Here is a 115,343-nt window from a genome sequence, read left to right as displayed (position 1 = left end):
GATCAACAAGGTATTGTGGCTACAGAAATTTCTAAATATAAACGTTTAAACTTCCGTTTAAATTCAACCTATTCACCAGCTTCGTGGATTACTTTTGGACAAAATATTGGTTATGCACGTGATAAATCAGTTGGTTTAGGAAATACAAATAGTGAGTTTGGTGGACCTTTGAGTTCTGCAATCAACTTAGATCCAATTACGCCAGTCGTTGTTACTGATCCTGCTGTTGCAGGACAAGCGCCTTATACTACTCCTTTTGCAGTACGTGATGCTTTTGGCAATCCATATGGTATATCTCCATATGTAGCGCAAGAGATGACGAATCCTATGGCTTTTATTCAAACACGTTTAGGAAATTATAGCTGGAGTGATAATATCGTTGGAAATGCCTTTGCGGAGCTTATGCCAATTGAAGGGCTGAAGTATCGTTCTAGTTTAGGAACTAAATTAGCTTTTTGGGGAAATGAAGGATTTACACCTCAATTCTATATGAGCCCTACAAGTAAAAATGATAAAGCTAATTTTTCAAGAGGTATGAATCGTATGATGGATTGGAATTTTGAAAACACAATCTCTTATACCAAAGATTTTAATAATCATAAAATAGGTGTTTTGGTAGGGCATGGAGCCTACATGCGAAATAATTCTTATAATATTAATGGAACTTATTTCGGCATTCCAGTCGATAATTTTGATGAAGCATCCATGAATTTTCCAGTTCCTAATACGGATAAAAACTTAGGTGGTGGTGAAGGTATTGTTGAACATATTCAATCTTTCTTTGGTCGTGTAAACTATAACTTCAAAGATCGTTACTTATTCGAGGCTTTAGTTCGTCGCGATGGTTCAACAAAATTTGGTCCGCAAAATAAATATGGAACATTCCCTTCTGTATCTGCAGGCTGGGTTGTGTCGTCTGAAGATTTTTGGAACCAAGATAATGCAACCGTTAATTTCTTGAAGTTAAGAGCCGGTTACGGTGTTGTTGGTAATGATAATATTGGAAACTTCGGGTACACTGCTGTTATTGGTGGTGGACGTAATTATTCTTTCGGTACAGGAGGAGCTTATTTAACGGGAAATAGTCCAAACTCTGTTCCGAACCCTAATTTGAAATGGGAGGAAACGAAATCTGCTAACATCGGTTTAGAGGCCGTTTTATTCCAGAATTTAAGCTTATCAATTGATGTATTTGATAAACGAACTACTGGAATCTTACAAAACGTACGTCTTCCACAATATGTGGGCGTTGTAAGTGATCCTCCAGCGAATATTGGTGCATTAACGAATAGAGGTTTTGAATTAAGTTTAGGATACAATAAAAAACAAGGCGATTGGACGTATGGTGCCTCTGGAAACGTGAGTTATGTAAAGAATAAAATAACAGATCTTGGTGGGTTTGACTTTTTGGCAACCAACTATCAAACCTTTCAGAACTCATCTTATGAAATTACAAGAACGATCTTAAATCAGCCAGTTTATTCTTTCTACGGTATGAGACATTTAGGTGTTTTCCAAAATCAACAAGAGGTTGATGCGTATGTTGGACCTAATGGTGGAAAGATTCAGCCAAATGCTAAACCAGGTGACTTTAAATGGGAAGACATCAATGGTGATGGCGTTATTAATGAAAATGACCGTGCAATTTTGGGATCTCCAATTCCTACTTGGACCTATGGTATCAATTTGAATGCTGCATATAAAGATTTCGATATTTCAGTATTCGGACAAGGGTCTGGTGGTAATAAAATCTTCCAAGGGCTGAGACGTTTAGATATTAATGCATCTAATTATCAAGAGAAAGCGTTGGATCGTTGGACTGGTGAAGGAACTTCAAACACACATCCTCGTTTAACAGATGACGATGCAAATAGAAACTATCGTAACCCTTCACAATTTTACTTGGAAAAAGGAGACTATTTCCGTTTGAAAGTAGTTCAATTAGGCTATACCTTCAGAAATTTCTCTTCATACATAGGTGCTAGAAACCTTCGTGTGTACGTAATGGCAGAAAATTTATTTACAATCACGAAGTATACAGGTTATGATCCTGAAATTGGTGGTGGATCGAATAACTCTGGAATGGGTATCGATCGTGGTCGTTATCCACAAGCACGCTCCTTCATGTTCGGGTTAAATATTGGTTTTTAAGGATTAAGTAGTCGTATTTTAACGAGTTGCCGTAAGGTGATGATCTAAAATAAAAAAAAATGAAAAAGAATAGATTGATTTTGGCCATGGCTGCAGCTATGTTGGTATCTGCAGCAGCTTTCCAGAGTTGTGGGAAAGAGTTTTTGGAAGCCAAACCAAAAGGAACACATTTCGAATCGGATTATTATAGAAATAGACAAGAGGCTTTTAATGGTTTAGTGGCGGTGTATGATGTGATTGGTTGGAGTACAAGCAACTATACCAATAAACTATCTGTTATGAACGTTGCTTCCGACGATATGAATGCCGGTGGTGGTAGTTCTAGTGATTTGCCTCACTTTCAGAACATGAATAAATTTACCGTTACACCTGCAGATGGTCCTCAAGAGGGACTTTGGGCAGGTGGTTACGCAGGAGTTGGTCGTGCAAATGTACTGTTAAGTAAATTGCCGCAGACAGTAATGGATGAAACAGAAAAGAAACGTTTTGTTGCAGAAAGCCGTTTCTTACGTGCCTATTTTTATTTTGATTTGGTACGTATATTTAAAAACATTCCATTAATTAAAGAACCGTTGTTGGCTGATAATATTAATTTGGTGGAACAAGTTAATCCTGCTGAAGTGTATGATTTTATCACCACAGAATTGAAGGAATCTTTAGCAGATCTTCCAGCCACAGTTCCTGTAGCTACAGAAGGTGGTCGTATTACAAAGGCAGCAGGGCATGCTTTGCTGGGTAAGGTGCTTTTATATCAAGAGAAATTTGCTGAGGCGGCGGCGCAGTTTGCGGAAGTTAACGGGGAGCCAGGTCAGGTGTCTAAATTTGGAAATCAGTTACTGCCAAATTTCGCTGATTTATTTGTTGTTACGAATAAGCATAATAAAGAGTCTATCTTGGAAGTGAACCATACCAGTTTATCGGCTGGTACTTGGGGCTGTGTTCCTTGTACAGAGGGTAATATTATCAATATTATGTCGGCACCACGTAATTACAATCTTTTGGATTCGACTAGAGGACCTGGTTTTGTCAGTGGTTGGGGATTCTTTATTCCGACGAAAGAATTGGCCGTATGGATGAAGGGCGATTCTCGTTATGCAGCGACCATTTCAAATGTTGATAGTTTAGCCAATGTACCATTGGGAGCAGATCCTACAATAATGGTTGTGAAGTATGGACAAAGTCACGACAATTCGGGATATTTCCTGAAGAAGTATGCTGGTTTAGCTAAAGATCGTTCTCAAGGAGCTGGTGATGCAGATTTGAACTTCCCACAGAATACCTACGAGATTCGTTTAGCTGATACTTATTTGTTAGAAGCGGAAGCTTTAGTACGAGGTGGGGGTAACGTTGGTCGTGCTTTAGCGCTGTTGAATGCAGTCCGGGATCGTGCACATATGACCAAAAAATCAGGTATTACCCTAGATGATATCGTCGATGAGCGTCGTATGGAATTGGTAGGTGAAGGTCATCGTTTCTTCGATTTGGTACGTTGGAAAAGAGCTGCGACAGTATTAAAATATAAAGGTTTTACGGAAAATAAAAATGAAATTCTGCCGATTCCTTTATTGGAGCTTACTAATACGATGTTAAAACAAAGTAAAGAGTACGGAGGTACTTTGTAACAGAATAAGGATTTAGCATATAGCTGGGAATATTTTATTCCCAGCTATATAAAAATTACCAAATGATTATAGCTAGAGCAATTAAATTTGCGTAGCATTGCCTTCGCTTAAAAAGTGTAAACCGTTACGTAAGGCATTTCTTTAAAAAAAGCAATTAACGGAAGTCTAATGGGGGACTTTCAATTTATAGATGTTTTGACTGTCGAGAGACGAAGAAAAAAAGTATGAAAAACAAATTAGTAAGTAGTGTATGTTTAGGTCTAGCTCTAGTTTTCGGGAGTATGACTGGCATGGCGCAGCAAAAAGCGGTAAAGAAAGAAATCGGTTTGCAGCTGTATTCCGTACGTAGCCTTTTAGGTTCTTACGTAGATGCGAAGGCTGGTTATGCGAAGGATTTTGTTCCTGTATTGAAGAATCTAGCCGATATGGGGTATACGGTCGTAGAAGCTGCAGGCTATAATGATGGTAAGTTTTATAATTTAAGTCCTGAGGATTTTAAAAAGAATGTAGATAAGGCAGGTTTACGCTTGATCTCATCACATACAGGTAATTCCTTAAGTAAAGAGGCTATTCGTACGCGTGATTTCACGGAAGGCTTAGCGTGGTGGGATAAATGTATCGCAGCACATAAAGCCGCTGGTGTAACGTATATCGTGACCCCATGGTTGGGTTTCCCAGAAACATTAGAAGAGCTTAAAGTACAATGTGAATACCTTAATGAAATTGGTAAAAAATGTTTAGAGAATGGCATTAAATACGGTTACCACAACCACTCACATGAATTTGCTAAGGTTGAAGGTAAAGATTTAATGTTTGACTTCATGATTCAGAATACGGATCCTCGTTATGTATTTTTCGAAATGGATGTGTATTGGACAGTTATCGGAAAAGGAAGTCCAGTAGATTACTTTAAAAAATATCCAGGTCGCTTTAAAACCTTGCATATTAAAGATCGCCGTGAGATTGGTCAGTCAGGAATGGTTGGCTTTGACGCTATCTTTAACAATGCTAAAACAGCAGGTGTAGAACATATTTTCGTAGAATTAGAGGAAACTACTAATGGCCTAGAAGCAGGCTTAAAAGAAAGTATCGATTATTTACGTAAAGCACCTTTTGTCCCTAAGAAATTCAATTAGTAGGAGTTATATTTGTTTACAATCGAAGAGTCGAGGTCTACCCCCATAGATCTTGGCTCTTTATTTATGGATTGTTACAAAGAAGGAATATATTTTAATTATAATCCTTTCGCACTAATGTTTAATTGCGCCTTAACTAGTCTTCAATCCTGTTTTTCCTAGAATACACCAAAAAAGGATGAAAACGGTAATTTCTCTATTTGTTTTCTATCAATAAATAAGCTTCCTTAGTGTAAGGATGTTCCAGCCGTCCAACAAAACCAATTAAATGATGAAAAAGGCTGGCTTTTACCTAATTTATTAAATACGAGAATCTTTATTCATCCTTACAGATTTATCCCGCCCTATTGTAAGGTTTTTTCTTTTTTTGACGGTTTACAAGGATGCTATCTCCCTTTTTGAGGCGGTAGGTTTTATCCTACCTTATAAATTATTCTTCGCCCGAGAGTTATTAATACGTTTTAATCGACTATTTATTAACCTAATTATAGACTGCTTATGAAGAATAGTAGCAAAATTAAGACAAGATGTAGCTTTTACATCTTAGTTTGGTTATTGGTTTTTCCCTATCAGCTGCTCAGCTACCCGGCTGATTTTACAAGGCTTATCCCTCAAGAACCCGTTAAAGGACAGGTTGTAGATGCCCTACGAAACATTCCTTTAGTTGGGGTAACCATAACAATACAGGGAACAAGTCAAGCTACCCAAACAGATGCTCAAGGAAATTTCTCTCTTATGGTAGCTAAAGGGCAGTTTTTGGTCGCCTCTATGCTCGGCTATCAATCGTTCCATATGACTGTTGGTTCTTCGGGAAATCTAACCTTTAGGCTTCAGCCTGATTTGTCCCTCGTTGAGGAAGTGGTGGTCGTTGGTTATGGAACACAGCGGAAAAAAGAAGTTACTTCCGCAATTTCCTCTATCAAATCAAAAGACTTTAATCGTGGAGGATTTCGCTCGCCTATAGAGCTGATTCAAGGAAAGGTGGCAGGTTTGAGTATTACTCCTTTGCAAGGAAGCAACCCTAACGGTGGTTATGGTATTCAATTGCGGGGCATGAGCTCTATAAGTGGTAGCTTGAGTCCTTTGGTGGTGGTAGACGGCGTCCCTGTCGGAGGTTTTGATCTCGTGCGGGCAGGCGATATCGAATCTATTGATGTGCTGAAAGATGGGTCTGCAGCGGCTATTTATGGGACTCGAGGGAACAATGGTGTTATCCTAGTGACGACCAAACGAGGAAAGAATCAAAGTAATCCACAGTTTGACTATAGTGCCTCAGGGCAACGTGAGTTTTTGGCCAAGACACCTTCTATGTTAAGTGCTGAAGAATTTAGAGGTTACATGGATGATAGTCGTATCGCTAAGGACCAAGATTTTGGTAGCTCAACCGATCTTTATGCAGCACTAATTAATAAAAGAAACTTCACCAATTATCAACATTTTGCGGCTACCGGAGGGGCTGAGAAATCAAACTATCGCATAGCATTAAACTATGAAGATGAATATGGTATTGCACGTGAAAATGCAAAGCGTCAGTATAGTGGGCGGCTAAATATTTCGCAGACAGGATTAAAGGATCGGTTGACCTACAGCGTAAGCATTGCTGGTAATTTCAATAAGGCGAATTTGCTCGGCGGTAAGACTAGCGGAAGTGGTAATGTTCCTGATTTTGAACAGGCGGTGCAACGTAATCCTACGGCTCCTCTTTATAACGAGGATGGCACTTTTTATCAAACACAAGGTTATAATAATTACAATCCATTGAGTCGGTTTGCTTATCGAATTGATGAGCGCAACGGACAGATTTTTTCTATAGGTAATCGTTTAGCCCTTAAGATTAATGATTATTTTGTGTTGCGTGGTTTAGGGTTCTATTCACGGAATACGTATAACGACCGTCTATATCGTTCTACGCTAGATTGGGATCAACGAACGACAAGTGCTTATCAAGGGACAGGCTATGCCAGTAAATTGAATCGATTGACTTGGTCCAAGACTTTAGAGGGGATTTTAGACTATACCCAGACTTTCAGTAAGGACCATCAGGTGACAGGGATGCTGGGCTATACTTATCAATATACTACGGCCGAACAGTTTAATATGGCTAATAGTGGTTTTACCACCGACGGCTTTGTCGACTGGAATATGGAATCCGGAACTGCGCTAACCAATGATAAGCTTCCTCGTCCAACGATGGGATCCTTCAAGGAGGATAATACGCTGATTGCTTTCTTTGGTCGTGCTACCTATAACTATGCTAATAAGTATTTCTTGAGTGCTATTCTTCGGCGTGAGGGGTCTTCTCGTTTTGGCGCTAATAATAAATGGGGGAATTTTCCCGCGGTGTCTGTGGGCTGGCAACTGACGGAGGAACCTTTTCTAAAGTCGAAGGAACTATTAAGTAATGCGAAGCTACGCGTTGGACTGGGGATTACAGGGAACCAAGATATCGGAAATTATCAGTCTTTAATTACCCTTGGACCTGGAGGTGTTTACCCGCAAGATGGCGTCTATCATCAAACCTATGGACCAACAAAAAATCCAAACCCTAACCTACGGTGGGAACAAAAGACAGAATGGAATGTCGGCTTAGATCTCGGTTTTTTAAAGAATAGGCTTACCATGACTGTCGATTGGTACACGCGCTTGACGAAAGATCTATTGTATAGCTATCGTGCTCAATTACCGGGTTTTCTTGATGGTGGTATTTTTACCAATGTGGGATCTATACAAAATCGGGGTATAGAACTGCAAATTTCTGCTTTAGCAGTTCAAAAGCCTGATTTTTCATGGTCTATTGATTTTACTGGAAATTACCAACGGTATAAATTGACGCGTCTGTCAAATGATATTTATAAGGATAATTGGTTAGAATTTGGGGATTTACCTTCTCCCGGTAATTTGGGCGCTGCCATCCGTTTGGAGGAAGGTGGTGAGGTTGGAGCCTTTTATGGAAAGCGCTTTGCTGGGTTTACGGATGATGGTAAGTGGCTTTTTTACAAGGCTGATGGTACTGCCGTTGGAGCCAAAGAAATCACAAGGGACGATTTAGCTTATATTGGAAATGGGGTGCCTAAGTTTCAGGCAGCTATTAATAATCGATTTACTTATAAGGGATTTAGCCTTTCTGTGTTTTTTAGAGGGAAATTTAAGTTTGATATCCTAAATACGCCACAGCTATATTTTGGAAATAAGAAATGGCTACCTAATAATGTGTTGAAGGAAGCTTTTATGAAGCATGATAAGCTGAACGATGACCCGCAATACTCCAATTATTACCTAGAAAATGGAAGCTTTGTGAAGCTAGATAATTTGACTTTTGGTTACAATTTTAAGCTATCATCAAGTTATATACGTAATCTATACGTCTACATGGTTGGTCGTAATTTAGGAACAATCACAAGCTATTCGGGTTTGGACCCCGAAATTAAAGATACAGGATTTGATGCAGGCATTGACTGGCGTGGTTTTTATCCACGTACACGTTCTTGGTCTATGGGGCTTAATGTTGGATTTTAATTGTAATAGACATGAAAACAATTCATAAATATGGCATTTGCATCGGGTTCTTGGTTTACGTTTTTAACGTAGGATGTACCAATCTCGATGAAAAATTATATAGCTCTCTGAATAAAGAGAACTTTTATAATAATGAGCTAGAAGTGAAGCAAGCCGCTTTACGTCCATTAACACATATGCAAGCTTGGTTGGCTCCTACGGGACAAAGTGGTTATTACTATCATGCCGAGTTGGGGAGCGACCAATTAGCTTGGCCGCAGAAAGGAAAGCATGGTTATGACGCGGGCGATCATTTTCGACAACATTATCATACCTGGACCATTAATGAGCTGCGGCTACGCATTGCTTGGGATTTGATGTGGGGCGGTGTAGGCTTTATCAATGCCGCGCTGGGCGATATCGAAGCGCTTGACTTAGGCAAAGTTGGGATGACGGAAGAAAAGCGTGCCCTACTTGTTGCTCAGCTAAAAGTATTGCGAGGGTTTCACTATATGCGTATTATGGACTTATGGGGAAATGTACCCATTGTCACCAAGCTTGGTGTACCATTGAATCCGGCTACGGAGGACCGCTTGCAGGTGTTTAATTTTATTAAAGAGGAGTTGGAGGCTAATGTCGATAAGCTGCCGTTAACAACGGCGCAAACAGTGGGAGAGGTGTCTCGTGCAGCAGGCTATGCCATGCTGGCGGAATTGTACTTGAATGCTGAAAAATGGGGAGGCATAAGTCTGTGGGATGATTGTATAAAAGCTTGTGATGAGATTATCTCGGGGCGTGCTGGTGGAGTGGGAGGTGTGCCAACACTTGCTCGTGATATTAATGAGCTTTTTAGTAATCGTAACGCCTCCCATACAGAATCTTTATTTCAATTTGAATTTAGCCGTAAGGCAGGCTTTGCCTTTGATTGGGGAGGCTTCTTAATGGGCTATGATAATATACGCGAAGTGCTACAAGTAGGTTATGGCGGTTGGAATGCCTTTGTCGTTATTCCTTCTGCTTTTGATGCTTATGGAGATAAGGACCTGCGTAAAAAGGATTGGTTTCTGTTTGGCCCTCAATACAAATATGCTACAAATATTCCCATATTGGGTACTGAGGAGTGGAATGGAAAGCCATTTGTTTATGTAAACAGTATACGAAGAGAGAGTTTAGGTGATTTGAATAGTGTCGGTAGTATGGCGGAAGGAGAAGAGAATTCGGGAGCTCGATTTAATAAATATAAGTCTGGAGTTTTGTCGGACCCCAGTTATATGGAGAATAAATATATTATCTATAGGCTGACGGAAATCTATTTTAATAAGGCCGAAGCCTTGATGCGTAAAAATGGAGGAAAGGCTACAGCTGAGGCTGTAGATTTGATTAATTCGGTTAGAATGCGCGCATTTACGGCGAGTGATTGGCCTGGCGAGCGGTATCATTTGGATGACTTGACCTTAGCAGAGCTACTTACAGAAAAGGGACGTGAGTTTATTTTTGAAGGTAAACGAAGAGCAGATTTGATTCGTTTCGGTGATTTCATTAAAGGGAGTTGGTGGGATCACATACCAACGAATGATGCTAACAAAGAAATATATCCTATTCCGCAAGGCCATCGCGCAATCAATGTAAATCTTAAACAAAACCCGGGTTACCCCGGTTAATTGCTAAGTTCATACCAAAAAATAAAGGGCTGTTTAATCAACAGCCCTTTATTCATTTTATATTATTTATAACAGTATTAAACTTCAACTGCTACATCCATTTTGAAATCTTCATCTTTCAAATGAACGATTTCCATCGATTTCTCGTAATTCGTTGATTTTTTCGAGAAGAAATCGTGTTGTGTTGTCTCCGTATTTAAACCATTCAATACGATTGGGTTTACTTGTTTTACTTCGAAGATTGGATCAAAGCCTAAGTTCATTAAGGCTTTATTTCCATTATAACGAACGTATTCTTTTACCTCTGCCGTTAAGCCGACAACAGTATATAATTCTTCCGTATACTTGATTTCGTTTTCGTATAGGTCGTTTAATAACACCAAGAAGCGTTCTTTAACTTCTTCTTTGTTGGAAAGACGGCTGTATACTTCTTGAGCCATTAATCCTACGAATACTCCGTGGATAGATTCATCAGCAATAATCTTTTTGATGATATCTGCCGAAGCAACCATTTGTCCCTGTCCACATAACCATAAAGGCAAGAAGAAACCAGAGTAGAATAAGAAAGATTCTAATAATACAGATGCCGCTAAGGCCATAAACAACTCCTCGTCGTTGATGCTTTCTTTATCGATAGCACGGTAGTACGTATCAATGGTATTGGCTTTGTATTGTAAGAATTTATTTTCTTTTACCCAACCAAACACATCGTTAATCTCATTGGTAGTAGATACCGTAGTGAAAATCGTTGAGTATGATTTTGCGTGGATAGCTTCCATCATACACATGTAGGAAAGTACCGCTTTATTTTGCAAAGAATCAATATGGTCGATAATCTTTGGCATACCTGTATGACTCTGTAAGGTATCCAATAAGGTTAATCCACCCAATGCTTTTTTATAACACTCTTTCATGTCCCAGCTTAAGCCTTTCCAGCTATCAATATCCTTAGAAGGGATATACTCGGTATCAATCCAGAATTGTTTTATATTCTGCTCCCAGAACATCAAGACGTAATCATTGTCCGGTGTATTCCAGTTTACAGCTTTAAATTGTTTGCTCATTTTCTTTAATTATTAACGTACACAGTCTAGATTACAGTTCAGGATAAAATTATGCTGAACAAGAGATACACTCTTCGATTGTTGACTTACGAGTACGTGTATAGTATAATGATTTTAAACCTAATTTATGGGCGTAGATATAGTACTTCGCCAAATCACGTGTTGAATCTTTCGAGTTTGTGTGCAAGATTGTCGATACCCCTTGGTCAATGTGACGCTGAATAACAGAAATCAGTTTCAATACCTTGAATTGATCCATATCGTATGCCGATTTGAAGTAGAAGTAATTATCGTTCGTCAAATAAGGCATTGGGTAATAGGTCGTGCTATCTCCATACTCACGTACTTCAATGATATCTACAATCGGCATAACAGAAGCTGTAGCGTTCATGATGTACGAAGTAGACTGGTTAGGAGCGATTGCTAAGCGGTAAGCGTGGTAAATACCATGCTCTGCTACTTGTGCTTTTAAGTTTGCCCAGTCTTGGCTTGTTGGGATATATACCCCTTCGAAAAGCTCTTTTACTTTATCTGTCGTAGGGTTGTATTCGCGAGAAGTGTAGCCATCGAAGTAGCTTCCATCTGCGTATGCTGATTTTTCAAAGCCAGTGAATGTGCGTCCACGCTCTTTAGCAATTTCCATAGAAGCCTCTAAAGAGTAGTAGTTCATCATCATGAAGAAAGTATTAGCGAAATCTAATGCTTCGTTAGATTCATACATAATGAAGCTTTTCGCTAAGAAACCGTGTAGGTTCATCGCGCCAAGGCCTACTGAGTGAAGTTCTTTGTTTGCTTTCGCAATAGAAGGAACCATGTCGATATCCGTGATGTCTGTTACGACAGTTAAAGAACGCATCGCTGTTTTTACAGCTTCTTTGACACGTTTGTTCTCCATGACCGTTGCGATATTTAGGGAACCTAAGTTACACGAGATACCGTAACGGATAGTGTCTTCTTTACCATAGCTTGTAATATCTGAAACTTGTGATACCTGCATAATTTCGGTACATAAGTTAGAGAATTTAACCTGTCCAATACCATTTAATGCATGTACACGGTTTGTGTTTTCTTTGAAGAAGATATATGGATAACCTGATTCTTTTTGTGTCTGCGCAATTTTAACCAACATGTGACGAGCGTTGATTTTCTTTTTCTTCACATTCGGGTTGGTGATTAATTCATCATACATAGCGTTCATATCCATTTCGTCCAATGGAATGCCGTATTCCAACATAACCGTATGTGGATAAATCAAGTAGCAAGCTTCATCTTTTTCCGCTAGCTCCATAAATTTATCAGGAACGATGATACCAATAGAAAGGGATTTAATTCTTACTTTTTCATCAACGTTGATTTTTTTACAATCTAAGAACTCTTCAATATCAGAGTGGAAGATATTTAAATATACAGCACCAGCACCAGGGCGTTGACCCAATTGGTTCGCATAAGAGAATGTATCTTCCATAATTTTCATAATCGGAAGAACACCACCAGCACGACCGTCTACGCCTTTGATAGCTTCACCACGCGCACGGATTTTTGAAATGTTAAAAGAAACACCTCCACCGATAGACGATAATTTCATCGCTGAATCTACCGCGTAACCAATACCATTTAAGTTATCTCCAATTTCATCTAAGAAACAGGAAACTAACTCGCCAGAACGTTTCTTTCCAGCGTTCAAGAATGTCGGGGTAGCAGGCTGATATTCTTGGTTAATCATGATTTCCGCATATTCGATAGCTTTGCTTACGCCTTCTTCACGCGCTAAAAATAAAGCAACAGAAACAACGCGGTCTTCGTAGCGTTCTAAGAATTTTTCACCCGAATCGTCACGTAAAGCATAACTCTGAAAAAACTTGAAAGCCGCCATGAAAGATTGAAAACGGAATTTCTTCGCATGTACAAAGGTGTATACCTGCTCCATCTCCTCAAAGGTGAACCATTGGTAGTAATCTATGTAATAGTTGTTTTCGATTAAATAATCTATCTTTTCTTTTAATGTATAAAAGAAAACGGTGTTTTTGTTAACATGCTCCAAGAAATAGGCGCGTACAGCTTCTTTGTCTTTTTCTAAGCTATACTCGTCATCATGTTTTATCATGATTTCATTGTTAAGCAATATCCAGTTTTTTGCTACCTCGTTTGCTATCATTGTATTGGTGTTTAATAATTTCTATAAATTGATTGATGTCCTCCATGGTGCCCGAAAGCTCGAATTTCATGGCTAGAGGTACGTCATAGTTTTCGGATACTCTATCGGCTGCAACACCGAAGTTTCTACCCCAGTTTCTATTGCCACTAGATGTTACTGATAACACTTTATCAGCGAAAGTATCCATAAATGCGTTTGTTTTGTCTGGTACGCAGCCCAGCTTTGTTGTATAGGTAATCAAATGTCCAGCTTCGTGTATTTCCATGCCCTCATCGATTTTATGCGCCTGCCATCCGGTAATTTGTGTTACCTTATTGATGAAACGCTGAACATTACCTGTTCTCGAGTCGTAATATAGATGTACCATGTTTCTGCTTTTGATTTTAGTGAAACAAATTACAGCGCTATCGTTGCTAACTCTTCTGGTTTGAAACCGATGATGCGTTGTTGTATTTCGTCGTTCTCAAGCACAAGTACAGTCGGAACTGTTCTTATCTTAAATCTCGCAGCTAAATCAGGCTCATCAAAAGGATTGATAGTCTCATAGTTGATACCTTTATTATCCAAGTAAGCGGATACCTGTGCGCATGGTGCACAGTCATTTTTTTCGAATTTAATGATTCTAGCCATGTTGTTCTTAAGTTTAATTTTTTCTACTGCGATAGAAGATAACATACGCGTCTTGAAGCGGTCCTCATCCCAAGCCTAACAAATATCCTATATTTTAATCCGGAGCGGTAATGATACTTTTCCACATCCATATTTATTACTCCCAATAAATGGCCTTCCTAGATGGTTTTTTATTGTAACTGCTTATTAAACAATGTGTAGTAAGGGTGTTGAAAACTTTGGAAACTATTTTTTTGCTTCGGAAAGTCAAAAAAAAATAGTATATTATAACTTTGTTTTTTAACCAAAAACTGACTTGATTCTGACCTTTTTTTCGTAAATTCTGTGCCTGAGCACTTTCTGTACTATAACAATTTGGTGATACGCCAAAGACCATCAAAAATAATCATTAACTTCGAGGTTTAGCCCAATTACTATGAAGTTTGTATTCAGTTTTTTATTTATCTCGTTTCTGAGTTTCTCCTACGCACAGGAGAATTTAGTTTTTCAGAAACCATCAGCTCCAATTCTGGCGCTTGCCGATTATCAACGTCCTCCAGCTTTAATGGTGAGCCCAAATAAAACATGGATTGTTTCCGTTTACCGCTCTACTTATAAAAGTTTAGATGAGTTGAACCAGCCCGAAGTACGCTTAGCAGGTTTACGTATTAATCCAATTACCAATATATCTGGAACGACAACATATTCAGAGAATATTAAGTTGAAGCAGTTAGGAAGCGACGCTGAAGTACAGGTGAAAGGATTACCTGCACAAGCTAAGCTCGCTAACATAAGCTTTTCTCCCGATTCAAAAAACCTTGCTTTCACACATTCTACCGCAAAAGGTTTAGAGTTATGGTTGGTAGATTTGGCGACTGCTCAAGCGAAAAAAATTACAGCCGATGACCTTAATGCAAGTATGGGTTCTCCCTATGTATGGTATAATGGTGGTCAAAACCTATTGTTAACCAAATTGCCGGTACAGCGTAAAGCGCTCATCAATAGTGATAAAGATTTGCCGCTAGGCCCTATTGTTTCAACGAGTGACGGACAGGTGTCGCAGTTACGTACTTACCAAGATTTGTTGAAAAATCCACAGGATGAAGCTAACTTTGAGACGATTACACAGTCTGAGATTTACAGCGCTGATTTAAATGGTCAGCAGCAAAAAGTACTCGGAACAGCTATTTATACGCAGCTTTCTTTTTCGCCTGACGGCAAATATTTGTTAGCGAGCACCATTAAACGTCCTTTTTCTTACGTTGTCCCTTTAAACAGCTTTCCACAAGAGTCTGTAGTTTATACTGCTGCAGGGGAGCGTGTTAAATTGGTGAATGAAGTGCCTTTGATAGAAGTGATGCCTAAAGGTTTCTCTTCCGTTCGTAAAGGTAAAAGAAGCTTACAGTGGCGTACCGATAAAGCGGCTACTTTGGCTTTCGTAGAAGCATTAGATGAAGGAGATGCGAACAAGAAGGTAGAGTTTCGTGATGAGCTTTTCTCGTGGGATGCACCATTTGACGGGGCACCAAGCTCTTTGTTGAAAATCGTAGATCGTTTTGGTGGGGTTTCGTGGGGTACTGCGGAATATGCTTTAGTATATTCCCGTTGGTACGATACACGTAATGTGAAGACTTTCTTATTTAATCCGCAGACTAAAGCAACGACGCTTTTGTCTGATCGTAACTCGCAAGATGTATATAGCGATCCAGGGTCTGTACACACAGAGCGCAACGGCTTTGGTGTGCCTGTCATGTATGTGGATAATCACAAAACGTATTGGTTCGGTGAGGGTTTTACCAAAGACGGTCAATTCCCGTTTATTGATGAGCTAGATTTAAAAACATTAAAGAAAAAACGTTTATATACATCCAATACGCCGGGTAAGAAAGAAACAATTTCTTCGATCATGGATGTGAAAAAAGGAGATATCTTAGTCTCTTTACAAGCGCCATCGCTGTACCCTAACTATTATAAAAAGAATATCCGTTCTGGAAAAGCACAGGCCTTAACACAAATCGAAAACCCATTTAAAGGTTTAGAGGCCGTACATAAGGAAGTAATCAATTACCGCCGTAAAGATGGTGTTAACCTGTCGGGGACACTTTATCTTCCTGCAGGCTACGATCGTAGTAAAGGAGAGAAATTACCTTTACTGATTTGGGCATACCCACGTGAGTTTAAAGATGAGCAAACAGCAGGACAAAGCACGGCCAATGCCGACGCTTTTACGTTCCCTTCTTATGGTTCTTTTGTTTATTGGGTAAGTAAAGGTTATGCAGTATTGGATGATGCGGCATTCCCTATCATTGGTAAAGGTAATGAAGAGCCTAATGATACTTTTATTGAGCAGTTGGTAGCGAATGCGGAAGCGGCTATCGATGCGGTAGATAAATTAGGTTATATCGACCGTACACGTGTAGGTGTTGGAGGCCACTCGTATGGTGCTTTCATGACAGCAAATCTATTGACACATTCTAAATTGTTTGCCGTAGGTATTGCGCGCTCTGGTGCATACAACCGTACGCTTACGCCTTTTGGTTTCCAAAGTGAGCAGCGTAATTACTGGGACGTTCCAGAGCTTTACAATACCATGTCTCCGTTTATGCATGCTGATAAAATGAAGACGCCGATGTTGTTGATTCACGGTGCTTCAGATAACAATCCAGGTACGTTTACGTTACAAACGGAGCGTTATTTCCAAGCGTTAAAAAATTTAGGTGCTCCTGTACGTATGGTATTACTACCTTTTGAATCGCATGGTTATGCGGCAAAGGATAATATCTTACACATGTTATGGGAACAAGAACAATTCTTAGATAAGTATCTGAAGAAAAAATAAAATGCAAAGGCCGGAGTCAGTATGATTCCGGCCTTTTTGCTACATTAATCTATGGGTACTAGTTACTTTTGAATAGGTACGATAGAAATTGCTACCCCTCCACCTGGAGCTAATTTCTGCTTCAAGCTGGTTTTGTGATCAACCAACACTTTTCTAATTTGATACGCCTCTGGATTATTCTTCCAATGGCTGTCTTTGCTATCTTCATAGATTGTCGCTTCATAGCGTTTATTTTTATCTAAGAAATCTAAAGCTATGCTTGTTGAACGCTCTTTTTCATTGGTTATAGCACCGATGAACCAATTGTCTGTCCCTTTCGCTTTTCGTGCTACGGTTATATATTCACCAGGCTCTGCCTCAATATATCTGGTGTCACTCCAATCTACAGCTACATCCTTTATAAATTGAAAAGCATCTGGATAAAGGCTGTAATTGTCGATTTCATCGGCAACCATTTGGAAGGGACTAAAGATGGTTACGTATAATGCTAGTTGCTTGCTTAACGTGGTGTGTACCTGTCTTTCTGGGTCATCCTTGAAATAGCCTTTAAGCTTAAATATACCTGGGGTATAATCCATCGGACCTCCAACAAAACGGGTAAAAGGAAGGATGGTTTCGTGTTCCGGAGGGCTTCCTTTACTAAAAGCATTGTACTCATTGCCACGTCCCGACTCGGAAGCTAGCCAGTTGGGATAGGTGCGGTGTAGGCCTGTAGGTCGCACTGATTCATGCGAGTTAACCATTACGTGGTGTTCAGCGGCTTTTTTTAACACCCTTTCATAATGGTTGACCATCCACTGTCCATCGTGAAATTCGCCACGTGGAATAATTTTTCCGACATAGCCCGTTTTTACTGCTGGGTAGCCATAGGTGTTCATAAACTTATAAGCCGTATCTAATTGGCGCTCATAGTTGGTGACCGATGCAGAGGTCTCATGATGCATAACCATCTGCACGCCTTTGCTTTTTGCATATTTTTGTAGGGCTACCACGTCAAAGTCAGGGTAGGGTTTTACGAAGTTAAATACATCCTCTTTCCAGTTTCCAAACCAATCCTCCCAGCCGTAATTCCATCCTTCAACCAAGACTCCATCGATTCCATTTTTGGAAGCAAAGTCGATGTATTTCTTTACGTTTTCTGTGTTTGCTCCATGTTTACCGTTAGGAATTAGGTTGCCCTGTGCATCGCGGTCATTGGCTGTATTAGCATAGTTCCATGTGCTTTTCCCCGTTTGGTACTCCCACCATACGCCAACGAACTTCATGGGCTTTATCCAGTCTGTTTGTGTGATTTTACTGGGCTCATTCAAGTTTAAAATCGTCGTTGAGGCTAATATATCTGTAGCTTTATCGCTGATGAGTAGCGTACGCCAAGGACTTTGGGCAGGAGCATGCAAGTAGGCTTTATTTCCGACAGCATCGGGCACTAAGCGCGCATGAAGGCTATTTGTTGTGGTCTCGACATGAAGCTGTAACGCAGGGTAGTTTACCAATGCCGCTTCGTGGATATTTAGATAAATGCCATCGTCAGTTTTTAACATGAGGGGTGTTTGCACTCCCGTCGGGTCATCACCCGATTGGGAGAACATCTCGGTCGTTGCTAGCTTTGCTTTGGTGGCATCGACTTCACGTAGTCTTGTTTTATTATGAAGATATTCATTGGTATCGAAATCTGCCGGAATCCAGAAAGCCTGATGGTTTCCCGTTAAGTTGAATTGTGTCTCCTCCGATTGAAGAATGAAGTAGTTTAAGTTAGGCTGCTTTGGAAATTCATACCTGAATGCTACAGCATCATTGAACACGCGGAATATTAAGTTTAGTTGCAGCTGTTGTTCATTTTTCTGACGTAGCTGAATACTTATTTCCTCATGCTGATCTTGAATGAGTGCATATTCGCCCCAAACAGGTTCCCATTGTTCATTTACATTTTTTTTAGCTGAGGATAGGACTTCAAAATTGTTGCTAAGCACGGGGTGTCCGAGAATCGTTACGCCTAAGTTTGATGGGAGTACAATTGCTTTACCTTTGTAGTTTACTTGGTATTGCAGTCCCGTATCCTTGTTGTCTACCTGTAGAATAATATTCTTATTGGGCGAGTAAACTTCAAATTTTTGGGCGTAGGAGGTGAGTGACAGTCCCAAAAGGAGGACTGCCAAGCCTATTTTATGGTTGCGCATGATATATATAAAGTTGTTTTAGTCGATTGTTTGTAGCAGCTTCTCGGCTTCATTAAGTTTTAAGGCCACGAGGTAGTAAAATACTTGGTCCAGTTTTTTACTTAGTGCAGCATTTGTTTTTGCTTTCTGCCGGTACTGATAAAGTTGCCATACTGCATTGAGATGCTTCTCTTGTAGATCTTTTACCTTAAGCTTTTGCTGTAAACTGGTTAAGAAAGAAAATTGAAATTCCTGCGTCGGCTCAAGCATTGTGCCTTCCCCATAGTCATTCCACGTAACCAGCTGCACTGAAGGAGCATTACTCTGCAAAGCTAAATCCAGCGTCGTTTGGAAGGTTTGTAGGCTTACATCAATTTGGAAAGGGTTTGTTCCCCATCCGCCTTCCGTATAGAAGGATTTGAAACCAGGATAGGCGGATGCCATTTTCGTTCCGCTATAGTTTTTGTTATAAAATCCTTGTAAATCACTGAGGTGGTTTTTATAAACCCACGCATATTCTCCTTGTGCATTTGCGCCAGCTTCATGCGATTCATTCCATAGTGTGTAAAACGTAGGTTTAGTCGTTAATCCTGCAAATATCTGTGTCCATTCCGATTCACTTTCGAATGTTTGTGGACCAAAGACCAATAACAGAGGCCTGTTTCCTTCTTTGATATAGCTATCCTTATTGAAATAGTTTGACGCTAGATAGGCCATATCATTTTTTGCGGCACTAATTTTATTGGTAATAACATTGTTGTTGTAAGCGATATTGATGTTTTGATCTTCATATACGATGGCAAACTTTAAGCCTACTTTAGCGATTTTCTCAATGAACTTTTCCGTATTGCGCACCAGTAAAGGATAGTCATACAGCTTCGTAATTCCTGGCCAATCGATTAGTACACCATCAATACCCGAAAGCTTCATCAATAATAATTGATACTCGATAATATTTGGGTCGCTCGATGCATAAGGACCTGTCAAGGGGTAGTAATGAGCTGCGATTTCACGTTTCCCATTCGCGCCTATGTTATCGGGGTTTTTATTTTCCATGGTCCAATGCTGACCCCACTTGCCGACTTGGTCGTTGGTAGATTTATCCTCAAACCAAGGCATTAGGTGTACATATACCTTCTTCGTAACCTCTTTCGATACGGCTACAGGTTCGTATACGACCAGTTCTTCTTGGGCTGGCGTAGTCGGATTTTCTCCGCCTGATTTGCTACAGGCGGAGAAAAAACTTAGCGCTAAAAATGTTAAAATACTAATCTTCATAATCCTAAAGTTGACGGGTTAGTAACCTGGGTTTTGGGTTAGCTTAGGGTTTTTGACCCTTTCTTGAGTTGGAATTGGGAAGATGGCCGTATGCTTATCTGCGTTATCTGCCGGTTTTTCCCACCATGGCTTAAAGAAGGTGCCGAAACGGATATTGTCTGTACGTCTATGATCTTCGAAAACAAACTCACGCGCTAATTCATCATCGATAAATTGTAAATCAATTGTTGCTGGTACCGACATTCCGATACGTGAACGGATTTGCTCAATGTAAGGGCGTGCTGCTTCCGGATTATTCAAGCGTACATGACATTCTGCCTGCATCATCAATACTTCAGCATAGCGCATAAGTACGAGGTCATAATCACGCTCCCAAACATCACCGGCCTTGTCTTCATATTTACCTAAGCGTGCTCCTTCATTCTGTGGGGCGTTAGTAATGCTTGTAATCTCAGGTGTGTAAATTAAAGGATTGCCATCACGCGGCATCACAATGGTAGCACCTGTGCGCATATCAATCTGTGGCCCCACACGTAGGGATTTACGACGGATATCGCTTTCTTCAAACTTGCCATACAGCTGCGGTTGCGCAGCGATACCATTGCCACACCAAGGGTAATTGTCTATTTTATCCATTGCCCATTTTTGTTCATAATGGTAGGTCATCGAGGCTAGATAGTTTCCTGTCGTTCCCGCTTTACTATCATAAGGAATGCTGAAAATAATTTCTGGCGACTTATGGTTGTCGACTTTAAAGCTGGCGAAATAGTCTGGAGCGAGCTGTCCCGAAATTTTGCTACATACATTTAAACAATCTTGCCAGCGTTCTTTTCCAATGTATACACCTGAGTTTAAGTACAAGCGCGCCAACAATACATTCGCCGCATTTTGCGTGAATCGACCATATTGATTTTGTGGTAAATAGGGGATGCTGTTAATCAGCTCCTTTTCAATAAACTTGTAAACATCGGCGCGTGGTGTAGGGCCAGGAACTTCTTTAGATGCGTAGGTAGTATCCAATGGAATATTACCATACCAATCCATCAGTTTGTAGTAATAATAAGCACGCAAGGCTTTCAGTTCGGCCTCAATCGGTTTCCTAGCATTCGCATCTAAGCCCGATTGCTCCACTTGGTAGAGGATGGCATTGGTGGAAGCTACCCCATTGTAGCCATATTTCCATGGAGCCCAAATCTTAGGGTTGTCTGGCTTCCAATCGTGACGTTGTAATTGAAGAAATACACCACCATCACCCCAGTCACCTCCAACACGAGTTGGAATCACACATTCATCCGATGATATCGCGTTGACAAAGAATACAAATTCACCCGTAGGGTAGAAAGCAACCCCATCCGAACTTCCTCCACGTAAGGAAGAATAGGCCTTGCCGACGATGGTTTCGATTTCGCCTGGTGTTTTTCCATATTCTGAAGAGCTGACTTTGTCGAATAGATTTTCGTTTAGGTCAGTACAGCTGCTAAATAGTGCAAGCGCTGCTGTTGTATATACTAGAGATTTAAATTTCATGGTTAAAAGATTTGAAGGTTCAACAATTAAAACGAAAGATTGACACCGAAGGAGTAGGTTCTAGCCCTAGGGTAGTAATAGTTGTCGCTTACATTTGTAGGGTCGATAGACTTATCGATACCAGGGCTTCTTAATCCCGTAATGTTAACTTCAGGATCTATCCCTTTATATTTGGTGATTACAAATAGGTTTTCGCCTGTTGCATAGACACGAATACGTTTAAACCAGTTGTTTGAAACAGGTAGGTTGTACCCTAATGTTAAGCTTTGCAGGCGTAAAAAGTTTCCTTTCTCAATCCAACGGTCCGAAAAGATTGGCCCTTCCGTCGCTGGGTCTCCTACGTAATCATCCAAGATGTTTTTCTCTGGGAATCGGCCTGGAAAACTGATGTTCATGCGCTGTGCATTCAATATTTTTTGACCAAACATTCCGTTTGTAGCGATGTTTAAATCGACCCCTTTATAAGCGAAATACATCGTGAAACCCGTTGTCAATTTTGGTTGTGCGCCACCTAAGTATTGCTCGATTACCTTACCGTCTGCATCTTTTTCCAATAGAACTTTACCATTTTCATCTAGGCCTAGGTATTTTGGTCCCCAGAAAGTTCCTACCGCATAGCCTTCTTTTAAGATTTGCGTATATACACCTGTCATACCTGTTAAACCATGCAGGTTTCCTGAGGATACAGCATCTGTTTGATAGAGGTCATTAGACAAGCGGTCCACCACCTGCTTATTGTGTGCTAATACCAAGTTGGCATTCCATGTGAAGTCTTTCGTTTGGATAATATTAGCCGCGATAGATAGCTCGATACCTTTATTCGTTAAGTCACCAACATTGGCTAACATACGATCATATAAGTAGGGCGGTTGCGGTACAGTATAGGTATATAATAAGTCTGATGTTTTCTTTACATAAGCATCAATGGTCACATTGAATCGATTTAAGAAAGAGATGTCTAAACCTACGTTGGTTTGTGCTGTAGATTCCCATTTTAAATCGGAGTTTGGATTTTGTGTGATGCTATATGATTGCTTCCAAGAGTTGGTTGCATAATCGTAGTAAACACCGCCTCCAGTACCCATCAATGATAACGATTTGTATTCTCCGATACCATCTTGGTTACCTGTAATTCCGTAGCCAGCACGAAGTTTCAGGTTGTTCAGCCAGCTTTGTGAATTGGCCATAAATTCCTCTTGTGAGATTCTCCACGCTGCTGATACCGAAGGAAACCATCCCCATTTGTTGTTTGGCCCAAAACGTGATGAACCATCTTTACGTACAGTAGCGGTCAACATGTAGCGGTCTTTATAGGCATAGTTTGCTCTACCGAAGAAGGAAATTAATTTAGCTTCTCCTTTGTAGGAGTATACATCGCCCATACGAGCATCTGTCCCGGCACCAAGGTTGTTGTAACCGAAAAGATCAGAATCAAACCTACGACGTTCTGCACCAAAGCCTTCGTACTCATTTTTTAAGAAAGAGTAACCACCCATTAAGCTAAGCCTATGCTCTTCCGCAAAGGTTTTATCATAGTTTAAGTAGGATTCCAATTGGAAATTTTGGTATTCAGCCAATGATCTTCTACCATATCCTTTATCAGCATTCCCTTGGAAAGAAGCTGCCGGTAAGAAAAAGCGGCCTTGCTGTGTATTGTTTTCGTATGAACCTGTTGCTACGGCTTTCAGTCCTTCGATAATTTCGAGTTCCGCTTTACCATAACCCAACAAACGGTTTCTACTTTGGTCATCTTTTCTTCGCATCAAAATTTCTACAGGGTTGTTACTCCAGTCGCCACCAATTTGTGTGTAAGCACCATTCTGCATTACCGGTAAAGTCGGGTTCAAATTATAGGCATGCTGAAAAACGGTAATATCAATAGGGTTATAGTCATCTCTATTGGCATAAGCGCTAGCCTCTAAACGTAGCTTATTGTTTAAGCCATATTGGTAAGCATTCAATGTACCCGAGATTCTTTTCAGACCGCTCGTTTTGATTACGCCTTCCGAATTCATGTAACCCAAAGATGCACGCATGCCGCCATCTTTTCCTCCATTGGCAAAGGATAGATTATGTGAGTTTGTTGTCGCTGTTCTTTGTAGTTCTTTCTGCCAGTCGGTATCGCCACCATAATCAATTGCTCCGACGAGGTTTTGCGCACGTACCTGCTCTCTCCATTGGTTAGCAGAAAGTAAATCTAAGTTTTTCGCTACGTTACCGACAGCCACGTAACCGCTATAGTTCATCGTTTTTGCGCCATTTTCTCTATTCGTCGTTACGATAATAACGCCGTTGGCACCTCTCGACCCATAAATAGCCGCTGCCGAAGCATCTTTGAGTACATCGATGGATACAATTTCTGTTGGCTGAACGGTGTTCATGTCCACCCCAGGAATTCCATCGACCACAATCAAAGGATTGTTGCTTGCTGATAGCGACGTACCACCACGTAGACGTAAAGATGATCCTTGCGTAGGGTCTCCACTCGCCTGATTTACCGTTAGGCCAGCTACTTTACCTTGCAATAATTGCTCGGCAGAAGTGATGACGCCTTGTCTTAAATCTTTCGCTGAGATGGAAGTAATAGCTCCTGTAAGGTCTGATTTACGCATCGTGCCGTAACCAATACCTACAACTTGTATAGCATCTAGTTCTACAGCATTTTCTTCTAGGGTGATTAGAACATCTACACTCGCAGGCGCAGATTGGGTGTTATAGCCGATAAAAGAAAAGGTCAATGTCGCTCCTGTGCTGCTGTTGATGGTGAACTTTCCAATCCCATCTGTTTGTGTTTTCTCTCCAGTCGCGTTTGCAACGGTAACTCCCTTTAGTGGAAGTCTATCTTTGTTGATAACGGTTCCTGAAATTTGGCTCTGTGCAAAAGTAAAGGCTATACCTTGCAACATGACGAATACCGTCATGAATAAATATCTTGTGAATTTCATAATCGTAATGGCTTATTTAGTAGGGTTATCCACTTTAATTAGTAACACTTCATTGTCGTAAATCGATGTGTTGTTTTGGTCTTTCACGGTAACGTGAAGCTTACTGATGTTATCCTCTTTAAACTCTTTACCTAAGTTAAAGGAGATACGTTTCCGATTTGTAGGACCTGGAATTTCACCTGTTAAGGTTTTCCCTCCTCCGGTTATCGTGTAATACAAAGATTGATTTCTGACATTGTTCTCTCTAGTTAGTGTTAAGATATCGTTCTTACTAACTTTTAAAGGGAATATGGAGAACACGGGTGATGGCGGAATAGGTACATTGGCCGCAAAGAGTACGCCATCGGGAGAGGTGCCTTGCCAATCTTTTACAACGGCTAAGAAGGTGATATTCTCTAATGGGAAGTCTTCTTCCACCCCAAAGTATTCAGATGGGATAATATCCTTTCTAAAAATACCATTGCCCATGTTTACCATTTTTGTTTTGGCACTTCTTGCTTCATCTCCAGCATGGTATTCCATCAAGACTGCCCAGTTGTTTAGCCCCGCATGAAGGTGGACACTAGGTGCATTTAAGAAAGCATCTTTGTTGTCGGCTAGGTTGGCATTAAATAAAATTGCCATAGGCGTTTTAACGGTGAACTTTTCTGGAACGGCAGCGTACATTTTACCAGACTCCACAAAGTCATTTACAGTTGGCATCGGCATATTGACCACGCCAGACTGTTTTAATCCCGTTTTATCTTTTATACGCATCCAAAATCCGGTGCTACCTTTTATTTCTGCTACTGTCTTTTTGAAGTAGGCTGTAGGTGTTAATTCCATGCGCCAAATCATATCTTTGACGTAGATGAGCTTCGCAAAATCGGATGAGTTTGCCCAGTTTCCAGCATCAGGCTCCGAAGGAGACCATGCCCACAAGTATAAATCTTGACCTTGGACGAATTTCGTGCCTTCAAGGTCAAAAAACCAACTTACCTTTTCATCAACATTGTAAATGGCAGGGTAAGACCATGACGCAGTAGGGTCTCCTGCTTCTTCTGGAGACTGTGCTCGTCCTAGCATTGGGATTAGCATAATCCCAAAGAATAATAACAATAATATCTTTTTCATAATTATCAAGCTTATAGGAAAATGGTTATTTTGTGGATAGTTTGTATTGGTAAGACACAAAGGCTCCCCCCTCCGAAAATCGAGTAAGAATTAAGTCCATTTTTGGAGTACTCCCCGGTAAGGCAGCAATGGTTAGTTTGCCAACGAGGCTGCTTTTGCTTGCGTCTGTGTAGAGGAGCAGTTGCGGTGAGCCTCCGTTTGCTTGAACAAAACTTACGTCAAGGTCCCAAAAGCCTTTGTTTGGAAATAACTCCGGTGCATTTCCTGTTACTTCGTAGGATGTTGGTGCATTTTTCTCGTCGACATTTAATTTGATATTGAAGGAAGGAAACTCAAACTCGCTGTACAGGTTTAATTCATCTGGTTTGATGTTCCCCGTTTTTGCAGTATGGTCTACCTGCACAATATCATCTAGTTTCCAGGTGCCTTTTACCTTTTCATAAATGGTAATGGGTTCAACGAATGTTCCGTCATTTATTTTGTTACATCCACTTTGTTGGAGCAAAACAAAAGCTGATACCAGGCTGAGCAGTGATCGGTTTCTTATCATAGCACATTTAGTAGTTAAATTGTTTATAATGGTTTTTTGGTGTCGTTGATCTTCACAATGTTTTTGTTGTGATCTACGAAACAAAGGAAGGAAGGATAATTTCGGACTGCAATAGCGATTCGACTCAATATAGAAAATATAAATACTATTTAGTATTTAATTTGTTGATTTTGAGTCTTTTGTGTTTTTGTTTTCGTTCGAAAAATATGAACGAAAAATGGTGATTATAATCCTTTTATCTTTATAATATAATCTTCGAATTCGTTATTGGGTACTATTGCCTTATTCTTAATTCTATTTTTATAGGTATAAATAGTGTTGATGGAGTAGTCTAGAATTTGAGCAATAGTATTGTTATCGGTTATGCCCATTCGAATAAGTGCGAAGATGCGAAGTTCCGTGTTAAGGCCTCCATTTTCGGGTAAATGGAAGTGATCTTCGGCTTTAAAAAGAAGGTTGAATTCTTGGATGAAGTTGGGGAAGATACGTAGGAATGTTTTATCAAATTGAAGGTATAAGTTTTGACGTTCCTTCGGTGGATTGATCTTCCCAATGATGAGCTTTATATCTTCATACTCCTTATATTTCAGCTTGTTTTCAATACTCTTCTTTGTATGCTCTAATTTATCGATATACTCGGAGTTGATATTGAAATAGTAGCTCACATATTCTTCTTTGATCTTGTCTGCCTCATGTAGTTTGTCGATGGTATGGTTTAAAGAGCTGTTCGTCTCTCTGATGATGGCATCAGCTTTTCTGATTTTTAATAACTGACGGTAGAAGACAATGACGAAAACAATAATAATTAATGATAACGCCGATAAAGCTACTGTAAACCGTGTCATGACTCGACGCTGATCATCGACAGAGTTAACTTTACCCGTAGCAATGATTTTGAGGTTGGCACTTACCTGCAATTTTCGCTGGCGTGCGCCATAGAAATTGGCGTCGTCCATTGCTTCATTGATAAAGAGGTAAGCATGCTTTAGATCTTTACGCTGGAACAAAAGCAAAGAAAGGTTCAGCATCGCGGCCGCCTCTTTGGTCGACGATTTTATATCGGAGCTAGCCGCTATTGCGAGTAAGTCGATAGCTTCTGGTATTTTGCCCCGTTGGATGAAGATATCGCTTAGCGTAGAGGTGATGATTGCTTTCTGATGCTCTCCTAAGTTCGGGGTTTTTAAGAGCGTACTCAATAGTTCTTGTGCATGGTCTATTTGTCCCTCCTTCAGTAGCTTTAAGCCTAAGTAATACTTGTAATTAAAGCTTGTCGGTGCTGCTAGTGCCAATGCTTTGCTGATACTCGCTCCTGCAAATTCAATGTATTCTGGTGCGTAGTATTCATCTTTGGTATAATCGGCTAAATCGTAGTAATTACGTGCAAGGAGGATATACAAGTCAATCTTTTCGTTGATATCAAGTAAGGTAGAGTCAACAGTAGAAAGTGCATCCAGCGACTCTTTAAACATGCCGGAGGAAACTAAGATGAAAGCCAGTTTCAACTTCGCGGAGCTTAGGCGTTGTGCATTATTTTGCTGCTCAGCAAGCTGCTGCACTTTCTTTATGTAGAAAAAAGCTTTGTTAAATTCAAAGGTTTTGTATTCTTCATATAAAGTGAGGTAAGTTCTATATTTCGCCTCTATATCTTGAAGTGGAATTTTATCGAGTGTTTTTTCGAGTAGGTCAATACGTGCTTTTTTCTGACTATCGTAGGCCACTTTTGTTTGAATAATCTTGTTTAAACTATCAATCTGAGAAGATTCCGCTTGCGGTCGAAAAGGTAGCAATAGTATAAATAGCACAATGGCTAATATTGACTTTAGGTTCATGGTTCTTTCTAAGTGGCTGTTACTAAGCTATAGAAATCTTCTATTTTTCACAAGAACAAAATTAATAAAATGCCTTTAACGTGTTTAAAACATTGTTTTAGTTATTGAAAGGTATAAAAAACGCCCATCCTTTTGATTCGGATGGGCGTCTTTAGCGGTTCAGTTTTTGGTGTTTAAACTAGATATTCAAACAACGTTTGATCTTTATTTACTTCGATATAGTCGAATTTATAAGCTTTGAAACGCTCAATCAATGCATTGTAATCGTTCGGGCTGTTGAGCTCGATACCAACTAAAGCAGGACCACGCTCTCGTTCTGTTTTTTTGATATATTCAAAACGGGTGATATCATCTTTAGGGCCAAGTACCTCGCTTACGAGTAGGCGTAAGGCACCAGGACGCTGCGGGAAGCGAATGATAAAGTAATGCTTAAACCCTTCGTAGAGTAAAGACATCTCCTTGATTTCACTCATCCTGTCGATATCGTTATTGCCGCCTGAAACAATACAAACCACCTTTTTGCCTTTAATTTCTTCCTTATGAAACTCTAGTGCTGCAATTGATAAAGCACCAGCAGGTTCCGCAACGATAGCATCTTTGTTGTACAACTGTAGGATAGTAGTACATATTTTTCCTTCAGGAACAACTTTAACGGAGTCCAAAAGCTGGCTACTTATTTGGTATGTTAAAGATCCTATTTTCTTCACTGCTGCACCATCTACAAATTTGTTGATGTGTTCCAGCTCAATAGGTCCACTATTTTTCAGTGCCGCCAACATGGAAGGTGCGCCTTCAGGTTCTACACCATAAAGTTTAACTTCAGGCTTATGTTTGCGGATATGATAACTAACTCCCGAAGATAAACCTCCGCCACCGATAGGAATCAAAATAGCATCAACATCAGGTAGGTCTTCTAATATTTCTACGGCCACAGTTCCTTGTCCTTCAATTACCTTCTCATCATCGAAAGGAGGGATGAACGTCATGTTGTGCGCCTGTGTATATTCTAAGGCAGCACGCTGACAGTCGTCGAAAGTATCACCCGTAAGGATAATTTCGATATTTCCATTTCCCCACATCTCCGTCTGTGTAATCTTTTGGCGTGGTGTTGGGCCCGGCATAAAGATGACTCCCTTGATATTTAGTTTTTTACACGATAAAGCCACCCCTTGGGCATGGTTTCCTGCACTAGCACAAGTTACGCCACGGCTGCGTTGCTCATCCGTGAGGCTCAATATTTTGTTGTAGGCGCCACGAAGTTTGTAGGAACGTACAACTTGTAAATCCTCGCGCTTTAGATAGACTTCAGCACCATAGGTTTCAGAGAGGTGTATGTTATACTGTAAAGGTGTACGGTTGATGATATCCTTTATGCGCTCTTTGGCCTGTAGGGAGTCTATGTTTAATGTTGATAAATCCATTTGAAAAGTAAAAGTAATGCGCCGGTATGCATCGCTTAGCGACAGGTTGTAGTGGGAATGAAGCAGGATGTTCTCGGCATTCTACCAAAGAACATCCTGCGTATCCCGTCGCAGCATATGCTGTTTTAAGACTGCATCAATGATTTGAGGTCCTCGTCGTCAAGATCTTTTTTGGCATCCGCCAAAACTAAGAACTGCTCGTAGGTAGCCGCTAATTGTTCTTTATCCAGTTGATAGCCTAAGCGCTCTAAGTGGTGTTTTAGGGCGTGGCGACCTGAGCGAGCGGTTAAAATAATACCAGCCTCATCTAGGCCTACATCTTCTGGACGTATAATTTCGTAGTTCTCACGGTGCTTTAAGAAACCGTCTTGATGGATTCCTGAGCTATGTGCAAAGGCATTCTTTCCGACGATAGCTTTATTTGGCTGTACTGGCATACGCATCATGCTACTCACTTTTTGTGAAATATAAGTGAACATTTTGCTGTTGATGTTGGACGATAAATCGCCAAACGATTGCTTATGTACTTGCAAAATCATAGCTACTTCTTCCAAAGAAGTGTTTCCTGCACGCTCACCGATACCGTTGATTGTACATTCTACTTGGCGTGCTCCATTTTGGATGGCAGCAATCGAGTTTGCTGTTGCCAAACCCAAATCGTTATGGCAGTGTGCCGAAATAATAGCTTGATCAATATTGCGTACATGCTCCGTCAAGTACTTGATTTTAGCACCATATTGATCAGGCAAACAGTAACCGTTCGTATCAGGGATGTTGACTACCGTAGCACCTGCTGCGATAACCGCTTCTACCATTTGTGCTAAGTAGGCCAAGTCTGCACGACCCGCATCTTCCGCATAAAATTCCACATCTTCAACGTATGATTTAGCATGCTTAACAGCCGCCACCGCACGCTCTAGAATCTCTTCACGTGTCGAGTTGAATTTATACTTGATGTGCATATCAGAAGCACCAATACCCGTATGGATACGTGGACGTTTAGCATATTTCAATGCTTCCGCTGCTACGTCGATATCATTTTGATTGGCACGTGTAAGTGCGCAGATAATTACATCGTTAACGGCTTTGGATAGTTCAACGACCGATTGAAAGTCACCCGGACTAGAGACCGGGAAACCAGCTTCAATAACGTCGACACCAAGGCGCTCTAAGTCTTGTGCAATATCGATCTTCTCCGATGTGGTCAATTGACAACCCGGCACTTGCTCACCATCACGTAGTGTGGTGTCAAAAATGTATAAGTGATTAGGATCGTGTAACATAATTTTAAATTCCTTAAGATTAAAAAGCGCAGTATTTCTGTGTAGCTGTTCTTTTTAATGTGTTATGTTTATACTTAGTTAATTACTTCTTAATAAATGCCAAGACCTTTGCACCCATTTCGTTTGTGCCAAGCAATTTGTCAGCTGGAGTTTCTGCATTAGCAATATCTCCAGTTCTCCATCCTGCTTTTAAGGTATCTGCTACCGCTTGTGTTACTTTTTTAGCTTCTTCTTGAAGTCCAAATGCAATATCCAACATCAAGGCCGCCGAAAGGATAGAAGCTAAAGGATTTGCTTTGTTCTGTCCTGCGATATCATGTGCCGATCCGTGGATAGGCTCAAAGAAACCTGTGCCATCGCCAATAGATGCCGAAGCCAGCATACCCATAGAGCCAGCAATTTGTGAAGCCTCATCCGTAAGGATATCACCAAATAAGTTAGCCGTTAATACAACGTCAAATTTCTTCGGGTTTTTCACCAACTGCATAGCTGCATTGTCGATAAACATGTGCTCCGTTTCTACATCAGAATATTCCTTCGCAATTTCCTGAACAACTTCGCGCCATAATCTAGATGTCTCCAATACGTTTGCTTTATCTACAGAGCATAATCTTTTGCCACGTGTGCGTGCCGCATCGTACGCTTTGCGCGTGATGCGCTCCACTTCGTAGCGATTGTAGTTCATTAAGTCGGAAGCAAAGTTGTTGTCTTCAGAGCGGTTTTTCTCTCCGAAATAAACATCGCCCGTCAACTCGCGGAAGAATAAAATATCCGTTCCACGTAACACTTCAGGCTTTAAGCTCGATGCATCCAACAACTCATCAAATAATAAAATAGGGCGTAGGTTAGCGTATAAACCTAGCTCTTTTCTGATTTTCAATAATCCTTGCTCTGGTCTCACCTTTGCTGATGGATCATTATCATATTTGGCATGACCAATAGCACCAAAAAGAATGGCATCTGATGTTCTTGCTTTTTCTAATGTCTCATCCGGAAGGGGATTGCCTGTAGCTTCAATTGCGGTATGTCCCATAATCGCTTCATCAAAGCTGAATTCGTGGCCATACTGCTCAGCAATGGCTTCCAAAGCTTGTTTACCCCAAGTCGTTACCTCTTGCCCAATGCCATCTCCAGGGATAATTAAAATATTTTTTTTCATATGTGTCTTATCTTTTAGGGCTGCTAAGGATTCTGTTTGGAATTCCTTTGTTCCTATTTTTTGTTAAACGCTTGCTAATGTATATTCGTTAATGATGACTTCTCCTTGTTCTAATACCAATCGACGATCAAGGCTGTTAGGAAGCTGCGCTTCATAGTGGCCAACATAGATTAGTGTTTTGCCAAAGGCACTAAGCTCATCAACAACCGCATTGAAATGTGCCGTTTGCGCGCGGTCTAATCCTTGGCATGGCTCATCTAAAATCAATAACGGTGGATTTTTAATAATCGTTCTTGCTAAAAGCGCTAAGCGCTGTTTTCCTAATGGAAGTGTATGTAAGAGCTTGTCTTTATCTGCTAAGAGATCAAAAAAGTCTAAAAGCTGCTCTATCTGTCTTTTCTCTTCGTATTTAACGTTCAAAAACCAACCGATGCTATCGTAAAAGCCAGAGGCTATCGTATGCCAAACAGTTGCATTTTTGTCGAAATACCAATGAAGCTCTGGAGAGATAATGCCAATCTTCTCTTTGATGTCCCAAATGCTCTCTCCCGTGCCGCGTTTTTTACCAAACAACCATATCTCGTTGGCATACGCTTGTGGATGATCACCGTTGAGCAAACTAAGAAGCGTCGATTTTCCAGAACCATTATGTCCTTGAAGTAACCATTTTTCGCCTGCCTTTACTGACCAGCTCACATTTTTTAAGACGACTTTCTCATCATAACGTACAGATACGTTACGTAGGTCAATCAAACTTTCGCCATCTACAGATGGAGCCTTCTGCAAGAAATAGGGAAATACTTTTGCCTTCCGCTGTTCATCTTGTAGGAACTCATGCATGCCACTAATCTGCTGGAGCTGTCCATCAATGATTTGTGCAAATCGGTTGATGGATTGCGGTACTTGCTGGTCGTTACTAATTAAGATTAGGGAACTTCCTGCTGCTGCAAGCTCATCCAGCATTTGGTTGAGGTTGATGCGCGACAGTCGGTCGAGGCCTGTATAAGGCTCATCAAGCACGAGCACTTGCGGTCTTAACCATAATGCTTGCACGAGTTGCAATTTTTTATGCTCTCCGCTGGAAAGGGCGATAAGTTGTGTTTCACGACAATTGTCAAAGCCCAACGCAGCAAGAATAGGTTCCGCATCAACGAAGTCTAGTTGATTTTTCTCGCCAAAGCGAATAAGATCTGCATAGACCGTATGGGTATCGTTCTTTTGTTGCTTGTTGTAACGCTGTTGATAGTAAAAGTTGCGCTCCCCTTCCAGGTTAGCAAACTGATACCAGTTGGATAGGTAATACGCCTGCGCAGGTAGGGCTAGGTCGGGATTAAAGGTAAAGCTTATGTCTCCCGATGTAGGTACCTGTTGGACGATCGCTTTGGCTAGGGATGATTTCCCAGAGCCACTTTTTCCGCCAATGACCCATTGTTCACCCGGATATATACACCAATTTAAACCGCATAGCACCGCCTTTCCGGCGTATTGCAGATTTAAATTGGTGATATGGACGACGGGCTCTTGCATTATCTTTGTTGCTCGAATGCTTCAATTTCGCTTCTATGGCTGATGATGAAGTCGATATCATCATAACCATTGATTAAGCACGATTTTTTGTACGCATTGATTTCAAAGCTATACGAATCGCCTGTTTCATCAATCTGAATCGTTTGTGCTTCTAAGTCTACTGAAATGCTACTTTTTGGGTTTGCAAAAACAGCATCAAATATTTTTTGTAAGAATTCTTCAGGTACTTGAATAGGTAAAACACCATTGTTTAGGGCGTTTCCTTTAAAAATATCCGCGAAGAAAGAGCTTACGACAACGTCAAAACCATGGTCTTGGATAGCCCAAGCAGCATGCTCACGGCTTGAACCACAACCGAAGTTTTTACCTGCAACCAAGATTTTGCCTGCATAGGTGCTGTCGTTCATTACGAAGTCAGCTTTCGGCTGATTGTCGCTATCATAACGCCAGTCTCTAAATAAATTGTCACCAAAGCCTTCACGCGTTGTCGCTTTCAAAAAGCGCGCAGGAATGATCTGGTCTGTATCAATATTTTCAATAGGTAATGGGACTACCTGTGATGTTAATTTTTCGAATTTTTTCATGTCAATCTCTTCCTATTATGCCTCCAATAATGCTCTTACATCTACGATTTTACCCGTTACCGCTGCTGCTGCTGCGGTCAATGGACTAGCCAGCATTGTGCGTGCATTTGGTCCTTGACGGCCTTCAAAGTTGCGGTTTGATGTAGAGATACAATATTTGCCTGCTGGGATTTTATCTTCATTCATTCCTAAACAAGCAGAACAGCCTGGCTCACGTAATACAAAACCAGCTTCTTCAAAAATCTTGTCGATACCTTCTTGTTTCGCTTGCGCTTCCACTTGTTTAGAACCAGGAACAATCCATACTTCCACATTTTCGGCTTTTTTCTTCCCTTGTACAAAAGCTGCTACTTCACGTAGGTCTTCGATGCGGGAGTTGGTGCATGAACCAATGAATACATAATCTACGGGGTGACCAATCAATTGTTCATTGTCATGGAAGCCCATGTAGTTCAACGCTTTCTCATACGAAGGTTGCTCTGACTCTGGTTGTGCAACAGTTGCCGGGATAGGCTCACTGATGCCAATACCCATACCAGGGTTTGTACCGTAGGTAATCATTGGCTGAATATCAGCTGCATCAAATTCTAATACAGCATCAAATTGTGCATCTTCGTCTGAATACAATGTTTTCCAATATGCTAATGCTTTATCCCATTCTTCGCCTTTAGGGGCAAATTCACGGCCTTCAACATAAGAGAAAGTAGTTTCATCAGGTGCAATTAAGCCGCCACGTGCACCCATCTCAATACTCATGTTACAGATGGTCATACGTCCTTCCATACTTAAGCCACGGATAGCCGAGCCCGCATATTCTACGAAGTAACCTGTACCGCCTGCGGCAGATATTTTAGCAATGATGTATAAGATAATGTCTTTAGCGCCGACACCTTTCGCCAGTTTGCCATTGACTTCAATTTTCATGGTTTTAGGCTTTTGTAGCAATAAACACTGCGTCGCAAATACTTGCTCCACCTGTGATGTACCGATACCAAAAGCAATGGCACCAAAAGCACCATGCGTAGAGGTGTGGCTATCTCCACAAACCATCGTTTTTCCTGGTTGTGTAATGCCCAGTTCGGGACCAATCACGTGCACAATTCCTTGATAAGGATGTCCTAATCCATAGAGTTCAACGCCAAATTCCTTACAATTTTTCGTCAGCATATCCACCTGGTAGCGCGACAACTCCTCCTTGATAGGTAGGTGCTGGTCTACGGTAGGTACGTTGTGATCTGCTGTCGCCACCGTTTGGTTTGGACGGAAAACTGGTAATCCTCTTTTACGCAAGCCATCAAAAGCTTGGGGCGAAGTAACCTCATGGATAAGGTGTGTGTCGATATACAAAACATCAGGAAATCCTTCCTGACTTTTGACCGTGTGTGCGTCCCAAATTTTCTCTACTAATGTTTTTCCCATTGTTATTCTCTTTCTCTTAATTTCAAACTTTAAAATGGGTAAAGTGCTATCACTAGCATCTTTACCCACTAAATTACTCTCTAAATTACGAAAATATTAGACAGTTTTAATGACTTTCATTGCCGTCATAGCTTTACGCAATTCTTTACCAACAATCTCTACTTGGTGACCACGTAAGATTTCGTTGATTTGTACTAATTGTACATTGTCAACACCGCCATCTTTACCTTCGTTGAAGTTTTTACCGACTAAATCTGTATCTACTTTCAACATAAAGTCTTTTAATAAAGGCTTACATGCTTGATCGAATAAGTAACAACCGTATTCTGCAGTGTCAGAAATAACGCGGTTCATTTCGAACAATTTCTTACGTGCAATTGTGTTCGCGATTAATGGTGTTTCGTGTAATGACTCGTAGTATGCTGATTCTGGTTTGATACCTGCTTCTACCATCGTCTCGAATGCCAATTCAACACCCGCACGAACGAAAGCAACCATCAATACGTAGTTGTCAAAATATTCTTGCTCCGCGATAGCAACGTCTCCAGCAGGAGTTTTCTCGAATGCTGTTTCGCCAGTTTCTGCACGCCATTTCAATAAGTTAGCATCACCGTTAGCCCAGTCTTCCATCATTGTTTTGGAGAACTCGCCCGACATGATGTCGTCTTGGTGTTTTTGGAATAATGGACGCATGATATCTTTTAGCTCTTCCGATACTTGGAAAGCTTTAACTTTTGCTGGGTTAGAAAGACGGTCTAACATACCGCTTACACCACCATGCTTTAATGCTTCCGTGATAACTTCAACACCATATTGTACTAATTTAGAAGCGTAACCTGCATCAATTCCTTTTTCAACCATTTTGTCGAAAGATAAAATCGATCCTGTTTGTAACAAACCACAAAGGATAGTTTGCTCACCCATTAAGTCAGATTTTACTTCCGCTACGAATGATGATTTCAATACACCAGCACGGTGACCACCTGTACCCACACAGTATGCTTTTGCGTAAGCCCAACCTTTACCTTCTGGGTCATTCTCTGGGTGTACAGCGATTAAAGTAGGTACACCGAATCCTCTTAAGTATTCAGCACGTACTTCTGATCCTGGACATTTTGGAGCCACCATGATAACGGTGATATCTTTACGGATCTGCATACCTTCTTCAACGATGTTGAAACCGTGTGAATAGGATAGGGTAGAACCTTGTTTCATTAAAGGCATAACCGCAGTTACTACTGCTGTATGTTGTTTATCTGGCGTTAAGTTAATCACAACGTCAGCGTTTGGAATCAATGCTTCGTATGTGTCAACAACGAAATTGTTGTCTGTAGCATTTTTCCAAGAGTCTCTTTTTTGTTCAATAGCTTCTTTACGCAATGCATAGGATACGTCCAAGCCGCTGTCGCGTAAGTTTAAACCTTGGTTTAATCCTTGTGCACCACAACCTACGATTACGATTTTTTTACCTTTTAACGCGTCTACACCATCAGCAAACTCTGTGGATGCCATGAATTCTGCGTGGCTTAGTTGGTTTAATTGTTCTCTAAGCGGTAATGTGTTGAAATAATTTGCCATTGTTTTTTTTATAAAATTCGATCTAGTTTTGTTGATTACTTTTTAATTGCTCTACGTTGTGCTATAGCATAGCCTAAGTGTAGGTTGTCATGTCCGGTGGTCGTCAGTACCACTTCTTCGAAACTATGCAATACAGCGCCATAAGTAGCCGTATCGTAGGGTTGTATTGTTGCGAATACCCCTTTATCATAGTCAGCTTCGATTTCGGCAATGGTCGATAGCGCCAGCTTTTTCAAGTTGTCTACCTCTTCCTGCGTTACGGTATAGCTCGGTTTTGAGCCTTTTTGGTAAGCGGCCAAGTATTGAACGAAGTCTGCACTTTGACGGATACCCGTGCGTACATAACAAAGTGTTTGTGTACTTACGATGATATGTCCGAAGTTCCAAATGATATTATTGTTGAACCCTTCGGAAATATGATTTAGCTCCTCAAGGCTTAAGCCATCGATGAGCTGAATAAATGCCGCCCGCGATTGGCGGATAAAATTGAATGTGTTTTTCATGATTACATGGTGAAAACGTTGTCCTGCTGATCCAAGAATTCGTTTTCAACGATTTCTGGTGCTGGTTCTTCTTTTTCAAACTGCTTCAATTTGCTGTGGAAGCCCGCACTATCTTTGATAATAGCGATACGTGCACCACGTACAAATTCGATTAAACGATATTTCGTTAATTCAGCCGTTAGCTTATCAATCTCTTCACGGTGACCTGCCGTTTCAAACACGGTATAATCATTACGAATAACGACTGCCGAAGCACCGTACTCCCGTAAAAGACGCTCTACAGGCGCTTTCTCCGCAATAACATCGGTAGGAACTTTATACAAAGCCTGCTCTTGCCAGATTAACTCGGCATCCGTGTTGTAATAGGCTTTCAACACTTCAACTTGCTTCTCAATCTGACGGCATAGCTTGCGAACAACCTCTTCCGATTCCGTGATTAAAATCGTGAAGCGGTGGATACCATCTACTTCAGAAGGAGATGTGTTTAAGCTCTCGATATTGATCTTACGACGGGAGAAAATGCCAGAAATACGACCTATCATTCCGATAGAGTTTTCTGTATATAGTGTAATGGTGTATTCTTGTTTTTCCATTTTGAATTCAAAAAAAGATAATAATCTTTCCACTTGTTGTATGCTCGCTGCGCATGTTGTGTATCAGCATGCGCAACGAAAACAACCTTCTATTTTAAACGTATCTCAGATACAGATGTTCCTTGTGCAACCATAGGGAATACATTGTTCTCTTTCCCAACCATTACCTCTAGCAAGTAAGCGCCATCGTGGTCAAGCATGGTTTTTAAAGCCGTTCTTAGCTCGTCACGCTTAGCGATTTTATTGCCGTCAATGTAATAGCCTTTCGCTACCGCCACAAAGTCTGGACTCGTGATGTTCACAAAAGAGTAACGCTTGTCGTGGAATAGCTGCTGCCATTGGCGCACCATACCCAAGAACTCGTTGTTTAGGATTAAGATTTTAACCTTAGCGCCAAATTGCATGATTGTACCTAGCTCTTGAATCGTCATCTGGATACCACCATCACCGATAATCGCTACAACATCGCGGTGCGGAGCGCCGTACCAAGCACCGATTGCGGCAGGAAGGCCAAAGCCCATCGTACCCAATCCGCCTGAAGTAACGCTCGATTTTGATTCGTTGAATTTCGCGTAGCGGCAAGTCACCATTTGGTGCTGGCCAACATCGGTTACAACAACGGCATCGCCACCTGTAAGCTCGTTTAATACACGAATTACCTCACCCATCGTCATTTCGTCCGATGTTGGGTTTAACTCGTTATGGATGACTTCTTTTACTTCTTCTTTTTCCAATTCACGGAATGCTTGCAACCAAGCGCTATGATCAGCTTTTTCAAGCTGTGCCGTTAATAATGGTAAGGTAAATTTACAATCGCCCCATACCGGTACGGTTGCTTTCACGTTTTTATCGATCTCCGCAGGATCAATATCCATGTGGATGACCTTAGCTTGTTTCGCATATTTATCTAAACGACCTGTAACGCGGTCATCAAAGCGCATACCAATGGCAATCAAGACGTCACATTCGTTTGTCATCACGTTTGGCGCATAGTTACCATGCATACCCAACATACCCACATGCTGTGGATGGTCGGTCGGCAATGCGCTTAAGCCCATCACCGTGGATGCTACAGGGAAGCCAGCTTTCTCGATGAATGCTTTGAACTCTTCTTCTGCTTTTCCAAGAATGATACCTTGACCGAAGATGACGAATGGTTTTTTCGCCTGATTGATTAGCTCTGCTGCCTGTTGAATATATTCCTCACGGATAATTGGCGCTGGTCTATAGCTACGGATATGGTCACACTTCGTGTAGCCTTCGTAATCAAATAGTTGCAGCTGTGCATTCTTCGTAATATCAATGAGTACAGGACCTGGACGACCAGTTCTAGCAATGTAGAACGCTTTAGCAAGGACGCTAGGAATTTCTGTTGCATCTGTTACTTGGTAGTTCCATTTCGTGACTGGTGTGGTAATGTTAATCACATCTGTCTCTTGGAAAGCATCAGTGCCCAGTAGGGACGCGAATACTTGTCCTGTGATACAGACAATCGGGTTGCTATCAATCATGGCATCAGCCAATCCAGTGACGAGATTGGTTGCACCGGGACCGCTTGTCGCAAACGCTACACCTACACGTCCTGATGTACGTGCATATCCTTGTGCAGCATGAATTCCTCCTTGTTCGTGACGGACCAGAATATGCGTCAACTTTTCGCTGTAGTCATACAGCGCATCGTAGATTGGCATAATTGCACCACCTGGGTAACCAAAGATGGTGTCTGTTCCTTCCTGAATCAAAGCCTCGAGTACGGCTTGCGAACCACTCAATTGAGTCGTTGTTTTCGTACTTGTATCAGGCTTTGCCTCCGTTCTTTCCAGTGTACTCATTTTTTAGTTTTTATGTATTTAGGGTTGAGTATTTTCTTTTTGTTCGGGTTGCTAAGCAACCGCTATTTTTTATAAATCTGTTACGCAGCCTTCTGATGCATCGGCTACTGTTTTACTGTATTTGTACAATACACCTTTTGTAACTTTCAATGCCGGTTGTGACCATTTAGCACGACGTTCTGCAATCGTAGCCTCGTCTACTTTCAGGTTTAAGCTGTTGTTGATCGCATCAATCTCAATGATGTCGTTGTCCTCTACTAAGCCAATCAAACCACCGGCATAAGCTTCCGGTGTGATGTGACCAACCACAAAGCCGTGTGTACCACCCGAGAAGCGACCGTCTGTAATCAAGGCTACAGATCCGCCCAAGCCAGCACCTACGATTAGTGAAGTAGGTTTCAACATTTCAGGCATACCTGGAGCGCCTACAGGACCTTCATTTTTAATAACGACTACATCACCAGCTTGGATGCGTCCTGATGCAATACCTGCTACTAAGTCTTGCTCGCCATCAAATACACGTGCAGGTCCAGTGAATTTCTCACCTTCTTTACCCGATATTTTCGCTACAGATCCTTTTTCGGCTAAGTTTCCGTATAAAATCTGTAAGTGACCAGTTGCTTTTATTGGGTTGTCTAGCTTACGGATAATTGGTTGGTTGTAATCAATGATTGATTTAACATCAGCTAAATTTTCCGCTATCGTTTTACCTGTCACTGTTAAACAGTCGCCATGTAATAGGCCTTCGTCTAATAAGTAACGCAATACCGCTGGCGTACCACCGTATTGTTGTAAATCTTGCATCAGGTATTTTCCTGATGGTTTGAAATCCGCTAGTACAGGCGTCTCGTCCGACATGCGTTGGAAATCATCTTGTGTGATGTTTACACCTACCGATTTACCAATAGCGATGAAGTGAAGAACAGCATTAGTACTACCACCTAAGATGATAATGGAACGTATTGCATTTTCGAATGCTTTACGTGTCATGATATCTGAAGGCTTGATATCTCTTTCTAAAAGAATCTTGATGTATTTACCTGCTTCTAAACATTCAGCTTCTTTTTCTGCGGATATCGCAGGGTTCGAAGAAGAGTATGGCAAGCTCATCCCTAAAGCTTCAATAGCGGAAGCCATCGTGTTTGCTGTATACATACCGCCACAAGCACCAGGGCCTGGACAGGTATGCTTGATGATACCTTCGTAATCTTCATCTGAAAGGTTGCCACAGATTTTCTGTCCTAGTGCTTCGAATGCGGAAACAATATTTAACTCTTGTCCTTTATAATGACCCGGAGCAATTGTTCCTCCATATACCATAATCGCTGGACGATCCAAACGGCCCATCGCGATAATAGCACCTGGCATATTTTTATCACAACCAGGGATTGCAATTAATCCATCATAATACTGACCACCACAGATTGTTTCAATACTATCTGCAATAACATCTCTTGATACTAACGAATAACGCATACCATCGGTACCGTTGCTCATTCCATCGCTGACACCAATTGTTCCAAAGGTAAGTCCTACTAAATCATTTGCCCATACGCCCTTTTTAACCACTTGTGCTAAGTCGTTAAGGTGCATGTTACAGGTATTCCCATCATAACCCATACTGGCAATACCGACTTGCGCTTTCTCCATGTCAGCATCGGTAAGTCCGATTCCATACAACATGGCTTTCGCTGCCGGCTGGGTTTCATCTTGCGTGAAGATTCTACTGTATTTATTTACTACTTTGTTTTGGTCAGATGATGACTTCATAATGCTCTTCTTCTAATACGAGTTGTTTATACTTTCGTTGAATGGTTGCCCCAATGGTGTGCTCCCAATCTTCTTTATAGGTTATATGATCTACTTCTTTAATACCGATGATTTCGGCCGCTGTGCCGCATAAAAAAGCACTGTCTGCCTGTTGTACATCTGTAATGGTTAACGGTCTTTCTATGACTTCTATTTGAAGCTTCTTGCAGATCTCAATAACCGTCTGGCGGGTGATTCCCGGAAAGATGTTAGCTAAAGGAGCCGTGTACAGCTTATAGTCTTTTTCGATGAATAGGTTTTCACTAGATGCTTGTGCTACAAAACCTTCATGGTCTAACAATAATGCCTCATCATATCCTTGCTTGATAGCGTCTGTCGCGGCAAGGATTGCATTTACATATTGTCCTGATACTTTCGCGTCAACGCGGAAAGATTTTGGATTAGGACGTTGGACGCTGGAGGTGCAAACCCGTAATAAGTTGTGGCCTAAGTAAGGTCCCCATTCCCATGCTGCAATCATGATATTCGACGAAGTCGATGATGTCAAGTGCATATTAGAGCCTGTGAAAACCAAAGGACGAATGTAGGCCGCACGTAGCTTGTTGATCTCTAAAAGTTCATAGCTACGTTCCACCAGCGTCTTTATATCCCAATTGAAGGGTAGGTTGATTGCTTCACACGAATGTTGTAAGCGTTGGAAATGTTCCTCTGCTTTAAAGATGCGGGTCCCATGATGGGTGCTATATGCGCGCAATCCCTCAAAAGCACCGTATCCATAGTGTAGAGATTGACCGAAAAGATCGATGCCCGCAGTGCTCGCTTTTACGAACGCTCCGTCTAAATAAATAGCGGTGTCTTGATTATAATATTGCATATATAACAATGTTAGTTGCCCTTAGGCAAAATGATTTTGATAGCATGATGCAAATCACTTTTGTTAAGTTAGGCCTATTAAAAATTCTTTACAATAGCAAAAGAAAGAATTTTGAAAAAGTTTAATATTTTAATAATCTAAAATTAACGAAATTTAATTTTGTTGATTTTGTATTATGTAAATTTTTATTTGACAGCTAGTAGACTATAATGTAAATCGGTATATTTTACGTGAGCTGTGTTTTTTTAAAACAAGGTCAAAATTCTTCCTGAAATTGGCTTTTTCTTGTAGAAAGTTGTGAAAAAGGTCCTGATTATAAGGTGTTTTTTGACTTTAGTTTATGCTATTAAACTTTTGTTTTTTAGGCTTAGTTTTCGGTTGGTTTAGGTCGATTACAAAGCATAAAAAAAGCCCCTTAAAACATGAAGTCTTAAGGGGCTTATATTTGCGTATTATCTTTTAATCTTCTATGATTCCTTCTGCTAACACGGTAATAATATTGTCCTTAGCTTCCACGACACCGCCCTTAATGACTAGTACGATTTCGTCTTTGCCATTCTGAATAATAATTTTTCCGTCATCTAAAGTAGATACAATTGCAGCGTGATCTTTCAAAATTTGAAAAGACCCCGTAGTGCCAGGTACCGTTAAGGCTGTCACCTCGCCATCGTAAGCTAATTTATCTGGTGTAATGATCGTTAATTTCATATATACGTATAGTATTGGATGTTGAATCTTAAACTGCTTCTGCTAGAAGTTTTTTACCTTTTTCGATAGCTTCGTCGATGCTACCTACTAAGTTGAATGCTGCCTCAGGGTATTCATCCACTTCTCCGTTAAGAATCATGTTGAAACCTTTGATTGTATCTTTGATATCAACAAGTACACCTTTCAAACCTGTAAACTGCTCCGCTACGTGGAAAGGTTGCGATAAGAAACGTTGTACACGACGTGCGCGGTGAACCGTTAACTTATCTTCTTCAGATAACTCGTCCATACCTAAGATGGCGATGATATCTTGAAGCTCTTTATAACGTTGTAAAATTTCTTTTACTTGTTGTGCTGTATTGTAGTGCTCATCACCTAATACTGCTGGAGATAAGATACGTGATGTAGAATCTAATGGGTCAACCGCAGGGTAGATACCAAGCTCTGCAATTTTACGAGACAATACTGTTGTTGCATCTAAGTGGGCAAATGTTGTTGCCGGTGCAGGGTCAGTTAAGTCATCGGCAGGTACGTATACCGCTTGTACAGAAGTGATAGATCCGTTTTTCGTAGAGGTGATACGCTCTTGCATTAAACCCATCTCTGTTGCTAAAGTCGGTTGGTAACCTACTGCTGAAGGCATACGGCCTAACAACGCGGATACTTCAGAACCTGCTTGTGTGAAACGGAAGATGTTATCAATGAAGAATAATACGTCACGACCTTGACCATCGCCTTCACCATCACGGAAGTATTCCGCTACAGTAAGACCTGATAAAGCTACACGTGCACGTGCACCAGGAGGCTCGTTCATTTGTCCGAATACGAAAGTACATTTAGATTCTTTCATTAATTCGTTGTCCACTTTGTCCAAAGGCCATTCGCCTTTTTCCATGCCTTCCATAAAGTGCTCACCGTATTTGATGATACCTGACTCCAACATCTCACGAAGTAAGTCATTTCCTTCACGCGTACGCTCACCAACACCTGCGAATACAGAAAGACCACCGTGTCCTTTAGCGATATTGTTAATCAACTCTTGGATCAATACTGTTTTACCAACACCAGCACCACCGAATAAACCGATTTTACCACCTTTAGCGTAAGGCTCTAATAAGTCGATAACTTTGATACCTGTGAAAAGTACTTCAGATTCTGTTGATAACTCATCAAATCTAGGAGGAAGGTTGTGGATTGGACGTCCGTTTGTTTTGTCCAAGTTGTGGATACCATCGATGGCGTCACCAACAACATTGAATACACGACCTTTGATCTCTTCACCAATAGGCATTTTAATAGGAGCTCCAGTGTCGACAACTTTCATTCCACGAACTAAACCTTCGGTAGCATCCATGGCGATTGTACGCACACGGTCTTCACCTAAATGTTGTTGAACTTCTAAAACGATACGTTGACCATTGTCTTTTTCAATGTACAATGCATCGTAAATCTTAGGAAGATTCTCATTGTCGGCAAAGTTGACGTCAACAACTGGGCCGATAATCTGCGCTATTTTACCAATATTGGGCATATTATAGGGACTAAATAATTATTAATCAATTTAAAACAGATGCTTTTTAGCAGCTGGATTTTGGAATGCAAAAATAAGTTATATCTAGCTAAAAGCAAAACGGTTATTGATATTAATTTCATTTTTTGTTCCAAAATGGAAAATGTGCATCTTTTCCCATGTGGTATTTAAAATAAAAGCCTCTTTTTAGGGAGGCTTTGTACGTTTATGCTTATGGATTTCCTTTTAGCTGTTCATCCAAGAGTTGGCGTTTTAATTGTTGCTCACGCTCAATTGATTTCTTGCGCAAGGATTGTAGCTCTTCTTGCAATTCTTCTGCTGTTTTTTTGTGCTCATTAGTGTCTACTTTTGCTTTGCGGAAAGAAGCTAAGCTGATTAGGAAGGCTAGAGCAAAAATAATAATAGCCGACCATACAATCGTGTGGTAGGTTCCTTTTGCGAAGTCTATCCCTAAGAAAGAAATGCTATCGGTCTTTTGTTGCTCGGCAGTAAGCTCTGTGCTCAAGGTGCTCACCGAGTCACGTAGGCTCTTTAAAGTGCTTACTGAAGATGATGAATTTTCCGTTAGACTTGCAATTTGTGCTTTATACTTATTAATGGAGTCCAATACATTTGTACGGATAATATCAATATTGGCTTTTCGTACTAATTTAAAGTCTACATCTTGCGAACGTGATAGATTTGTCAAGTTTGTAAACTGATCATTAATTGATCCTTGCTGAATCGCGTAAGGAAGCATGCCTCGGTTTTGTGCGAGCGCTGTTAACGAAAGAAAAGTAAATGCTAGTAAAAAAAGTTTTTTCAACATAATAATTAAGCGTATTAAAAGGTGTACCCTTATAGAACTACAATATCGTAAAGTTATTGTTTTTTAACCACATTTTGCTGTTAATCGCTAATTTTCCCAATCATAATGAGTAAAACTCCTTTTTTCGTTTAAAGTTTTATTTTTTCAGCATTAATTTCATGCTCCTGCATATTTCTCAACTGATGCTGGCTATTTTCTATATACGAATACGTTATAGAACACATGTATTCCAAAGTATAAAAAAACCTTCCATTATTTACCTTCTATAGGCCTACTACATGACAGTGCATAACAGTTTAACTTAATATTCCTTTTATCTTGGAGCATCAATTAAAATCTACTTTTTAAACCATAATTTATGAATGCACTCGCAGGAGTTATATTCCATTTTATAGGCGGATTTGCGTCAGGAAGTTTTTATGTACCTTATAAGAAGGTGAAAGGCTGGTCTTGGGAATCCATGTGGATCTTGGGGGGCTTATTCTCCTGGATCATCGTACCTCCTTTAGCCGCTTGGCTAACCATTCCAAATTTTGATGATATTATACGTCAAGCATCAACGAGTAGTTTGGGCTATACCTTTTTGTTTGGTCTATTATGGGGTGTTGGTGGCTTAACGTATGGCTTGGGGGTGCGCTATTTGGGTGTCTCCCTTGGTAGTTCGGTGATGTTAGGGCTGAGTATGGTATTCGGCTCTTTAATGCCCGCGGTGTATTATTTCTTCAATCAAACCATCGGAAAGGATGGTATCGACTATTTCTTCACCACAAAACCGGGACTTTGCGTACTGGTCGGTTTGGCAGTCTGTGTCGTTGGCATTTATTTATGTGGACGGGCAGGCGTATTGAAGGAGCGTGGCTTATCCAATCTCTCGGAGGCGACGAAGTCGGACTATAACTTTGGTTTAGGCATAGTCGTCGCCATTATTTCGGGCGTGCTTAGTGCTTGTTTTAATTTTGGTATAGAGGCAGGAAAGCCGATGGCTGATGTGGCGAATACCTTATGGAAAGCCACGCACATAGGTCAAGGGGAGTTTTTGTACCAAAATAATGTGACCTATGTTGTTATCCTTTGGGGTGGCTTCACAACCAATGTTATTTGGTGTATCTACCTATTTATAAAGAATAGTACGTTCTCGGACTATCGCAATGCGGCTACGCCACGCCTCAAGAACACGTTGCTGTGTGCCTTGGCAGGAACAACATGGTACCTCCAATTTTTCTTCTATGGTATGGGCGAAAGCCGATTGGGAAATGGTGCCAGCTCGTGGATTCTACACATGGCGTTTATCATCCTTATTTCTAACGCATGGGGGATTTTTCTTAAGGAATGGAAAGGCGTTAGTAAGTCTACCTATCGATCAATTATAGCAGGAATAGCAATCATTATACTGTCCATCTGTATCGTTGGACTAGCAAAGACATTTGAGTAATAACATAAATTTTTGAACTGTGAAAGAATATAAACACGTTAACTACTTGTGGGACGAACAAAAGGCGAAATCGCTTGAAGGTGATGAAGTTGCTTTGTTATTGTATCGTTCAAATCTATTAGGCGCTGATTTGAGAATTACCAATTATGGAGGAGGGAATACCTCCTGTAAAGTAATTGAAAAATATCCTTTGACAGGTGAAGAGGTCGAGGTGATGTGGATTAAAGGCTCTGGAGGGGATATTGGAACCCTTAAAAAATCGGGCTTAGCAGCCTTATATCTAGAACGTTTACGGAATTTAGAACGTGTGTATCGTGGGCTGGACCACGAAGACGAGATGGTAGAGCTTTTTAATCACTGCATTTTTGATTTAAACTCCAAAGCACCTTCCATTGATACGGCATTGCATGGCTTTCTTCCTTTTAAGCATATTGACCACCTGCATCCCGATGCAGCTATCGCGATTGCGGCGACCAAGAATGGGAAAGAGATTACGCGTGAGCTATTTAACGGAACCATCGGCTGGGTAGATTGGCAAAAGCCGGGGTTTGACTTAGGTTTACAATTGCGCGCTTGTTTGGATGAAAATCCAGGTATTCGTGGTATTATGCTAGGCTCGCACGGTTTGTTCACGTGGGGCGATACCGCCTATGAAAGCTACGTCAATTCGTTGGATGTTATTGAGATATGTGCTAATTATTTAGCTGATAACTATGGTAAGAAAGGGCCTATTTTCGCTGGACAAAAAGTAGAAAGTATAGCTCCCGCTGATCGTGCAGCACAGGCGGCTAAGTTGGCACCTATTTTACGCGGGTTTTGCTCGAGCGAGCGACATATGATTGGTCACTTCACTGATGATGATAAGGTTTTGGAATTTGTGAACTCCCATGATTTAGATCGTTTAGCCCCCCTGGGAACGAGTTGTCCAGATCATTTCTTACGTACCAAGATAAGACCACTGGTGCTGACGCTAGATAAAAATGCTGATTTGAGCGATGTAGCGCTGGTGAAAAGCCTACTGGAACCTTTGTTTGAAGATTATAGAGCTATGTATACGGACTATTACGAGAGCTGTAAGCACCCTAATAGTCCTGCCATTCGCGACCGTAACCCTGTCATTATCTTATATCCTGGCGTTGGTTTGTTTGCTTTTGCGAAAGATAAACAAACGGCAAGGGTGTCGGCGGAGTTTTATACCAATGCTATTAATGTGATGAAAGGTGCAGAAGCGATTAGCGAATATATTGCGCTGCCACATCAAGAGGCTTTTAATATTGAGTACTGGCTATTGGAGGAAGCGAAGCTACAGCGGATGCCTAAACCGAAGCCTTTAACAGGGAAGATTGCCCTAGTCACGGGGAGTGCCGGAGGTATTGGAAAGGCTATAGCTAAGAAATTTGCAGAGGAAGGAGCAGTCCTATTGTTGAACGATTTGGATGCCAACCGTCTTGCAGAAGCTGAAGTTGAGTTTGTAGGCTTGTTCGGTAAAGAAGCGGTGAAGACGGCTGTTTTGGATGTGACGAATCAAGAACAAATAGAAGAGGCGCTAGATGTAGCTGCTTTGGCTTTTGGTGGTGTTGATATTGTGGTGAATAATGCCGGCTTATCCATCTCTAAAACTATTGAAAATCATACACAAAAAGATTGGAACCTGCTGTATGATGTCTTAGTAAAAGGCCAATTCCTAGTGACGCAGGCTGTTACTAACGTGTTGAAGGCGCAGGCTATTGGTGGAGATATCATCAACATTGTTAGTAAAAACGCACTTGTTAGTGGCCCTAATAATGCGGGATATGGCAGCGCTAAGGCAGCGCAGCTACACCTCAGTCGCTTAAACGCGGTAGAGCTTGGTGAAGCTAAAATACGGGTGAACGTGGTGAACCCCGATGCTGTAATCTCCAATAGCAATATTTGGGCTGGTGGATGGGCCGAAGGTCGCGCGAAGGCATATGGTGTGACAGTCGAAGAGCTTCCCGCATTCTACGCAAAGCGTACGCTCCTGAACGAAGTTATTCTACCGGAAGATATTGCGAATGCATGTTTCACCTTTGTTGGCGGAAACTTAAACAAGTCGACGGGTAATGTTTTAAATGTGGATGGCGGCGTTGCTGTTGCGTTTGTACGCTAGAATGTTAAAAAATAAGGGAACATGTTTAGCTGTTCGCTTTTATTTCAAATAATTTTTACTTTGAAAGATGAAAATTGACAACCAAATAATTATAGACCACAACCTACAATTTTCAGCTAAACATGAGCGTGCTTTTGCTTATGTGTCAGCAGATATTGAACAGGTTGAGACGATTGTAACCAAACTGCGGGCTTTTCAAATCGCTATCCCCAGTTGGGCATTAGGAACTGGAGGCACCCGCTTCGGTCGTTTTTCTGGAAAAGGGGAACCCGGAAGCTTGGAGCAAAAGATTGAAGATGTTGGCTTATTACATGCCTTGAACCGTTCCAGTGGGGCGATATCATTGCACATCCCTTGGGATGTGCCTGAAAACCCAGAAAAAATTAAAGAGCTTGCCACCTCCCATGGTTTAGTATTTGATGCGATGAATTCAAATACGTTTCAAGATCAAAAAGGCCAAACCTATAGCTACAAGTTTGGCTCCTTGCACCATGTGGATCCACGCGTGCGTAAGCAAGCGGTAGATCATAATATCGAAGTAATTAAGCATGGTATTGCCTTAGGTTCTAAAGCACTGACGGTGTGGTTGGCCGATGGGTCTTCTTTTCCAGGTCAGTTAAATTTTAGAGAAGCCTTTCAAAATACATTGGAAAGTCTACGCGAAATTTATACGCATCTGCCCGATGATTGGAAGCTTTTTGTGGAGTACAAAGCTTTTGAGCCTAATTTTTACTCGACGACGATTGCCGACTGGGGGCAGTCGCTCTTGCTTGCCAATAAACTTGGTGATAAGGCATATACCTTGGTCGATTTAGGCCATCATCATCCTAATGCGAATATTGAACAGATTGTTTCCATTCTCTTGATGGAAGAGAAGTTGGGTGGCTTCCACTTCAATGACAGTAAATATGCGGACGATGATTTGACGGCGGGTAGCATCAAACCGTATCAATTGTTTTTAATTTTTAATGAACTGGTGGACGGAATGGATGCCCGTGGGCTGGATCATGCGACAGGACTGGGGTGGATGATTGATGCTTCCCATAACCTAAAAGATCCATTGGTTGATTTGTTGCAGTCTGTAGAGGCGATTATGATTGCCTATGCGCAAGCGTTATTGGTAGACCGCTCGGCTTTGCAGCGCGCAAGACAAGAAAATAATGTGGTACAAGCGCAGGAAATTCTGCAAGATGCCTTTCGTACAGATGTACGTGCAATTGTGGCGGAAGCACGTCTTCGTGAGGGGGGAGCGCTGCAACCTGTAGCCTTGTTTGAGGCATTAGCTATTCGAGAAAAATTGATTGCGGAACGCGGTAACGAATCCGTCGCAACAGGTTTGTAGGTAGTGAACATGGAAAAAAAACGTATACCGGTCATTGCTATTTTCGATGTAGGTAAAACGAATAAGAAACTATTCTTGTTTAACGAGCGCTACCAACTTGTCTTCGAGCGCTCGGCACGGTTTTTAGAAACAACAGATGAAGATGGTGATCCTTGTGAAAACTTGGAGAGCCTTCGTTTATCGGTCTTTGATTCCTTGCATGAGGTTTTTCGTCGCGATGAGTTCGATATAAAAGCTATAAATTTCGCCTCTTATGGCGCAAGTGTTGTTTATCTAGATGAACATGGGCGTCCGTTGACGCCACTATATAATTATTTGAAGGCCTATCCTTCCGCCTTGGAAGAGCAGCTATATGCTCAATATGACGGCCCAGCAGCATTTGCCTTGACCACAGCCTCTCCACGGCTAGGGAGCCTTAACCTAGGTTTACAGCTTTATCGCTTACAGCAGGAACGACCTGACTTATTTGACAAGGTAAAATATGCCGTTCATTTGCCTCAGTACCTCAGCTTTTTAGTGTCCGGACAGTTGTATACGGATATGACAAGCTTAGGCTGTCATACGGCTTTATGGGATTTTGTCCACAAAGATTATCATCGTTGGGTAAGCGATGCAGGCATGCTGGACAAGTTGCCTCCTTTGGTTAGTGGAGAACAGGTGTTCTCCGGTGCTTTTCCGGGGGCAACCTATAAAGTCGGTGTCGGTCTGCACGATAGCTCCTCGGCCTTGATTCCGTATCTCCTAAATTTTAAAGATCCTTTTATTCTGATTTCTACAGGCACATGGTGTATCTCTCTCAATCCTTTTAATGATACTCCATTGACGGAGGAAGAGCTACGTAAGGATTGTTTGTTTTACCTCACCTATTCGGGTACACCTGTGAAAGCATCGCGATTATTTGCGGGGCAGGAGCATGAAATACAAGTGAAACGTATTGCTGACTATTTTGAGGTGACGACAGCGTTATTTCGCAATATGCGCGTAGACTGGGAGATTGTAGACCGTTTACGGCAACAGTTTCATTTTGATGGCGCCACTTTAGCCGCTTTCGGAGAGCGTAACTTAGGAGACTTTTCAGATGCAACAGCAGCATATCATGCCTTGATGATGGATCTTGTCGCTAGTCAGGTTGCAGCAACGCAGCTTGTGATGGGCAAGCAGCACGTAGGGCGTATTTTCGTCGATGGCGGCTTTAGTAAGAACGATATATACATGAATCTTCTTGCCAATAGTTTTCCGAATATCGAAGTGTATGCCGCGTCTATGGCACAGGCAACAGCTATTGGAGCTGCATTAGTCATTCATGCGCATTGGAATACGCTAGATATTCCACATGATTTAATAGAACTACGCTATTATCGTCACCCCTAAGGGAGGCAGGATAGCGCAGGTGGGCGCAGGTAGGCTCAGGACAGGTTTCGTTTTTTTTATGTGGAACTTAGATAATATAACCAACCGATTCGAATTTTAAACCAAAATAATATGAGTATCACCAGTACTAAACAATTATTTACATGGCTATTGATATGCACCTTATCCTTAGTACATGTACATGATGCATTCGCGCAGAACGAGCGGATCATCAAAGGCGTCGTTGTCGATGCCGCAACAGGACAAGCCATTGGTGGTGTTTCCATTACGGATGCATCGACCAAAAGAGCGACCTCAACAACTACGGATGGTAAATTTGAAATCTTGGCTAAAACCAATGCTTCATTAGTTTTTACTTACGTAGGGTTTGTATCACGAAGAGTTGTTATTACGGGGACTAACGACTTAAAAGTAGAGCTACAGGCCGATAATACCAACCTAGATGAAGTAGTCGTAGTGGGCTACGGTACGGCGAAGAAAAAGGATCTGATAGGTGCCGTTTCGACGATTGATAGTAAGATTTTGAGTACCCAGTCAAATTCTAGTGTCAGTAGAGCGTTGGAAGGTGCTGCTCCAGGTATTCAGGTATCGGCCGTAGATGGACAGCCTGGTATTGATATGGGGATCCGTATCCGCGGACTAGGTTCTGCTTCTCAAGGTGCTTCCGATGCCTTAGTGGTTATCGATGGTGTACCGGCACAAAATGCCAATCCATTAGCAACTGTCAGTGCCAAAGATATTGAGTCGGTAACGATTTTGAAAGATGCCGCATCGACAGCGATGTACGGTTCACGTGGTGCTAATGGTGTGGTTTTGGTGACCACCAAAAAGGGAAATAAAGGCCGCTCACGCGTAACGTTAGAGACAAAGATGGGCTTGAATCAAGTCGGCCCTTATCAGTTTGATAAAATATCGGATCCAAAAGATATATATGAATATGCTTGGCAAACGATTTATAACTCCGCACGTTATGGTGTTGCTGGTTCTGGTGTTTCCAAAAACTACACAACGAATTTGCAGAACCCAAATATGTCGCATGATGCGGCAGCGGAGTTTGCTAGCGCGCACTTATTTGATTATGTAGGCTCGACGTCGAATTTTCAAATGAACAACCTTGGCAACTGGATGCTTTATGATGTGCCTGGTGCTATTTACACCAAGACAGGTACGGGTGTTAGTTCAAGTAGCACCATGTCGGGCGCCTATTTAGTGAATCCTGACGGTAAATTGAACCCAAATGCGAAGCTTCTTTTCTCGGGTGGTTTTGATGATTATTTGTTGAAAAACCGCTTCCGTCAAGAGCATAACCTTTCTATATCTGGAGGGAATGATAAAATTGATTATTTCTTCTCAGGAGGCTATCTAGAAGATCCATCCTATATTAAAGGATCTCAATTTTCAAGATATAATGGTCGTGCTAATATTAATGCACAAGTTTTTGATTGGTTAAAAGTAGGAACCAACGTGATGTATGGCGTGCGTAATACCCAGTCGCCAGCGACACGCTTCGGTCGTAACCCAGGTAGTGCGGTGTCCAATGTATTCCGCTTTATCAATGGACAAAATCAGTTAATTCAAATGTATGCTCATGATAAAGATGGAAATGTAATTCAAGAAAATGGTAAGCCAAAAGTGCATGTGCGTGCTGGAGATACCTATTCGCCACTTGGATTGACATCAGCTGCTTTATCTAGCACCGATCCAATGTATATGTTGGATAATGATGTGGATAATAAGGAGTCTGGTGACTTGAATACACGTACCTATGCACGCATTAGGTTATACAAAGATTTAACCTTTACGTCGAATTTCTCGTATGATAAATTTAATGAGATCAGAACACGTTACTGGAATAGCCAAACAGGACAGGCAGAAAAGATAGGCGCTTTTGGGAAATCATTTATGAATGTGACCATCATGAATGCGCAACAGCTTTTAAACTACAATAAAGTCGTTGGTAAACATACTATCGAAGGACTTTTGGGCTATGAATATGACGACTTTAAAGCGGAAGGTTTAAATTACCGTTCCTCCTATGAGTTGATCCCTAACTTCCTAAGCTATGCCAATTTTGTAGGTCGTTATGATGGCGGTACATTTGCCAATCCAGGCGGTTCTATTGATGTGAGAAGAATGGAAAGTTATTTCGCTAGAGGTAACTATAATTATGATGATAAATATTTTGCGCAAGCTTCTGTTCGTCGTGATGGCTCTTCTAAGTTCAAATTGAAAGAAAATAGATGGGGTACATTCTGGTCTGTAGGTGGGGGATGGCGTATCTCGAAAGAAGATTTTATGAAGGGTACTTCCGGCTGGTTAGACGATTTAAAAGTACGCTCTAGCTATGGTATCATTGGTAATCAAAACGGAGTGTCAAACTATTCGGGTTACCAAACATGGTCATACTCGGCAAACTATGCACAAACGACCGGTGGAACAGGTATTCCTACCTCGTTCAACTTAACGCAAAACGGTTATGTAAATGATCAGCTGACTTGGGAAAATATCAACACTTTTGATGCTGGTATTGACTTTAGTTTATTTGGTCGCGTACGCGGTTCCATTGATTACTATAACCGTTTAACAACAAATGCGATTTGGAGTCAGCCGATTCCATATTCTAAAGGGCAATCATCGATTGCAACAAACTCGGCAAAATTGAGCAATGCAGGTTTTGAAATCGACTTGTCTGTAGATGTTATCAAAAATGAAAACTTCACCTGGACTTTATCTACCAATGGTACACACTATCGCACGATTCTTAAGGGCGTTCCTCCGGGTGTCGGGTCGGCAGAGCTTGACGGTAACTGGACTTCAGGCGTTGATGGATGGGCTGCCGCAGGAACAGGTGCCGTTGCAAATACGGTATTCTTAAGAGGTGTTGGCAAAGATTTTTATAACCTCTACCTATTCAAATATGCTGGCGTAGATCAATCGACAGGTTTACCGTTATTCGATCACCGCGTAACGCAAAAAGAAGCTGATGCTGGAAAATATCCAGGTTACAAAGTCGGAGAGAGTTTCTCGACAACAGATTACTCCATCGCTAGCCGCTATGAGATGGGCAGCGCTGTACCAAAGTGGATTGGTGGTTTTGGAACGACTATTCGTTACAAGAATTTTGATTTCTACGGTATGTTCGCTTACCAATTGGGCGGTAAATTCTTTAGCACCGAGTATGGAAATAACTTATACATCAGTGAAAACCCTGGAAAAGCAAACTCCAAAGAGCTAATCGGTAACACGTGGACACCAGAAAATCCAGATGCTAAATTCCCAATGGCTATGTATGGAAATACCTATGGAAACGGATCTACGTTTGGTAGCTGGTTGTATTCTGATATGGCCTTATTCAATGCATCGTACTTAAACCTTAAAAATATTACACTTGGATACACCCTTCCAGAATCGGTATTGAAAAGAACAAAGGTGAGCAAATTGCGCGTGTTCGCTTCTGGCGACAACCTGTTCTTGTTGACATCACACTCTGGTATCGACCCGAGAATGTCATTGGTAGGAGGATTTGAGGTTGGAGCTTATTCGTATCCTTCTATGCGGACGTTCACATTTGGTTTAAACCTTGATTTTTAATTTGAAAGTTATGAAAAAGATAGTTCTATTATACATCGCATGTGCCTTATTTAGTGCATGTAGTAATAAATTAGATGTTGCGCCACCCAATAGTTTAACCGACGAACAGATTCGCGAGTTGCTTGCCAAAGGCGACGCTGCAACGATAGATTTGATTCTGGGAAGTATGGCGAATAACATGCCTTTATTGGTGAACTCCGGAGGAACAGGGTCTGCTGGTTCTGATGCACGCTATAGCAGCCCGCAGGGACTAGGGGTGATGAAAAACCTCGAGGCTAATGATATCGTATTTGGTGACCGTGCCTTAACCATTTTTGGGGGTGACGAATATCGTTTTTTAGATTTTATATCTGCCGAATCGGATAAAAATGCGCCACACTGGAATTATGGTTGGAACCTCGTTACGCAGGCTAACAAAATGCTTAATTTCTTGGACGACCAAACCGTAGGTAGCAATGTGAAACTGAAAGAGTATAAAGCTAGGGGATTGACGCTACGTGCGTATGCCTATAGCTACTTAATGGAAAATTATCAAGATGCCTTCCTACAAGGAGGGAAGGATAAATTGGGCGTTCCATTATATGATTTTTATTATCCTATTCAACCTGGTAAAGCACGTGCTAGTTCTGTGGAGACCTACAATTTTATAAAGAACGATTTAACAACGGCTTTCCAGTTGTTCAGCGAGGCTGGTGTTGGGTATACTACAAATTTGGCTGATTTCGATTTGGGTGTGGTCAACTTCTTGATCGCTAAAGTAGCTCTGGCAACAGGTGACTGGGCAACGGTTATTGCGAAGAGCAATGATATCCTCGCTAAGTATCCAACATTATTGCCGGAGACCGTATATGGCGGTCGCAACACGGGTACGCCACAAATCCCAGAGATTAGACCCGAAAAGAATGGTTTCTTAGATAATAGTGCAAATCCTGAAGTTATCTTAGGCTACCCAGTAGGGCAAGCGGCCGTGGTACACAATTACTGGATGAACCCTTTTGCGGAAGGTAATGGAGGCTTGGGTGAGGGCTATGAACGTATCGATAAACGTTTGTATGATAAAATTGATACGCGTGATTTCCGTAGAAGTGCTTTCTTAGAAACAGCTTGGGGCAATTATACCTACCCGACAAACAACATTATCCGTACAATTCCGGCCTATACAAACTTGAAGTTTGCCGCTACACATGGGGTCGGAAGTAACGATAAAAAAGAAGTTAACAGCCGGGTGACAGCCTTTTACATGCGTTCTTCAGAGGTTCTTTTGATGAAGGCTGAAGCACAGGCACAAGGAACACAGCCGGCTACGGCCAAAGAAACGCTAAACGTTCTTTTGGCAGCAAGAACGAAGCAAGGACAACCTGCATTAACTTGTGATAACTATGCATCGATGGCTGGATTGACTCCATTACAAATGGTACAGCTGCAAACGCGTATTGAACTTTGGGGAGAGGGCGGTCGCGAGTTTTTCAATAACAAGCGCTGGAATATTGCTGTAGATCGTACATCATCAACAAATCATGTGGATAAAAGTACCTATCCCGTGGCGAAGATGACCTTGCAGATCCCGCTTGATGAAATCTTGTACAACGATAAAGCTGTACAAAACTAGTTTAAAAATGTTTCATATTGTTTAGTTGGCGTTTAGAATAGGTAGGTGTAGCCCGTCTACATTTACCTATTTCTTACGTTGTTTATGCGCCATAAACTAAATGATAACCATCAAAATATAACCTATGAACTACCACCTAAATCAACAACAGATAGATTTTTATCGAACAAATGGATACCTAGTTATTGAGGATTTCTTGAATAAAGAGGAGCTGGAAAACTGGCGTTCAACGGTCTTTAATGCCGTTGAAAAACGTGCTGGGCAAAAGATGCCGGGGCAAGAAACAAAAGTAGGTGAGGATGATGGGATTAATAAGGATGCCGATTATTTTGGTAATGTGTTTGATCAGCTATTAAACTTGTGGCAAACTGATGAGGGCGTTCGTGATTTAATGTTGGATAGTCGTATCGGGGAGATGATGAGTAGCTTATCGGGGGCCGATGGCATCCGTATTTGGCATGACCAAGCTTTGTTTAAAAAACCGTACGCAAACCCGACAGCGTGGCATTTGGATACGCCATTTTGGTCGTTTGCCGATCGGGAAGCCTTGTCTATCTGGGTGGCACTTGATGACGCCACTTTAGAAAATGGCTGTCTCTACTTTGTGCCAGGCTCTTATAAAGAAACGGGTTTTGAAAATCTGGGTATTGGCAAGAATATGAATGGCATTTTTACATTCTATCCTGAGCTTGCCAAGTTGGGTACTGTAGCAGCGCCGATTAAGGCTGGAAGTTGTAGCATCCATAATGGTTTGACCATACATGGAGCAGGACCGAATATGACGAACGGATATAGAAGAGCCTTTACCTGTGCCTACATGCCGGATGGTAATGTGTTCAATGGGCAACGTAATATCCTTCCGTTAGATTACTTCAATAGTCTGCAGGTCGGCGATTTGTTGAACGATGATCAGCAGAATCCATTAATCTTTAGTAAGCGTTGATTGTTCGTTTTTTATATCCCCGATGGGGGGCAGAACATATTCCTTGGGCTGACTTTTTGGATCAGGTATCTGCCGAAGGCTATAGCGGCGTAGAGTGGTTTCCCTACGGGGAAGTAGACCATGCGTTAAGTCTGGAGGCTAAAGCTTTAGCCTTAAAAGAACGTGAATTATTGTATACCATCGTGATGACGGTGGTTGGAGAATGGGATAGTTTTGAAGCTTACTGTATACTTCTTGAACGGCAATTAACAGATTTGTGCGCGCTAAAAGTCTACTATGCTCCGCGATTTATTTCGGCTCAAGTAGGGAGAGAATATTTTACAAACGAACAGATTATCCACTGCCTTGCTCTTTGTGATCGCATTGCGCAAGAACAAGGGATAGTCATCCTTCAAGAGACGCACCGTAATAAGTGGAGCTATGGTTTGCATCGCGTGAGCGCTATCTTGAAGCAGTATGAAAACATAAGTTTCACCCTTGATCTTTCTCATTGGTTTTGTGTTTCAGAAAGCTATTTGGAAGACCGTGAAGCGGAAGTATGGGCCATATTACCCAAAACAAAGCATATTCATGCGCGCGTTGGTTCCACGCAGAGTGCACAGGTGTATGATGTGCGCAGGCCTGAATTTGAGCAAGGCGTGCAAAAACATTGGGCTTTTTGGGGAAAATGGCTTACGCTGATGGAAGAAAATGGGGAAAAGGAGGTGACGATGACGACTGAATTTGGTCCGCCACCCTATGGATTAACCTTGGAAACGAAAGCCTTGGAATATACTTTTCAATGGGAACAGAATAAGTGGATGAAGAATTATTTACAACAAGAAATTAACAAATTATATGACATCACGTAGAGAATTTATAGGGCAAAGTATCTTGTTAGGCGGAAGCTTTATGTTTGCAGATAAGCTGTTTGCGAAAAATGCTGCCGCACCGCTTGGCTATTATGAAAGCTTTAAAAATCCAGCGGCTAAATACCGGCCGTTTGTACGCTGGTGGTGGAATGGTAATAAAGTGGAAGAAGGGGAGCTTATGCGCGAGCTAAAGCTTTTAAAAGATGTTGGTGTCGGCGGGGTAGAGATAAACCCGATTTCTTTCCCTTCGCGTACCGCTGATATGGGCAAGAAGTCTGTGCGTTGGTTGAGTAATGAATGGATTGACTTGGTCAAAAAGACATGCGATCGTGCACGAGATATGGACATGACAAGCGACCTTATTGTCGGTTCGGGATGGCCTTTTGGGTCGGAAGATTTGCGTGAAGACGAACGTGCACAAGTGGTGTTGGTCTATGCTGAAAAGTTGGAAGGCCCGATGAGCTATGAGAGCACACATTACAGTATCGCAGCTGCGGTAGACCCTGGCGTTACCGATAAAAATACACGTAGATCGCCCGAAATTATCTCCTTACGCTTAGCGGTCGACCCGATTACGAATTTACAGGATACAAAAGATATAAGCAGCGCCTTGCAGGGAGGTACCATCAAGGTGGATATCCCTGAAGGTAAACATGTGCTCTATGCCTTGGTGAAGTTCGACTCCTTTGCTACCGTGATTAATGGGGCACCAGGAGCTTCGGGCTCCATCCTGAATCACCTTGATAAGCAAGCTGTAGAGAATTACCTCAACCGGATGTCCGACACGATGCAAAATCGTATCGGCCCTTTGTCTAATTACATTCGCGCATTATTTACAGATAGTATGGAGCTGGAGGGCTGCAATTGGTGTGCCGATTTTCTCGATGAGTTCAAACGACGTTGCGGTTATGATTTAATGCCTTACTTACCTTTTATCTTATTCAAAGTAGGTCGATTGGGCGCTGTAGTGGATGAAAACTATGGTGCTGCCAAAGGTGTTGAGTTTGCTGAAAAGCTGAAGAGAATACGTTTTGATTATGAATATACGAAAGCGACCTTATTTAAGGAGCGCTTTACTGATACCTACCTGGCTTGGTGTAAAAAGCTAAAGGTTAAATCGAGGGCGCAAGCCTATGGTCGTGGATTCTTTCCCTTGGAAACAAGCTTGGGTTATGATATTCCCGAAGGGGAGTCGTGGACAACGAACTACCTACGTCATAAACTAGGTGAGGAGATGTCTGACGAAGATTATCGCCGTGGCCGAGGCTATACGATGATTAATAAATATGTGTCCTCAGCAGCCCATCTGACAGGAAAACGTTTGGTGAGCTGTGAGGAAATGACAAATACCTATTTGGTGTTTAACGAAACGTTGGAGTTATTGAAACTAGGGTCTGACCAGAGTATCATGTCAGGGATTACCCATTCGGTATGGCATGGCTTTAACTATTCACCTCCGCAAGCTGCTTTCCCAGGTTGGGTTCAATATGGCTCCTACTACAATGAGAAAAATAATTGGTGGCCCTATTTTAACTATCTAAATAACTATAAAGCACGCTTGTCGTCGCAATTGCAAAATGCCGATCAATACGCCGACATGGCAATTTTACCGGCTAATTATGATTTATGGGCTGAGTCGGGTGTACAAACGGATCCTTTTCCAGAGAAACTGAATGTGCCTTACACCTCTATCTTGTGGGAATCAATAAATAAATGTGGTGGTTCTTCGGACTACCTTAGTGAAAGTATCATCAAAGGAGCCACAGTAAAAGATGGAAAGCTATGCTACGGGAAGCGTAGCTATGGTGTGCTATTTCTTCCCGAAGTGAGCAGCATCAGTCTGGAAGCCTTGCAAGTGATACAGCGCTTTGTGAAGGCTGGTGGTCGTGTAATATGTATTGAGAAATATCCTGAAAAAGGACTAGGGCTGCAAGGTTTTAATGGTGAGGATGCAGCGGTTCGTCAATTGGTGGAAGAGCTGAAGAGCTATGGTAAGCGCTTTCTACTTGTCCCTAAGCCGAAAGATAACCGCTTTTTAGAGTGGTATGCACAACTGCAGCAGGAAGAGCAACTTCCACGCTATGTGGAGGTGGAAGTGCCGAACCGTTTCTTTATGCAGAATAGATACATCCGCGATGATGAAAGCGAATTCTTTTTCTTCCAAAATGCACATCGCTATGATACGCATAAGACGCGGATAACCTTTCCCAGCAATATCTTGAAAAATAGAAAAGCTTGGGTGTGGGACCTTGATACAGGATCTCGATATGCCCTTACTTTAGATGCACAAGGCGGTCGTTCTTTTGATTTTGGCCCTACAGAATCTTTGTTAGTTGTGTTCGATCGCGACAAAACGAAAGCTACAAACTGGGTGCCTTTGCCTGCTGAGGGTCAGAATACAACGGCTTTAGATGCTGATTGGGAGGTGGAACTGCGTCATAGCTTAATCGACAAAGTAGAACGCATAAAAATGGATAAGCTGATCGACTTGAAAGATAGCGAAACCTTATCCACGTTCTGTGGAACGGCCATCTACCGTAAGAAAATTAACCTGAGCCAAACGTCAAATAACATCCTAAATCTAGGTCGTGTATTCGGAATCTGTGATGTTTACCTCAATGGAAAGCAACTGGGGGTGAAATGGTATGGGCGACGACTTTACGACTTATCACAAGGGGCACGTTCCGGAGAAAATGAGCTGGAAATCCGTGTGGTAACGACAATGGGCAATTACCTAAAAACATTGACAGACAATGAAGCTGTGCAACATTGGGTTAACCGAAAAGGAAGAGAGCAAGAAATACAGTCGATGGGGCTAGTTGGTCCTGTTCAGCGTTATGAAATTTAATATAAACCACTATCAAAGATAAATCTGATGATAAAGAAAATCAATAGTTTACTACTCCTTGTTTTTTTATGTTTTACGGTGCCCATCTTAGCGAAAGACTATGATGCTGCTGCCTTCGGTATTCAGGGAGATGGAAAGACTTTAAACTCTAGAACCATCCAAGCAGCCATTGATTATGTAAATAGTCAAGGTGGAGGGCGCTTGGTATTTACGCCTGGTGCCTACGTGACGGGAACCATTTATTTAAAATCCAACGTGACGCTCCATCTGGAGCAAGGAGCATCTATATTGGGCTCCAACAATCCGTTTGATTATGTGAAAGATACCTATGTGAAATGGACAGCGATGATCTTTGCCATTAAGCAAGAAAATATTGCTGTTACAGGGCGAGGTACTATCAATGGGCGAGGATTCACAACGGCTTTAAATCTCTTAGACTATACCCATCGCGGTATCTATGAGGATGATTTGAAGTATGACCGTACACGAGAAGTAAATCGTCCGCAAAATATTATTTTCCGTGAATGTAAGAATGTGAAAATTATCGGTATCACGTTGAAAGATCCTGCAAGTTGGAACCAAACCTACGATCAATGTGAGAACCTCTATGTGGATAGCATTACAGTCGACAGTAAGTCCTACTGGAATAATGACGGTATTGATGTCGTGGATTGTAAAGGTGTGGTTATTAAAAATTCATACTTCGACGCTGCCGATGATGCTATCTGTTTTAAGTCGCACGACCCGAAAGCAATATGTCAAGATGTGCTTGTTGAAAATTGTGTAGCACGCTCTAGTGCTAGTGCATTGAAGTTTGGTACCGCCTCTCGTGGTGGCTTCAAAAATTTTGTGGTGAAGAATTTAACCGTGTTTGATACGTACCGTTCCGCCATCACGTTTGCCGCGGTAGATGGTGGTTTCGTGGAGAACATCTTGGTTGATGGCGTACGTTCCATCAATACGGGGAATGTTATTTTCTTACGCACAGGCGATCGTCCCGTGAGTAACGGTCGTGTACCATATATGAAAAATATAACCATCAAAAATGTATATGCTGAGGTGCCTTTACTTAAACCTGATGCTGGTTACAGCTATGAAGGACCGATTGAGGATAATCCTAGGAATATATCACCTGCCAGTATTATCGGTTTGCCGAAGGCTAAAATAGAGAACGTAACCTTGGAGAATATCGAGATGGTATACCCTGGAGCTGGAGATCCTTTTTACGCTAAAGTGGGACTTACCGCTAAAGAATTGGATGCTATTCCTGAAATGCCGGAGGCTTATCCCGAGTTTTCACAATTCAAAGAGCTGCCTGCTTGGGGGCTTTACATTCGTCATGCAAATAATATCAACCTAAAGAATGTGAAGTTTGTGGCTAAAGCAGCCGATTATCGCCCAGCAATTGTTACCGACGATTTAAACGGAGGTTTATTTGAAAAGGTACAGTTTGAAGAAAAAAATGTAGGCAAGAAAGAACAAATCTTTAAGCATAACACTACGAACGTTCAAGTTAAATAGCGCTAATCATGAAAAAAATATTTTATACCTCTATACTCGTTGTCCTTTGCTTTTTTCAATCCTTTGCGGTCGATTATAATGCCTCTTTATTTGGTTGTGTGTCCGATGGGCACACCAATAATACCGGGTCTATTCAGTATGCTATTAACTACATCGCGAAAAAGGGGGGAGGCACCCTCCACTTCTATGTTGGTCGCTACTTAACGGGCGGTATCGAGTTGAAATCTAATGTTACGATTGAACTTCATGAGGGAGCAGTTTTGCTGGCATCGCCCTCTATTTATGATTATATCGGCAGTGCTACGCAGAAAGCATTGCTCTACGCAAAAGACCAATCCAACATACAGATTATTGGTAAAGGCGTAATTCAAGGGCAGGATAAAATCGTCGCTGTCCACCGAGAGCATCAAGCATCAAATGGCTATGTGCAGGCAGCGAACCCAATTTACACACCTAGTTTACTAGCTTTTGAGAATTGTACTGACATCAAAGTAGATGGTTTGATTTTTCAAAAGGCCGATGGCCATGTGCAAACATATACGGATTGTAAAAATGTAGAAATAGCTAATCAGCTTATTAAAACCACAGAAAACAAGGCCTTTGCAGGGATTTTTCTATCTAATTGTGTCGGTGTGAAATTGAGCCAGCTATATGTTGATGTTGCAGGAAAGGCCTTGTCGAAAGATGCAAAAACACAAATTCAATCGATAGATAAATGTATAACACCTGATGGTAAATCTATCTAGCTAAAAAGAAAGAAATGATGAAATTAAAACCGATTATACTCCTAGGCTTGCTTATCTGTACACTAGGTTTGTCCGCGAAGGACTATAATGCATCGTTGTTTGGTATACGATCAAACGGTACGACGCTCAACACGGGCGCTATTCAGCGTGCCGTAGATTACATCAGTGAAAATGGTGGTGGAACCTTAAAATTTTACGTCGGTCGCTACCTCACGGGCACAATTGTGATGAAGCCTAATGTGACGATTTCTCTAGGGGAAGGTGCTATTATTCTGGGATCTACTAATATCTACGATTATAATTTTGGAACGCCCAATAGCGCACTTATTTATGCGAATGGCGTCGAAAATATTGGCATTGAAGGCAAAGGTGTGATTGAAGGACAAGGACAGGCATTGGCTTACCATGTGCTCGATCAGATGCATAAAGGACTTATTGAAGATCCAATGAACTACGATCGTCCACGTAACCATAGACCTAAAGCCATCTATTTCCGTGCGTGTAAAAACGTGAAAATTGAAGGTATAACGGTTAAAAATGCGGCCGATTGGGTACAGACCTATGATCAGTGTGAAGATGTATTAATAGACGGTATAACCGTAGATAGTAAAGCTTTTTGGAATAACGATGGTATCGATATTGTGGACTGTAAGAACTTCAAGCTGCTAAACTCCTATATCGATGCGGCCGATGATGCCATATGTTTAAAATCGCATGATGCAACGAAGCGCTGTGAGAATATAGAAATCAGAAATTGTACAGCACGTTCCAGTGCAAATGGTATAAAATTCGGAACTGTTTCAGCCGGAGGCTATAAAAATATCAAGATTATCAATAACAAAGTGTACAACACCTTCCGTTCTGCTTTCACCATTGCCACACCTGATGGTGCTATTGTGGAAGATGTATTGGTCGATAGTTTATACGCCTACAACACCGGAAATGCATTGTTTCTACGGGTGGGCGCACGTTGGAATAAAGGACGTCAAGGCGCTATTAAAAATGTTACCATTCAAAATGTGTATGCCGAGATTACGGCTGATAAACCGGATGTAGGCTATACCTATGAAGGACCTATTGAAGATAATCCACGTAACATATCACCTGCAAGTATCCTTGGTTTGGTGGGGCAGCCTGTTAGCAACGTAACGCTTAAAAATATCGAGATTCATTATCCGGGCGATGCAAATCCGAATTATGCTTTTCGAGGTGTAACTCCAAAGGAGCTTGATGCCATTCCAGAGATGGCCGATGCGTATCCGGAGTTTTCACAGTTTAAGGAGCTTCCTGCATGGGGTTTATATGTACGTCATGCCGAAGGATTAATCTTGGATAATGTGAAGTTTATTGCTAAAAAAGGCGATTATCGTCCTGCTTTGGTTTTTGATGATGTTAAAGGATATACCCTGAATAAAACGACGTTTGATGAGCCTGGCAAGAAGAAGAAACAACTGATTCTGCATAATTCATCCCAATCTAAACGCTAATGAAGTTTGCTATATATTGGCTTCGAGCCTCATTTTTTATGCTCCTCGGTATCGCCGTGTCAGCGCAAGCGCAGCATAAGCCTTACCAGTATGTGAATCCGCTGATTGGGACGGCCAAGATGGGACATACCTTTCCGGGGGCCACGGTACCCTTTGGTGCGGTGCAATTAAGTCCCGATACCGATACGTTATCCTATGAGGAAAACGGTGCCTACAATAAAGATGTGTATAAATATTGCGCCGGCTATCAATATGATGATCCAACGATTGTAGGCTTTAGTCATACCCATTTCAGTGGAACAGGGCATTCGGATTTGGGTGATTTCTTAGTGATGCCAACCGTAGGTAAGCTTCAGCTAAATCCAGGGATTGCCAGCAATACGGCAACGGGTTATCGTAGTAAGTATAGCCATGCTGAAGAGCATGCGGAAGCCAACTATTATCAGGTTCGCCTACAGGACTATAATATCAATGCCGAACTCACCACGTCAGAACGTGTGGGTTTCCATCGTTATACCTTTCCCCAGTCTGATGATGCGCACATCATCTTAGACTTGACGGCGGGTATCTACAATTATGAAGGTAAGAATGTATGGACTTTTGTGCGCGTCGTTAATGATACCTTGATAACAGGCTACCGCCAGACCCAAGGCTGGGCACGCACGCGGACGGTTTATTTTGCGATGACCTTTTCGAAGCCTTTTAAATCGTACGGTAAAAAGTCCAGTGATAAGCAACAAGTATACCGAGGCTTCTGGCGTAAGTTTGATCAAGAACATAACTTCGCCGACCTAGCAGGTCATAATATGAAGCTGCATTTTGATTTTGATACCAAGGATCAAGAGCAGGTACAAGTGAAGATGGCCATTTCGCCCGTAAGCCAACGAAATGCTTTAGCGAATTTACGTGCCGAAATTCCGCATTGGAACTTTGATGCGGTAAAGTCTGCGGGGCAGCAACGCTGGGATAAGGAACTATCGAAAATTGAAGTTGACATGCTGACAGAAGATGATAAAGTAAATTTCTATACAGCGATGTATCATACCTTCTTAGGGCCAACGGTCTATATGGATGTCAATGGTGAATATAAAGGATTAGATCAAGAGATTCATAAGGCTGAAGGCTTTACAAACTATACGACCTTTTCTCTTTGGGATACTTACCGTGCCCTGCATCCTTATTTTAATCTCGTTCAACCAAAGCGTAATGCGGATATGGTAGCTTCCATGCTCGCACACTACGACCAAAGTGTATTGCAGATGCTGCCCATTTGGTCGCACTACGCAAATGATAACTGGTGTATGAGCGGGTATCACAGCGTGTCGGTGCTGGCCGATGCCATTTTGAAAGGTGTCTATAAAGGGGATCCTAACCATGCTTTGGCCGCTTGTATCGCAACGTCCAACCGAAGGGATTATGAAGGAATAGGTTTATACATTGACCATGGCTATATCCCTGCCGACAAGAATAACCATTCTGTTTCTTCCACCTTGGAATATGCCTATGACGATTGGTGTATTGCGCAGCTTGCAAAAAAGCTAGGGAAGCCGGATGTCTATCAAACCTACATGAAGCGATCTGAAAATTGGCGTAATGTCTTCGATAAGGAGATTGGTTTTATGCGTCCGCGCTTATCTGACGGTAGCTTTAAACGAGATTTCGATGCGTTGGATACGCATGGGCAGGGTTTTATTGAAGGTAATTCATGGAACTATAGCTTGTTTATACCACACAATCCAACAGCATTAGTAAATATTTATGGCGGCCCGAAAAAGTTTGCTGCACATCTTGATTCTTTATTCACGATGCACCTGCCGGATAAGTATTTTGAAGATACCGAAGATATCACGCGCGATGGAATTATTGGGAACTATGTGCATGGCAATGAACCATCGCATCATGTTGTCTACCTCTACAATTACACAAATACACCTTGGGAAACGCAAGAACGTGTTCGTCATATTTTAAAAACGATGTATCAGGCCAAGGTTGATGGGCTAGGGGGTAATGACGATTGTGGGCAGATGAGTGCTTGGTATATTTTTGGCGCTTTAGGTTTTTACCCGATTGCGCCAGGGTCTTTAAATTATGATCTCGGTAGCCCTTTAGTGAAGTCTGCAAAAATAAACTTGGAAAATGGAAAGACTTTTTCTATTGTTGCTAAAAATCAAGGGGATAAAAATGTATATGTAGCCAAAGTTATCCTCAACGGAAAAACGCTTGACCGAACCTATATTACCCACGATGAAATTACGAATGGTGGACAATTAGAATTCGTAATGCAAGCCAAGCCAACTAAGAAATGAAGATAAAAATAGCTTTAGTTTACTTTTTAACACAGATCTTCCTTGCGAATTGGGCCTTTGCCCAAAGCAAGGAGGATTCTACTTTTATTGCAGCCAATTATACCAAAGAAGAACGCTATATTCCGATGCGCGATGGCGTTAAGCTGTTTACGGTTATCTATAAACCGAAAGATCAGCTCAATGATTATCCCATTATGATGATTCGTACACCCTACAGTGTGGCTCCTTATGGGGTACAAAACCTCAAGGTGCCCATAGGCCCAAACATGGATTTTGCCAAAGAAGGGTTCGTTTTTGTCTATCAAGATGTGCGAGGAAAGTATATGTCCGAAGGAACTTTTGTTGCCAATCGTCCTTATAGTATGAGTAAGCAAAAGGGCGCCGATGAGGCAACCGATACTTATGATACCATCGATTGGCTAATCAAAAATATTAAGTCCAACAAAAAAGTCGGCGTCTGGGGAATTTCTTCTCCGGGGCTTTATGCATCGATGTCGCTCTTGGATAGCCACCCTGCCCTGAAGGCGGTGTCGCCGCAAGCGCCTGTGACCGATTGGTTTTTGGGCGATGACAGGCACCACAACGGCGCCTTTATGTTGATGGGGACATTCTCCTTTCTGTCCTCCTTCGGAAAAATGCGCGATTCTATCTCTACCAAACATCCGGGAGGATTTGGTGCTTATAATACCACGGATAGCTACGATTTTTACTTAAAGACCGGTGCTTTGAAAAACTTCAATAGTCAATATCTACAAGAGAAGAGCGTGCTATGGAATGAGATGATGAATAACCCGAATTATAATGATTATTGGGAAGCCCGCAACTACGTAAAACATATCAAAAACTACAAACCAGCTGTGCTGGTTGTTGGTGGCTGGTTTGATCAGGAGGATTTATATGGCCCATTAAAGACCTATCAGCAGCTCAGCAAAACGACCAACAAGAAGCTACACTTTGTGATGGGCCCTTGGTATCATGGCTCATGGACACGAGGAGATGGCGATAGTTTAGGGGCTGTAAATTTCGGTCAGAAAACTTCCGTAACTTTTCGTGAACAAATAGAATTGCCTTTCTTCGTGAAAGAGCTTAAAGGAAAGGAAATTACACCCTTACCTCAGGTGAAGGTCTTTTTTACGGGCGCTAACCAGTGGAGTGACTTTGAACAATGGCCTCCCAAAGAGGTGAAGGCTACATCATTATTTCTCCAAGCAGGGCATCAGTTGAGCTTCAGCCATCCACAAGATAGCGAAGCGAAAGATACCTACCTCAGTGACCCGAGTAAGCCAGTACCTTATACGGCCGAAAAGACTGTTTTACGTGGGTTTAAGTACATGGTTGAAGACCAAACCTTCACCTCGAAAAGACCCGATGTATTGGTGTATACGTCTGACGTTTTAACACAAGATATTAAAATAGCAGGCAACATAATCGCCAATCTCTATGTTTCTTCCACCGGTACGGATGCCGATTTTGTCGTTAAACTGATTGATGTATATCCCTACGACCCGAAAAGTAAGCTGTCCGATTACCAGCTGATGGTACGTGGCGAAGTGATGCGGAGTAAGTATCGCGAAAGCTTTAGTCACCCCAAAGCGTTAACGCCGGGCGAGGTAACCAAGGTATCTTTCGATATGCAGGATGCAGCGCATGTTTTTAAAAAAGGACATAAAATCATGATCCAAATTCAGAGCAGCTGGTTCCCGCTGGTGGACCGCAATCCGCAGCGTTTTGTAAATATATACGAGGCTAATGACTCGGATTTTGAAAAACAATACCACAGCATTTATACCGATAAACGGAATAGTTCACACATTGTATTACCTATCATCGAATAATAATAAGACATGAAAATAAAGTTTCTTTTAATTGCATTGCTCATTTCTTTCCGTCTGTTTGCTCAGGAGGATTATGCACGGACTATTGTTAAAGAATTAGCCTCTAAAAAGTACCACGGACGCGGTTATGTTTTTGATGGGGATGGAAAAGCGGCTAAGTTCCTAGTGAAATCGTTCAAAAAACTAGGAGTAGGTCCTTTAACAACGGAGTACTACCAAGATTACTATTTCTCGGCAAACACCTTTCCTAAGGCCAGCAAATTGAGTATAAACGGAGAATCAAAACGATTAGGCTACGATTTTCTAATCGATGCGGCTTGCCCTACTGTTGTGGGAAACTTTCCGCTTAAAGCGTTTACATTGCCGGTAGGCGATACAACAGTGTTGAAGAATGCTTTAACAGGATTAGATAATACTTTTTTGTATATAGATGAGCAGGAAAGTCTTAAAAAACTATCAGCCGATCAATACAAAGCTGCTGTAGAGTATCTTAAAAATAATGGTAACCAAGCGGGTACTTTGATTAACTCTACGCAAAAGCTTAAATGGCGTGCCTTAACCTATCAACATAAAAAGCCTGTTTTGTATACACAAAACACAGCTTTACCTGTGGGAACAACAAATACCATTGCTGTGAATGTCACAGCAAAGCTGGTGAATCCTCATAAAACACAAAATGTATGTGCTTTTATTAAAGGTACAGGAAGCTCCGATTCGACGGTGGTGATTACTGCACACTACGACCATATTGGTGGTATAGGTAAAGATGTTTTCTTTCCTGGCGCCAATGATAATGCAAGTGGAACGGCCATGCTTTTGGCTTTATGTAAGTATTACAGTGAGCATCCTCCGGTTTACGATATGGTATTTTTAGCTTTCTCTGGCGAGGAAATCGGCTTGTTGGGTTCTACCTATTTCGCGGCAAATCCACTAATTGACTTGAAGAAAATTAAATTCTTATTGAATTTGGATATGGCAGGTACAGGTGATGATGGTATTCAGGTGGTTAACGGAACCATATTTAAAGATCAATTTGAACGTATGGTAGCCTTAAACAAAAGAGAAGGCTATTTGCCTCAAGTATTGGTGCGTGGGCCGATGAACAGAAGCGATCATTTTCCCTTTTATGAAAAAGGAGTACCTTGTTTCTTCATCTATACGTTAGGTGGTATCGATGCGTACCATGATGTGTATGATAAGTATGAAACCCTACCGTTCACGAATTTCACTAATTATCACAATCTTTTACGTGATTTTATAAATGAGTTGTAATCTAGTGACACCGATAGGAGTAAACAGGCTTTTGAGGAAACTAAAGCTTATTGCCCTGCTGTGGCTATGCGGCATGCAACTTTATGGACAAGATTTGCCTAGCGATAAATCACTGATTTTATACGTATCACCCACCGGTAATGATCAAGCATCAGCAACGATAGATCAACCGGTGCAAAGTATCGCTAAGGCCGTTTCACTGGCTAGGACGCTACATGAAAAGCTGTTGCCCAATACATGGGTACAGATTAAATTACGTGGCGGCGTGTATCGTATGAAAGAGACGATAGCGCTCGATGTGCGTGATAGCTACCTCCATATTTCTGCCTTCGAAAATGAGCCTGTCGTGTTGAGCGGAAGCGTGCCCATTGCCATTACTAAAGTTTCCAGTAGCGATGGTATTGAGCAGGTGAATCTTAAAGAGCAAGGTATCGTTGATTACGGAAATATCCGTCGTCTAGGCTTTGGTCGTCCTTATGGTACGGCCTGGGGCGAATTGTTTGTCAATAAAAAGGCGTATCATCTGGCGCGGTACCCCAATACAGGTATGCTACCTATTAAAAAGGTTATCGATAAAGGATCAATCCCTAGAAATAAGGATTATAGCAATAAAGGGGGGATTTTTAAGTATAGCGATAAGCGTATTGACGCTTGGGCGAATGAACAAGATCCATGGATAGCAGGCTATTTTATGTGGGGCTATGCCGATGATTTTCTTCCAATAGACACTATCCGCGTAGCCGAAAAAACAATTCAATCGAAAGGAGCTACACTTTATGGTTTTGGCGCTAAAGAAAAATATAGACGTTGGTATGGTGTAAATATCAAAGCAGAACTGGATACGGCCTTTGAATATTTTGTGGATCATAAATCAGGTGATTTGTTCTTTAAAAAACATGAACCTATTCGGGAGTTGGAGTTATCGCTGCTGGAGACTCCTTTTTTCAATGTGCAAAAAGCTGTTATGCTTACCATCAAGGGGATTGTCTTTGAGCAGTCGCGCGGCATTGGTATTACCAGTGCTGAAACAAGCTACTTCACTATTGAAGATTGTATTTTTCAAAATTTAGGTGGTCTAGGCGTGAGTATGGGGCTTGGGGTACGCCCTTTTGAAGATTTTAAAGAGGAAGAAAAGGATGTAGCTATGCCTTCTGTGGTGGGAAGTTTGCAGCAACATTTGTATACCAACACCTTGTTTGATCGTAAGAGTGGTCAACATAATGTGATTCGTTCTTCTATTTTTCGATATTTAGGGGCTGGAGGAGTGTCTATGGGTGGTGGCGACCGTCTCTCGTTAGAACCGGGCAATAATCGCGTGGAAAACTGCGTTTTTCATGATAACAATCGCATCGAAAAATCGTATCGAGCGGCAATTCATGTCAATGGTTCCGGCAATGTGATTGCGCATTGTGAAATATTCAATACGCCAAGCATGGCTATATTGATGCATGGAAACAACCATGTAATCGAATATAATTATTTGCATGATGTCGTGCTGGAGGTGAACGACCAAGGAGCCATCTACTACGGACGTGACCCTAGCGAACAAGGAATCGTGGTTCGTTACAATGTAATTGAAAATATTCCTGATAATTACTTAACGGCTGCCATTTATCACGATGACGGTGCTTGTGGCTTAACGGCTTATTCAAATGTTTTTATCAATGCAGGTCAACGCAATGTTCTTGTTGGTGGAGGTTCAAACAATATCTATTTCAATAATCTTTTCGTGGGGCGTAAGCATGCCGTATTTATTGATAACCGACTGGCAAGTTGGCTTAAAGGATTGACGCCTCGTGATAGCGGTTTGTTTGCAAAACGTCTTCATGCCGTCCATTATCAAGATTCAACCTATGCTACGCATTATCCAGGCTTGGTGAATTATTTCAATCAGCTCCCACAGCCGAAAAACAATCTCTTTCACCGCAATGTACTTTACAACTTTAAAATACCTGTATTTGCCAAAAAGAAAACAATGAGTTGGCGGAAGATGGCCCTCGGTTTTTCAACAAATAATGTGTTAATGCATGATGCTAAGGTGTTTGAAGATTTGTATAGTAAAGGAATTGCTTCTCTACTGGCAAAACATCAAAATACAGTAGATTCAATTCCTATTGATAATATTGGTTTAAAAAACTCTATATTTATCCAGACGAAACCATCAAGCCTAGGTCTCAAACGTATTTATGCAGATTTGCCTTAATTAGGAAGGTATGACAATCAGTAATGTTTGTCATACTGTTCAGGCTTGTAGTCGTTTTTATAAATACCTACATGTTATGACCAATAGAATATCTGATTTTCTGAAAACGATCAAAATTAGTGAGTTTTCGGCTACGCCTAAATATCAGCAATTGGAATCGACGATTGTTGATGCGGTAAAGCATGGTGCCTTGGTTAAGGATGATATGCTGCCCTCTATTAATGAGTTAAGTGTATATGTGGATATCTCACGGGACACCGTAGAAAAAGCTTATAAGATTTTAAAAGCTAAAGGCGTTATTGCCTCTATCCCCGGGAAAGGATATTATGTAGCAACGAATGATGTTAAGCAACGCCAAAAAATAGCCCTACTTCTGAATAAACTAAGTGCACATAAAAAGATCGTCTATGATTCTTTCGCTAAAGAGCTCGGTGAAGATGTTGCACTAGATCTTTTTGTCTATAACAGCGATCTCTCTTACCTGCGTACACTATTGGGAAACATGACGAAAATCTATGATTACTATGTGCTTTTTCCGCATTTTAAAGAAGGAAGAAGCCAGGCCGCAGAAGTCATCAATAAGTTAATTCCGAAAGGAAAACTCGTGCTGCTTGGCAAGTATATCGAAGATATAGACTACGATTTTCCCGCAGTGTTTGAAAATTATGAGAAGGATATCTATGGCGCCTTAAAAGAGGCATTGCCCGCGCTGCGGAAGTATGAAACGCTCAAGCTAATATTTCCTGATAACAGTGATTACCCGAAAGATATCATTAAAGGATTCTATAAATTTTGTCAACAAAATAATTTTCACCACCTTTTGGTATCCAATCTAAGGAAAGAGAAAATTGACGTAGGAACCTGCTATATTAACTTAGCGGAGGATGATTTAGTAGAGTTGTTGAATAAAATTACCGCTAAGGATTTAGTTGTTGGTAAAGAGGTTGGGGTAATATCCTATAATGAAACTCCACTAAAGAAATTCATATGGGGAGGCATAACGACGATATCCACTAATTTTGAATATATGGGAAAGGCAGCAGCTCAGCTGATTCAGCAGCAATCTAAAGAACATGTCGAAGTACCTTTTTACCTTACATTAAGGCCTTCTGTATAAATAATAAGAGCAGCCATTGGCTGCTCTTATTATTTATTTAGCTTATTATTTCTTTTTCTTCAATGGGTATTGTTTAAAAATACCATTTACAACTTCAGGAAGTTTATTGATTGATTTCTCCGGAGTATTGATTTCCGAAGAACCTCTTGCTTGCCATACTACCGAATTTGTTTTACGGTCTATTGCTTCTACAATGAGGTGAGCATAGCGATATTTTTCACTGCCAACAGGGTAGCTGTAGCCACCATAGCCATACCATCCCCATGGGTTATACCAACCCCAAGGTCCGCCCCAGCCGTAACCCCATCCTGCACTTCCATAAACCAAGCGACTCTTGTTGTTCACGATGGTAACATAACGGAACAAAAGGTCTGGATTTTCTTTCACATATTGTAATCCTAGGGATTCCAATTCATGATTCGCAGAGGCTAAGATGTTGCTTCTAGCAATATCGTTGTTAAAATAATCTTTAGAAAGGGAGTCTACAGGAGGCAACCAACCGTATGTTTTATATTGACTAAAGTCATTGCTGTGCACACGTGTTGTATTGTACTGTACAGACGAACAGGCTGCAACAAAAACAGTAAGCAACCCTAAAGCTAAAATATAGACTAATCTTTTCATGTTAATGCTCATTTGTAACCCTTTGACTATTTTTTGAAAGGATAGTTTAATGCTTAAAATAAAAAATTTGCAACCAATGGAAACTGTCTGCCGGCACCAAAAGCTTTAGGGCTTACCCGTAAAATTGGAGGCGCTTGAAAGCGTTTAAATTCTGCTTGGCTAAGGAGGCGTGCTATGCGTTGCACAAGCTCCTGCTCAAAACCAAGGTGCAGTATTTCTGATCCTGATTTTTCGAGCTCAATAAGTTGATACAGTACGCTGTCCAATAAATCATAAGGAGGCAGTGAGTCCTGGTCTTTTTGATCAGGTCTTAACTCTGCTGATGGTGGTTTTACAATGGTGTTTATCGGAATGATTTCGCGTTCACGGTTCATGTATTCCGCAAGCTTGAACGCTTGTGTCTTATATACGTCACCAATGACGCTCAAAGAGCCCGCCATGTCGCCATATAAGGTGCCATAGCCTACGGCAGCCTCACTTTTGTTGGATGTGTTCAACAGGATATGGCCAAATTTATTGGAGATAGCCATAAGCAGTGTTCCACGAACACGCGCTTGAATATTCTCTTCCGTTGTGTCTGCTTTTTTTCCAGCAAAAGCAGGAGCTAAGTTTTCTTCAAAAGCATTAACCATCGCTTCGATGGAAATAATTTGATGCGCACATTCTGTATTTTTTACTAGGTCCAAAGCATCTTTAATCGAATGATCGCTAGAAAATTTAGAAGGCATTAAAATAGCCGTTACATTTTCTGGGCCCAATGCTTCGCAGGCCAAGGCTGCCACAAGGGCTGAGTCTAGACCACCTGACAAGCCAAGAACAGCCGTTTTGAATCTCGATTTACGGAAGTAATCTTTCAGCCCTAAAATCAATGCTTGATGAATGAGCGCAATCTCGTGATGTCCTTGTTTCTCTTTTTTTGTAACGGTAGAAATGCTTGTATCTACAATTGTGAAATCCTCTTCAAAGCCTTTAAGCTCTTGAACAATTTCGCCATTCGCATTTAAAAGTAAAGAGCGGCCATCAAAGATAATATCGGTATGTGCGCCTACTTGATTTAAGTATACTAAAGGACTTGCTGCTTTTATAGCATGCCCCTGTAGTACCTGAAGACGACTTTCATACTGTGTATACGAGAAAGGAGAGGCCGCAATATTAATGATAAGCGATGGGTTTTCCTTGCGCAATTCCCCCATAAGGTCGCCTACGTAGGAGTTCTTACTATCGTCATCCCACAGGTCTTCACAGATGGTTAAAGCGACTTTTTGTCCTTTTATTTCTACACAATTGAAGTTTCTGTTGGGTTCGAAATAGCGGTATTCATCGAATACATCGTAATCGGGTAGAAATGTTTTGTGTACCAGCTGTTTCACTTGGCCATTTTCTAGTAAGATAGCCGCGTTATAGAGCGGCTTGCCCTCCAGGTCTTCATTGCGTACAGGTGCTCCAATGATGCAGCTTATGTCGGTACAATGTGCGGCAATATGTTCAATACTCGCTTCGCATTCCTCAATAAAGCGCTGGTTGCGCAACAAGTCTTTGGCAGGATATCCGCCAATGGCAAGCTCTGCAAAGACAATTAAATCTACTTTTTCATGACGTGCCTTTTGTATGGCGTCGACGATTTTCTGATTGTTATCTTGAAAATTACCAATATGATAATTTAATTGGGCTAAAGCTATCTTCATCAGTATATGCGTATAATAAGTAAACTGTTCTTGAGGCTAAACACAAAAAACAGTTTTATAGTTCTAATTTATCTATTTTTTTAAAATAAGAGACCTAAATTTAAGGAGATGTGTGATAGCGAAGGACCACCTTGTTTCATCGTTCTCGTGAAACCATTGTTATAAGAAATCCCTGTAATTGCAGACACCCCTTGTCCGATACGCCATTCCATACCTGTGCCAATAATTAAGCCTAAGCGGAAAATATCGTCTCCCGATATACCGCGGTAACCATCATCGTTACTTTGGTTTTCAATTTTCTCTTTTCCTGATACTTTTACACCTGCTGTAAAACCAAACTGCCCATAGAAGCGGTTCTGTCCATGGTCATTAGATTTGAGTTTTATGGATAAAGGAACTTCAGCATATTGAAGTCGGTATGTTTTTGTTAATATCCGATTGTTGTCTTCGGGAGATACAACATTACTTTTTAAGGTGTTTATAAATAAACCTGTAGAGAAGTAATAGTTTTTGGCAAAGCCAATATCGGCAAGTAAGCCATAGGAGAAACCTACCTTTTTGCTCGAATTAAAGCGGTCGTCATCCTCGTAGGAAAGCCATCCGATATTTGGGTTAAGCGTAATCCCTAAGGATAAGTTCCTGTCATATTGATAATATTGTGCACGACTATTTTGACTGGTAAAAACAAGTAGCAAAAGAGTCAAGCATAATGTAAGTTGTTTCATGATGATGGATATGTTTGTCAAGCGATAAAAATAAGCATTTTTAAGGTAAAGAAGCGATTACGCTAGCATCGATTATCGGATCATTTGATTATCTAGCTTCTTTCCTGTAAACTTGTAGTTGATATGCTTACTTTTTAATCTGTTGAAATTGATGAAATCCTCCCTCCGTATTTTTGTATTAGCGATGCTTGCTTTAGGTTTCGCAACCTCTTGTCAACAGAAAACAAAACTTCCCGATGTATCGCAAATTAAAGTAGATGTTAAGATAGAGCGCTTTGATCAAGAAATAGCCCAATTAAAAGAAGTTGATGTGGCTCAGAAAAACAAAGTGTGGCAAGCGCAGTACGGTGATTTTTATGCCAATTTCATGCAGTATATGTTAGAGGTAGGCAACCCGAAGGATAGTATCTATGTGTCCACTATGTTGAAGCAAATTATTCAGCAAAAAGACTTTAAGCATCTTGCTGAAGCTGTCTCCAAAAAGTTCCCTAATCTACAGCGTGAAGAGAAAGACCTCACCCAAGCATTCAAATATGTGAAGTATTATTTTCCCGCTTATAAAATACCTCGTTTTATTTCCTTTTTCTCTGGTTTTTCAGTGCAAGTTCCTTTAGGTGAGGGGTATGTCGGTATTGGTCTAGATATGTTCTTAGGTAGTGACTCTGAGTTTTATCCCGCTTTAGTGCGTGATATTCCGATGTATATTTCACGTCGTTTTACACCCGAGAATGTCGTGCCGCGCGTTGTGGAAAGCGTTATTCGCCAAGATTTGTTTCCGCAGGAAAGAACGGATTTAAATACCTTGCAGCATATGATCTATGAAGGCAAGGTTCTTTTAGCCTTAGATTCTATTTTACCTACTGTAAGCGACTCCTTGAAGATTGGCTATACTGCGGAGCAGCTTAGTTGGTCTAAAGCATATCAGGAGGAGATATGGTCTTGGTTTTTACAAGAAGAGCTTCTTTATAGTACCGATTACCAGCGTATCCAGAAATATTTTACAGAGACGCCCTTTACAGCCGAGCTTGGTGAAAATAATGAGTCTGCACCTAAGTTGGGTATGTATATCGGTTGGATGATTGTGCGTAAATATATGGAGCGTAATCCCGAAGTTAAACTTAAGGATTTGTTGGCTAATGCCGACGCACAAGAGATTTTAGAGAAATCTAAATTTAAAGGGAAGTAAGTAAGCTTATTTCTCTAGATTATAAAACAAAATAAGGAGGCCGTTAGACCTCCTTATTTTGTTTTATATGAAGAATAGATATCTTCCAAAGGAAATAGTTAATACTATTTGATATCTACTACTTTAATCTCGAAGTATAATGGAGAGTTTGCTGGAATAGTAGTTTCACCATTTTTGTCTTTTAAAGATTGCGTGTCATATCCCCAAGGTGACGGCGTAGCAAAGCGGATTTTACCACCTTTTTTCAAGCCTTTAGCTGTCAAGCCTGAAGTTTTAACTTCTACACCATTGTATTTGAATACTTTTGGTAAGAAAGCCCACTGCCAAGCAGCAATTGTATTTCCAAGGCTAAACTCACGGGGTTTATCTTTTTCTGTTTCGTCAAAAGGCTTATCCATTTTTGTCAATAACGAACCTCTGTATTCAACACTGATAGTAGGGGCAAGAATGCCATTAGAGTTTACTTTGTACTCGTATGAATTGTCTGTGTTTTCCGTTATGATTTCGAACCACATACCTGTAGTCGTATCAAACTGAGGATTTGTGAAATTTTTCTTCGCGAAGGCTTCTAATTCTGGCGCCTGAAGGGCAATAAGCTTTTTAATACGTACATTTTCGATAGAGTCACGTATACGTGCTGCTTCTTTTTCTTTCTCAAAGTCAAAATCATTCTTGTTACACGCAGAGAACGTGATTGCAGCTAAAGCAACGAAAACGAAGCCTTTAAATAGTTTTTTCATCATTTGGGTTATTGTATTTTTTATGTTGTTTACGCTATAAATATATAGTGCCTAATAAGTTGCTTTCATGTACAATTTATTAGGCACTATATATTGGATATATGCTGTTTATTATTCGATGTTCAACACCTCAAACTCGTAGTCTAATGGTGTGTTTGCTGGAACAGATTTCGAATCAATAGTAACGGCTCTGTTGCCGTAAGCCCATAACGAAGGGGTAACGATGCGGAATTTACTTCCTTTTTTCAAACCATCTTTCGTAAGACCGAAAATTGTGAAACTTTCGCCATTAAGCTTTAATGTATACGGGTAGAAAGCCGCTGTTACAGCGTAAGTGACAAAAGCATTATTGTTGCTGCTAAAGTCATATGTGCTACCTTCTTTATCTTGTAAAATGACTGTTCCGTCTAACATTTTAACGGTATATTTCAATTTAACAATTGGAGGTTTAACCTGTACGTTATAGCCGTTGTTTGTTAATTTGTATTCGTAGCTATTGTCTGTCGCCGGCGCGATTACTTGGTACCAAATACCGCGTTGAATCTTAATGCCTAACTGTTGTAAAGGGAAGTTAACCGTGTCTACTTCAGCAGTAGGTAAGTTTTTCATCACGTAAGACTCAATAATCGGTTTTTCCGTTCTCATTAATAAGTCAATACGCTGTTTCTCTTCTTCGATTTGTCTTAAATAGTCGTCATTATTCCCACTTTTCATGCAGGAGCTTAAGGTTAACGAAGCAAATAAGAATACTAATAATTTTGTAGATAACTTTTTCATAACGATTAATAATCTGTTAGTTTTTAGGTAAAACGTGCGTATAAATACAAACGCTACAGCAAACATAAAAAAATTATAGAGTACATGCTACCAATTATATATTAAGTCTTCATTTAGAATAATAGGTAGCGTATTTCCACCTCTTCTTTTTAGGTCTCCCAAAGAAGGAGGAAAGGGGAGTTGTGTTTCGGTTTAGAGAATGCCGTTTAGCTTATCTCGTCCTAAGTATTGAAAGAAACGGGCTTTAACGGTGAAATCAGCGTCAAGGAGGATGGTTGTTGGAAAAATATATTTCCCTTTCTGTGCCGCTAGTAGTGTTGTCAACTGATGGTATTTTCCTGTTCTTTTCTTTGCAACTGGATTTATGAAAACTTGATTGTCAAAATGTACGCTATCTACAGATTCAGCATCAAACTGGACCGCATAGTAGTCGGTATTAATTTTGTCGATGATATGCTGGTCTGTGAACACCTCGTTCTGCATTTTTCGACAGAAACTACACCAGTCGGTGTGAAAAAATAACAATACTTTTTTAGGTTTTATAGCCAAGGAGTCCGATAGTTGCTCAAAGCTTAACCAATTTATCTGTGCTTGTTGTTGCGCAAATAGGCTGCCACTGCTGATAAGGAAAAGTAATAAGAGTAGTTTTTTCATAAGTTCTTTTTTATGCTCCGCCCAAGGGTTGATACCCTCAGGCGGAACTATTAAAAGGAGCGTTTAACCGCTTCGCTGTTTAGTGAAAGTGACCGATTCGAACACCCAATGTGAATGTTCTTGGTTTTGTAGGTCCGTAGATATAGTTGGAGTCGCGTAATGGGCCACGGTCAAGATCCTTCTGGAAGGAATTGAACATGTTTTGTACACCACCAAAAATTTACATACTGAAGTCATGCTTTACATTAAGCGTGTAGCCCAAGCGTAGGTTTAACTCCGCAAAATCACGTGTGTTTTTAATCCATACTTCGCCGCTTTCTTGTACGTGTGGAACAAGCATTTTGCCCGTATAAACACCGGTAACATCAATAGCAAATTGTTTTGTAGCCTTAATATTGGTGTTTAAGTAGCCATAAGCATTAGGTGCACGCATGTAACGCATGGTCGTAACATTATTCTCTGGCTCTTCGGCCTCGAAAATAACTTGTGCATCTTTATACTTAGAACGCTGAATTGTTCCTCCAGCTTGCACGCTGAATTTGCTCGAAGGAGCAACGCTCAACTCAATATTTGTTCCATATACGTGAGAACCCGTTCCGTTACGCATCTCTTGTAGGATTACCGTTTCCTCCTCACTTGTCATCACGTTGGTGAATGGGTTTTTAAGGTCTGTGAAAAATCCTTCTACCAATAAGCTCGTTTGTGTACGCCCGAAATTGCGTGTGTAATTAAAGGAGCCTGTATAAGCATTAGAATATTCTGTTTTCAAGTTCTCGCCCATCAATACAAATACCTGCTGGCCACCAACAGAAGTAACGTGCATATCCTCGTTGAAAGCTTGTGGTGCTCTAAAGCCGCGTGCAAAACCACCGCGGAACTGTAGATGCTCATCAATATCATAAAGAATCGTGATACGTGGACTGAAAGTGCCGAAATTTTGGTCTGACACACGATTTCTATCCAATAGCTGATATTTACCGTCAATAAACGTCAGGTCATAACGTGCGCCCACTAATGCTTTTAGTGGATCCACGATGCGCCATTCATATTGTGCGTAAGCACCAACGGCGTTGTTTTTCTGATCTATAGAACGGTTATATGCCGGTATATTATCCTTCGTGCGGTTCGCATTAAATTCTACACCTGCGGTGAAAACATCCTTGTCAAAGTTGTAGGTATACTGTCCGCCAGCAACAAGGGCGAAATCGTTCGTTAGGCCGTATGAGTTGGCCGCAACTACCGAATCTTGATGTTCTCTAGCACCACCAAGTCCACCATAGTAACTATCGCGGGTTGTTTTTTGTGCCGACACGTAGAAAGAAAGCTTCTGCTTCCAATCGCGCGAATAGTGGTCATAAGTAAGTCCGCCGATAAGCGCATTAGTCTGCACCTGCTCCGTGATATCCGTAAAGTGAGGAGCCAAATCTAAACGGTCGCCACCACGTCGGAATTCATTTAAGACACTCATATCAAGGGTAATCTTATCGTGCTCCGAAGGTTTTAAGAAAGCTTTCGTACCAAAGGTGGTATTTCTAAGCTTGGTGATGTCCGAAAATCCATCGCCATTGGCATCCCACGCTTGACGGTTACGGTTCATTCCGTAAAAGGTAACGCCTGTTTTTAAATCATTATCAATGTAAGAGGTGTTAAAGTCAACCGTGTTGTCCCATGCTTTGCCGTTGATTAAAGAGTTGGTAGATTTAATTTGCCAATCGTTTTCTATGGGGTCTTTGGTGATGATGTTGATTGTTCCCGCGATAGCGTTAGCACCAAATAGGGCCGAACCGCCACTGCGCACCACCTCGATCCGGTCAATCATGCTCGTCGGAATCTGGTCTAAACCGTAAACACTATTCAAAGCACTGAAAACAGAGCGGCTGTTGATTAGGATTTGCGAATAGGCTCCTTCCAAACCATTTAAGCGTACCTGCGAGAAACCACAATTTTGGCAGTTGTTCTCTACACGCACACCAGGTTGGTAGTTTAATGTCTCCGACATCGCAACAGATTGCGTAGCATTGAATAGCTTAGGTCCTAGTACATTAACAACAACAGGTGCTTCTCGACGTGCTAAGCCGTAGCGCGTTGCGCTGACAACAACCTCGTTTAAGCTTAAGTTGTCTTCTTGTAATACAAGCTGAAGCGCAGTCTTCTTCTCAGCGGCTGTTATTGTTTTTTTAGTCGTTTGATAACCTATTGCACGAATAGTAAGCACTGTTTTTTCATGCTGAACACCGTCGAGCGTGAAAAAACCTTCACTATCGGTGGAGGTACCATTTTTAGTGCCATCAATTAAAATGCTGGCTTGCGCGATAGGATTCTGATTCGCATCGGTTACTTTACCTTTTAAAGTCGTTTGCGCAACTATTGCCAAAGGCAATAGATATAGTAAGGCTGTAAAAAGCCCTTTGTAGTTTAATTTCATGGAATAGTAATAGCTTAATTAAAATGTAGATTGTACCATCAGACTTTTTCGTTCGGCGATATGCACAGCGGTATTAGGTACGCTTTTCCGACTAAGGAAAGCGCATTGACGGCTATAGCACATACTTTGCTCGTTTCAAACGAGAAGTAGCGTAGAAAGAAAGTCTAGATAGACGTTAAAAAAATGGAAGAATGATTAAGCTAATGGGGGACCCCGTAGATAATATTCCGTTACGGAAGCGATGGTGCTGCTAATCGTTATCTCCTTGAAGTCGATGAAAAAGACTAAAGGCGATAAAGGAATCTCAAGTACGGTGAAGTCCGACTGGAGGTAAGCACCAAGAAATACCACATTCAGGTATTGAATTTCCGCATCGGATTTGTGGTGATGCGGCTTTTGCTTTTTCGTGAAGTCATACGGGTGAATATGTGTTATAATTTCGCCCGTAGAGGTGACTTCCTTATGCATAAATACCACACCACTGATGATAATAATCATCATCCATACACTAAGTATGGCCGCTATAGACGAGCGATAAATGGTAGATAATTTGTGCATAAAAAAAGCGCTACCGGTTAAGAGTAGCGCTACAAAACTAAAAAATGCTTTTTAGATTAACGAATTAACTTATTGTTATCATCTGGGAATACCAAGCTTGGTTTATGACTTTTCGCTTCTTCAGGAGTCATGTGTGCATAAGAGATGATGATTACAATATCACCTACTTGCACTAAGCGTGCTGCGGCTCCATTCAAACAAATTGTGCCTGTTCCACGTTCTCCTGGAATAACATACGTTTCTAAGCGAGCGCCATTATTGTTGTTTACAATTTGAACTTTCTCGTTCGCTATAATATTGGCTGCATCCATTAAATCTTCATCAATGGTGATACTACCTACATAATTCAATTCGGCTTGCGTTACACGAGCACGATGAATTTTTGATTTCATTACCTCAATCGTCATGCTGCAAAATTATTGTATTTTGAATAGAAATAAGAACAATGCATTTGGAAAATGACATTTAGTTCAAAATCATGTTGTCTAGCAGACGTACCTCTTCCACCCATGCCGTAAGCAAGGCTACATAGTTTTTGTCGGCTTCAATCTCTTGTACCTCTTGCAGGGTGCTACTTTCACAGATTGCTAAATACTCTACATTTATTTCTCCTTCAGCATCCAATAGTTGGAGTGCTTCTTGGCGCAAGGTAGCTATAGCTTCTTTTCCAAAACCTTCTTTAATATGTTTTAAAGCGCGCGATAAGGCTAGGGCTTTTATTTTACCAGCTTCTGAGAGTCGCATATTTCTAGAGCTTAAGGCCAAACCTTCTGCGCTGCGAATGATTGGGCATATCTGAATATGCACCGGTAGCCCCAAAAGGGTCACCATATGCTGAATAACCATCACCTGCTGGAAGTCTTTCTGACCAAAGCATGCAATGTCTGGTTGGGTCAAAGAAAAAAGTTTATAAACGACTTGTGTAACACCTTGGAAATGGCCAGGGCGTTTTTCACCTTCCCATATTTTGTCTAGATCACCCAATTCAAGATACCATGATTCAGCCTTGTCAGGATACATCTCTTCTACGCTCGGAAGGAACAGAATATCGCATCCTCCGTCCGCTAGGAGTGCCATATCATTTTGGATAGGGCGGGGGTATTTTTCTAAATCTTTAGGGTCATTAAACTGAGTAGGGTTTACAAAAATGCTGCATATAACGATGTCAGCTACTTTTTGTGCCTCGGCAAGTAGCGATAGGTGGCCTTCATGAAGCGCGCCCATCGTGGGTACAAGAGCAATCTTTTTATGGTTCTTACGGAGGTCTGCGAGGTAGTCCTGTAAGGATTGTTTTGTCTTGAATATTTCCATTACACTAGTCTTTTACGTGAAAAATGAAGGGGCAAAATTGCGCAATTATTTTTGAAATATAAAAGTGTGAAAACGAGTGAATTGTAAAATAGATAAAAATTACGTACCTTTGTATACCGATTTTACTATTCGATATAATAAAAAAAACAACTGGAGATGGCAAAAACGAAAATATTGTTTGTAACCCATGAGATGTCGCCTTTCCTTGAAATAATTAAAATTTCTGAAATAACACGCCAGTTACCGCAAGCGATGCAAGAAAAAGGATTCGAGATTCGTATTCTTATGCCGCGTTTTGGTAATATTAATGAGCGCAGAAATCGTCTTCACGAAGTGATAAGGTTGTCGGGAATGAACATCGTGGTGGATAACAATGACAATCCGCTAATTATTAAAGTAGCCTCATTACCTGCTGCACGCATGCAGGTTTACTTTTTAGATAATGAGGAGTATTTTCAGCGGAAAAAGATTTTTCGAGATGAGAAAGGTGAGTTTTTCGCAGATAATAACGAACGATCTTTGTTTTTCTGTAAAGGAGCATTAGAGACTGTGAAAAAATTGGGCTGGTCGCCAGACGTGGTACATTGCCATGGTTGGTTTACCGCTATGATTCCAGCGTATTTGAAAACAGCTTACAAAGACGATCCTGCTTTTAAAGATGCCAAAGTAATGTACTCTTTATATGCAAATGAAGAGTTTGGTTCCCTATCCCCTAAGTATGCTGAAATGGCAGGACAGGAAGATATGGATGTTGCAGAAGCAGCTAATTACGGTGATGGTTCTTATGTAGACATGTACAAAGGTGCTTTATCTTTTACTGATGTGGTGGTTTATGGTGATGAAGATATTCACCCGGAATTGAAATCCTACATCGATGAGAAAGGTATCCGTACGTTTATCCCGAAAGGTGATGATGACTACGAAGGATTTGCTGATCTTTTTGACGAGTTCGCGACAGCGGATGCGGAGACAGAATCCGTTTAGATATTTATTTTTTAGACAAAGGCGCTTGAGAAAGCGCCTTTTTTGTGTTTACATAGTTTTATAACTCGATACGTTATGTATAAATATATTGTGTAAAGTATAATTTGTTTTATTACAATATAAATTATACTTTAAAGCTTATTTGATTTAACCAGTTTTTATGAAGATAAAGTATTCTTTAATCGCCTTAGTATTATTTATAGCCAGCTGCAAAAAAGATAATGTAGTAGACCTTGATACAGAGGGAGAGCAGAGACCAATTGTTAATACCAGAACTATTTTAATGGCCGATGTAGGTTTGAAAAATAGTACTCTTCAACAGGAAAAGCACTCTTTATTGGGATATGGTTTCGATGCTAAAGAGAAGACTATTTATGTTATCAATGGGTTGCGTAATATAGTTATTAACATGGAAACACTTTCTGATCGTGAATATGGTGTTGTAACAAGTAGTAGTGGTGAAGGTTTTCATAGTAATAATTTAACTAAAAAAGAAGTACTGTCCTTGCTTAAACTAACAAGTACGGAGTCTACCAATCCGTCCTATCAAGGTTATGATTTTAAAAAAATGTTACCTGATAGCAATATTACTTTTGTAAATGAAATTGTTGTGGATAGAAACTTTCGTTTGTATAGAGATTTAAAACTTACATCCAAAAACTATAATGAAGATTTTAAAAATGCAGTTGTAAAACTAAGTCCTGAAGAGCTTGTTAAACAATTTGGGACGCATATTATTTCAGATTTTTATCAAGGTTTTTTTTATGTCGGAATAAGTTTTATGGATAATGAAACGTACTCCGATGATGCAATCACGCGAAACAGACAAAACCTAATTTTTGCGGCGGGTTCGGATATTTCTTCCATAACGACAACAAATGATGTGATAAACTTTGGGGGGTATGGGAAAAACTATAGAAGAGAAAATTCACAATTTGTAGGCTTCGGTAATTTAGAAAGGCAAGTTCCGCTTTATGAACTGTTGGAACAAGGCGAAAAAAGAGACGCTTTAAAAAAATATATTGAAGCTTACTTGAAGTAGGACCGTAAAATGCGCTTTCTCAAGCGCATTTTTTGTTTAGCGTTTTATGTAAGGCAATTAACAAGCCTGTAGGAAGGCTTCTGAGGGGAATATGCGGATTATCCCCTGTTTTTTTTGTATTCTTGTGCATCCTTTTTAGGAGCTAATTTTGAATGTAGTAAGCGAATGAGAAATAAGGTTTATTTTGCGTCTGATTTTCACTTAGGTGTTTTACCAAAAGCTACTTCACGGGAGCGTGAAGCTCGCATTGTGGCTTGGCTAGATCATATTAAGCAAGATGCTAAGGCTTTATACCTTGTCGGTGATATTTTCGATTTCTGGTTTGAATATAGCACTGTCGTGCCACGTGGGTTTGTTCGTTTTTTAGGGAAACTCGCGGAACTTGCCGATTTAGGCGTGCAGATTACCCTTTTTAAGGGTAACCATGATATGTGGATGTTCGGATACTTGAAAGAAGAGCTTGGTGCCACTATTATTGATAATGAGCTCATTCTAGAGCTGGATGGTAAGCGTTTTTTCATCCACCATGGCGATGGGTTAGGGCCAGGCGACGCTAAATATAAATTTCTAAAGAATTTTTTCAGAAGTAAAGCCTGTCAATGGTTGTTTGCTCGTTTACACCCCAATCTCGGTATTGGTATTGCGCAACGATGGTCGCGTCATAGCCGTGGAGCGAATGATCATGAAGAACTATTTTTAGGAGAAGATAGAGAATGGTTGGTTTGTTACGCTAAAGAAGTTTTGCAGAAAGCACATTACGACTTTTTTATCTTCGGTCATCGCCACCTGCCTTATGATTTACCGTTAGATCCTGATAGCCGTATTGTTAATCTCGGCGAATGGATGCATTTTTATACCTATGCCGTTTGGGATGGGGAACAGTTAACACTCGAAGAATGGAAGCTGTAGCAATCATCCAAGGGCTATATCCGTTAAAGGAACCCGATTTATCGCGCCTTGCCTCTCTTTTTGAGCCTATTGAAGTGCCTAAAAACACGAATATTATTGCTGCCGAATATTCTTCGAAGTACCTATATTTTATCAAAGAAGGCTCTTGCCGCATCTTTTATTATAAAGAAGAAAAAGAAGTTATCCTTGATTTTTCTTTTGCGGGCGATGCCTTAATCTCGTTAAATAGTTATGTGCATGGCAAGCCTGGTTATGAATATATTCAAACGATGGAAGAATGTAAGCTGTATCGCGTAAGTAGCCATGCTTTACAAGGACTGTTCTTAGATTCGCTAGGTATAGCCAACTGGGGCCGTAGGCTCGCTGAAGTGGAAACGTTGAAGATAGAGTACCGCCTGATGTCAAAGCTCTTTAAAACGGCTGCCGAAAGCTACCAAGAGCTTATGGAAAGAGCGCCCAAAATTATTCATCACATCAAATTAGGATTTGTGGCTTCCTACCTAGGGATTAGCCAAGTTACCTTAAGCCGCATTCGTGCAAAAATTTAATTTTTTAACAAATGTTAAAAAAAGGTACTTCCTGAAATACGACCTTTGTCCCTTAAAAATAAAAAAATGAACTGGATAATTTTAATTATAGCTGGACTCTTTGAGGTTGGTTTCACATCATGCTTGGGTAAAGCTAAAACAACAACAGGTACAGAGATGTATAGCTGGTATGGTGGTTTTGCTTTTTGTTTGACCGTAAGTATGGTCCTATTAATGAAAGCTACACAAAGCTTACCATTGGGAACAGCCTATGCCGTATGGACAGGTATAGGGGCTGTAGGTACTGTTTTGGTTGGTATCTTGGTTTTTAAAGAGCCTGCAGATTTTTGGCGTGTATTTTTTATTTTTACCCTTATCGCTTCTATTGTCGGTTTGAAAGCGGTTTCCTCTCATTAATACCAAAAAATTCTTTACTTTTGTCGCTATAAATTTTAGAGCAAGTATGTTGCTTTGAAAAAGTTATAGAAGATATGTTAGATAAATTACAAGCTATAAAGGAAAGATGGGAAGGCGTGGAGGCTGAATTAAGCAATCCAGATACCATCAATGATATGAAGCGTTTTGCTAAGTTGAATAAAGAATACAAAGACTTAGGTAAAATCGTTGAGCAGTACCATTTGTACAGAAACATGGTTAGCAATATCGATGCGAATAAGGATATCTTGGCAAATGAAAAAGATCAAGAGTTGCGTGAGATGGCCAAAGAAGAGTTAGATACCTTGTGGACACAACGCGAAGAAAAAGAAGAAGAGATTCGTTTGATGCTAATTCCAAAAGATCCGGAAGATGCTAAAAATGCAATTATAGAGATCCGTGGTGGTACTGGTGGTGATGAGGCTGCATTGTTTGCGGGCGATTTATACCGTATGTACACACGCTATTTTGAAACTAAAAACTGGCGTACAGAAGTAATGGATGTTACGGAAGGTACTTCTGGTGGTTACAAAGAGGTGATCTTGAAAGTAATTGGTGAAGATGTATATGGTCAGTTGAAATATGAATCGGGTGTTCACCGTGTACAACGTGTACCTGATACAGAAACACAAGGACGTGTACATACTTCAGCAGCATCTGTTGCGGTATTGCCAGAGGCGGAAGATGTAGACGTTGAATTAAACCCTGGTGATATTGAGTTGCAGACATCACGTTCTGGTGGTGCCGGTGGTCAAAACGTAAATAAGGTAGAGACGAAGGTACAGCTTACGCACAAGCCTAGTGGTATCGTCGTTGTTTGTCAGGTTGAACGTTCCCAATTGGCAAACCGTGAGCTAGCGATGGAGATGTTGCGTAACAAACTTTACGAGCTCGAAGTGCAGAAAAAACACGGCGATGTAGCAGCGAAACGTAAAACTATGGTGTCAACAGGTGACCGTTCGGCAAAAGTGCGTACATATAACTACCCACAAGGCCGTGTTACTGAACATAGAATTGGTATGACCTTATATAATTTACCAGCTATTATGGATGGTGATATTCAGGGAATTATCGATGCTTTACAGTTTGCAGAGAACGCTGAAAAGATGAAAGACGGTGCCGTAGACTAGGTTTTTTTTAAAAAAGTTTAGTTTTTTAGAAATAAACGCTATATTTGCACACCTTCAAACGAGAAGGGATTAGGTCTGGTAGTTCAGCTGGTTAGAATACATGCCTGTCACGCATGGGGTCGCGGGTTCGAGTCCCGTCCAGACCGCTAAAAAAAATAGAGAAGCAAGTTCTCTAAAACATTGAATAATTGAAAATCTTAGGTCTGGTAGTTCAGCTGGTTAGAATACATGCCTGTCACGCATGGGGTCGCGGGTTCGAGTCCCGTCCAGACCGCTAAGAAAAAAATAGAGAAGCAAGTTCTCTAAAAATTGAATAACTGAAAGTCTTAGGTCTGGTAGTTCAGCTGGTTAGAATACATGCCTGTCACGCATGGGGTCGCGGGTTCGAGTCCCGTCCAGACCGCTAAGAAAAATTAGAGAAGCGAGTTCTCTACGATGAAATTGAAAGTATTGGTCTGGTAGTTCAGCTGGTTAGAATACATGCCTGTCACGCATGGGGTCGCGGGTTCGAGTCCCGTCCAGACCGCTCTTCACATCGAAGGCATCCTTGAAAAAGGATGCCTTTTTTTATGCCTATTTTTTTGAAAATCCGTTTTCTGATTGTGCTGCTTAAAATTCCCTCTCCCGAGTAGTTTCTCTGCGTTTGTCTATTTATATCTGTACAGCATGTGTAAAGCAACCGAAAGAGAGGCCACACAAAATGCTGACCATTATATACGGCATTACTTTGCAGGGCTAAACCTAGGCATATTCGCCATAGTAACCAATAAGAGGGGGGGATTTTGTGGGGCTATTTCCTAAGCTTGGTATTCTGGTAGGTTAATAATAAATGTTGTACCTGTTCCTGATTTCGTAATAAAACTGATAGAGCCTCCAATTCCGGTGATGGTTTGCTTGACAAAAGCAAGACCAAGTCCCGTACCTGAGCTTTTTGTCGTGAAATTAGGCTTGAATATACTCGGTATTACTTCCGGAGCAATACCATAGCCATTATCCTGTATACTGAGGCGTATGGTGCGATTACTCTGCTGTTCGATAATCACGTCAATCTTATGCTTCTTCTTCCCTCTACTGGCTTCTATTGCGTTTTTGAAGAGGTTGTTCAAGGAGCGTAGAAATTGGTCTCTATCGCCCAAGATGTAGAGATGTGCTTGTTCCGTATGATTCATCACCGTGATGCTGACATTGGTTTCGTTACCAAAGAGAATAACCGTTTTATTAATTTTCTCCATGATATCCAATTTCATCAAGTTTGTTTCCGGCAGTTTGGCAAAAGCTGAAAACTCCGTGGCGATGGTTGATAAGCTATCAATTTGTTCAATGATAGAAATAGAAATCCGCTGAAAGCGTTCTGCAAATTTAGGATCATCCTCATTGTAGGAGCGCATAAGTTGCTGTACGCCCAATTTCATCGGCGTCAGCGGGTTTTTAATCTCATGGGCTACCTGCTTGGCCATTTCACGCCATGCGTTCTCTCGCTCGGCATCACGTAGCTGTTTGGCGCTTTCCTCCAGCTTAATCAGCATGTAGTTGTATTCCTTGATGAGCATTCCGATTTCATCGTTACGCTCCCAATAAAGCGGTTCATTAATTTTATTGGATAACTGCGTCTCCGCCAATTTCTGTCTGACGATATTTAGCGGTTCTGTGATCTTACTCGATACGGCTACGGCTATAAATCCGAAAAGAATAATTACCACTGTGTAAATGTTCAAAATTGTATTTAGAAGGAGCTTCTTACTTTCTGCTGCTTCTTTGACGGTGTCATAGTAAGGAATGTTAAGGTAGGCGACTGTTTTAAACTCAGGGTCCTTAATCGGCGTATACGCAGAAGTGTAGCTGAAATCGGAGATATCCTCGTTCTCATAAGCGATTGTTTTGCGTAGCGCACCAAGTTTGGTGAGCACATCTGGATTAATATAATCCGACACAAACTTCATATCATAGATACGAGGTTGTGTAGAAAATAGGAGCTTACCGTGTTTATCAAAAAGATTGAAATTACTAATCGACGATACGGAGAGATCCTTGATAAGGTTGATGATTGTAATTTCTTTTACTTCTTTTCCTGCGGCAATGTTAGATTCGATTTTTCTAGTTATTTCCGCAATTTCACGTTGTCTATTGTTCGATTGGTTGCGTTCCAACTGTCTATTGATACTAATGAAAGCAATGGCCCCAGAAAGGAGAATACCAATGAGGACAGAAAGAATAACGAGCGATTGAATACGTGTACTGTAAAGGATGCTATTGGATACCTGCCAGAAATGATAACGAATACGCTTCCACCGGAATTGGGTATTCGCAAAAGTACGGATGATATAGTTAACAAGATTGAAGATGCTAAAAAAGCAAAGTAGAAAAATGAAAACGATAGATCCTAAAGCAAGGACATCCCACAAGCTAGGTTTCAGCTTACTGTAGACTACGGTTGTTTGGGCATCTGGCTTATAGAACAAATGGATAAAATCGCTTTTATCATCCATTTTTGTGAACTGATGTATTTTCTTGCCTTTGTAATTGTCTAAGCTCGGGTAATTGAATGACCCGAATTGAGTAACCAGCTCGCCATCCCGGTAAAATGCATAGGAGTTTTCCTGAAATTGGTCAAACTGTTTGTTAATAACGCGATTGTCCGATAAAATATCAGGATAAGGGATTGGCGTACCAAAAGAAAGATTCTTAAGGTTTAGGTATAGGTGGTATACTTTATTCGGATTATTGGCATACGGAATTGTGATTGAAGTGAAATATTCTAAACTACCCAATTCGCTCTTCAGCCTATAAAAATTATTTGTGTACGGAATCTTAATGGCATTTTTAATTACCTTTTCTCGGTATTCATTTGCTTTATCAGTACCATAATTGTTTAAAGGATGACCTTCATTATTATAGGCAAAAGCCTGAAATTCGAACTTCGATAAATAACCACTAAGGTAACGGGTTCGTATATACTCGTCTATAGCTTTACGGCTACTCGAGCTGTCGCTATGGTTTAAAAGTCTTTTTAGTTGCTCATCATTTCGCAGGTCCTTTTCCAGGTCGATGAATAAGGATACCGCATTGGTGTCATCCTCCGCCAACAGCTGATTGATGGCGAGCTTCATCGATTCTGTCTTACGAATCGTGTTGTAGAAGTCGTAGGAGACAACGGAAATAGCTGACAGTAGAAAGACACTAACAATGAAAATGGAGAGCGTGTAGGGCTTCGCAAAGGGGTAGGTGCGGTAGGTACGCAGCAGGATGAGTACTCCAAACAGCACACAGAATAAAAGATTGAGGTCAAGCAGTGCGCAAGCAATAAGCGATATCACCACACAGATCAGTTGGATATTCAGTAGCGTGGTAATTTCCTTACTGAAAAACTTGACTAATTGGGTCGTGCTATCTACATATAAAACAAGCGATGTGATGTTGAAACATAAGATTACAATCGTTAACCATCCGTACGCTCCTAGATTAAGAATTTTTGTGAAGTCATTTTCATAAAAACTTGAATGCGTCAAGAGCGTTCCCAGGTAATGGTACATGACAAAGCCCGAAAAGTAAATCGATAGAATCGAAATTAAAGAAATCAGCGTTGACCATATTTTATCATGGAAGATATAGGGAATCCGTAGGCTGCTCTGGATAGAACGCATGAAGCAGATGTACCAAAATATCATCGCTGTGGTCATAATATATGACCATAGATTGGGCAAAAACTCGTTGTAGGCGTAATATTTTGGGTCGAATAGCTCTAGGCTGGAGTGTATGGATAGCCAATTCGTCTTCAGGTCTATGTAACGCACAAAAAGGATAACACTTAAGAATAGGAGGGCAGCGAGCCAGCCTCGTCCTTGCTTCGCAATATGGATACAGATACTGTTGCTTAAAATCAACGTACATATCAATGCCATTAACCAACAGAAGAACTGTAGGTTGATATAGATGTTATCCTTTTTACCATCAATTAGTTTAATGGAGAATAGATAGTCATTAGCACGGCTGTAGATATTACGGATATTGGTGTTATCATCGTAATTGGCGACATCAATGTTTTTTACATTAATATTGGAGATAAAATCGTTATTTAAATATTCGTTGCTCGCCTCAAAATTTCGTTTTAAGGGAACCAGCGCAATGACGGAAATATTGTTTTTAAGTTCTTTTTTCTGCACGAGAAAAGAACGGTTGGTTGTCTCTATAAATGATATTTTAGGCTTAAGGCCTAAATCGGTGGCTGGAACATAGTTGTTGTCCGACCAATGTACAAGTTCATGATGCTTATAGATATAGATGAGTACAAATTCTTTCTTTAGCTTGCTCGTGAGCTCTGCCACCTGCAGCGGGTATTTTTCTACATTCTGAAAGGTCTTAATGCTTAGACTGTCGGCCCATACCTCATCTATTTTATTCTCAAAATGATGGATTTTGCGCGTTAGCTTACTCGCATCAAGCTCCAACATATCCTCATCGGTGATGGTGAAATGTATCGTGATAGCGGTGCCAATTAAGGTCAGGGTAAGGATAAGCAGAAGAATGCGGATCTTTGTAAGCATACTATTTTGCGTTCATGTACAGGTAAATATAAAAAAAGTCCTCGATAGTATGGTTACTACGAGGACTCTCTCTTCTCGATACGGACAAAAATGCCCTATAAGATTTTATTATTGAACGTGAACGTCTTCTTCGCGGAAGAATTTAGCCGTTAAGTACTCACGGTTCATGCGTGCAATATTTGTTAATTTAATGCCTTTAGGACATTCAGCCTCACAAGCTCCTGTGTTTGTACAGTTACCAAAGCCTTCAGCATCCATTTGGTCAACCATTGCTTGCGCTCTTTCGTAACGCTCTGTTTGTCCTTGTGGAAGTAAAGCAAATTGAGAGATTTTTGCCGAAACAAAAAGCATAGCTGAAGCATTCTTACATGCCGCCACACAAGCACCACAACCAATACATGTTGCAGACTCGAAAGCCTCATCAGCAATACGCTTAGGAATAGCAATGCTGTTTGCATCAGGAACACCGCCTGTGTTTACGTTTACATAACCACCCGCTTGTTGGATACGGTCGAACGATGTACGATCTACCGCTAAATCTTTCAATACCGGGAAGGCTGCAGCACGCCAAGGCTCAATTACGATAGTTTGACCATCGTGGAAAGAACGCATGTGCAACTGACAAGTTGTAATACCATATTTTGGTCCGTGTGGACGACCGTTAATTACTAAAGAACACATACCGCAAATACCTTCGCGACAGTCATGATCAAAGTAAATTGGGTCTTCACCAAGACGCGTAAGGTCTTCGTTAACGATATCAAGCATTTCTAAGAAAGACATGTCATCAGCAATATCTTTCGCTTGAACGGTTACGAATTGACCTTTTGTTTTATCATTTTTTTGACGCCATACTTTCAGCGTTAAATTCATATGTTGTGCCATGATCGTATTTTTAATACCCAACTACTATTTATAACTTCTTTGTGTTAGCTTCACATTTTCGAAAACTAACTCTTCTTTATGAAGAACAGATGCTGTATCCTCACCCGCAAATTCCCAAGCGGATACATAAGTGTAGTTTTCGTCATCACGTTTTGCTTCACCTTCTTCTGTTTGCGATTCTAAACGGAAGTGACCTCCACAAGATTCATTGCGGTTTAAAGCGTCATCTACCATTAATTCACCCAATTCTAAGAAGTCAGCAACACGTCCTGCTTTTTCCAAAGACATATTTAATTCTTCATTCTCACCTAATACGCGAACGTCAGACCAGAATTCTTTTTTAAGATCTTGGATTAATCCTTTTGCTTTTGTCAATCCTTCTGCTGTACGAGCCATACCACAGTATTCCCACATGATGTGGCCTAATTGTTTGTGGATATCATCAACAGTTTTAGAACCGTTTAAGCTAAGTAGTGTATTGATTTTTCCTTCTACCTCTTTACGTGTCTCCTCAAATGCAGGGTGGTTTTTATCTACTGGTTTGAAGTTTCCTAATTTCGCTAAGTAATCACCTACTGTGAAAGGAATAACGAAATAACCATCAGAAAGACCTTGCATTAATGCTGATGCACCTAAACGGTTAGCACCGTGGTCAGAGAAGTTACACTCTCCTAATGCGTAAAGACCAGGGACAGTAGTCATCAAGTTGTAGTCAACCCATACACCACCCATTGTGTAGTGAACAGCAGGGTAGATACGCATTGGTTGTTTGTAAGGGTTCTCATCTGTGATTTGGTAGTACATATCGAATAAGTTACCATATTTCTCACGTACTGAATCTTCACCTAAACGGCCGATAGCTTCAGCGAAATCTAAGAATACAGCGATACCTGTTTTACCAACACCACGTCCTTCATCTACCATTTCTTTAGCGTTACGTGAAGCTACGTCACGAGGTACTAAGTTACCGAAAGATGGATATTTACGCTCTAAGAAGTAATCTCTGTCGTCCTCTTTGATGTCCGCAGGATTTAACTCTCCTTTTTGTAGTTTTTGTGCTAATTCAACTGTTTTAGGAACCCATACACGACCGTCGTTACGTAATGACTCAGACATTAACGTTAATTTCGATTGGTGGTCTCCTGTTACAGGAATACAAGTAGGGTGAATCTGCGTGTAACAAGGGTTGGCGAAGAATGCACCACGTTTGTGAGCTCTCCAAGCTGCTGTTACGTTACAGCCCATTGCGTTTGTAGAAAGGAAGAATACGTTACCGTAACCACCTGTACAAAGCAATACCGCATGCCCTTCATGCGACTCGATTTTACCTGTAACCATATCACGGGTGATAATACCACGTGCTTCGCCATCAATTTTCACTAAATCAAGCATCTCGTGACGCGTGTATGATTTAACTTTTCCTTTACGGATTTGACGGTTTAAAGCCGAGTAAGCACCTAATAATAATTGTTGTCCTGTTTGACCACGAGCGTAGAACGTACGCGATACTTGCGCACCACCGAAAGAACGGTTGTCTAATAAACCACCGTACTCACGAGCAAAAGGAACACCTTGCGCCACACATTGGTCAATGATATTTACCGAAACCTCAGCTAAACGGTAAACGTTTGCTTCACGTGCACGGTAGTCACCACCTTTGATTGTATCGTAGAATAAACGGAAAACAGAGTCACCGTCATTCTGGTAGTTTTTTGCTGCGTTGATACCCCCTTGTGCTGCGATAGAGTGCGCACGACGTGGAGAATCTTGGTAGCAGAAAGTTTTTACATTGTAACCTAGCTCTGCTAATGAAGCAGCAGCCGATGCACCTGCTAAACCTGTACCAACAACGATAATAGTGAATTTACGTTTGTTAGCTGGGTTTACCAACTTCATCTCAAATTTATGTTTTGACCATTTTTCGGCTAATGGGCCTGCTGGTACTTTTGAATCTAACATATTTAGATATTTTGTATTTAATAGATAGGCAAGCCTATCCTAAATATTATTTAACGAAATAAAAATATAACGGCATTAAAGCGAATCCAATAGGGATAATAACGCCGAAAAACCACACACCTACTCCTCTGATAATTGGAACATACTTTTTGTGCGATACACCAATTGTTTGGAATGCCGATTGGAATCCGTGAATCAAGTGGAATGCTAAAGCTGCCATCGCAAGAACATAAAATGCGACAAGACCTACATTTTCGAAGGCGAAATCTACTTGCTTGTATAAATCACGCGCTTTCGTAATTTCTACGTTGTTCTCAACCGTAACTTGGTAGTCGTGGAATTCAGAAGCAGAAATCTCTGTGTGCGTAATGTCTCCTGTTGCCAAATCCTTTTTGTACTCGATGTAAGGTGTTTGGTCATTGTGGTATTTCCACCAGAAGTTTTGCATGTGTGTTGCAATGAACACTAAAAGTACCGTTCCTAGGATACCCATGTTACGAGAGTTCCACTTGCTGTTTGCTTTACCATCTGTTGCTGCATAAGCAACCGGACGTGCAGCTCTGTTTTTAAGCGTTAAAATTAGTGCATAAACAGCATGCAGAATAACAGACGCATAAAGTAAGTAAGAAACGACCTTAATAGGGGTGAAATGCGTCATGAAGTACGCATAGTTGTTGAAGGCATATCCCGCGTCATCCTTAAATAACTGCAAGTTACCAATCAAGTGAACGATTAGGAATGTACATAGAAAAATCCCCGTTAAGCTCATGATTAGTTTTCTTCCTAGTGAAGAATTTAAAACTGGCTTTGAATTACTCATTATCCTTGTTGTTTTTATATTAATTTCGCAAATCTATCTATTTGTTAACACAATTTTGACAGAACGCTTACTATTAAAATCAATTTAGAATTATTCTAATCAATTAAAGCGCTTATTCTGCCCTATATTTCAATCGACCTTCCCGAATTTAATTTTGAATTCAAGCAATGATGACGTAGATATGCCATAAAAAAAGCCAAATTCTATATGAATTTGGCTTTTTTTGAATTCGATTGAAGAAGGTCCGAAATATTATTTGGTCATCCTTTGCGGATGTGCCTTTAATCTTTTATAACCTCCATTTTGAGGGATGTTTTAGCTAGAGGATGTTGAATCCTAAACCAACCGTCCACATGCGTATTTTAGAATTTACGTCACTGTTTTGGCTTAAGTTGGATAAACCATGTTCATAACGGATATCGAAAGTTACTTTACTGATGTCAAGACCTAAGCCACCGATTAGGCCTGTTGAGTTCTTTTTGTATTTATTGAAGTCAGCAATAGAGGTGTCGAAGTTAATTTTCCCATCTTGTGCAAAAGAGAAAACAGGACCTGCTTGAATACGGAATCCTACTGGACCTAAGCCAATACGTGTTCCCAACAAAACTGGAACGTCAAAACTTTTGAAAGTCGCCTGGCCATCGGTATCTGTTCCTGTTGGATTGATACCTACTTTTTTACTTGCATAGTATGCCTCTGGCTGCACGTGGAAACCTGCTACCCCAATTCTACCCCATAGACCCAGTTGAAAACCAGTCTTCGTATCTGAACTAAAATATTTGTTATTATCCTTTAAACTAGAGAAGCCTAATCCTCCTTTAACACCAAACTTAACCGATGGAAAAAGTTGTGCTTGTGAGTAGCTTATTGCTGCGATTAAACAAATAATGGTAAGTAAACATTTTTTCATAGAAATTATTTTTTTAATTTTAGAAACGTTACAATGATAACGTTAATTATTTAAAATTGTGTATATGAATCCATTAAAAATATCAAATACCGATTGGGAAGTATTGCGCGTCAAGCTAAGCCGCAAGTATAACCACTTGACTGCGGAAGACTTGCACTATGTGGCAGGTGAAGAAGAGTCTTTAGTTCGTCGTTTAGCCAAGCGCTTACGTAGAGACGTACCTTACGTTGAATTTACCCTAGGTAAGGAATTAATGGATCTTGAATCTAATCGTTTATAAAGCATATGTCTGAAAGTATTACTTGGGGAGATTTTGAGAAAGTGGAAATGCGTGTTGGTACTGTTGTTGAGGTCGACGATTTCTTGAAAGCCAGAAATCCTTCTTATAAGTTGTGGATTGATTTTGGTGCTGAAATCGGAATCTTAAAATCTAGTGCACAGATTACGAAACACTATACTAAAGAAGAATTGGTCGGCAAACAGGTTGTGGCTGTTGTTAACTTTCCAAAAAAGCAAATCGCTGATTTTATGTCGGAATGTTTAGTGACGGGTTTCCCGGATGCCGATGGTGCAATTGTGTTGACTGCCGTAACACAAGAGGTTCCCAACGGGGCACGATTGATGTAGCGGATAGCACAAGGGAAAAGGATGGATTTTTTGTGGGGATTAAATAAAGTATGAGAGTATATAATTTTGAAGGTACTACCGATGAAGTCGTTAATACCGATGAGCTTTTTATGCGCGAAGCATTAATGCTGGCCAAAAAAGCTTACGACGAGGATGAGGTACCTATTGGGGCGATAATAGTGAGTAACGGTAAGATTATCGGTAAAGGTTACAACCTGACAGAGCGACTTAACGATGTTACAGCACATGCCGAGATGCAAGCATTTACTGCGGCTGCTAGTTTTCTAGGTGGTAAATATCTGAAAGATTGTACCCTTTATGTGACGGTAGAGCCTTGTGTGATGTGTGCTGGTGCATCTTACTGGACACAAATTTCTAAAGTTGTCTATGGTGCTGTGGATGAAAAAAGAGGCGCTAGCAGTTATGGACAGCTGTTTCATCCCAAGACAGAAGTTGTGCCGGGCGTGCTAGCGGATGAATGTGCGGAGTTGATAAAATCATTTTTCCGTAATAAAAGGTAAGATATTGTATAAAATGTAAGCTCAAAAAAACAGTAGCTGCATGTAAATTGTTATATTCGTAGTATAAACAAAATTTAATATTATGGCATTTGAATTAGAAGCGCTTCCTTACGCAAATAACGCGTTGGAACCACACATCGACAAAGATACAATGGAAATCCACCATGACCGTCATCACCAAGCGTACGTGGATAATTTAAACAAAGCTATCGCTGGAACAGATGCAGAAGGTTTATCATTAGAAGAGATCAACAAAAATATTTCTAAATACCCTGCTGCAGTACGTAACAATGGTGGAGGTCACTTTAATCATAAATTGTTTTGGACAATTTTAGGCCCTAACGCTGGTGGCGTTCCAACAGGTGATTTAGCGACAGCTATTGATGCTACTTTTGGTTCTTTCGGCGAATTAAAAACACAATTGCAAGCAGCTGGAGCTACACGTTTCGGTTCTGGTTGGGCTTGGTTGATCGTTAAAGCTGATGGCTCATTGGCAGTAACATCTACACCAAACCAAGATAATCCATTGATGGATGTTGCAGAGGTAAAAGGTACACCAATTTTAGGTATCGACGTATGGGAACATGCTTACTACTTAAAGTTTCAAAATAAACGCCCAGCTTACTTAGAAGAAATCTTCAACGTAATCAACTGGGATGCTGTTGCTCAACGTTACGCTGAAGCGAAGTAATTAGTATTATAAAAAAAATAAAAATAAGCGTTATGGATTCCATAACGCTTATTTTTTTGTGTGCTAATTTGATGCTTCATAGGCATAAAAAAACGATGATGCTTATTTTCGCATCATCGTTTTTTTATATTTATCTAGCGATACTTAGCCTTCTAAACCAGCACCGATTGGTAATTCTTCACCACTTACTTCAACACGAATCTTAGCTTCAAGCTCTTCGCTTAAATCAGGGTTATCTAGAAGTAACGATTTTACAGCATCACGACCTTGTCCTAATTTAGTGTCACCGTAGCTAAACCATGAACCTGCTTTTTTGATAATACCATATTCAACACCTAAGTCGATAATCTCACCAACTTTAGAAATACCTTCACCGAATAGAATATCAAACTCAGCAATACGGAATGGAGGTGCTACTTTATTTTTAACAATCTTAACTTTTACACGGTTACCAGATACTTCATCAGAATCTTTGATCTGCGAAGTACGACGGATATCTAAACGAACAGAAGCATAGAACTTCAAGGCGTTACCACCTGTCGTTGTCTCTGGGTTACCAAACATAACACCGATTTTCTCACGTAACTGGTTGATGAAGATACAACAACAGTTTGTCTTAGCGATTGTTCCGGTCAATTTACGTAATGCTTGTGACATCAAACGAGCTTGTAAGCCCATTTTAGAGTCACCCATTTCGCCTTCAATCTCACTCTTCGGTACTAAAGCCGCAACAGAGTCAATTACGATGACATCGATAGCGCCAGAGCGAATCAAGTTGTCTGCAATTTCTAATGCTTGCTCACCGTTGTCAGGTTGTGCAATTAAAAGGTTTTCTACATCTACACCCAATTTTTGTGCATAGTATTTATCAAATGCATGTTCCGCATCAATAAAGGCAGCCATACCGCCGCTTTTTTGTGCTTCTGCGATAATATGAGTTGCTAATGTTGTTTTACCAGAAGATTCAGGACCATAAATCTCAATCACACGACCTTTTGGAACACCACCAATACCTAAAGCAATATCAAGGCCTAAAGAGCCTGTAGAGATAGCCTCGATAGGTTCAACAGCAGAATCACCTAATTTCATTACTGCACCTTTACCGTAGGATTTTTCTAATTTATCTAATGTAAGCTGTAAAGCTTTTAACTTATCTGCGTTGCTCATATTTTTAGTATTTGATTCCCAAAAGTACAAATTAAGTGGGAAATTAAAAATTTATTTTACTAATATTATTAGTTTGTTGCTTTTGCTTGATGTGTTTTCTCAAAGTATTTACAAAAGTAAGTAATTGGGCATACCTCACATTTAGGCTTTCGGGCCAAACAAATATAGCGTCCATGTAGAATTAACCAATGGTGGGCTACCGCAATAGTCTCTTCAGGCAGGTGCTTTATAAGCTGCTTTTCTACCGCTAAGGGTGTCGTTGCTCTGCTGGTTAAGCCGAGACGATTACTAACACGAAAGACATGCGTATCAACAGCCATTGCCGGATTATGGTAAACAACAGATGAAATTACATTCGCTGTTTTACGGCCTACTCCCGGTAGCTGTACAAGCTCTTCGATTTTTTCAGGTACTACACTTTGAAATTCTGCACATAGCTTTTGTGCCATACCTACTAAGTGCTTCGCTTTATTGTTTGGATAACTCACCGATCGGATGTATGTGAATACTTCATCGACCGAACTTGCTGCCAAGGACTCTGGTGTAGGGTAGCGTTCAAACAATGCGGGCGTTATTTGATTTATACGTTTATCCGTACACTGCGCCGACAGGATAACAGCCACTAATAGTTCAAATGGATTATTATAGTGGAGTTCTGTTTCTGCATTCGGGTTGTTTGTTGAAAAATAGTGTACAAATTCTTTGTACCGATCTTTTTTTAGCATAAACAAAGATAAGGAAAGTGTGGCTAGTTACAAGCTGTTGCACAGGATAAACGGCTAAGTTATTGACGTGTAAACTTGGTTTATTTTTCTAGCAGAATAATGGGGAGGAGGTGTTTTCTTAAACTGGTTTAAGATTTATGGTTTAGGTGGTTTTTAATTTTGTGTTGATATAAATGCTAACTGATGAAAAATAGAAAATTAGATTTCGCGCAATTGTTTATGCGCATAGGCTTATCGTTAACCATGCTTTCGGCGGTAGCCGACCGTTTTGGATTGTGGGGGAAATATGCGGCTTGGGGAAATTGGGAAAACTTCGATCACTATACGCAGGAGCTCACCTTTTTCTTGCCAACGGTATTGAGCCATACTTCCGCCTATATAGCTACATTTTTTGAAATACTATTCTCGGTATGTCTGCTCGTGGGCTATAAAATAAAGTGGGTAGCTTATGGTACGAGCGCTCTCCTGTTGGTGTTTGCGCTCACGATGAGTATTGCACTCGGTGTCAAAGCTCCGTTGGACTATTCGGTGTGGGTAGGGGCTTTTGCGGCTTTTCTTCTTGCTGAGCAAGATAGTTACCGCTGGAGTGTCGGCAAGTAAATGTTTTAGGCTTACAAGTAGGTATCTTGTTCTTGTATGGTCTATAAAAAACAAAGTCCCACATTGCTGTGGGACTTTGCCATCTACCGATGTAGGTTCTTTGAGAAGTTTAAGAGATGTGCTATTGTTTTTGGATTCGGCTCTCTAACTAATTTATTGAGCTCTGTTTTTAAGCAATCTTCAAAATTGTCTGTCGTCTTAGCAACGATAGTCGTAGCACAACCTTCACCTACTTCGGTATCATTTTCTTTTTGTGTAAAGTTTTCAACCATAAGCGTTATTTTTTTGAAAGTACATATAGAACGCAATATGGTGAATTATAGTATTAAAAATTTAACATTTTTTTACTTTTTTATTTGGATGTACTTGTCAGCCTCCAAGATAGCGTTGTAAAGATTGACAATACCGCCCGAAACGGAGATCTCATCAAGGTATACTTTCTTGCTTGCCCCGTCAACATTAACCTTTACTTTATGGTCTATTTTCGTTACCGATTTAAGGATGATGTTCTTTATTTCTTTAGCTGTTAACGTAGGGTAGTAGCTGCGTAATACCGCTGCTAGGCCCGATACCACCGGTGCTGCCATACTCGTACCATCTAGGTCTTTATACAAAGACTCCGGAATGGTGGAGTGTATTTTTACGCCTGGTGCGAAAACATCTACCGAGCGATAGCCGAAGTTAGAAAAGCTAGCCAGCAATTCGTCGTTAACACGTGATGATGTTGCTCCAACAGTAATCCAGTTGCTTGCTTCTCCCAAAACAGCATCCAAACTGTCGGTATAATATTTCATAGGGTAATTTTTGCTGATGTCATTATCCTTACCGTCGTTTCCTGCAGCATGAATCAATAAGACATCTTTCTCTTCCGCGTAGCGCACAGCATCATCTACTACTTTCTTGTTGTAAGCATAGCCTTTGCCGAAGCTCATATTGATAACACGAGCACCATTGTCTACCGCATAGCGGATTCCGTTGGCGACATCTTTATCGCGCTCATCACCATCAGGCACCATGCGTACCCCCATGATTTGAACATTATTGGCTACACCATCGATACCAATTTTATTACCGCGTTTAGCACCAATGATCCCAGCTACGTGTGTGCCGTGCTCGGCATCAGGTCCCTTGATGTCTGCATTACCATAAAAGTGCTCGCTCACATCTTCGTAGTTGTCTCCCACAATATAACGTGAATCATAATCCTTGTTCAGGTGGTACTCAACTTGGTTTGCATAATATTTAGCGCTACCATCAAGTTCTTCGTAGAATTTTGTGAAGCTTGTTTTTTCTAATTCTTTTTTCGCGATGCGGATAATCATCTTTTGACGGTCGCTGGTCGCATTAAATTTATCCAAGTCAGCTTTTGTGATTGCCTTTGGGTCTTTGCCGATGGCCGCAACAATAGCATCTACTTCTTTTTTAAGGTTTCTGTAGTTTAAGGTGCCATAATTTGCCTCATCAAGCTTCGTGGTATAGTCGTTTATCATTTTCTGATAAGCAACAAACTCTCTTCTTTCGGCTTCACTTAAAGGTGTTGATGGTAATATGGAAACATACTTGGGCTCGTAGATGCGAATTAAACGTGTAACCTCTAGGTTGTCAAACTGTACATTTTCACCATTGGCATTGCCTAAGAAATTCCATCCATGCACATCACCCGGGTAACCATTTCCATCAGCATCGCTCTTGCTACCTGCTTTTTCTTTTTTATTAACCCACATGACGTCTTTTAAGTCTTCATGTAAGTAGTCTACACCACCGTCGAGTACACCTACAATGACAGGGGTAGATTTGCGTCCTTTGAGTAATTCGTATGCCTTTTCCGTACTTATACCCATAATACCGTCGGCTCTAAGGTCTAAGTTATACCAGTTTGCTGGATTCTCTTTCTTGCCTTGGGCAAATCCCAAGAAAGGGAGTATGCCAATACCTAGCAAAGCATACAGTCTCATTGTTTTCGTCATAGTTGCTTGTTAATATACTAACAAATATAAAAGATGTCGCCGCTACTTGCTGTTAAAAAACGCTAAAACCATCTTTTTTATCTATTTTTATAGCTTAGTTAATCCAATTTAAACAAATAATTATGCGTTTAAAAAATTCTATAACCTATATTTTTATGGCGACGATTATTAGCGCTTGTTCTACACAGGACGATAAAAAGCCGACAGTATGGCCTAATGCTGAGGCTCCTATTGCGGAAACCAAGGAACACATCCGTATCATCCATGGCGATACAGTTGCGGACCCTTACTACTGGCTTAATGATTATTTCAAAAAAGGACCTGCGGCAGATGCCGTCATCCGTTATTTAGAGGCTGAAAATAGCTATACAAACAGCATGCTTAAAGATACAGAGTCTTTTCAGGCGCAGCTATTCACCGAAATGAAGGCTCGTTTGAAAGAAAAAGATGAGTCTGTACCTTATTTGTCCAATGGATACTATTATTACCGCCGTACGGAAGAAGGCAAACAATATTATAAGTTTTGTCGTAAGAAGGGAAATTTAGAAGCACCAGAAGAGGTATTGCTTGACGTCGATAAACTTGCGGAAGGCTTTCCTTATTATGCGGCAGCAGGTTTCTCCGTGAGTCCAGATAATAAACTGTTGGCTTATGGCGTTGACACCGTATCACGTCGTGAATACACGTTGCACGTGAAAAACTTGGAAACAGGTGAGCTCCTTACCGACCGCGTGACACGTACAACAGGCGATGCTGTATGGGCTAATGACAATAAAACGTTGTTTTATACCGATAAGAATCCACAAACCTTACTGACCGAAAAAATAAAGCGCCACCGTCTAGGTACCGATGCGAAGACAGATGTTGTGGTTTATCATGAAAAGGATAACACCAATTATATCGATGTTAGTAAGTCTAAAAATGATAAATATATTCTTATTACTTCACAGGCGACGCTTTCTTCGGAGGTGTTAATCTTGGATGCGGATAAGCCTGAGGGGACTTTTAAATCGTTTCAACCACGTTTGAAAGATGTGCTTTATTCGGTTACTGCGTTGGAAGATCGCTTTTTGATTTTAACAAACGATGAGGGGGCTACCAATTTCAAGGTGATGCAAGCACCGCTGGATAAAACTACGAAGGAAAATTGGACTACTTTTATTCCACATCGTGCTGATGTGCTAGTTTCCCAATTGGACGAGTTTAAAGATTTTCTGGTCGTTGGCGAACGTAAAAATGGCCTTACGCAGTTGTTTATTCAGTCCTTGAAAGACGCAAACAATAAACACTACTTAGCATTCGATGAAGAAGCTTATACGGTTTCACCTAACGTTAATGCGGAATATAATACTAATATCTTTCGTTATGGTTATACCTCATTGGTGACTCCGGGATCTATCTACGATTATAACATGCAGACGAAGACCAAGGAACTGAAGAAGCAACAAGAAGTTTTAGGAGGTTATAAAAAGGAGGATTACGAAACGAAACGTCTGATGGCTACGGCTAGCGATGGTACAAAGGTTCCTATTTCGATAGTCTATAAAAAAGGATTTAAGAAAGATGGCAAGCAGCCTTTGTTGCTTTATGCTTACGGTTCGTATGGTATGTCTATGGATCCAAGCTTTAATTCTGCACGCTTAAGTCTTCTAGATCGAGGCTTTGCCTATGCGATTGCACATATCCGTGGTGGTGAAGAGATGGGAAGAGCATGGTATGAAGATGGTAAGCTGATGAAGAAAGTAAATACCTTTACCGATTTTATTGATTGTGGTAAATATTTGGTCGCTGAAGGGTATACTAGTTCTCCGCATTTGTATGCGCAAGGGGGGAGTGCTGGAGGTTTACTGATGGGCGCTATTGTGAATATGGCCCCAACATTATGGAACGGCGTTATCGCGCAGGTTCCTTTTGTAGATGTGGTAAACACGATGCTGGATGAGACTATTCCTTTGACAACAAATGAGTATGACGAATGGGGGAATCCGAATTATAAAGATGCCTATGCCTACATGAAGTCGTATTCACCCTATGAAAATATTGAAGCTAAAGAATACCCTAATATTTTGGTGACGACAGGTTTACATGATAGCCAGGTGCAATACTTTGAGCCGGCAAAATGGGTGGCTAAGCTTCGCACCTTGAAAAAGGGAAATAACGTAATCCTCTTGAAAACGGATATGGATTACGGACATGGAGGTGCTTCGGGACGTTTTGATTATCTCAAAGATATAGCCTTAAACTACGCGTTTCTTTTTAAATTGGAAGGAATTACTAAATAAGGTTGGGTAGTAAAAAAATAAAGGCTTGAAATTTCAAGCCTTTATTTTTTTATTTACGGTGTAATATAGAATCTTGCTCGTGTTCAATTTCGCGCGAGTCGATTTGATGCTGCTTATAGTTTTCCACCGCTATTTTGCTTGCTCTTTGCGACACGACGATGGCGATAATACCAATGATAGTGACGACAAGCAGCCCCCACATGTATTTCTTCTTGTCTTGTTTAACCAACCAGTACATGACGAAAACGTAGGGAATAGCAAAGAAAATGTAAAAAATAATACTCGGACCAACCATCTTTTTATCTTTTGTGTGCTGCAAAAATATCGAACTTTACTCGCATATAAAAAAAAATAACAATTAACCTTGCTGTAGGGCTGTTTACAATTTTAAACCATCCAAAGAAAATAGAGTCATATAACTATATTGACGGCAGTAAGCTACAATAACTATTTTTTTGTTAAAAAAACTCACATACTATTGCATAAAACAAAAAAATAATTTTTTACTTTTGCGCTGTCAAAGGCATATATAAGGTACAACCCATGAAATGTTTAAAAGTGTTCGGTCAAATTTCGCAGCAGCTTCGTAAGAAGCTGGTCTTGGGAGATTTCTGTGCTTTTTACAAATTGAGTTGTCCAGTGCTACGTTTTCGACGACCTATTCTGCCTCGCGCTTGATCCCGAGGCAGGCAATCTCTCATCCTTGTAATTGTCCTTTGTGATGATTACCGATTCTGTTAATTGTTTTTTGGCACCTTGCGTGCATGTAATTTTAGGTCGACATCTTAGATGACACTCTCTGATTTTTTTATTATTCCGGCTAATGCCGCTCATATCTCGTATGCTGAAAAGATTTGCGAAGAAATGTTTGAATCTGCGAAAGCACGTGGAACAGGTATCGCTCGTCGTAAACCCGAGTATGTAGCGCGTAAAATGGAGGAAGGTAAAGCCGTAATTGCCCTCCATAAGGATGGCCGTTGGGCAGGTTTCTGTTATATTGAAACCTGGGGTCATGGTGATTATGTGGCCAATTCGGGCCTTATCGTGAATCCTGAATTCCGTAAGGTAGGTTTGGCGAAAGCCATCAAGAAGCGTGTCTTTGAATTATCAAGAGAGCAGTTTCCGCATTCTAAAATTTTTGGATTGACAACCGGTTTGGCCGTTATGAAAATCAATTCAGATTTAGGCTATGAGCCTGTTACCTATTCGGAACTAACACAAGATGAGGAGTTCTGGAAGGGGTGTCAATCCTGTGTGAACTTTGATATCTTGGTTAGCAAAGAGCGCAAAAACTGTATGTGTACAGCTATGCTTTGGGATCCTGTGGAAAAAGAACGAGAGCTGAAGGAGAAAATCCAGCGTAAAGCTGAAGCTAAGGAGCGTCTAGACCGTATCGTGAAGAAACAATCTTTATTAAAACGTATTGAGGCTAAGCTTTTCCGTTCTTCTAAGAAGTTCGTAGCTACCATATTACCCATCGGTACGGGGCTGGTTAAAGGAATATAATTTGTACATTTGAAGCTAAGCATTTAGCAACCATAAATTAGTTTAAAGAAAATGAAAAAAGTAGTATTAGCGTTTAGCGGTGGATTAGATACATCCTTCTGTTGTATTTATCTAACGAAAGATTTAGGACTAGAAGTTCATTCTGTTGTGGTCAATACGGGAGGTTTTTCAGAAGAAGAATTAAAAGAAATCGAAGCGAGAGCTTACGCTTTAGGTGTGAAATCACACAGCGCAATCGATGAGACGGCAGACTACTACCGCGATACTATTAAATATTTGATCTTTGGTAACGTGTTGAAAAATGCTACGTACCCACTTTCTGTATCTGCAGAGCGTGTATGTCAAGCTACAGCAATTGCTAACTATGCGAAGAAAATTGGTGCTGCTTGTGTAGCACATGGTTCTACGGGTGCTGGAAACGATCAAGTACGTTTCGATATGATTTTTCAAACCTTAATTCCTGGGGTAGAAATTATCACGCCTATCCGTGACTTGAAATTGTCTAGAGAGGCTGAGATTGAATATTTAAATAAACATGGAGTAGAGTACTCGGCTGAAAAAGCTAAATACTCCATTAATAAAGGTTTGTGGGGAACTTCAGTAGGTGGGGCAGAGACATTAACGTCAAACCAATACTTACCAGAATCTGCGTGGCCTACGCCAGTTACATCTAGCGAAGAGCAAAATATTACTATTGATTTTGAAAAAGGTGAGCCTGTAGCTTTAAATGGAGAGAAAATGTCTTCAGTACATGTTATTCAGCAATTGCAGGCTATAGCTCAGCCATACGGTATTGGTCGTGATATTCACGTGGGTGATACTATTATTGGTATTAAAGGTCGTGTAGGTTTTGAGGCTGCTGCTTCTTTAATCTTAGTAAAAGCACACCACACCTTAGAAAAACATACTTTAACAAAATGGCAGTTGTCGTGGAAAGATCAAATAGCGGCTTTCTATGGTAACTGGATGCACGAAGGACAAATGCATGATCCTGTAATGCGTGATATCGAGGCTTTCTTACGTTCGTCACAAGAGACCGTTACTGGTCGTGTGTTCGTAACATTGCACCCATACCGTTTTGTAATCGTTGGTATTGAGTCGGATCATGATTTAATGTCTAACAAGTTTGGTACTTACGGAGAGATGAACGCTGGTTACACCGGTGATGATGTAAAAGGATTCTCTAAGATTTTCGGTAACCAGACCATCATCTGGCATAAAGTTAACGACAAAGGATAAGTTAAGGATGAGCAAAATAAAGGTAGGTATCGTTGGCTCGGCTGGCTATACGGGAGGAGAGTTATTAAGGGTGTTGATTTATCACCCAGAGGTGGAGATTGTTTTTGCAAATTCGGTGTCTAATGCGGGTAATAAGCTGTATGCAGTACATAACGATTTGTTTGGCGACACTGAGTTAAGCTTTTCTGCCGATTTTCATTCGAATGTTGATGTCCTATTTTTATGTGTTGGACATGGCGATGCGCGTAAGTTTTTAGAACAGAATACGGTAGACCCTTCGGTGAAAATAATTGATCTTTCACAAGATTACCGCTTGAAGGCTAATCGCGTATATCAAGGACAAGATTTCATCTACGGCTTGCCAGAGTTGAATCGCGAGGCTATTCGTACAGCACAGTATATCGCCAATCCGGGTTGCTTTGCGACCAATATTCAGCTTGCTTTTTTGCCGCTCGCGGCGAAGGGTTTGCTACCGCAAGAGATTCATATCAATGCGACAACGGGATCGACGGGGGCAGGGCAGAAGCCTGGCGCAACGACACACTTCTCGTGGCGTAATAATAACCTTTCGGTGTACAAAGCTTTCGAACACCAGCATTTGCAGGAAATATCAGAGTCTTTGGATCAGTTGCAAGAGGGGTTTTTACCACAAAACGAAGCTTCTTTGTTGCAGCGTGCTGCCGAGAAGATTCATTTCGTGCCTCAGCGTGGTGATTTTGCACGCGGTATTTTCTCTGCGAGCTATGTGACGTCAGATTTAAGCTTAGAAGAAGCTTATGCCGTTTATGAAGACTATTACGCTGGTCACCCTTTTACGTGGGTAAGCCGCGATAATATCGACCTTAAGCAGGTTGTAAATACGAATAAGAGTATTATCCATCTGGAGAAGCACGGTAACCAACTATTGGTACTTAATGCAACAGACAACCTTTTGAAAGGAGCCTCTGGACAAGCGGTTCAGAATATGAACTTGCTTTTTGGACTGGATGAGCGTACAGGCTTAAACCTAAAAAGCGTAGGTTTTTAAACGTACTTAAATGCTATAGAAAAAGCCGATTCTGTTTTCAGAATCGGCTTTTTTATGCTTTTATTTTTTGCTATTAAGCGAAAACAATGGCTAAAGATTCTTTCAAAGCATCGATAGCAAAGCGTAAGTCTTCTTGTGTATGCGCGGCAGAAATAAAGCCTACTTCATAGCCCGAAGGGCCAAAGTAAACACCTCTATTCAATAATGCACGGTGCATAACTTTATATTTCTCCATGGATGCTGGGTCGATCTCATCGGCACGTTTGATGGATGTCTGCGCGGTGAAGGCAAACCAGAAAATAGAACCTACAGTAAATAGTTGTACCGTATAGCCTTTTTCTTGAATATGTGCACGTAGTTCTGCTACGAATGCTGCGGTTACTTTTTCTAAATTGCTGTAGAAATCAGGTTGTGCTAATATGCTCAATGCTGCAATACCTGCTGCCATAGCCACAGGATTACCCGACAGCGTTCCGGCTTGGTAAACACCTCCGTCAGGAGATATATGTGCCATAAGTTCGTTGGATGCTCCGTAAGCACCTACAGGCATACCACCACCGATGATCTTTCCGTACGTTAAGATATCTGGTTGGACGTCATAGTAGGCTGCAGCTCCCGTAAAGCCCAAGCGGAATCCCGTAATAACCTCATCAAAGATGAGTAACGTTCCGTTGTCTTTCGTGATTTGACGTAGGTAATGAATATAATCTTTATCTTGTAGTAAGAGACCATTGTTGGCCGGAATACCTTCAATGATAACGGCCGCAATTTGGTCTTTATAACGTGTGAAAACTTCTTGTAGCGCTTCACGGTCATTCAAGTCAATGACGATAGTCTCTGCGGCGAATGATTGTGGCACACCCGCTGATGATGTCTCCCCAAAAGTAACTAAGCCCGATCCTGCTTTAACCAATAAAGAGTCGGAGTGACCATGGTAGCAACCATCAAACTTAACAATCTTATCTCTCTTTGTATAGCCACGCGCTAAGCGAATAGCCGACATGACAGCTTCCGTACCGGAGCTAACAAATCTTATTTTATCGATGTACTTATTTTTGGAAACAATAAGTTCCGCAAGTTCATTTTCTAGCTGCGTAGGAGCGCCGAAGCTTAATCCTTTATGCAGCTGTGCCGTTACAGCTTCGCGTATTTGTTCGTTGTTGTGGCCTAAGATTAAAGGGCCCCATGAGCAACAGAAGTCAACGAATTTATTACCATCGCTATCCCATAAATGGGCTTTGTCGCCTCTTTCGATAAATAGTGGTGTACCATAAACAGACTTAAAAGCGCGAACAGGTGAATTTACTCCTCCTGGGAAGTATTTTTTAGCTGTTTCAAAAAGCGCAGCAGACTTTTCACGTGAAATCTCTTGAACGGATGTTGACATACGAATATTAAAATGTTTCCTGCGAAGTTATTCATTTCGCAGAGAATCCTGTTCATTTTAGGGTCACTATTTAATAAGAATGCTTTCGTGCGATAGGAAATGCTACTGTAGGATGCATGAGATAGCTATTGTTTTCCAGCGTAGATTTTCGATTTGCTGATTTCATTTTTTGATTTTCCTAGATCTTCTAGGAGATTTAACGCTGTATTAATACTAGCCTGATACCTTTGTGTATTAAGAAGATGTAATGACAGGAGTATTTATTGCTATTATCATGCAAGGCTTGCTATCTGCTTTGATGATTACTCGAAGGAATAAGAAGACTTTTTTCTTCTTGTTTTTTTATTTATTGGTAGTGTGCAGTGATTTTCTTTTCGAGATGTTTCTGTATAATTATTTTGAGCAAAGCACGCGCTACATTGAGATTATTCCCAGTAGCTTTAGGCTGCTAAAAGGGCCATTACTCTTTCTTTTTACGCACCAATTGGTTGGTAAACCTATAAATAGCCGCTTTTATCCTTTGTTTTTCTTGCCTTTTTTCCTGTGTTTTTTCGCGAATGTGATTGCGCTGTCTAATCTTTTTTTCGATGACGAAATAAGCGCTAATATCCTCCGTGTACATGCTTTCATCTTCAAGCAGTACTATTTTTATTGGTATGGTTTTGTGTGTCTTTCTTTATTTCAGTTGAATCGCTATTATGATACAGGTTCTTCTGCTTTTAATGCGTATAAGTTATTTCTATCCTACCTATGCATCACACTAGTGCTTTATAGACTGGCTTATTTAGGTGGTATAGATAAGGATTTACTGCGTGTGATAAACAATTATTCATTTTTTATTCAATTTGCCTTATTGGTTAATTTGAGTTTACGGTCTACGCAGTTGAGCAAAGTGGCAGTGGCGGAAGTTGATTTAGGAAGTAAAGAAAAATATCAATATTCCCCATTAAGTAAAGAGGAGCAAAATCGAATAGCAACGCTTGTGCATAGCTATTTGAAAAGTGGAACTGCCTATATTGAAGAAGAGTTTTCTCTGCATAGTTTGGCCATGGCTATAGGTTTCTCAAAGCATCAGGTTAGCCAAGTAATAACAGACACCATGCAGTCCAATTTTTATGAATTGGTAAATACCTATCGCCTAGAATTGTTTCTCCATAAATTAGATCTAGACCCTAGCTTAAGTGTATCTGATTTATCCTATCAAGTAGGCTTTAAATCTAGAACTACCTTTTATAAGTACTTCAAATCAAAGGTCGGATTGACACCTTCTGAATATAAAGGACAGCTTAAAGGACGCCTTGAAAAGACGGAAGTTTTTAGTTAATAATTTGAATACACAAAGTTAATATTAGTAACCACTTGTTTTACAGGTTATTAGTGTTTGTTCGCCTGTTCTTTTGTACGTTTAGGACGAGTTGGACAGTCCGTATTTGGTGACCTTATAGATTTGTGATTATAAATTTTTGGATAATCATGAAAATAGAAATCAGCAAATTGTGCTTGACGACATGCTTACTGATAACGGGGCTTGTCGCGCAAGGGCAAACAAAAATTGTCGGAAAAATACGAGATACTTCCGGACCTCTTCAAGGGGCAACCTTAAAAATTGATAAGTCAATTGTTGGAGGTACCACAGGCTACGATGGACAGTTTGAATTGAAGACAAACCTAACGGGTGTCTTTGATCTTATTATCAGTTACATGGGCTATGATGATCAGCATTTTTCCATAGACTTGGCTAAAGATAAAGTGATTGACTTAGGTGTCGTGGAAATGCAGAAAGGTGGACGAAAAGAGATTGCGGCCGTTGTTGTTTCAGGCGCCTATCGTCCCAGCCAGCTAAGAGCATTACAGCTTAAAAAAAGCTCCCCTAATATTGTAGAGACACTCGCGGCAGATGCTATCGGTAAGCTGCCTGATCGTAATGCTGCCGAGGCGGTACAGCGAATTCAAGGGGTGTCTATCGAACGCGATATGGGCGAGGGTAGGTTTGTGTCCGTAAGGGGAACACCTATTCAGTGGAGCTCCTCTACATTAAACGGTAATCGACTGCCTAGTGCTAGTGGTGATTTCTCTCACCGTGGATTGCAAATGGATATATTTCCCTCCGAAATCATTCAATTTGTGAAGATGGCCAAAGCCCTGACTCCCGATATGGATGGTGATGCCATCGGTGGAAGTATCGATTTCATTACACGTTCTGCAGTCCCTAGACAAACATTTTCTGTTACAGCGGCAGGTGGTTATGTTGATCAATCGCATAAATCGTCCTACAATGGTTCTTTTGTATACGGCAATAAGATAACGGATAAGTTAAGCTTTATTACCACGGGGGTAATTTGGGATCGTACTTCGGCGATTGATAATTATCAAATGGTTTTCGACTTTAATAATCCAGATCCTAAGCAGTCGTATGCTGTTAATCAGTTGCAATTGCGTGATTACGTTGCTCGAA

At 40.9% G+C, this 115,343-nt stretch carries 88 protein-coding genes and 4 tRNA genes (2 of these 92 running past the window's edge); 45 read left to right on the top strand and 47 right to left on the bottom strand.

Annotated elements, in window-relative coordinates; translation table 11 throughout:
- From WH223_RS02855 to WH223_RS02835, 5 genes are all read left to right on the top strand, one after another.
- Positions 1–2,151, top strand: the 3' portion of a protein-coding gene (locus WH223_RS02855; RefSeq protein ID WP_340046016.1) for a SusC/RagA family TonB-linked outer membrane protein. Its footprint begins 981 nt before the window's first position; only the last 2,151 of its 3,132 coding nucleotides appear in the window; its start codon lies beyond the left edge, outside the window; it ends in the stop codon at positions 2,149–2,151.
- 59 nt (positions 2,152–2,210) lie between these two features.
- Complete coding sequence (locus WH223_RS02850; protein WP_340046015.1) at positions 2,211–3,773, top strand: RagB/SusD family nutrient uptake outer membrane protein; 1,563 nt, start codon at positions 2,211–2,213, stop codon at positions 3,771–3,773.
- Positions 3,774–3,997: 224 nt separating this feature from the next.
- Positions 3,998–4,909 carry a sugar phosphate isomerase/epimerase family protein gene (locus WH223_RS02845; RefSeq protein WP_340046014.1) on the top strand — a complete coding sequence of 304 codons (912 nt, stop codon included), beginning with the start codon at positions 3,998–4,000 and terminating at the stop codon, positions 4,907–4,909.
- Between the two features lie 498 nt (positions 4,910–5,407).
- Positions 5,408–8,425, top strand: a complete 3,018-nt coding sequence (locus tag WH223_RS02840; RefSeq protein WP_340046013.1) for a SusC/RagA family TonB-linked outer membrane protein — start codon at positions 5,408–5,410, stop codon at positions 8,423–8,425.
- 11 nt (positions 8,426–8,436) lie between these two features.
- Positions 8,437–10,065, top strand: coding sequence for a RagB/SusD family nutrient uptake outer membrane protein (locus tag WH223_RS02835; RefSeq protein ID WP_340046012.1), 1,629 nt, complete (start codon positions 8,437–8,439; stop codon positions 10,063–10,065).
- Between the two features lie 77 nt (positions 10,066–10,142).
- On the opposite strand, the gene nrdF is transcribed toward WH223_RS02835, so the two are convergent.
- From nrdF to WH223_RS02815, 4 genes are read right to left on the bottom strand one after another with little or no spacing between them, the layout of a single operon-like run.
- A complete protein-coding gene (gene nrdF, locus WH223_RS02830) occupies positions 10,143–11,129 on the bottom strand; it encodes a class 1b ribonucleoside-diphosphate reductase subunit beta (RefSeq protein ID WP_340046011.1) in 987 nt (328 codons plus the stop codon).
- Positions 11,130–11,178: 49 nt separating this feature from the next.
- Entirely contained in the window at positions 11,179–13,284 is a 2,106-nt protein-coding gene (gene nrdE / locus WH223_RS02825) for a class 1b ribonucleoside-diphosphate reductase subunit alpha (RefSeq protein WP_340046010.1), read from the bottom strand.
- Complete coding sequence (nrdI, locus tag WH223_RS02820; RefSeq protein WP_340046009.1) at positions 13,244–13,651, bottom strand: class Ib ribonucleoside-diphosphate reductase assembly flavoprotein NrdI; 408 nt, start codon at positions 13,649–13,651, stop codon at positions 13,244–13,246. The genes nrdE and nrdI overlap by 41 nt, the downstream gene beginning before the upstream one ends.
- A 29-nt stretch (positions 13,652–13,680) precedes the next feature.
- Positions 13,681–13,914, bottom strand: a complete 234-nt coding sequence (locus WH223_RS02815; RefSeq protein WP_340046008.1) for a glutaredoxin family protein — start codon at positions 13,912–13,914, stop codon at positions 13,681–13,683.
- A gap of 415 nt (positions 13,915–14,329) precedes the next feature.
- Here WH223_RS02815 and WH223_RS02810 point away from each other — a divergent pair, with 415 nt between their 5' ends.
- On the top strand, positions 14,330–16,732 hold the full coding sequence (locus WH223_RS02810; RefSeq protein WP_340046007.1) for an alpha/beta hydrolase family protein: 2,403 nt from the start codon (positions 14,330–14,332) through the stop codon (positions 16,730–16,732).
- Between the two features lie 62 nt (positions 16,733–16,794).
- Here WH223_RS02810 and WH223_RS02805 read toward each other — a convergent pair whose 3' ends face one another.
- The 22 genes from WH223_RS02805 to WH223_RS02700 form a co-directional block, all read right to left on the bottom strand.
- Positions 16,795–18,909: a glycoside hydrolase family 97 protein gene (locus tag WH223_RS02805; RefSeq protein WP_340046006.1), complete on the bottom strand. Its 2,115-nt coding sequence runs from the start codon at positions 18,907–18,909 to the stop codon at positions 16,795–16,797.
- Between the two features lie 18 nt (positions 18,910–18,927).
- Entirely contained in the window at positions 18,928–20,166 is a 1,239-nt protein-coding gene (locus WH223_RS02800; RefSeq protein WP_340046005.1) for a glycoside hydrolase family 71/99-like protein, read from the bottom strand.
- 18 nt (positions 20,167–20,184) lie between these two features.
- Positions 20,185–21,693, bottom strand: a complete 1,509-nt coding sequence (locus WH223_RS02795) for a RagB/SusD family nutrient uptake outer membrane protein (protein ID WP_340046004.1) — start codon at positions 21,691–21,693, stop codon at positions 20,185–20,187.
- A 26-nt stretch (positions 21,694–21,719) separates the two neighbouring features.
- Entirely contained in the window at positions 21,720–24,638 is a 2,919-nt protein-coding gene (locus WH223_RS02790; RefSeq protein WP_340046002.1) for a SusC/RagA family TonB-linked outer membrane protein, read from the bottom strand.
- Positions 24,639–24,650: 12 nt separating this feature from the next.
- On the bottom strand, positions 24,651–25,751 hold the full coding sequence (locus WH223_RS02785) for a hypothetical protein (RefSeq protein WP_340046001.1): 1,101 nt from the start codon (positions 25,749–25,751) through the stop codon (positions 24,651–24,653).
- Between the two features lie 25 nt (positions 25,752–25,776).
- Positions 25,777–26,301 carry a DUF5004 domain-containing protein gene (locus tag WH223_RS02780; RefSeq protein WP_340046000.1) on the bottom strand — a complete coding sequence of 175 codons (525 nt, stop codon included), beginning with the start codon at positions 26,299–26,301 and terminating at the stop codon, positions 25,777–25,779.
- A gap of 224 nt (positions 26,302–26,525) precedes the next feature.
- The gene (locus tag WH223_RS02775; protein WP_340045999.1) at positions 26,526–28,130 is read right to left on the bottom strand and encodes a DUF6377 domain-containing protein; all 1,605 of its coding nucleotides are present in this window, start codon (positions 28,128–28,130) and stop codon (positions 26,526–26,528) included.
- 173 nt (positions 28,131–28,303) lie between these two features.
- Positions 28,304–29,551 carry a threonine ammonia-lyase IlvA gene (gene ilvA, locus WH223_RS02770; protein ID WP_340045998.1) on the bottom strand — a complete coding sequence of 416 codons (1,248 nt, stop codon included), beginning with the start codon at positions 29,549–29,551 and terminating at the stop codon, positions 28,304–28,306.
- 125 nt (positions 29,552–29,676) lie between these two features.
- A complete protein-coding gene (locus WH223_RS02765) occupies positions 29,677–30,834 on the bottom strand; it encodes a 2-isopropylmalate synthase (protein ID WP_340045997.1) in 1,158 nt (385 codons plus the stop codon).
- An 82-nt stretch (positions 30,835–30,916) separates the two neighbouring features.
- Positions 30,917–31,993: a 3-isopropylmalate dehydrogenase gene (leuB, locus tag WH223_RS02760; protein WP_340045996.1), complete on the bottom strand. Its 1,077-nt coding sequence runs from the start codon at positions 31,991–31,993 to the stop codon at positions 30,917–30,919.
- A 63-nt stretch (positions 31,994–32,056) separates the two neighbouring features.
- Entirely contained in the window at positions 32,057–33,520 is a 1,464-nt protein-coding gene (locus WH223_RS02755) for an ATP-binding cassette domain-containing protein (protein WP_340045995.1), read from the bottom strand.
- A complete protein-coding gene (leuD, locus tag WH223_RS02750; RefSeq protein ID WP_340045994.1) occupies positions 33,520–34,104 on the bottom strand; it encodes a 3-isopropylmalate dehydratase small subunit in 585 nt (194 codons plus the stop codon). The genes WH223_RS02755 and leuD overlap by 1 nt, the downstream gene beginning before the upstream one ends.
- Before the next feature lie 15 nt (positions 34,105–34,119).
- Positions 34,120–35,523 carry a 3-isopropylmalate dehydratase large subunit gene (leuC, locus tag WH223_RS02745; RefSeq protein ID WP_340045993.1) on the bottom strand — a complete coding sequence of 468 codons (1,404 nt, stop codon included), beginning with the start codon at positions 35,521–35,523 and terminating at the stop codon, positions 34,120–34,122.
- A 96-nt stretch (positions 35,524–35,619) separates the two neighbouring features.
- Entirely contained in the window at positions 35,620–37,101 is a 1,482-nt protein-coding gene (ilvC, locus tag WH223_RS02740) for a ketol-acid reductoisomerase (protein ID WP_340045992.1), read from the bottom strand.
- Positions 37,102–37,136: 35 nt separating this feature from the next.
- Positions 37,137–37,604, bottom strand: coding sequence for a DinB family protein (locus WH223_RS02735; RefSeq protein WP_340045991.1), 468 nt, complete (start codon positions 37,602–37,604; stop codon positions 37,137–37,139).
- A 2-nt stretch (positions 37,605–37,606) separates the two neighbouring features.
- Positions 37,607–38,197: an acetolactate synthase small subunit gene (gene ilvN, locus WH223_RS02730; RefSeq protein ID WP_340045990.1), complete on the bottom strand. Its 591-nt coding sequence runs from the start codon at positions 38,195–38,197 to the stop codon at positions 37,607–37,609.
- A gap of 89 nt (positions 38,198–38,286) precedes the next feature.
- A complete protein-coding gene (gene ilvB / locus WH223_RS02725; protein WP_340045989.1) occupies positions 38,287–40,029 on the bottom strand; it encodes a biosynthetic-type acetolactate synthase large subunit in 1,743 nt (580 codons plus the stop codon).
- A 69-nt stretch (positions 40,030–40,098) separates the two neighbouring features.
- A complete protein-coding gene (gene ilvD / locus WH223_RS02720) occupies positions 40,099–41,799 on the bottom strand; it encodes a dihydroxy-acid dehydratase (protein ID WP_340045988.1) in 1,701 nt (566 codons plus the stop codon).
- The gene (locus tag WH223_RS02715) at positions 41,783–42,673 is read right to left on the bottom strand and encodes a branched-chain amino acid transaminase (protein WP_340045987.1); all 891 of its coding nucleotides are present in this window, start codon (positions 42,671–42,673) and stop codon (positions 41,783–41,785) included. The genes ilvD and WH223_RS02715 overlap by 17 nt, the downstream gene beginning before the upstream one ends.
- Before the next feature lie 459 nt (positions 42,674–43,132).
- Positions 43,133–43,381, bottom strand: a complete 249-nt coding sequence (gene atpC / locus WH223_RS02710; RefSeq protein ID WP_340045986.1) for an ATP synthase F1 subunit epsilon — start codon at positions 43,379–43,381, stop codon at positions 43,133–43,135.
- A gap of 28 nt (positions 43,382–43,409) precedes the next feature.
- Positions 43,410–44,912, bottom strand: coding sequence for a F0F1 ATP synthase subunit beta (atpD, locus tag WH223_RS02705; protein WP_340045985.1), 1,503 nt, complete (start codon positions 44,910–44,912; stop codon positions 43,410–43,412).
- A gap of 211 nt (positions 44,913–45,123) precedes the next feature.
- A complete protein-coding gene (locus tag WH223_RS02700; RefSeq protein WP_340045984.1) occupies positions 45,124–45,720 on the bottom strand; it encodes a hypothetical protein in 597 nt (198 codons plus the stop codon).
- A 358-nt stretch (positions 45,721–46,078) separates the two neighbouring features.
- Between WH223_RS02700 and rhaT the strand changes: the two genes are divergently transcribed.
- From rhaT to WH223_RS02615, 17 genes are all read left to right on the top strand, one after another.
- Positions 46,079–47,152 carry an L-rhamnose/proton symporter RhaT gene (gene rhaT, locus WH223_RS02695; protein ID WP_340045983.1) on the top strand — a complete coding sequence of 358 codons (1,074 nt, stop codon included), beginning with the start codon at positions 46,079–46,081 and terminating at the stop codon, positions 47,150–47,152.
- A gap of 19 nt (positions 47,153–47,171) precedes the next feature.
- Positions 47,172–49,280: a bifunctional aldolase/short-chain dehydrogenase gene (locus tag WH223_RS02690; RefSeq protein WP_340045982.1), complete on the top strand. Its 2,109-nt coding sequence runs from the start codon at positions 47,172–47,174 to the stop codon at positions 49,278–49,280.
- A 67-nt stretch (positions 49,281–49,347) separates the two neighbouring features.
- The gene (locus WH223_RS02685; protein WP_340045981.1) at positions 49,348–50,622 is read left to right on the top strand and encodes a TIM barrel protein; all 1,275 of its coding nucleotides are present in this window, start codon (positions 49,348–49,350) and stop codon (positions 50,620–50,622) included.
- A gap of 9 nt (positions 50,623–50,631) precedes the next feature.
- Entirely contained in the window at positions 50,632–51,993 is a 1,362-nt protein-coding gene (locus WH223_RS02680; protein WP_340045980.1) for an FGGY-family carbohydrate kinase, read from the top strand.
- A 111-nt stretch (positions 51,994–52,104) separates the two neighbouring features.
- Positions 52,105–55,584, top strand: coding sequence for a SusC/RagA family TonB-linked outer membrane protein (locus WH223_RS02675; RefSeq protein ID WP_340045979.1), 3,480 nt, complete (start codon positions 52,105–52,107; stop codon positions 55,582–55,584).
- 10 nt (positions 55,585–55,594) lie between these two features.
- Positions 55,595–57,193 (top strand): RagB/SusD family nutrient uptake outer membrane protein, encoded by a 1,599-nt coding sequence (locus tag WH223_RS02670; protein WP_340045978.1) that lies wholly within the window; start codon positions 55,595–55,597, stop codon positions 57,191–57,193.
- A 124-nt stretch (positions 57,194–57,317) separates the two neighbouring features.
- Positions 57,318–58,136, top strand: a complete 819-nt coding sequence (locus WH223_RS02665) for a phytanoyl-CoA dioxygenase family protein (protein WP_340045977.1) — start codon at positions 57,318–57,320, stop codon at positions 58,134–58,136.
- Entirely contained in the window at positions 58,133–58,987 is an 855-nt protein-coding gene (locus tag WH223_RS02660; RefSeq protein ID WP_340045976.1) for a sugar phosphate isomerase/epimerase, read from the top strand. The genes WH223_RS02665 and WH223_RS02660 overlap by 4 nt, the downstream gene beginning before the upstream one ends.
- Positions 58,974–61,835, top strand: coding sequence for a glycosyl hydrolase (locus WH223_RS02655; RefSeq protein WP_340045975.1), 2,862 nt, complete (start codon positions 58,974–58,976; stop codon positions 61,833–61,835). The genes WH223_RS02660 and WH223_RS02655 overlap by 14 nt, the downstream gene beginning before the upstream one ends.
- Positions 61,836–61,862: 27 nt before the next feature.
- Positions 61,863–63,356, top strand: a complete 1,494-nt coding sequence (locus WH223_RS02650; protein WP_340045974.1) for a glycoside hydrolase family 28 protein — start codon at positions 61,863–61,865, stop codon at positions 63,354–63,356.
- Between the two features lie 8 nt (positions 63,357–63,364).
- Positions 63,365–64,102, top strand: a complete 738-nt coding sequence (locus WH223_RS02645; RefSeq protein WP_340045973.1) for a glycosyl hydrolase family 28 protein — start codon at positions 63,365–63,367, stop codon at positions 64,100–64,102.
- Between the two features lie 14 nt (positions 64,103–64,116).
- Entirely contained in the window at positions 64,117–65,589 is a 1,473-nt protein-coding gene (locus WH223_RS02640) for a glycoside hydrolase family 28 protein (protein ID WP_340045972.1), read from the top strand.
- Entirely contained in the window at positions 65,589–67,895 is a 2,307-nt protein-coding gene (locus WH223_RS02635; protein WP_445265599.1) for a GH92 family glycosyl hydrolase, read from the top strand. The genes WH223_RS02640 and WH223_RS02635 overlap by 1 nt, the downstream gene beginning before the upstream one ends.
- A complete protein-coding gene (locus WH223_RS02630) occupies positions 67,892–69,730 on the top strand; it encodes a CocE/NonD family hydrolase (protein WP_340045971.1) in 1,839 nt (612 codons plus the stop codon). The genes WH223_RS02635 and WH223_RS02630 overlap by 4 nt, the downstream gene beginning before the upstream one ends.
- A 9-nt stretch (positions 69,731–69,739) precedes the next feature.
- Positions 69,740–71,002: a M28 family metallopeptidase gene (locus WH223_RS02625; protein ID WP_340045970.1), complete on the top strand. Its 1,263-nt coding sequence runs from the start codon at positions 69,740–69,742 to the stop codon at positions 71,000–71,002.
- Positions 71,003–71,033: 31 nt separating this feature from the next.
- Positions 71,034–73,205, top strand: a complete 2,172-nt coding sequence (locus WH223_RS02620) for a right-handed parallel beta-helix repeat-containing protein (RefSeq protein ID WP_340045969.1) — start codon at positions 71,034–71,036, stop codon at positions 73,203–73,205.
- Between the two features lie 76 nt (positions 73,206–73,281).
- Entirely contained in the window at positions 73,282–74,322 is a 1,041-nt protein-coding gene (locus tag WH223_RS02615) for a GntR family transcriptional regulator (protein ID WP_340045968.1), read from the top strand.
- 45 nt (positions 74,323–74,367) lie between these two features.
- Here WH223_RS02615 and WH223_RS02610 read toward each other — a convergent pair whose 3' ends face one another.
- The 3 genes from WH223_RS02610 to WH223_RS02600 all read right to left on the bottom strand — a co-directional run bounded on the left by WH223_RS02610 (position 74,368) and on the right by WH223_RS02600 (position 77,356).
- Positions 74,368–74,946 carry a DUF4136 domain-containing protein gene (locus WH223_RS02610; protein ID WP_340045967.1) on the bottom strand — a complete coding sequence of 193 codons (579 nt, stop codon included), beginning with the start codon at positions 74,944–74,946 and terminating at the stop codon, positions 74,368–74,370.
- Between the two features lie 53 nt (positions 74,947–74,999).
- A complete protein-coding gene (locus tag WH223_RS02605; RefSeq protein WP_340045966.1) occupies positions 75,000–76,631 on the bottom strand; it encodes an NAD+ synthase in 1,632 nt (543 codons plus the stop codon).
- Positions 76,632–76,711: 80 nt separating this feature from the next.
- The gene (locus tag WH223_RS02600) at positions 76,712–77,356 is read right to left on the bottom strand and encodes a porin family protein (protein WP_340045965.1); all 645 of its coding nucleotides are present in this window, start codon (positions 77,354–77,356) and stop codon (positions 76,712–76,714) included.
- 151 nt (positions 77,357–77,507) lie between these two features.
- Between WH223_RS02600 and gldB the strand changes: the two genes are divergently transcribed.
- Positions 77,508–78,542, top strand: a complete 1,035-nt coding sequence (gldB, locus tag WH223_RS02595) for a gliding motility lipoprotein GldB (RefSeq protein WP_340045964.1) — start codon at positions 77,508–77,510, stop codon at positions 78,540–78,542.
- 104 nt (positions 78,543–78,646) lie between these two features.
- Here the strand turns inward: gldB and WH223_RS02590 are convergent, their stop codons facing one another.
- The 7 genes from WH223_RS02590 to panC form a co-directional block, all read right to left on the bottom strand.
- Complete coding sequence (locus tag WH223_RS02590) at positions 78,647–79,285, bottom strand: FKBP-type peptidyl-prolyl cis-trans isomerase (protein WP_340045963.1); 639 nt, start codon at positions 79,283–79,285, stop codon at positions 78,647–78,649.
- A 108-nt stretch (positions 79,286–79,393) separates the two neighbouring features.
- Complete coding sequence (locus WH223_RS02585) at positions 79,394–80,059, bottom strand: FKBP-type peptidyl-prolyl cis-trans isomerase (RefSeq protein WP_340045962.1); 666 nt, start codon at positions 80,057–80,059, stop codon at positions 79,394–79,396.
- A gap of 192 nt (positions 80,060–80,251) precedes the next feature.
- On the bottom strand, positions 80,252–80,713 hold the full coding sequence (locus tag WH223_RS02580; protein WP_340045961.1) for a thioredoxin family protein: 462 nt from the start codon (positions 80,711–80,713) through the stop codon (positions 80,252–80,254).
- A gap of 220 nt (positions 80,714–80,933) precedes the next feature.
- Positions 80,934–83,138 (bottom strand): TonB-dependent receptor, encoded by a 2,205-nt coding sequence (locus WH223_RS02575; protein WP_340045960.1) that lies wholly within the window; start codon positions 83,136–83,138, stop codon positions 80,934–80,936.
- 195 nt (positions 83,139–83,333) lie between these two features.
- Complete coding sequence (locus WH223_RS02570) at positions 83,334–83,696, bottom strand: hypothetical protein (protein WP_340045959.1); 363 nt, start codon at positions 83,694–83,696, stop codon at positions 83,334–83,336.
- 56 nt (positions 83,697–83,752) lie between these two features.
- Complete coding sequence (gene panD, locus WH223_RS02565; protein WP_340045958.1) at positions 83,753–84,103, bottom strand: aspartate 1-decarboxylase; 351 nt, start codon at positions 84,101–84,103, stop codon at positions 83,753–83,755.
- 58 nt (positions 84,104–84,161) lie between these two features.
- A complete protein-coding gene (gene panC, locus WH223_RS02560; RefSeq protein ID WP_340045957.1) occupies positions 84,162–85,007 on the bottom strand; it encodes a pantoate--beta-alanine ligase in 846 nt (281 codons plus the stop codon).
- 156 nt (positions 85,008–85,163) lie between these two features.
- Between panC and WH223_RS02555 the strand changes: the two genes are divergently transcribed.
- From WH223_RS02555 to WH223_RS02510, 10 genes are all read left to right on the top strand, one after another.
- Positions 85,164–85,991, top strand: a complete 828-nt coding sequence (locus WH223_RS02555) for a glycogen/starch synthase (protein ID WP_340045956.1) — start codon at positions 85,164–85,166, stop codon at positions 85,989–85,991.
- A 160-nt stretch (positions 85,992–86,151) separates the two neighbouring features.
- Positions 86,152–87,033, top strand: coding sequence for a hypothetical protein (locus WH223_RS02550; protein WP_340045955.1), 882 nt, complete (start codon positions 86,152–86,154; stop codon positions 87,031–87,033).
- Between the two features lie 165 nt (positions 87,034–87,198).
- On the top strand, positions 87,199–87,942 hold the full coding sequence (locus WH223_RS02545) for a UDP-2,3-diacylglucosamine diphosphatase (protein ID WP_340045954.1): 744 nt from the start codon (positions 87,199–87,201) through the stop codon (positions 87,940–87,942).
- Positions 87,930–88,490: a Crp/Fnr family transcriptional regulator gene (locus tag WH223_RS02540; RefSeq protein WP_340045953.1), complete on the top strand. Its 561-nt coding sequence runs from the start codon at positions 87,930–87,932 to the stop codon at positions 88,488–88,490. Before WH223_RS02545 ends, WH223_RS02540 begins: the two co-directional genes overlap by 13 nt.
- A gap of 66 nt (positions 88,491–88,556) precedes the next feature.
- Entirely contained in the window at positions 88,557–88,886 is a 330-nt protein-coding gene (locus WH223_RS02535) for a DMT family transporter (protein WP_340045952.1), read from the top strand.
- Between the two features lie 74 nt (positions 88,887–88,960).
- Positions 88,961–90,034: a peptide chain release factor 1 gene (gene prfA, locus WH223_RS02530; RefSeq protein ID WP_340045951.1), complete on the top strand. Its 1,074-nt coding sequence runs from the start codon at positions 88,961–88,963 to the stop codon at positions 90,032–90,034.
- A gap of 72 nt (positions 90,035–90,106) precedes the next feature.
- A tRNA-Asp gene (locus WH223_RS02525) sits at positions 90,107–90,180 on the top strand.
- 54 nt (positions 90,181–90,234) lie between these two features.
- Positions 90,235–90,308: transfer RNA gene (locus tag WH223_RS02520), tRNA-Asp, on the top strand.
- A 55-nt stretch (positions 90,309–90,363) separates the two neighbouring features.
- Positions 90,364–90,437, top strand: a tRNA-Asp gene (locus tag WH223_RS02515).
- Positions 90,438–90,486: 49 nt separating this feature from the next.
- Positions 90,487–90,560: transfer RNA gene (locus WH223_RS02510), tRNA-Asp, on the top strand.
- 271 nt (positions 90,561–90,831) lie between these two features.
- Here the strand turns inward: WH223_RS02510 and WH223_RS02505 are convergent.
- From WH223_RS02505 to WH223_RS02485, 5 genes are all read right to left on the bottom strand, one after another.
- Positions 90,832–94,575 carry an ATP-binding protein gene (locus WH223_RS02505; protein ID WP_340045950.1) on the bottom strand — a complete coding sequence of 1,248 codons (3,744 nt, stop codon included), beginning with the start codon at positions 94,573–94,575 and terminating at the stop codon, positions 90,832–90,834.
- Between the two features lie 108 nt (positions 94,576–94,683).
- Complete coding sequence (locus tag WH223_RS02500; protein ID WP_340045949.1) at positions 94,684–95,460, bottom strand: succinate dehydrogenase/fumarate reductase iron-sulfur subunit; 777 nt, start codon at positions 95,458–95,460, stop codon at positions 94,684–94,686.
- A 24-nt stretch (positions 95,461–95,484) separates the two neighbouring features.
- The gene (locus WH223_RS02495; RefSeq protein WP_340045948.1) at positions 95,485–97,419 is read right to left on the bottom strand and encodes a fumarate reductase/succinate dehydrogenase flavoprotein subunit; all 1,935 of its coding nucleotides are present in this window, start codon (positions 97,417–97,419) and stop codon (positions 95,485–95,487) included.
- Positions 97,420–97,465: 46 nt separating this feature from the next.
- A complete protein-coding gene (locus tag WH223_RS02490) occupies positions 97,466–98,239 on the bottom strand; it encodes a succinate dehydrogenase cytochrome b subunit (RefSeq protein ID WP_340045947.1) in 774 nt (257 codons plus the stop codon).
- 319 nt (positions 98,240–98,558) lie between these two features.
- The gene (locus WH223_RS02485; RefSeq protein WP_340045946.1) at positions 98,559–99,149 is read right to left on the bottom strand and encodes a porin family protein; all 591 of its coding nucleotides are present in this window, start codon (positions 99,147–99,149) and stop codon (positions 98,559–98,561) included.
- Between the two features lie 64 nt (positions 99,150–99,213).
- Here WH223_RS02485 and WH223_RS02480 point away from each other — a divergent pair, with 64 nt between their 5' ends.
- From WH223_RS02480 to WH223_RS02465, 4 genes are all read left to right on the top strand, one after another.
- A complete protein-coding gene (locus WH223_RS02480; protein ID WP_340045945.1) occupies positions 99,214–99,429 on the top strand; it encodes a hypothetical protein in 216 nt (71 codons plus the stop codon).
- A 5-nt stretch (positions 99,430–99,434) separates the two neighbouring features.
- Positions 99,435–99,776 carry a tRNA-binding protein gene (locus WH223_RS02475; protein WP_340045944.1) on the top strand — a complete coding sequence of 114 codons (342 nt, stop codon included), beginning with the start codon at positions 99,435–99,437 and terminating at the stop codon, positions 99,774–99,776.
- Between the two features lie 50 nt (positions 99,777–99,826).
- Entirely contained in the window at positions 99,827–100,297 is a 471-nt protein-coding gene (locus tag WH223_RS02470; RefSeq protein WP_340045943.1) for a nucleoside deaminase, read from the top strand.
- A gap of 82 nt (positions 100,298–100,379) precedes the next feature.
- Positions 100,380–100,988, top strand: a complete 609-nt coding sequence (locus tag WH223_RS02465) for a superoxide dismutase (RefSeq protein WP_340045942.1) — start codon at positions 100,380–100,382, stop codon at positions 100,986–100,988.
- A gap of 144 nt (positions 100,989–101,132) precedes the next feature.
- On the opposite strand, the gene recA is transcribed toward WH223_RS02465, so the two are convergent.
- Complete coding sequence (recA, locus tag WH223_RS02460) at positions 101,133–102,155, bottom strand: recombinase RecA (protein WP_340045941.1); 1,023 nt, start codon at positions 102,153–102,155, stop codon at positions 101,133–101,135.
- Positions 102,156–102,223: 68 nt separating this feature from the next.
- Entirely contained in the window at positions 102,224–102,880 is a 657-nt protein-coding gene (gene nth / locus WH223_RS02455) for an endonuclease III (protein ID WP_340045940.1), read from the bottom strand.
- Positions 102,881–103,063: 183 nt separating this feature from the next.
- On the opposite strand from nth, the gene WH223_RS02450 reads away from it, so the two are divergent.
- Positions 103,064–103,480 (top strand): MauE/DoxX family redox-associated membrane protein, encoded by a 417-nt coding sequence (locus WH223_RS02450; protein ID WP_340045939.1) that lies wholly within the window; start codon positions 103,064–103,066, stop codon positions 103,478–103,480.
- Positions 103,481–103,563: 83 nt separating this feature from the next.
- On the opposite strand, the gene WH223_RS02445 is transcribed toward WH223_RS02450, so the two are convergent.
- Positions 103,564–103,752, bottom strand: coding sequence for a hypothetical protein (locus WH223_RS02445; protein WP_340045938.1), 189 nt, complete (start codon positions 103,750–103,752; stop codon positions 103,564–103,566).
- Between the two features lie 72 nt (positions 103,753–103,824).
- A complete protein-coding gene (locus tag WH223_RS02440; protein ID WP_340045937.1) occupies positions 103,825–105,447 on the bottom strand; it encodes a S8 family serine peptidase in 1,623 nt (540 codons plus the stop codon).
- 122 nt (positions 105,448–105,569) lie between these two features.
- Here WH223_RS02440 and WH223_RS02435 point away from each other — a divergent pair, with 122 nt between their 5' ends.
- The gene (locus WH223_RS02435) at positions 105,570–107,729 is read left to right on the top strand and encodes a S9 family peptidase (protein WP_340045936.1); all 2,160 of its coding nucleotides are present in this window, start codon (positions 105,570–105,572) and stop codon (positions 107,727–107,729) included.
- Between the two features lie 49 nt (positions 107,730–107,778).
- Here the strand turns inward: WH223_RS02435 and WH223_RS02430 are convergent, their stop codons facing one another.
- On the bottom strand, positions 107,779–108,048 hold the full coding sequence (locus WH223_RS02430) for a hypothetical protein (RefSeq protein WP_340045935.1): 270 nt from the start codon (positions 108,046–108,048) through the stop codon (positions 107,779–107,781).
- A gap of 470 nt (positions 108,049–108,518) precedes the next feature.
- Between WH223_RS02430 and WH223_RS02425 the strand changes: the two genes are divergently transcribed.
- The 3 genes from WH223_RS02425 to argC are packed head-to-tail and all read left to right on the top strand — an operon-like array spanning position 108,519 to position 111,501.
- Complete coding sequence (locus WH223_RS02425) at positions 108,519–109,235, top strand: GNAT family N-acetyltransferase (protein WP_340045934.1); 717 nt, start codon at positions 108,519–108,521, stop codon at positions 109,233–109,235.
- Positions 109,236–109,286: 51 nt separating this feature from the next.
- Positions 109,287–110,474, top strand: coding sequence for an argininosuccinate synthase (gene argG / locus WH223_RS02420; protein WP_340045933.1), 1,188 nt, complete (start codon positions 109,287–109,289; stop codon positions 110,472–110,474).
- 7 nt (positions 110,475–110,481) lie between these two features.
- Positions 110,482–111,501, top strand: a complete 1,020-nt coding sequence (gene argC, locus WH223_RS02415) for an N-acetyl-gamma-glutamyl-phosphate reductase (protein WP_340045932.1) — start codon at positions 110,482–110,484, stop codon at positions 111,499–111,501.
- 73 nt (positions 111,502–111,574) lie between these two features.
- Here argC and hemL read toward each other — a convergent pair whose 3' ends face one another.
- Entirely contained in the window at positions 111,575–112,888 is a 1,314-nt protein-coding gene (gene hemL / locus WH223_RS02410) for a glutamate-1-semialdehyde 2,1-aminomutase (RefSeq protein WP_340045931.1), read from the bottom strand.
- Between the two features lie 247 nt (positions 112,889–113,135).
- Here hemL and WH223_RS02405 point away from each other — a divergent pair, with 247 nt between their 5' ends.
- Together WH223_RS02405 and WH223_RS02400 are read left to right on the top strand one after the other, a co-directional pair.
- Entirely contained in the window at positions 113,136–114,212 is a 1,077-nt protein-coding gene (locus tag WH223_RS02405; RefSeq protein ID WP_340045930.1) for a helix-turn-helix domain-containing protein, read from the top strand.
- Positions 114,213–114,361: 149 nt separating this feature from the next.
- Positions 114,362–115,343 carry the 5' portion of a TonB-dependent receptor gene (locus tag WH223_RS02400; protein ID WP_340045929.1) on the top strand. Its footprint extends 1,874 nt past the window's final position, so 982 of the gene's 2,856 nt are visible here — the first part of the coding sequence; the start codon lies at positions 114,362–114,364; its stop codon lies beyond the right edge, outside the window.

It is taken from the genome of Sphingobacterium sp. MYb382 (assembly GCF_037572665.1).
Lineage (GTDB): Bacteria > Bacteroidota > Bacteroidia > Sphingobacteriales > Sphingobacteriaceae > Sphingobacterium.
The sequence above is the reverse complement of the archived record's forward strand: the minus strand, read 5'-3'. Positions and strand labels throughout refer to the sequence as shown.

What these genes read in the sequence shown, in the direction of transcription:
- WH223_RS02850 (WP_340046015.1), top strand. Translation starts at nt 2,211, where the DNA reads ATGAAAAAGAATAGATTGATTTTGGCCATGGCTGCAGCTATGTTGGTA.
- WH223_RS02845 (WP_340046014.1), top strand. Translation starts at nt 3,998, where the DNA reads ATGAAAAACAAATTAGTAAGTAGTGTATGTTTAGGTCTAGCTCTAGTT.
- WH223_RS02840 (WP_340046013.1), top strand. Translation starts at nt 5,408, where the DNA reads ATGAAGAATAGTAGCAAAATTAAGACAAGATGTAGCTTTTACATCTTA.
- WH223_RS02835 (WP_340046012.1), top strand. Translation starts at nt 8,437, where the DNA reads ATGAAAACAATTCATAAATATGGCATTTGCATCGGGTTCTTGGTTTAC.
- nrdF (WP_340046011.1), bottom strand. Translation starts at nt 11,129, where the DNA reads ATGAGCAAACAATTTAAAGCTGTAAACTGGAATACACCGGACAATGAT.
- nrdE (WP_340046010.1), bottom strand. Translation starts at nt 13,284, where the DNA reads ATGATAGCAAACGAGGTAGCAAAAAACTGGATATTGCTTAACAATGAA.
- nrdI (WP_340046009.1), bottom strand. Translation starts at nt 13,651, where the DNA reads ATGGTACATCTATATTACGACTCGAGAACAGGTAATGTTCAGCGTTTC.
- WH223_RS02815 (WP_340046008.1), bottom strand. Translation starts at nt 13,914, where the DNA reads ATGGCTAGAATCATTAAATTCGAAAAAAATGACTGTGCACCATGCGCA.
- WH223_RS02810 (WP_340046007.1), top strand. Translation starts at nt 14,330, where the DNA reads ATGAAGTTTGTATTCAGTTTTTTATTTATCTCGTTTCTGAGTTTCTCC.
- WH223_RS02805 (WP_340046006.1), bottom strand. Translation starts at nt 18,909, where the DNA reads ATGCGCAACCATAAAATAGGCTTGGCAGTCCTCCTTTTGGGACTGTCA.
- WH223_RS02800 (WP_340046005.1), bottom strand. Translation starts at nt 20,166, where the DNA reads ATGAAGATTAGTATTTTAACATTTTTAGCGCTAAGTTTTTTCTCCGCC.
- WH223_RS02795 (WP_340046004.1), bottom strand. Translation starts at nt 21,693, where the DNA reads ATGAAATTTAAATCTCTAGTATATACAACAGCAGCGCTTGCACTATTT.
- WH223_RS02790 (WP_340046002.1), bottom strand. Translation starts at nt 24,638, where the DNA reads ATGAAATTCACAAGATATTTATTCATGACGGTATTCGTCATGTTGCAA.
- WH223_RS02785 (WP_340046001.1), bottom strand. Translation starts at nt 25,751, where the DNA reads ATGAAAAAGATATTATTGTTATTATTCTTTGGGATTATGCTAATCCCA.
- WH223_RS02780 (WP_340046000.1), bottom strand. Translation starts at nt 26,301, where the DNA reads ATGATAAGAAACCGATCACTGCTCAGCCTGGTATCAGCTTTTGTTTTG.
- WH223_RS02775 (WP_340045999.1), bottom strand. Translation starts at nt 28,130, where the DNA reads ATGAACCTAAAGTCAATATTAGCCATTGTGCTATTTATACTATTGCTA.
- ilvA (WP_340045998.1), bottom strand. Translation starts at nt 29,551, where the DNA reads ATGGATTTATCAACATTAAACATAGACTCCCTACAGGCCAAAGAGCGC.
- WH223_RS02765 (WP_340045997.1), bottom strand. Translation starts at nt 30,834, where the DNA reads ATGTTACACGATCCTAATCACTTATACATTTTTGACACCACACTACGT.
- leuB (WP_340045996.1), bottom strand. Translation starts at nt 31,993, where the DNA reads ATGAAAAAAAATATTTTAATTATCCCTGGAGATGGCATTGGGCAAGAG.
- WH223_RS02755 (WP_340045995.1), bottom strand. Translation starts at nt 33,520, where the DNA reads ATGCAAGAGCCCGTCGTCCATATCACCAATTTAAATCTGCAATACGCC.
- leuD (WP_340045994.1), bottom strand. Translation starts at nt 34,104, where the DNA reads ATGAAAAAATTCGAAAAATTAACATCACAGGTAGTCCCATTACCTATT.
- leuC (WP_340045993.1), bottom strand. Translation starts at nt 35,523, where the DNA reads ATGGGAAAAACATTAGTAGAGAAAATTTGGGACGCACACACGGTCAAA.
- ilvC (WP_340045992.1), bottom strand. Translation starts at nt 37,101, where the DNA reads ATGGCAAATTATTTCAACACATTACCGCTTAGAGAACAATTAAACCAA.
- WH223_RS02735 (WP_340045991.1), bottom strand. Translation starts at nt 37,604, where the DNA reads ATGAAAAACACATTCAATTTTATCCGCCAATCGCGGGCGGCATTTATT.
- ilvN (WP_340045990.1), bottom strand. Translation starts at nt 38,197, where the DNA reads ATGGAAAAACAAGAATACACCATTACACTATATACAGAAAACTCTATC.
- ilvB (WP_340045989.1), bottom strand. Translation starts at nt 40,029, where the DNA reads ATGAGTACACTGGAAAGAACGGAGGCAAAGCCTGATACAAGTACGAAA.
- ilvD (WP_340045988.1), bottom strand. Translation starts at nt 41,799, where the DNA reads ATGAAGTCATCATCTGACCAAAACAAAGTAGTAAATAAATACAGTAGA.
- WH223_RS02715 (WP_340045987.1), bottom strand. Translation starts at nt 42,673, where the DNA reads ATGCAATATTATAATCAAGACACCGCTATTTATTTAGACGGAGCGTTC.
- atpC (WP_340045986.1), bottom strand. Translation starts at nt 43,381, where the DNA reads ATGAAATTAACGATCATTACACCAGATAAATTAGCTTACGATGGCGAG.
- atpD (WP_340045985.1), bottom strand. Translation starts at nt 44,912, where the DNA reads ATGCCCAATATTGGTAAAATAGCGCAGATTATCGGCCCAGTTGTTGAC.
- WH223_RS02700 (WP_340045984.1), bottom strand. Translation starts at nt 45,720, where the DNA reads ATGTTGAAAAAACTTTTTTTACTAGCATTTACTTTTCTTTCGTTAACA.
- rhaT (WP_340045983.1), top strand. Translation starts at nt 46,079, where the DNA reads ATGAATGCACTCGCAGGAGTTATATTCCATTTTATAGGCGGATTTGCG.
- WH223_RS02685 (WP_340045981.1), top strand. Translation starts at nt 49,348, where the DNA reads ATGAAAATTGACAACCAAATAATTATAGACCACAACCTACAATTTTCA.
- WH223_RS02680 (WP_340045980.1), top strand. Translation starts at nt 50,632, where the DNA reads ATGGAAAAAAAACGTATACCGGTCATTGCTATTTTCGATGTAGGTAAA.
- WH223_RS02675 (WP_340045979.1), top strand. Translation starts at nt 52,105, where the DNA reads ATGAGTATCACCAGTACTAAACAATTATTTACATGGCTATTGATATGC.
- WH223_RS02670 (WP_340045978.1), top strand. Translation starts at nt 55,595, where the DNA reads ATGAAAAAGATAGTTCTATTATACATCGCATGTGCCTTATTTAGTGCA.
- WH223_RS02665 (WP_340045977.1), top strand. Translation starts at nt 57,318, where the DNA reads ATGAACTACCACCTAAATCAACAACAGATAGATTTTTATCGAACAAAT.
- WH223_RS02655 (WP_340045975.1), top strand. Translation starts at nt 58,974, where the DNA reads ATGACATCACGTAGAGAATTTATAGGGCAAAGTATCTTGTTAGGCGGA.
- WH223_RS02650 (WP_340045974.1), top strand. Translation starts at nt 61,863, where the DNA reads ATGATAAAGAAAATCAATAGTTTACTACTCCTTGTTTTTTTATGTTTT.
- WH223_RS02645 (WP_340045973.1), top strand. Translation starts at nt 63,365, where the DNA reads ATGAAAAAAATATTTTATACCTCTATACTCGTTGTCCTTTGCTTTTTT.
- WH223_RS02640 (WP_340045972.1), top strand. Translation starts at nt 64,117, where the DNA reads ATGATGAAATTAAAACCGATTATACTCCTAGGCTTGCTTATCTGTACA.
- WH223_RS02635 (WP_445265599.1), top strand. Translation starts at nt 65,589, where the DNA reads ATGAAGTTTGCTATATATTGGCTTCGAGCCTCATTTTTTATGCTCCTC.
- WH223_RS02630 (WP_340045971.1), top strand. Translation starts at nt 67,892, where the DNA reads ATGAAGATAAAAATAGCTTTAGTTTACTTTTTAACACAGATCTTCCTT.
- WH223_RS02625 (WP_340045970.1), top strand. Translation starts at nt 69,740, where the DNA reads ATGAAAATAAAGTTTCTTTTAATTGCATTGCTCATTTCTTTCCGTCTG.
- WH223_RS02615 (WP_340045968.1), top strand. Translation starts at nt 73,282, where the DNA reads ATGACCAATAGAATATCTGATTTTCTGAAAACGATCAAAATTAGTGAG.
- WH223_RS02610 (WP_340045967.1), bottom strand. Translation starts at nt 74,946, where the DNA reads ATGAAAAGATTAGTCTATATTTTAGCTTTAGGGTTGCTTACTGTTTTT.
- WH223_RS02605 (WP_340045966.1), bottom strand. Translation starts at nt 76,631, where the DNA reads ATGAAGATAGCTTTAGCCCAATTAAATTATCATATTGGTAATTTTCAA.
- WH223_RS02600 (WP_340045965.1), bottom strand. Translation starts at nt 77,356, where the DNA reads ATGAAACAACTTACATTATGCTTGACTCTTTTGCTACTTGTTTTTACC.
- gldB (WP_340045964.1), top strand. Translation starts at nt 77,508, where the DNA reads ATGAAATCCTCCCTCCGTATTTTTGTATTAGCGATGCTTGCTTTAGGT.
- WH223_RS02590 (WP_340045963.1), bottom strand. Translation starts at nt 79,285, where the DNA reads ATGATGAAAAAACTATTTAAAGGCTTCGTTTTCGTTGCTTTAGCTGCA.
- WH223_RS02585 (WP_340045962.1), bottom strand. Translation starts at nt 80,059, where the DNA reads ATGAAAAAGTTATCTACAAAATTATTAGTATTCTTATTTGCTTCGTTA.
- WH223_RS02580 (WP_340045961.1), bottom strand. Translation starts at nt 80,713, where the DNA reads ATGAAAAAACTACTCTTATTACTTTTCCTTATCAGCAGTGGCAGCCTA.
- WH223_RS02575 (WP_340045960.1), bottom strand. Translation starts at nt 83,138, where the DNA reads ATGAAATTAAACTACAAAGGGCTTTTTACAGCCTTACTATATCTATTG.
- WH223_RS02570 (WP_340045959.1), bottom strand. Translation starts at nt 83,696, where the DNA reads ATGCACAAATTATCTACCATTTATCGCTCGTCTATAGCGGCCATACTT.
- panD (WP_340045958.1), bottom strand. Translation starts at nt 84,103, where the DNA reads ATGACGATTGAGGTAATGAAATCAAAAATTCATCGTGCTCGTGTAACG.
- panC (WP_340045957.1), bottom strand. Translation starts at nt 85,007, where the DNA reads ATGGAAATATTCAAGACAAAACAATCCTTACAGGACTACCTCGCAGAC.
- WH223_RS02555 (WP_340045956.1), top strand. Translation starts at nt 85,164, where the DNA reads ATGGCAAAAACGAAAATATTGTTTGTAACCCATGAGATGTCGCCTTTC.
- WH223_RS02550 (WP_340045955.1), top strand. Translation starts at nt 86,152, where the DNA reads ATGAAGATAAAGTATTCTTTAATCGCCTTAGTATTATTTATAGCCAGC.
- WH223_RS02545 (WP_340045954.1), top strand. Translation starts at nt 87,199, where the DNA reads ATGAGAAATAAGGTTTATTTTGCGTCTGATTTTCACTTAGGTGTTTTA.
- WH223_RS02540 (WP_340045953.1), top strand. Translation starts at nt 87,930, where the DNA reads ATGGAAGCTGTAGCAATCATCCAAGGGCTATATCCGTTAAAGGAACCC.
- WH223_RS02535 (WP_340045952.1), top strand. Translation starts at nt 88,557, where the DNA reads ATGAACTGGATAATTTTAATTATAGCTGGACTCTTTGAGGTTGGTTTC.
- prfA (WP_340045951.1), top strand. Translation starts at nt 88,961, where the DNA reads ATGTTAGATAAATTACAAGCTATAAAGGAAAGATGGGAAGGCGTGGAG.
- WH223_RS02505 (WP_340045950.1), bottom strand. Translation starts at nt 94,575, where the DNA reads ATGCTTACAAAGATCCGCATTCTTCTGCTTATCCTTACCCTGACCTTA.
- WH223_RS02500 (WP_340045949.1), bottom strand. Translation starts at nt 95,460, where the DNA reads ATGGCACAACATATGAATTTAACGCTGAAAGTATGGCGTCAAAAAAAT.
- WH223_RS02495 (WP_340045948.1), bottom strand. Translation starts at nt 97,419, where the DNA reads ATGTTAGATTCAAAAGTACCAGCAGGCCCATTAGCCGAAAAATGGTCA.
- WH223_RS02490 (WP_340045947.1), bottom strand. Translation starts at nt 98,239, where the DNA reads ATGAGTAATTCAAAGCCAGTTTTAAATTCTTCACTAGGAAGAAAACTA.
- WH223_RS02485 (WP_340045946.1), bottom strand. Translation starts at nt 99,149, where the DNA reads ATGAAAAAATGTTTACTTACCATTATTTGTTTAATCGCAGCAATAAGC.
- WH223_RS02480 (WP_340045945.1), top strand. Translation starts at nt 99,214, where the DNA reads ATGAATCCATTAAAAATATCAAATACCGATTGGGAAGTATTGCGCGTC.
- WH223_RS02475 (WP_340045944.1), top strand. Translation starts at nt 99,435, where the DNA reads ATGTCTGAAAGTATTACTTGGGGAGATTTTGAGAAAGTGGAAATGCGT.
- WH223_RS02470 (WP_340045943.1), top strand. Translation starts at nt 99,827, where the DNA reads ATGAGAGTATATAATTTTGAAGGTACTACCGATGAAGTCGTTAATACC.
- WH223_RS02465 (WP_340045942.1), top strand. Translation starts at nt 100,380, where the DNA reads ATGGCATTTGAATTAGAAGCGCTTCCTTACGCAAATAACGCGTTGGAA.
- recA (WP_340045941.1), bottom strand. Translation starts at nt 102,155, where the DNA reads ATGAGCAACGCAGATAAGTTAAAAGCTTTACAGCTTACATTAGATAAA.
- nth (WP_340045940.1), bottom strand. Translation starts at nt 102,880, where the DNA reads ATGCTAAAAAAAGATCGGTACAAAGAATTTGTACACTATTTTTCAACA.
- WH223_RS02450 (WP_340045939.1), top strand. Translation starts at nt 103,064, where the DNA reads ATGAAAAATAGAAAATTAGATTTCGCGCAATTGTTTATGCGCATAGGC.
- WH223_RS02445 (WP_340045938.1), bottom strand. Translation starts at nt 103,752, where the DNA reads ATGGTTGAAAACTTTACACAAAAAGAAAATGATACCGAAGTAGGTGAA.
- WH223_RS02440 (WP_340045937.1), bottom strand. Translation starts at nt 105,447, where the DNA reads ATGACGAAAACAATGAGACTGTATGCTTTGCTAGGTATTGGCATACTC.
- WH223_RS02435 (WP_340045936.1), top strand. Translation starts at nt 105,570, where the DNA reads ATGCGTTTAAAAAATTCTATAACCTATATTTTTATGGCGACGATTATT.
- WH223_RS02425 (WP_340045934.1), top strand. Translation starts at nt 108,519, where the DNA reads ATGACACTCTCTGATTTTTTTATTATTCCGGCTAATGCCGCTCATATC.
- argG (WP_340045933.1), top strand. Translation starts at nt 109,287, where the DNA reads ATGAAAAAAGTAGTATTAGCGTTTAGCGGTGGATTAGATACATCCTTC.
- argC (WP_340045932.1), top strand. Translation starts at nt 110,482, where the DNA reads ATGAGCAAAATAAAGGTAGGTATCGTTGGCTCGGCTGGCTATACGGGA.
- hemL (WP_340045931.1), bottom strand. Translation starts at nt 112,888, where the DNA reads ATGTCAACATCCGTTCAAGAGATTTCACGTGAAAAGTCTGCTGCGCTT.
- WH223_RS02405 (WP_340045930.1), top strand. Translation starts at nt 113,136, where the DNA reads ATGACAGGAGTATTTATTGCTATTATCATGCAAGGCTTGCTATCTGCT.